The following is a 115,343-nucleotide window of genomic DNA, read 5'->3' on the forward strand; positions in this document are numbered from 1 at the left end:
CTCTTCCTTTTAACGCGGCATTGAATACATGAAACATGCAAACTACATCGGCAAAATAAGTTTGATGATTAGATATAAATAAAACATGACGATCTGGAAGATCTCTTATGATCTCACTACCTTCTATATGTAATTCATTAAATCCTTGATAGCGTCTATGAGAAAGTAGACCTGCAATTCTAATCAACCACTTTTTCAAAAAAAGAATATGTCCGAAAGGATTTTTCTTTAATAATCCCATATAAATCCTAGAATTTTAGAGTCTGCTAAGATAGGTATAGATAAATAAATAAAAACTTATTGACTAGCAATTAGTTAGCTTATGCTCAGTTGGGCGAGGTAGTCGTAATGATCGCCATCCATTACTTTAATGCAAGAAAAACCTGCTTCTTGGGCATGCTCTTTAAGAGTTTTAAAATCGCAGTACAACCAGGGAAACGGATCACTTATTAAGTTCTTATACTTAAATTGAAAACTCACTTCACCATAGTAATCAATGCCGGCAGGAATCCATAAACCACCATCTTCATCATCTTCATAAAGGAATTTTAGGTCAGAGCTGTCTATTAAAATCTGCCCGTTTTCTGAAAGCAACGCTTTTAATCGCCTTAAATAATCGGTAAGTTTATTCAGAGATTGCATGATTCCTGTACCATTCATCAACATTAAAATAGTATCATAGGTTCCTTTATGATCCCACACAGATTGTTGCATTACCATCAAGTGATCAAAATTAAATCTATTTTTAACCACATCAATAGCTCCGGCACTTATGTCAATTGCAGTCACAGGCAAGGAACGAGATAAAAGAACGGCAGTATGGCATCCGGCGGCACAACCTACCTCGAGCACGCTACCAGAACTTAAAGACAATGCCTTGCGTTCTATCTTTGGCATGTCATCAATAGATCTAAATAAATAGGATACCGGTAAAACATCATCCTCCATAGTTGGACTTAATACCTCGATATCGGTAGGGTCGTCTTGAAAATAATAATTGCGAATAGCGGTTCCTAATACATCTTGATCCATAGTGCAAAGTTACTCTTTAAACTTTTCAATTGTGACATAATTACTGCCAGCTTGACACCCATTTTATAATTGGTACTAGGTTTGAATAGTGGGCTAGTGATGTAAATAATTACGCTTTCGCGAAAGCGTAACAAACACAAACACTAATAAAACTATAACTATGTCACAAAAAGGAACTATTAATGTAGCTGTGGAGAATATTTTCCCACTGATTAAGAAGTTTTTATACAGCGATCATGAAATCTTTCTTAGAGAACTTGTTTCTAATGCAACAGATGCAACTCTTAAATTAAAACATCTTGCTAGAATAGGAGAGGCCAATGTTGAATTAGGAGATCAACAAATTGAAATCAAGATTGATAAAGAGGCAAAAACATTAAGTATTATCGATCGAGGTATCGGGATGACGGAAGATGAGGTGCAAAAGTATATTAATGAAGTCGCTTTTTCTGGTGCCGAGGAGTTTCTTGAAAAGTATAAAGACACAGCCCAAGATAGTGGAATAATTGGTCACTTTGGTCTAGGGTTTTATAGTGCCTTTATGGTTGCCGATAAAGTAGAGATCATTACAAAATCCTTTAAAGACGAACCTGCTGTACACTGGACCTGTGATGGATCACCACAATATACGCTAGAGCAAGCGGATAAAACAGAGTTTGGAACTGAGATCGTTTTACATATATCTGAAGACGAGACAGAATTTTTAGAGGATCATAGAATTACCGAGCTATTAAACAAGTATAATAAGTTTATGCCGGTACCTATTAAATTTGGTACACGAACAGAGACTTTACCAAAAGCAGAAGATGCTAAAGAGGAAGATCCTGCACCTACTCAAGAAGTAGACAATATTATAAACAATCCAGATCCAGCTTGGACTAAACAACCTGCTGATCTTGAGGATCAAGATTATAAAAATTTCTATCGTGAACTGTATCCTATGCAGTTTGAGGAACCATTATTCCATATCCATCTAAATGTAGATTATCCATTTAACTTAACGGGTATTTTGTTTTTCCCAAAAATGACGGGAGATTTAAATATTCAAAAAGACCGCATACAACTGTATCAAAATCAGGTATTTGTTACAGATAATGTAGAAGGTATTGTTCCAGAGTTTTTGACCATGTTGCGTGGTGTGATAGACAGTCCTGATATTCCATTGAATGTATCTCGCTCATACTTACAGGCTGATGGTGCTGTTAAGAAAATCTCTAGCTACATTACAAGAAAGGTAGCAGATAAGTTGAAATCATTATTTAATAATGATAGAGAAGGATTTGAGAAAAAGTGGAACGACATTAAACTGGTGATTGAGTATGGAATGTTGAGCGAGGAGAAGTTTTTTGAAAAAGCTGATGCTTTTGCACTTTACCCAACCGTGAATGATACTTTCTTCACTTGGAACGAACTTATTGAAAAAGTAGGTGAATCACAAAAGGATAAAGATGGTAAGACCGTTCTGTTATATGCTTCAAATAAAGAAGAGCAAGACAGTTATATTACCGCTGCTCATGAAAAAGGCTATGAGGTATTGTTGCTAGATAGTCCAATAGTTTCTCATCTTATGCAGAAATTAGAAACTAGTAAGGAGAACATATCATTTGCTAGAGTTGATGCTGACCATATTGATAACCTCATTAAAAAGGAAGAGAACACAGTATCCAAACTTAATGAAGAAGAACAAGAGCAATTGAAAACTGCTGTAAGTGACGTAATCGCAAGTACTAATTACAACGTTCAGGTAGAGGCGATGAGCAGTGATGCAGCTCCTTTCATGATTACTCAGCCAGAATTCATGCGACGAATGAAAGAAATGCAAGCTACTGGTGGTGGAATGATGGGTATGGGAAATATGCCAGATATGTATAATCTTGTCGTGAACAGTAATCATGAATTAATATCAAAGATTGTTGCTGCACCAGATGGTAAAAAACAGGAATTGATTAAACAATCTGTAGATCTTGCCAAGCTCAGCCAAGGTCTTTTAAAAGGCAAAGATTTAACAGACTTCATTAAACGTAGTTACGATTTAGTGAATTAATCTTAGAAATCTAATTGTAAAACCGCCAGATTTTTTAAAATCTGGCGGTTTTTTTGTTGAAGCTAGAATAGTCGTTGATTTTTCATCCGATAAAATACTTAAAAAGAGGTTTTTAAGTAAAATACTCTAGAATAATACTAGGGTTTTAAGCTCTACTCATCGTATTTAAGTGTTTTTATCTATTTAACTTAAAATTAACATAAATTTTTAACTATTGAATTTACTAGTGTTTTCATCGATTTGTACCCATTAATGGGAATAGCGCGAGCAATGATGTACTTGCTTAACACTTTTTTTTATGTGTACATTTGGAATGTCTTCAACGGCCAACCCTAATTGCACTAGAAGATAACGACAAAATCCCTTATGTCGTTTTATCGTACCCTACTACGGTTTTAAATAGTCCCCTTTAGAATAATTAACATTATTCCAACTGTAAATAATGCGTAAGATTATTTAGAGTGCTCAAAATGAATGTGTTTTTATTAATTCTAAATATTCTAATTATGAACCGAGTAAATTTAAGTGTAGCAGCACTTCTTGTGGCTGGATTTGCCTTTGCGCAATCTCCACAAACTGTAGCAAGCCCAGGTCAGCAAACGGCACCTGTAGCTGTATTACCAGCTGCTTCTGCTGGAGGTAACTATTCCAATATTGACCAGAAAGCAGTAGGTAGTGATGCCACGGTACAACAACAAGGTACCTCAAACATCTCATTTATTGATCAAACAGGATCAAATGCATCAAAGAAAAATAATGTAGATGTACTACAATGGGGTAACGTACAACCAGGTATTAGTGGTTACCTGAACTATTCTGATATTAAACAGACTGGTGAAGGAAACAACTTTGACCTTATGCAACAAGGAGATAAAAACGAAAACTTTGGTCTACAAAATGGTGTAGACAATAGTGTAGTTGTGCAACAAGGTGCTAATACTCCACAGCAAGCTGAAGAAAATCTTGCTTTATCAGACCAAGACGGTCTTGAAAACTATGCTGAAATCCAGCAAAGATATGACAACAACAAAGCAACGATCACGCAACGTAATGACGTGTCATCAGGTGCTGGTAACTGGTCCTATCAAGAACAAATTGCAAATCCTAACCAAAGTGCAGGTCACACTGCAGTAGGTGAGCAATGGGGTGACGATAATACGTTAATCCAATTGCAAGAAGGATCTGCATCAGGACCTAACTCTTTAGGTAACTACGCTCAAGCAAATCAAGGAGACGCTCTTGCAGCTCCAGACAGCGCAACAGGTGCATTTGCTCAACAAGTACAATTAGGTGACGGTAACGAAGCTTATGCAGGTCAAAAATTGACTAACGATACTTCTTTCCAAGAGCAAATAGGTGATCTTAACCTTGCTGAGGTTAAGCAGAACTTAAGTGGTTCAAATGCAGGTGGTGATAACCATGCTGAGCAATACCAAGACGGTAACTTGAACGAGGCTAGAATCGATCAGAATGGTAATAACAACATAGCTTTACAAGAGCAATATGGTGATGACAACTACTCTAAGATTAAGCAACGTTACGGGCAAGTAACTGGTAATGAAGCTATTTCTTATCAAAATGGTACATTGAACAACTCTGTTATTAATCAACAAGCTAATGCAAACATGGCGCTTGTAGATCAAACAGGTGATGGTCAAATGTCTGTAATCAACCAAAACAACCCACTTAACGGTTCTCCAGCAGCTACTTCTGGATCTAACAGTGCAACTGTTATTCAAAGAAACGCTAACGTGGCATTAACTCCATCTACGCTTAAAGCGGCTCAAACAAGAGCAGATCGTCGTAGATAGTATAACTAATCCAGCACCTACCGAGAATCTTCATTCCCTGTCTGGTGCTGGATTTTAATTCTAAATTCTAAATTCTAAATATCAAAACCATGAAAAATATATTATTAAGTGCGGGAGCTATGCTTATCGCTAGCGTTGCATTTGCACAAACACCAGCAACGGTACCAGCAACAACTTCTTCTGCGATTGCAGTGCCTACTCCACAAGTGTCTCCAACTCTTGGAGCAACAGTAGGAGGAAACTATTCTAATATCAATCAAAAAGCTGTAGGTAGTAACGCTTTAGTAGAACAGCAAGGTACTGCTAATGCTTCATACATAGACCAAACAGGATCTGATGTTGGTAATAAAAATAACGTTTACGTTAAACAATGGGGTAATGTTCAACCATCTATTTCAGGTTATCAAAACCACTCTGAAATTACGCAGGATGGTGCAGGAAACGACTTCACAGCCTTACAACAAGGTGATACCAATATGAACTTTGGATCGCAAATAGGTCTAAATAATACCGTGATGGTTAAGCAAGGGGCTAATGCTGCTCAACAAGCACAAGATAATGTTGCTCTTTCTGATCAAGATGGTAAAGACAACAGTGCAGAAATCGAGCAATATTATGATAACAATATGGCTTCTATCACACAACGCAATGATCAAGTAGCTGGTGTAGAAAACCAATCTTATCAATTACAAACAGCTAACCCTAACCAAACTGCTGGACACACAGCTATTGGTGAGCAATGGGGTGATGACAACAAATTAGTTCAAATGCAAGATAGCGGTAGCCCTGCTAGTGGTGGAGCTAATCATGCTGAGGCTTATCAAGGTAACGCAACTGCTGGAGCAGTGAATGCTTTTGCTCAACAACTACAGTCTGGAGATAATAATGAGGCATACTCTAACCAATTTGGTGTAAATGACGAGTCTTTCCAAGAGCAAAATGGTTCTGCAAACGTAGCTGTAGCTAAGCAAAATACTAGTCCAACTAGTGGAGGCGACAATTTATTAGAGCAATATCAAGAAGGTACTGGTAACAGAGCTAGTGCAGATCAAAATGGTAGTAACAACCAGTCTTTCCAAGAACAGTACGGTACAAATAACAGTGCTGTATTAACTCAACGTCAAGGTCAAATAGCTGGTAACGTTGCCTTATCTATTCAAGAAGGTATGAACCACCAGTCTGAAATCAACCAAAAGACTTCTGGTAACATGGCTACTGTAGATCAAACTGGTCACGGACAAATGAGTATTGTTAATCAAAACTTCCCAGCTGGTAACGGTACTACTGCTCAGGCAGGTGCTGGTTACAACAGTGCAACGGTTATTCAAAGAGATGCAAACGTAGCATTAACTCCACAAATTCAGAGAGCTAACGCAACTAGAGCTAGATTCTAATAAAACCATAAATAAACATCTAGTCTATAATTAAAATAGGCTAGATGTTTTCAATATTCTAAATCTATAAACTATGAAAAATTTATTCTTAACTGCTGGGGCAATGTTAATAGCAGGTGCAGCTTTTGCTCAAACACCTTCTATGGTACAAGTTCCTACTCAGCAGAGCTCGCCTACCGCGACAGCCACAGTAGGTGGAAACTACTCTAATATCAATCAAAAGGCTGTGGGTAGTAATGCCTTGGTAGAGCAACAAGGAACTGCAAATGCTTCTTTTATTGATCAAACTGGATCTGACCAGAGTAATAAAAATGAAGTTTATGTGAAGCAATGGGGTAATGTGCAACCATCCATTTCTGGTCATTTGAATTATTCTGATATAACTCAAAATGGTGCAGGTAATGATTTTACTGCTTTACAACAAGGTGATGAAAACCAAAACTTTGGTACCCAAGCTGGTTTTGATAACACTGTAATGGTTAAGCAAGGTGCAAACAGTGCACAGCATGCAGAGCACAACATTGCTATTTCTGATCAAGATGGTAAAGAAAACAGCGCAGAAATTGAGCAATATTATGACAATAACGTGGCGACAATTAAGCAACGTAATGATCAAACTGCTGGAATCCGTAACCAATCTTACCAACTTCAAACTGCAAATCCTAATGCTAGCGCTGGTCACACAGCTATTGGTGAGCAATGGGGTGATGATAATAAGTTAGTTCAAATGCAAGATAGCGGTAGCCCTGCGTCTGGTGGTGGTAACTATGCAGAGTCTATGCAAGGTAGTGCTGCACACTCAGCTACAAATGCATTTGCTCAACAAAAACAGTCAGGAGATCTTAACCAAGCATATGCATCTCAATTAGGAGCAAATAATACATTATTCCAGGAACAATTAGGATCTGGAAACAAAGCGGTTGCATCTCAAGCAGATAACCCTGTAAATGGAAGTAACCTATATGCTGAGCAGTACCAAGACGGTACCGATAATGAAGCAAGATCAAAGCAGAATGGACGTAACAATGAAGCGTACCAAGAGCAATATGGTCTTATGAACTACTCTACGATTGAACAAAGAGGTGGAGTAAACCCAAATGACGGTAATGTAGCATTATCTATCCAAGATGGTACATTAAACGACAGTAGAATTAAGCAACAAGCTCGTGGTAACACAGCTTTTGCAGATCAAACTGGAGACGGACAAATGAGTGTAATTAATCAAAATCTTACTTCTAACTCATCTCCTAATGGACATGGATACAACAGTGCTACTGTTATCCAAAGAAATGCTAATGTATCACTAGCACCTCAAGTACAAAGAGCTGGTGCAACTAGAGCTAGATTCTAATAATTATTAATGATCTCGTTCTAGTAACACTAGAACGAGATTATTTTCATTCAATTACAACCCAATGAAACTCTTAATAGGTATAGCGTTTTTCCTTCAGGTAAGCATTCTTGTGGCTCAAAATCCACAACAGGTTGTTTCTCCTGGGCAGCAAGGTTATCCTACAAACAATGCTTCGCAAGGAGGAAATTATTCTTCCATTGATCAAAAGCAAGTAGGTAGTGATGCCGTTGTAGCCCAGCAAGGTACAGCAAATGCTTCTTTTATTGAACAAACGGGAACTAGTGTAACAAATCGCAACACAGTTTCTGTTTTACAATGGGGAAATGTACAACCAGGAACCAGTGGTGAGCAGAATTATTCTGACATAAAACAAAATGGAGCTGGTAACCAGTACACGCTAATTCAGCAAGGCGATATGAATGAAAACTTTGGTACTCAAGTAGGAGATAACAATAAAGTTCTTGTACAACAAGGCGCAACTATTCCTCAACAAGCACAAAATAACCTAACTCTAGTAAACCAAAATGGTTCACAGAATTATGCACAGGTTCAACAGCGTTTTGACAACAGTCGTGCGCAAATAACACAGCATAATGTAGGAAGTGCCGGAATAGGTAACCGTTCTTATACAGAACAAATTGCAAATCCTAATCAAAGTGCAGGTCATACTGCTATTGTATCACAATATGGCGACGATAACGAGGCGATTCAAAAACAAAGTGGATTTATCTTCTTTCCAAATAACAATGGGAATTACGCTCAAATCGATCAAGGTGATTCAACAACTGCAGCTCATGGAAATGTCGCTCAACAGTTACAAGCTGGTGATGACAACGAGGCGTATATTACTCAATATGGTAATGACAACACAGTATTCCAAGAGCAATGGGGCAAATCAAATACAGCAATAGCCTCACAGAATGCAAGTTCTTTGACAGGTGATTCTAATTACATAGAACAATATCAAGCAGGAACTCATAATCTTGCTAGTGCAACACAAAATGGATCAAATAATCATGCTTATCAGGAACAATATCTTTCTCACAATACCTCAATTATTACTCAAAACGGTGGTCAAAATGGTATGAACGAGGCGATAAGTTTACAGCGTGGTTTACATAACAACTCTTTGATACAACAACAAGCAAGTAACAACTTTGCCTCTGTAGATCAAGTAGGTAACGGTCATACAAGTGTGATTCAACAAAATCAAGGAAGTGTAACACCAAATGCTGGTTCAAACAGTGCTGTTGTTATACAACGTAATGCAAATGTTTCTCTAGCAGGATACTCAAGAAGAGCCGCTGCTACAAGAGCACACCAATTTTAAAAATCTAAGAAGCTGGAGAAATCACAACTCCGGCTTCTTTTAATAAAATAAGAGATATGAAATATTTACTAATAGTTCTTCTGTTTTCCGCTTTCGCGAAAGCGCAAACATACGTGGATGATCAAAATCTAGTTAATGGAGGAAATTTACAGACAGAAAATGCCCAGCTTAATGTAGCTACCACTACAACACAACAAAACGCTGCAAGAGGTAATACAACTCAAAATAATTCGGTATTTATCGCGCAAGTAGGTGTAAACAACTTGGCACTTACCAATGTAGCATCGAATAATGCTGAGGTTAATATTACTCAATCAGGATCTTACAATTTAACTGATTTGAGAATTAATTCTCTTGTTGTTAGACAAAATGTAAATCAAAATGGAGTAGGAAATCAATACTATAACTATAGTACTCAAGGTAATTTACTCAATGTTGCCAACGTAAATCAAGAAGGAAATTACAATACTACAATTAGTGTAGGTAACAATAGTGTGACTGAGAGAGTGAGAGTAAACCAGCAAGGAATAGGAAGTACCGTATATGTACTTCATTATTAATCAATGAAGAGATTTAAATATTTAATAGCATTCGTTTGTTTAATAGCTGCTTTTACTAGCGCACAAGAATCTCTTTACAATAGAACAGTGGCAGCAGAAATTGTGCTGGAGCAACAAGCTGAAAATATTGTGATTAAAGCACTTGCTGTAAACAAAACTCAAGTTGATACAGGTATCAGCTATAAGTTTACTGTTTTTACTAAAGACAGTTTAAATAATTCTAGTAAAAATGAACAAAAAGGTAATGGTGTGGTCAAGGCTGGTATTAAAGCCCTTTTAGGTACTACACAGGTAGGAATTAACATTCCAGAAGAAATAAAAATAATGGTACTTATTTATGATCAACTGGATCAATTAATAGGTAAAAAAATAGAAACTATAGCGCCCTATACTACACAATTGGTAACAGCAAACCAATATCGAAATGACGATGAATATCTAGGGTTTAGGGGAATAGTAACTAATAAAACAAGAACAAAACCAGGTAAGGATTTTTATATTGAATTCTTCCGATTATATAAAAAATACAATGTCAATAGTGATAAAATCGTCGTTGTCAGGGAAGTGTTTGGTCAGGGACGTACTTCACAAATTCAAATACAAGTAGGCTTTACCAAGTTAGAGCCCTTTGTACTCAGCCCACAAAAAAAATACATTGAATATATGGCCTCGCGTATGCTTCAACTAGTATATATCGAGCTACAAAAAATGAAAGAAAAAGAAACTCGAGAATATTAATAACTAAAAACCAAAATCATGCTCAAATCGATTACAACAATGCTCACGTTGTTTATGGTTATTCTGTTAAGCTCAACAACAGATTCCCAAGCTCAACAATTAGTGTACAGACCTATTAATCCAGCCTTTGGTGGCGATACTTTTAATTATCAATGGTTGGTTCAAAGTGCCGAATTACAAAATAAATTTACTGATCCCAATGAAGCAGCTCTTGCAGAAGATGAGTCTGCATTAGATGCTTTTGCTCAAGGTTTGAATAGACAACTTTTAAGTTCGTTATCTCGTAGTTTATTAAACTTACAATTTGACAGCAGTCAGGATCTAGAACCAGGTACCTTCAGTTTTGGAAATCTTGAAGTTGAAGTCTTGGAATCTTTAGAAGGATTGGTAATAAATATTTTAGATACAACTACAGGTGATCAGACTCAGGTAGTCGTTCCTCAATAAACCAACCTTTATTATGAGACTTTTTAAACTAGTAGTGATACTACTGGCCTGTATGATTTTGCAGGGATGTGGTGCCTACTTTAACCAGCCTTTAGATACTCAAGACGCTAGAATAGGTGAGACTACAAAAGTTACTGATCGCTTGCGTAATCTTCCACCACCTATCATACCAGCAGTTGTAGGAGTATATAAATTTGAAGACCAAACAGGACAATTTAAATTGAGTGAGGTAGGAAGTACCTTTAGTAACGCTGTTACTCAAGGAGGAACAACTATCCTAATTAAAGCTCTTGAAGATTCTGGATGGTTTAGACCTATCGAGAGAGAAAATCTTACCAATCTAATTACAGAACGTAATTTGATACTAGATACTCGTCGCTCTTATGCCAAGCAAAGCAACACTCAAATGAAGGATTTGGATCCTTTATTATATGCAGGTATCTTAATTGAAGGTGGTATTGTATCGTATGACACAAATGTTCTCACCGGTGGCGCAGGAGCTAGATACTTTGGCGCTGGTGGTTCAACAAAATACCGCCAAGATCGAGTAACTGTTTATTTGAGAGCAGTTTCTACTAAAAGTGGTGAAATATTAAAAACCGTATATGTTTCAAAAACTATTTTCTCACAAGCAGTTGATGCTAGTCTTTTTAGATATGTGAGTTTTCAAAGATTGCTAGAGGCAGAAACTGGTTTTACTAGAAATGAACCAGGACAGCTTGCTATTAAAGAAGCCATTGAAAAGGCAGTAGAATCTTTGATTATAGAAGGTATAACTGTAAACCTATGGTCGCCTGCTGGTGGTCAAGAAGTTGCTACAGCCATGGTTCGTAAGTACAATAAAGAGAAAGAAGTGGCAGAGCGTACTGATGTGTATCAACGTGATCTACTACAACGCCGTAGTAAATTAAGAATTGATTTGGGCGCTGGTGGAACTTACATGCAAGGTGATTTGCCCAATGCCGATTATGAACACCATTTTAATGTAGGTCTTAAATACAACTTTAACCCATACCTAGGTGTGCGTGGAAATCTTAGTCAGTTGCGATTAAACAACGAGGGCTTGTTTAATGAACAATTTCGCACTGCCGATTTAAATGCCGAAGTTACCTTACTACCTTTTGAATCTTTTACTCCACATGTTTATGGTGGAGCAGGAGTTTTGGCTGTAAATGGTATTTCAAATTTTGAACCTAAACTACAAGTAGGAGCAGGCTTTGAATATGCCTTAACTCCTAGTTTTGGAATTCAAGCTTTTGGTGAATATAACATGACATTTACCGACGAGCTGGACGGAACCGTGGCAGGTAAACGAGATGATAACTATTACAGAGTAGGAGTAGGTCTCAATTTTTATCTAGGAGATAATCAAGCGAAACAAAACAATCTTACTAAACAACAACGTAAAGCTAGACGCCGTCAAAAACGTAGTGAGCGCAAGCAATTGAGAGAAAGTTTGAAAAAAGCTAAAGAATTAGATGCGCTTTCTCGTCCTGCTCAACAAGATGATAATTCAAACGGATCTACTAACTCAAACTAAACAATCATGAAATACACAACATACATTCTGCTAGGACTGCTACTCATGTTGACGGGTTGTAGTGAAGATACTATCGAGATTAATGGTAAAGGGATTATTAAAGGTAGGGTAGTAGAGGATATCACTTTTTTACCTCTTGAAAATGTAAAAATATCAACAAATCCACAAACCAATGTCGTATTTACCGATGTAGATGGGAATTTTGAAATAGAGGTTGAAGAAGGACAATATGCTGTACAAGCCCAAAAGGATGATTTCTTAGCATCATTTGAAAGCGCCGATGTCTTTACAGGAGAAACCGTAGAACTTGTTTATGAACTTAAACCATCAACAGCAAACAATCAACCACCAGCTACACCGTCATTGGTTGCTCCAGTGGATAATGCCGTTGATCAACCCTTTGAACTTACCCTAGAATGGAGTTCTGTCGATCCTGATGAGGACGAATTAAAATTTACAGTTTTACTTAGAAACAGCAGGGATAATACGGTAGAAACTTTTGAAGATATTACCGAGGAAACACTAGATGTGCAAGTGGCTTTTAATACTACCTATTTTTGGCAAGTAATTGCAAATGATGAAATCAACACACCTGTAAACAGTCCGGTATTTACTTTTTCAACAGCAGACTTTCCGTTAAACAGATTCCATTTCGTGAGAAAATCAGGTTCTAACAATCAAATTTTTAGTGCCGATGGCGATGGAGTAGAAATAGCACTTACTGATGCCACAACTAATTCTTGGAGACCACGAATCAATCGTACCGCAAATAAGATAGCTTTTTTACGAAATGTGGGTGCTCAAATCCACGTATTTACTATGGATCCAGATGGCAATAACCAGCAACAAATAACAAGTCAAATACCAGTTTCAGGGTTTAATCCTGATGAAATAGACATCACTTGGTCAGATGATGGTTCCTTGATTTATTATCCTGTACAAGACCGGTTGTACAGCATTCAATTGGATGGAACAGGATTAACACAAGTACATCAAACGACGGGTAATCTAATTACCGAAGTTGATTTTAATAACGGTATTCTAGCGGTAAAGACTAATAATTTATCCGGCTATAACTGCGAGATTTATACTATTGATACTGTAGGTAATGTGCTCGATGTGGTTTTAACTGGAGTGACTGGAGCTGTAGGTGGTATTGATCTAAGTGCCGATAATTCTCAAATTTTATACACACGTGACGCTAGTGGATTTGAAAACCAGCAGTATCGCAGGCTAGATGTTAATGCTTACGTCTACAATTTCAATACCATGAATGAGGTTAATGTGAGCTTTAATAAGGATCCAGGGACTAATGATCTGGACGTTCGTTTTTCACCGACTGAGGCTTCCATAATTGTGTACAATCAAGACAACGATGGAATCACGCCAGGTAAAGTACAAACACTAGCCATATTAGTACCTGATACACGTGAAGATGAATTTACAAACGCAATGATGCCAGACTGGAAATAACATTATCTCAAAAATGGGAATAGCTGTCGTTTATCCTGTACATTGTGCGTAACAATGTCGTTTAAACTGTCCCTGAGCAAGATAGTTTATAGGATATCTGAATAGGATACTTACGCAACTTCACTATTTTTAAACGGCTATTCCCTAGGGATAATATATAAAAAAAATAATGCCTGAGAAGAGTATAGGGAAACTCTTCATCAGGCATCTTTCATTCTAAATATCTATAAACCGTTATGTTTTAGACGACACAAATATACAGATGAAAGGTTTATTTGTTAGATTAATTACATAATATTTAGCATTTGTTCAATAAATAATGCATTTCATCGATGTGGTTAGTAATTCGAATTAAAAAAATGTGTTAAGGTTAAATTGCTTAGTGATTTTTAATTTTCAATCAACCTTAATTACATGTTAATGTCATCATTTATAATTTCGGCTGCGAGTATCTTTATGCTATGAATGCATTTAATATTCCTCAAAGCAATCACCCTAGAGTCATTATAGTAGGTGGTGGTTTTGGTGGTGTTACGCTTTCGCGAAAGCTAACAAAGCTCCAACTTCAAGTGGTACTTATAGATCAAAATAATTACCACACCTTTCAACCCTTATTGTATCAGGTCGCAACTAGCGGTTTAGAACCTGATAGTATTGCATTCCCATTACGAGGAATTACGGATAATCAGGAGAATTTCTTTTTTAGAATGGCACAGGTTACTCAGGTTGTTCCCGAAAAGAATGAAATTGAAACTAATATCGGAAAATTACAATTTGATTACTTGATTCTTGCCACAGGAACCAAAACCAATTACTTCAATAATCAACAAATAGAAAATGCTAGTATGGGAATGAAAAGCGTGGTCGAATCGCTTAACATACGTAGTACTATGCTCAAAAATTTTGAAAAGGCTACTATTACAGCTAGTGAAAAGGAGCGTAAAAAATTAATGCGTATTGTAATATCTGGCGCTGGACCTACTGGAGTAGAACTTGCTGGTGCTTTTGCCGAATTTAAAAAAGGAGTAGTTCCCAAGGATTATCCCGATATTAATCCTGAAAATATGGAAATTCACCTCATCGATGGGTCAGATAGGGTATTGTCTAGTATGAGCGAGGCTTCTAGTAAGAAATCTTTAAAATATCTCGAAAAATTAGGTGTCAATATTCATTTGAATACCTTGGTTAAGAATTATGAAGATGATGTCATCTCTACAAATACGGATCTTAATCTAGAAGCATCCACCTTTATCTGGAGTGCTGGTGTTATTGGAAATCACATTCCTGGTATTAAAGAAGATTCCTTTCATGAGAAAACACAACGTTATCGAGTAGATGAATATAACCGTATCATGGGTTACGAATCTATTTATGCTGTTGGTGATATCGCATTAATGGAAACTGATGACTATCCCAAAGGTCATCCACAAGTTGCGCAGCCAGCTATACAACAAGGGAAAAATCTCGCCAAAAATTTTAAAAGGCTACTCAGGGAAAAACCTCTTAAACCTTTTTCATATTTTGATAAAGGAAGCATGGCTACCATAGGGCGTAATAAAGCAGTTGCCGATGTGGGATCTTTTACGATTGGCGGTTTTGCTGCCTGGTTCACATGGTTGGCAGTTCACCTTTATTTTTTGGTAGGTGTTAGAAATCGAGTGGTGGTTTTTCTTAATTGGATTTATAACTATTTCAACTTTGATCGTGCTGCACGTCTTATCTTACAACCAGAGCGATCCAAAGGGGCTCCTAAGAATTAAAACAACCAGCTGCGGTCCCAAACTATTCCTAGATTGATAATAAATTCATACCTACTAGTTGAGGTGTTTTGTTCAAATATTTGAGCATCGTTGGTGCTAGCCAGTCTACGTGCTTCAAATCTTAAAAACGAATACTCGGTAGGCTTGTACTCGGTCGATAGCGTTATTCCATAAACTGATAATCCTTCATCCACTGTTAGTTGAGAAGGAACGATTCCTGATATAAATCCGTTTTGATCTTTAAATAATTCTATTCGGCTTGTATAACTCCATTTGTTATTTTGTTGAAATTTTGCAGTAAGTAAAGCATTGTACATCCAGGCGGTTTTTCCCGTTTCTAATTCACTATTGGTTTGAGATCCTATATCAAATCCAGCTGTCAACCACCATCTTTCAGAAAATTGGGTGTTTAAATAGGCGTTGTGGTAGGTTCTATATCGAGAAACAGGATCATCAAGGGTAGCTTCTTGTCCAAAAATATTGGTATAAGTGATGCTTGTACGGTCATTAAACGCATAGGTAAGTAATGCTCCAACGCTGAGCTCGTCATTCTCGTCAACAAATTGGTTATACCCATTCAAAACCCATAATTCGGCATACCAATTTTCATTGAATTGATTTGAAAGTTTAGCTCCTGCTTGATAAAAGGGTTCATTAAACGTAGCTACAGCTGTAGAAGCCGTCCAATTGTTTTTTGGGAGAAAACTTTCTGTTCCTATATGGGTAGTAAAAAAACCTGCATCCAGCCATAGTGTTTTGAACAACCTTAAGCCAACTGTTGCAGTTTGTACTTCATTAAAGTCATCGGACCAGGTTGCTTTTGCGATATCACCATAATGCAGGGTAAGGCTAGCTCGTACGTCCTTTGATTCATACTGAGCTCCTAATTGCGCTATATTTAAGCCTATTTGATTATTCCTGTTGGACGTGGTTGTAAATGATCTAAAACCATCATGACTGCCTCTAGGGACATTGGCATAGTAAGTATCCAAATAAAAGTCTACAGTAAGTTTCTTTTCTGTGGCTTCTTCTTGGCTTCTACCGGTAAAGATTCCAGTAAAAACACAAAAAAGAACGAATAGTGTATTCGATAAATTCATAATACAAAAGTCAACAGCCTTGGACTTATAATTTTGGTAAATAGGAAGAATTTAACTTAAAGTTATTGCATATAATTGGAAATTTGCCAAGTATTAAAATCCATCATGGGCCACTTTTTTAAAACCTTAAATCAGAAATATCAAAGATTTAAGTTAGGACTAAGTCCACAGCGCAATTTATTTTACGGTTTTTTCACCTACATTCTCGCAGGTTGTTTGTTATTATGTTTGCCTTGGTTTCAAAAACAGGACGTATCTTTTTTGGATAATCTATTTATAGCCACCAGTGCGGTTTCTACTACAGGTCTGGTTACTGTAAGTGTATTTGACTCTTATAACTTTTTCGGTCAATTTGTGGTAATGTCCTTATTCCAATTAGGTGGTATAGGTTACTTGACATTCACCACTTTTATGTTACTGTCTACGACGAGAAAAATAACACACTGGCACAAAAGATTACTTAGCTGTGAGTTTACATTACCGACTACGATACGCATCAAGGATTTCTTAAAATCGGTAATTTTATTCACTGTGATTATGGAATTGATAGGAGCAATCTTGTTTTTTATTGCCTTTTATCATGATGGGATGCCATTCTGGGAAGCAGTTTGGAACGCTATATTTCACAGTATAAGTGCTTTTTGTACAGCAGGATTTAGTTTGTTCAATAGTGGTTTTACCGAATACGTTGACGACGGATTTATAAACTTCATTATTTCGTTTTTAGCGATCGCTGGGTCATTAGGATTTATAGTGGTGACTGATTTAGTATTATACCTAAAAGACAAGACTCACAAACTGAGCTTTACTACCAAAATCATTTTTATAGGTTTTGCTTTCCTATTAAGTACAGGATTTATGTTTATGTACTTTTTAGAACCTAGTGTTACTGCTTTAATGGGATCTGAACGTATTTATGCGGCTTTCTTTCAAACCATGTCTGCCATGACTACAGTAGGATTCAACACAGTTGACTACGGTATATTTTCTCTTCCTATTGTTTTGGTTACTATTTTCTTGATGTATGTAGGAGCATCTCCATCAGGAACTGCTGGTGGAATGAAAATTACCACACTTACAGCTGTTTTTGCTATTATGAAAAGCAGGTTACAAGGAGCGAGAGAAATAACCTTTTTGGGACGTAAAATACCTTTTGAACGATTGTATATCGCTACCTCTTCCTTTATATTTTATACATCACTCATCTTTCTATTTACTTTATTGCTTTCTTTTACAGAAGATTTCTCTTTTGAAAAAATACTGTTTGAGGTAAGCTCTGCATTGGGAACTGTCGGACTTAGTATGGGAATTACTGGTGATTTAACAGCTTGGGGAAAAGCCATTCTTATTGTATTAATGTTTATCGGAAGACTAGGAGTACTCACTTTTGGATTGGCTATTTGGTCCAAACAAAAGCATCAAAAACAGGTCGCAGTTTTAGAGGATGATTTGGCAGTGTAAGTAGTTACTTTCAAATCTGTTCGACAACTGGTTAATAATTCTCTATAAACTGTAAATCAGTGTATTAGGTATTGATTTTTAACAATGTTTTAAGACTCCTTCTGTGGCGGTATAGGCTGCGATAATTATTCTTGCAGCCTTATTTCATTCTACTATCTCATTCTATTATGTACCGTTTACTTTTAATCACTTATTTATTTATAAGTTCCATTTCTTTAGCTCAGGTAGGAATTAACACCAATGCTCCCAGTCCTTCAACTTACCTAGATATTCAAGGAACTGATGCCGGTGTGCTATTACCTAGAGTAGCCTTAACTGGTAGCGGTGATACAACCACCATTTCGCACGGAAATGTTGAAGGATTAATAGTCTACAATACCGCTACGGTAAGTGATGTAACACCAGGTTTTTATTACTGGAATGGTACTGCTTGGTTAAGGTTCCAAACTTCGGCACCAGTACAAACTGGAGTGATGATGCGTAATTTTACCGCAACGGGAATAGGCGGCACAGGTACCGTTTTCAATTTTCCTAACCAGCTCTTTAATACTATTACAGGTGCCAGCTTTAATGGAAATCAAATAACCTTACCTACCGGATTGTACATTATAGAATCTGATTTGCGATTAAACTCCAACAATACTATTGATTGGAATGTACGATTAAACGGCACACAGGTTACTACAGGAGCATCTGGATCTGCAAATCCAGCTGGATTCAATACCAATGCCAGTACGATCAAACAAATAAGCATTGTTCATATTACCGCAGCGACTGGTGAAATTGATTTTATAGTAACTAATGGTTCGGGTGCTACGATCTTAAACGGTCAAACTCACGTTCTCATTAAAAAGATAGGCTAGTAGCCTAGTATCAATTTACATTCTCATATTTGGCACGAGCAGCTAGTAAGGTGCTAAAATAACGCACGCCATATTCAATAACCGATTCGTCAACTTGAAAAATGGTTGTATGTGGCATGGCAATAATGTTTTGTTCAAAATTAGAAGCACCCATAAAAAAATAGGTTCCTGGAATTTCTTCTTGAAACAAAGCAAAATCATCGCTACGTCCACCAGGAAAACTTCCAGAAAGCTCTGTGAGTGCATCCTCATAATGATTAGACAGGAATTGCATAGCCTCTTTAGTGGTTTCGGGATGGTTTTTAATCACGTAAGAAACGGGTTCGATGTGGTGGTACTTATATACATCTTGCAAAGCCCCATGCTTAAACAAAGAATCCATCTTTTGACGACCTTGTTTCAGCTCTTCAGCGTTACTAAAGCTTATATAAGCGCTCAAAGTGGTGCTACCTTGGAGCTTTTGCACTTTCACCGGACTTTCTAAATAGGTATAATTCTTATAGATACTAGAACTACCTACGATACCAATAGTAGCATCTTCAAAAGAACTATCAGTACCAAAACGTTCATCAGTCACGTTTTGTAATTGCTTAAAGTAGGAAGTAGCCGCATTAATTTTGGTAGTATCCTGGGTACGTAAACCCAAAACGACTTTCTTGTAATGGGCGTAAATCTCATTGGGTTTAACAGCCACCGTACCTACAGGAAACGGAGTCATATGCAAGGCATAGAACTCATCAGGTTGAATTATTTCTAGCAAACCATCATCTAGCATGGCCTTTGCCCCAGTAATCGTTTCTTCGGAAGGTTGAAAAACGAAATAATACGTTCCAACTAATTGCTCTTTGTGCAAACTCAAATTTTTAGCAATTCCCAAAGCAATGGTAGTATGCACATCGTGGCCACAAATATGTCTTAAACCTGGATTTTTAGACGCAAAAGCTACTGGATCATCTTCAAACTCAGTTGCAAGTGCGTCAATGTCGGCACGCCAGGCTATTTTCTTACCAGGCTTGCCCGTATCTAAAATACCAACCACGCCATAACCACCTATATTCTCATGAACTTCTAGTTGTAACTCCTTGAGGTAATCAGCAACAAGAGCTGCGGTTCGTTTTTCATTACCAGCTAGTTCAGGATATTGATGTAAATCTCTACGTATTTCTACCAGTTCACTGTACATTTCTTGTGAAGCAGTAGCTATATCCTCAAGCAACAATTCAGTATCGTTTTCAGTAGGTTTGCAAGACAACAGTACGCTTATTGTCAATAAGGTTAGTACGTATTTCATGGTCTGGTATTTCAGGTAGTTACTCAAAGATAGTAAAATAGCTGGGACCTTAAGAATATTGCTAATTGGATAATATGTCGTTATACCTACTAGCTGCATTTTGAACTTTGAATGCAATTCTACGTCTCAACCTTTTAGGAGAAAGAACCTCGAGACTATCACCAAAACCTAATAACAATCTATCCAGCTCAAAATTTGTATGAACCTTGATGCTATAGGTAGACCAACCATTCTTATCCTTTTCTATAAAACGTTGCGAACTGTGAAAGGGTTTCGTTTCTACATAAGGAGCATTTCTTGAATCTACTTTAAAAATAATGGTTTTTAAATTGCGATTATCCAGTACAGTAACTCCTATCGTGTCTTTGTAATACTCCTCAATATTTATATCACTAGGTGAGTATTCAATACTAAAATCATAATCAATTCCCAGTATTCTATCCAGCGCTAGCGTGATCAATTTATTGCTTTTATTGGACTTCACAATAAGAAACCAGCGGTTGTTATATTCTTTTAAGAAATAAGGATGACAAGTTATTATGGATGGTGCGATTGCTGTAAAACTTTGATAAAACACTTCGATCACCACTTGTTTTTGAATAGCATGGTACAGTTCGTCCAGTAATTCCAGACCTTTTAATTTGGTATTCTGTTCTAGATGAATAATGGCATTTTTATGATGCCGCTCGGTATGGATACGATCTTCAAGCTTATTGAACAAACCGCTAAGTTCTTGAAATAAACTAAAATCTTTAAACTGTCGCAGCATATCCATGGTTTCAGATAAAATACCCATATCATTTTGTGACAGCGGTATTTTTGTAATAGAATAATTAGGATCGGTATACCGGTAATACTTGCGATCATACACCTCGATGGGAGCTTGGTATCCCAGTTTTTCGCTACGCATCATTTGTATATCCAATTGTATGGTACGTTTGCTCACATTAATATCCCTACCTTCAAATTCATACAACGCATCGCTACAGGCAGCTATCAAATCTTGTAAAGTCCAGTTGCGCATGCTATTCTGCAAGCACTTATCTATTGTTTTGTAGCGAATTAACGCATTTTTATTAACAGCCATTTTCCCTAGTTTATTTTGAAATAGTAGGTTTTAATTCCGCTTTCGCGAAAGCGGAATCACCATAAATTCATACATAAATACAATATAATTCTTACTACGCAAAAACATTGCGCAGTAAGAATTAAATATTTGTAATGTCAAAAGGGAAAGGGTATTGTGGTTAGATCCTTTCTTGTGGTAACTGCGCCACCATGGGACGTGGCGCAGTTTGATATCAAAAATAAAGAAAATGAAAACAATTACTGGAAAAGACATACGCGATCTAGGATTCCCACCGGGAAGATGGTATAAAGAAGCGATGGAACATATTAATAAACATCAACTATCACAAGAACAAATGTTGGAATACCTAGAGCAGTTTAGATTGCCTGAGGCTCAGGATTTACATGAGAACCCAGTTTCATTTAAACTAAATATTGCAGCCCAAAACGAGCTAGAGCAGGAAAATGTGAATCAAGTAAAAGCTACTATGGAACAAGTCATGCGCACACCTACTGTAGTAAATGGTGCGGTAATGCCTGATGCTTGTCCAGCAGGACCAGTAGGTACTATTCCTGTAGGTGGCGTGGTAGCTACTAGAAATGCTATTCATCCTGGTATGCATAGTGCCGATATATGTTGCTCGGTCATGCTAACTGATTTTGGAAATGTCAATCCTAAAACGGTGCTAGATGCGGCACACCAGATCACGCATTTTGGTCCAGGTGGAAGACCTAGAGGACAGCAATTTTCTCTTACACAAGAAGTAGAAGAGTTGTTTAAAAACAATTGCTTCTTAAACGATGATGTCACCATGTCCATTGCTCAAGAACATTTAGGAACTCAAGGTGACGGTAATCACTTTCTATTTGTAGGAAAATCGGCAGCGACTGGTAATACGATGATGATTACGCACCACGGTTCACGTGGTCCAGGTGCGCGCTTGTATAAGAAAGGGATGAATGTGGCCGAACGTTTTAGACAATTATTGTCGCCACAAACCCTAAAGCAAAATGCCTGGATTCCTTTTGATACCGATGAAGGACTAGAATATTGGAAAGCGCTACAAGCAATACGCGCCTGGACTAAGCTTAACCATGAAATTATTCACGAGCAAACCGCTCTAGAAGCCAATTACCAAGTAGAAAACAGGTTTTGGAACGAACACAATTTTGTTTTTAAGGATGAAGACATTTTTTACCACGCCAAAGGTGCTACACCGCTGGATCAAAAATTCATGCCTGATATTACTGGTCCTAGGTTAATACCTTTAAACATGTCAGAACCTGTTTTGATTGTTGAAGGAGCGACTACCAGTGGTAATTTAGGATTTGCACCGCATGGCGCAGGTCGTAATATGAGTCGATCGCAGCACAAGCGTAACCTGGCAGAACGTAGTGATTTGGATATTTTTAAAGAAGAAACAGCAGGACTAGATGTTCGTTTTTTCAGTAAAGAGATTGATATTTCAGAATTACCTAGTGCTTATAAAAAAGCGGCTACGGTGCGCGATCAAATGCAAGAGTATGGTTTGGGAACGGTCATAGATGAGGTCATGCCTTATGGTTGTATCATGGCAGGTGACTGGCAAAAAAATGCGCCTTGGCGCAAGAGAAAACGTAAAAAGCGCAGGAAATAATTCCTAGTATGTCATTAAAGATTAAAGAACGTTTAAAGTTTTTTACTCTTTTTTTATCCAACATCACATCATAGGTTAACCAACATCCACATTAAATTAACTAAAAACCAAATAATACACATTAGTTAAAAAACTAGTTTTTTTCTATCTTCACAGTCCCCTAAATCGCTGCATTTTCTTACTCAAAAGAAAATGAGTGGTTTAGGGTGTTTTTATGTTTGATCATAACGAGATTACAAAGAGTAATCACTCGTTGTGACCTAAATAAAACCCTATTATCGTGTTGATAAACTCTTTTTTAAGTACAACAATTGGTTGTTTTAAAGAAATAAAAACAAGCGGTAGAACACAGGTTTATTGGAAAAGAACAGAATTAAAAAGAAAAATAATTAAACCAACAAATAAAAAGTTATGGGATTGTTTAATAAGATTTTGGGTAACGCTAGTCAAGTTTCCTCAGAACAGCTAAGTGAAAAATACGGTAGACTACTTACTGATAATGAGCAAATCGAATTGGGCTTTAAATTATTTAGAGACGTGTTTATGTTTACTAATAAACGACTAGTACTTATTGATGTGCAAGGTCTTACAGGAAGTAAAGTAGAGTACAAATCCTTGCCCTATAAAAGTATTTCTAGATTCTCACTAGAAACAGCAGGTACTTTTGATCTGGATGCCGAGTTAAAAATTTGGATTTCTAGTGAAAACATACCTTCGGTAAGTAAAAAATTCAATAAAAGTATTAATGTGTACGAGGTTCAAAAATACCTCGCCAGCAAGGTTATGTAAAGCTTTCTTGTGAGTAAGCAAGCTGTGAATCTATAACATCTATTAGATAAGTTCATTAAAAACTAAATACTACACATTAGTTAAAAAACTAGTTTTTTTCTATCTTCACAGTCCCCTAAATCGCTGCATTTTTTTACTCGAAAGAAAATGAGTGGTTTAGGGTGTTTTATTAATAACGCTTTCGCGAAAGCGTAACTGCTATTAGCCAATGAATGAAGAAAAATTAACCTTATCACAACTAGAACAATACTTATCTAAAGCTGCGTGGATTTTAAAAGGTCCTGTAGATGCCTCAGATTATAAAGTTTATATTTTTCCTTTGTTGTTTTTTAAACGTTTGTCTGATGTTTATGATGAGGAATACCATCAAGCCCTAGAGGAATCTGATGGAGATAAGGAATATGCATCTTTACCAGAATTTCACCGATTTGAAATTCCAGATAATTGTCATTGGAAAGATGTGAGAGAAACAACAAGTAATGTAGGTCTAGCCATTGAAAAAGCGCTACGTGGTATTGAACAGGCTAATCAAGAATCGCTGTATGGAATTTTTGGTGATGCACAATGGAGTAATAAGAACAAGCTTTCAGATCGATTGCTTATTGATTTGATTGAACATTTTTCTCAATATAATTTATCCAACTCATTAGTCGATCCCGATATTCTAGGAAATGCCTATGAGTATTTGATCAAACACTTTGCAGATTTAACTAATAAAAAAGCAGGAGAGTTTTATACACCACGTTCCGTAGTTCATTTATTAGGTTTGATTTTAGATCCTCATGAAGGAGAGACCATCTATGACCCAGCTTGTGGTACTGGCGGAATGTTATTAGAATGTGTTGATCATTTGAAGGATAATAATGAAGATTACCGTACGCTTAAATTATACGGTCAAGAGAAAAACTTAACTTCTAGTTCCATTGCAAGAATGAACATGTTCTTGCATGGTATTGAAGATTTTCAAATTGCAAGAGGAGATACTTTACGACAACCTGCATTTTTTGCAGCAGATGGTTTAAAAACCTTTGACTGTGTGATTGCAAATCCACCGTTCTCTTTAAAACAATGGGGTGCAGAAAATTGGACCAATGATCCTTATGGTCGGAATATTGCTGGAGTGCCGCCTAAGGGCAACGGAGACATGGCTTGGGTGCAACATATGATTAAATCCATGAACAGTACGGGACGTATGGCAGTGGTTTTACCTCATGGAGCCTTGTTTAGAAAAGGTGCAGAAGGCAAAATTAGAAAAGCTCTTCTAGAACAAGATTTACTAGAAGCGGTTATTGGTCTTGGACCTAATATTTTCTATGGTACGCAGTTAGCAGCTTGTGTCATGATATTTAAACAAAACAAGCAAGCAGATAAAAAAGATAAGGTTTTATTTATTGACGCCTCAGACCAAGTAAGAGTAGGTAGAGCGCAAAACTTTTTAGAACCTGACCATGTCAATCAAATCTTTAAATGGTACACTGCTTATCAAGATGTTGAGAATTACGTAAAAGTAGCTGACATCAATGATCTTGAAGAAAATGATTTCAATCTTAATATTCCGTTATACGTTGAGAAGATTATTGAAGATAATTTACCTAGTGTAGAAGAAGCACTTTCTGATTTAAAAGAGGCTTGGGAAGCGAGCCAAAAAGCTGAAGAAAAGTTTAAAAAAATATTGAAAGATTTTATATAGATGGCCTACGAAACTCCGATAACCATAAAAAAGGCAATTGATAATATAAAGCGTAAGAAGTATTTGCTACCGTCGATCCAAAGAGAATTTGTTTGGGATACATGGCAAATAGAACGTCTTTTTGATTCATTAATGCGTGATTATCCAATTAGTACATTTCTATTTTGGAAATTATCAAAAGAGAAAACTACAGATTTTCAATTCTATGAGTTTTTAAGAAATTATCATGAGAAAAATAATCGGCATAATACAAAGGCAGATCTTTTAGGTGATGAAGATATCATTGCTTTATTAGATGGTCAACAAAGAATGACCTCATTGTATATCGCGCTCGCTGGAAGTATTGCTGAAAAAGCACTTTACTACAGATGGGATAGTCCACATGCATTCCCTGAGAAGAAAATGTATCTTGATTTATTAGCTGAATCTGAAGATGCAGATTTGAAATACGATTTTCGTTTTTTAACCGATAAAGAATTAAAAGAAGACCAAAACAAAGAAGACGTGTTCTGGTTTGAGGCGAGTAAAATTATGTCTATGGTGGATAGTCCATCTGTTATGCAATATGCTATTCAACATGATTTGATGAATACAGCTAAATACACAAAAGAGCAGTCAAGTTTTGCCTTGGACACTTTGTCCAAATTTCAAAATGTTATTCATCAAAAAGGTACTATAAGTTTTTATTTAGAAGAAAGTGAAGAGTTAGATAAAGTGCTACAAATCTTTATTAGAATAAACAGTGGTGGAACCAAGCTTAGTTATTCTGATTTACTACTCTCTATAGCTACTGCCCAATGGGAAGAAAAAGATGCAAGAGAAGTAATTCATCAATTTGTGGATGAGATTAATTCGATAGGAGATGGTTTTAAGTTCAACAAGGATTTCGTTCTAAAAAGCTGTTTAGTATTGGCAGATATAAAAGATATAAAATTCAAAGTAGATAATTTCACAAAAGCCAATATGGCTATTATTGAAAACAAATGGAATGGTATTTCAGAGTCTATAAAAAGAGCTGTAGAACTTGTTAGTAAACTAGGTTATAGTAGAGATAATTTGCCAGCAACTAACACTGTTATTCCGATTGCTTATTTTATATATAAGAATGAGTTTGAAAATACAATTCTTCATTCTCAGTCGAGGCAACAGGATAGATTTCAAATAAAAGAATGGCTAGCTCGTGTTCTAATTAAGGGAACTTTTGGTGGTCAACCAGATTCAATTTATCCTGTAATGAGAAAATTGATAAATGAGCATTTAGGCTCTTTCCCGTTAGAGGAAATTATCAATTATTATAAGGGTAGAAGAAAATCAATATCGTTTACAGAAGACGATATTGAAAGTATTTTGGAATTAAATTATGGTAAGGCACAGACATTTTCAGCCTTGGTCCTCTTATATCCTTCTTTAAACTGGAATTTTAAATATCATCAAGACCACATTCATCCTAAATCTTTTTTCTCCACCCGAAAACTGAATAAACTTGGATTTACCGATACAGAAGAGATTCAGGAATTTCAATCACGTTTTAATACATTGCCGAATCTTCAGTTATTACAAGCTAATGAGAATACAGAGAAAAATAACAAACCATTTGAGTCATGGTTAAATGAGATTTATCCTAATGCCGAAGATAAACGCACCTTTATTTTACAGCACCATATTCCTACAGATACTTCATTAAAACTTGAAGATTTTATGCGGTTTTTTGAAGCAAGAAGGACAGCGTTAAAAACTAAATTAATGCGTGAATTAAAAGTAAGCTAAATGACCCAACAAGAGCTAGATACTTTGGCTTTGATTGATTTTAAATCAAGCGAAAGCAAAGCAGGAGGTTCGAAACAAGTTATTCTTGTTACTGAATCTAAAGCAGAAAAAGCTAAAGCATGGTATGAAACTAGTTTTTTAGTTTCCTTTGTATATCCTATGTTGACCGCGATTGCTATTATTTTAGCTTCCCGATTTTTTGATCGTAGAAAAAATAAAAAGGCATTAAAAAAATCAGATAAAGAAATTGAAAAGCTAAAAGTAGAAACAGAAAACATAAAAAGATCGTTTCAGCCTATTGTAATCTCAACTTTACAAGCAACCCAAGATAAACTTCTAGCCAAAAAAATTGAAGCTCTGGAAAAACTAACATATTTTTTCAATCAAATCGTTAAATATAAACCATCATTCAATGAAGGTGAATTAGTAATTCCAACTAAAAATGAAATTTTTCTATCAATATTTCTTGATTTTCAACCTCAGTACAAAATTGACTATATGAATTTTCATAATTCGTCTTCGTTTCTGTTTTCTGATATAGTTTTAAAGCAGTTGGATGTATTAAGTGATCAAATTTCTCGATTAACAGAAAAAAAGGTCGGTCATATTTTTAAAAATGAAATGATATCTTCTCTAGATAACAATACAATCAATCTAATAGATGATATAATAAGATCATTTAAAAATTGTCAGTCACTAATGCGCAAGGATTGTTTTTTAGATACAGAATTTATTCACCAATTCATTGAAGAAAACAAAAGATAATGACCCAACAAGAACTAGAAAAATACCTTTGGGGAGCAGCAACCTCATTACGAGGGACTATAGATGCTGGTGATTATAAACAATACATCTTTCCCTTACTGTTTTATAAGCGCATTTGTGATGTTTATGATGAGGAGTTTGAAAAGGCACTAGAAGAAAGCGATGGTGATTTAGAATACGCAGCATTTGCAGAGCATCATCATTTTATAGTACCCGAAACGGCACACTGGAACAGTGTACGAGAAACCACGGTAAACGTAGGTATCGCTATACAAAATGCCATGCGCGATATAGAAAAAGCGAATCCAGAAACGCTTTATGGAATTTTTGGTGACGCCTCATGGACAAATAAGAATCGGTTAAGTGATGCCACCTTGACCAACCTAATAGAACATTTCTCGCAGCACAAACTCAATTTAAAAAATGTACCTGACGACCAATTGGGTAATGCTTATGAGTATTTAATAAAAGAATTTGCAGACGATTCTGGCCATACCGCAGCAGAGTTTTACACCAATAGAACGGTGGTTAAACTCATGACTATGATTATGGATCCACAACCAGGAGAAAGTGTCTATGATCCTACTTGTGGTTCTGGAGGATTGTTACTGAATTGTGCCTTGCATTTACGTGATGAAGACAAGGAATACCGTACTCTAAAATTATACGGTCAAGAAATCAACCTTATCACCAGCGCTATAGCCCGTATGAATATGTTTATGCACGGTATAGAAGAGTTTAGCATTGTACGTGGTGATACCTTAGCACGACCGGCCTTTTTGCATAACGATGAACTAAAAACCTTTAATGTCATATTGGCTAATCCACCTTACAGCATCAAAGCTTGGGATCGCAAGAGTTTTGAAAATGATCCTTATGGACGTAACCTTTGGGGAACACCACCACAAGGTTGTGCAGATTATGCCTTCCAGCAACACATACAGAAAAGTTTAGATGTTGAAAACGGACGTTCTATTTCCCTCTGGCCGCACGGTATTTTGTTTCGCGAAAGCGAAGCAGAAATGAGGAGTAAGATGATTGAAGAAGATTTGGTTGAATGTGTGATTGGTTTAGGCCCAAACTTATTTTATAATTCACCCATGGAGGCCTGTTTGTTAATTACTAAAACGAATAAAACAAAAAATAAGCAGGGAAAGGTTTTAATTATAAATGCTTTAAAAGAGGTTAAACAAGAAAAGAATATTGCTTTTCTAGACCAAAAGCATATTGACAAAATATATAATGCTTACAAAAATTTTGAAGACATAGATAACTTTGCACGAATAGTTTCTAATGATGAACTGCTAGAAAACAAAGGAAGCTTAAATATTGCTCAGTATTTAAGTAATGTAGATACTAGTAATCCTGTACTATCAATAAATGAAGCACTCTCCAATTGGGAAGAACAATCCAAAACTTTAGATAAAAGTATGAATGAATTATTTGAAATCTTAAAGTAATGGAAACAATGACGCAGAATATAGATTTAAATTATCTAGACAAGTCTACTTGGGAAACATTCAAGTTTGAAGAGATTGCTCATAAAGTATCTAAAACAGTAAAACCTGACGAAGCTCTAGTTGATATTTATATAGGTTTAGAGCATATAGATACAAACGATATTCACATAAGAAGAAAAGGAGTTCCTGCAGATGTTAAAGGTGGAAAATTAAGATGCTATCCTGGTGATATTATTTTTGGAAAACGACGTGCCTACCAACGTAAAGCAGCAATAGTAGATTTTCATGGTATTTGCTCTGCTCATGCATTTGTGTTTAGAGCAAATTCAGAAGTAATTGATCCAAAATTATTTCCATTCTTTTTACATTCAGACCAATTTATGCATCGTATGGTGGATATTTCAGTAGGTGGATTATCGCCAACCATAAATTGGGGAGATTTAAAACAACAAGAATTCCTACTACCACCTAAAGACCACCAAGCCCAACTTGCTGAATTACTTTGGGCTATGGATGAGGTTGTTGAGAGGGAGAATGAGGTTTTAAAACATTTCAATATTTTAAAAAAATCAAAACAGAAAAAATTACTATTGCCTGAAATATCGGATAAATGGGAGTCAATTAAGCTCCATCAAGGTTTCGACAAAATCACTAAAAAAAATAAAGAAAATTTATCAGATAATGTTTTAACCATATCTGCTTCTCAAGGATTGATAAATCAGGAAGAATACTTTAAAAGACAGGTAGCAAGTAAAAATCTTTCTAACTATTATGTCCTAGAAACAAACGATTTTGCCTACAACAAGAGTTATTCTAATGGTTATCCCGCTGGTGCAATAAAGGTTTTGAATAAGTATAAAATTGGACTTGTTTCACCACTTTATATTTGTTTTAGATCAAAATTAAATGAGCATTACAACAGTTATTATGAGTATTTATTTGATTATGGGTACTTAAATAAACAAATTTTAAGTATAGCAAAAGAGGGAGCAAGAAATCACGGATTACTTAACGTGGCTAGTAGTGATTTTTTTAATCTTAAAATCCCAAAACCAACTCAGGAATATCTTGACCGAATTGTACCAATTCTGAGAACATTAGATGCAATTCAAGGTAGTATTGAATCCAAAATTTCAAGTTCCAAAGCCTTACAAAAGAGTATAATTAATCAGGTGTTTTAGTATGCAGTGGTACGAGCCAGATACACGTTGGGATTTATATGCAAAATCTAGAGAAGAGTTTGTAGATAGGTTTGTTGTTGAAGGTAAGTTTCATAAAAATGTACCAGAAGATATTGTCACAGATTTTCAAACAGTAAGTTACTTAATGGCGCATAGCTATTATCATTGGCCAATGTTTGATGAAGCTATGAGTAAACTACTGCTCATCATGGAAATGGCCATTAAATTAAAAGCTAAAGCACTTGGAATTCCAACCAAAAATGGCAAAAGAGATAAACGGTTGGTAAACATTATAGATGATGTTTTTGAGAATGATTTTTTAAAGTTTTTAAAACCAGATTTTGATAGAGCCAGAAATTTTAGAAATATAAAAATGCATCCAGATAACCTTATGTTTATGGGAGCAATGGGCTTTACAGATGCAAACGCAAGACTATTTGCAAACACTATTAATTTATTGTTTTTAGAGAGTAATGAGTTAAATAAATTACACTCAACCATACATGAATTAGAATCAATATTAAAGCCATTTAAAACTGGTATTTATGTGTTGCAGTTTCAAGATAAAAAGATTTTGATTGATGGGTTTTATACTTTTAAATATCGTGAGTTTGAGAATAACAAATTACTGTTATTGTATATAAACCCATTGACTACAAATGTTCACGAAAAGTTTGTAGAAAAAAAATATCCAGAACCATTAATAATAGCATTTAAAGATTTTAGCATAAAGGAAGATAGTATTGAAGATGAAGATTTAGATGGCAACCCAATCAGGATTTATATTAATGATAAAGAACAGAATTTAAAAGCCTATTTTAATTATCATAAAGCATTGAGTAAGATTCCAGAAAAAGATATGCAGATGTTTTTTCAATTGAATAGTTCTAATGCATTATGGCAAATGGAAAAGATTTTTTATGAGAATTGTTGGAGTTAAAATAGTTTAATTAATCGCGTGTTTTAATTATGTCATTAAAATTTATTGATGAAATAAAAAGAGAGGAAGAAAATCAATCGCTTTCTATTCCAGCCAAGAGGCTAAAAGAAAAACTAGAACCTATAAATAGCAAGGTAGAAGAAATGACTAAAAGATGGTTTTGGGAACTTCTTCAAAACGCGAGTGATTATAATGATAATGTTAAAGTAAAATTGACATTAGATAACAATAAAATCACGTTTTCACACTCTGGAAAACCATTTAGAACCTTAGATGTTTTAAATCTAATTTCTCCCGACTCTGGGAAAGATGGAGATGAAATAGACATGAAAGATAACATAGGTAAGTTTGGGTCAGGTTTGATTTCTACTCATGTACTTTCCAGTATAATTGAAGTTGAAGGTATTGTAAAAAAAAATGATGAAGATAAACACTATAAATTTAATATTTCATTAGATCGAAGTAACCCAGGTAATAAAAGCTTTCTTCAAAATTCCATTAAAAAAACAAAATTAGAATTAAGAAATAATCACCACCTATCAGAGTATAAAAAAGGCACTTTTCAAACTCATTTTTCTTATTTATTAAACAAACCATTTAATCAAATAGATGGTAAAAAAGCAGCAATAGAAGGTATAAATTATTTAATTACCATATTACCTTATACTTTGTGCTTTATGAGAAAAGTATTATCAGTTGAGATTATAAATAATGCTGATGAGTTCAATAAATTTTCTTCTTTTAAGCTCATTTTTCAATCTCAAAATGACAATATTATAACATTTAAGAAAATTATGGATAACGAGATTGAACTCATAGATATGTTTTATCTCAGTTATGATAAGGTAAGTACAGCTATTCAAATTAATAATAATAATGTTGTAGCGTTTCCAGATAACATGTCAAAATTGTTTTGCGGGCTACCATTAATAGGCACAGAAAAAGTTGGTTTACCAATTATTCTTAATAGTTTAAACTACCAGCCATCTACCGAAAGGCATAATATTGAATTATCTCCTAACGATTCTCTCAATAGAAAAATATGTGAAGAAGGTGTTGAGTTATTTGATAAATTGATTAAAATTCTGCTTTCAAACAAAACTGGGAATCTTTACAACATAGCATATGTAAGAAAAACATTTAATGGTACCGAACCGAGTAAAATATGGTTTAAAAATAAATTAGTTAAATCGTTTATTGCTAAGATGTTAAGTTCGGATTTAGTAGTTAATGTAAAAGGAGATAATATTCCATTAAAAAATGCTAAAATTCCTTTTATTGATGATGAGCACATGGAAAGATTTTATGGTGTAGCGAATTGTTTTGCATCATTAAAATTACCTGAAAAATTTAGTTTCGAGGCATGGCATAAAGCTATAGATTTTAATCTCATACCTTCTGTCAAATATTCCTTCGAAAATTTTCTATCTGAGGTTGTTTTAACCTCACAAATAGATACATTTTCATTACATAATTCTAGTAATACTATGGAATGGCTAAAAAATGTTTTTTCATTGATTTCCGATGTCGAACCAAATTTATTCAACAAATACAAAATTTTTCCTAATCAAAACAAAGTGTTGTGTGAAAGAGAATTTATATACTTTAATGATGATATGCCTGAAGAATTAATTGATATTAACAATTCAATTAATAAAGAAATTATGGAAAATACATTATTGCACTCTGATTTCAATGACTTTAAAGATTATCTTACTGTAGGAAGTAGTAGAGGGCTTAAATTTATTTGTAATAGAATAGACGAATCATTTAAAAATGCGTATGCCAAAAATGATGGTCGTCCAGATACATTTATAGAACCGCTAAGAAAATTATTTAAATGGTATAATGACTCTGATTTAAAAGTAAAAGAATTAAAAGATCTATTCAAATGGTTCAGTACCAAAAGAGCGGTTTTATTTCTTGAAACATTTAATGAAACAGAAAGAGATATGGCACTTAATATAGCCCAAAGTGGCAAAATGCGAGCGTTATCTAAATTAGCAGACTCAAGTATAACAATTGAGCAGCTATCTGAATTATCGAATAAGGCTCATTTAATAGAATCCGTACTCCTAGGCTTGCAAGAAGAAATTGATGATAAAACATATGCCGATAAAGAGACTGGAAAAATAGGAGAAAAGCTTGTTTATGAGGATCTAAAAAATAAATTTCCTGAATATCAAGGGTATAAAGTTATTTGGTCGAGTAAAGAATTAAATGAATGCCGTTTTGATTTCGAAATTCTTTATCAAGAAAGTACTAAGTATTACATTGATGCTAAGACTACAATTCGAGGTCTTTCTAACAGTGATTCAGTTCCTTTCTTCATGCGTAAGGCGCAATGGAGTTTTATTCAGTCCAATGAGGCACAGAAAAAATATTTGCTTGCCAGAGTATTTTTACAAAACAAGAGTCATCAGGTAAATTATCTTTCAATTAATCTTAAAAATTTGTGATTTGGAGAAATTAGACGAAAAATTCGAAGTCATACACTACTATGATAATATTTATCTAGTAATCGAGCATAAGAAAACCATTGAATACGATCTAAATTTCAAAGGAGCACATGAGCTGGCAAAAAAAGAAATGAATAAATGGATTACGTGTATTAAGTCTAAAAGTTTATATCACTACAGAAAGAAAGACGATACATTATTATATGCAGGAAGAGTTCGAATTGGATCTGTGGGTGGAAGGACTTGGAAAAAACTATTTGTCGACGGTATCAAAATTATAATTCTAGATGGTAGATCTGAACCAGATAGAATGGATTATCAATGGATTTGCAATTATTTAAATGCAATTGAAACTTATGGTGTAGATGCTTTTATGGATAATTATAAAAAATCTTTACAAGAATATAGTCAGCGAATAACCATGAATATAGAAGCAAATCAATCTTTACTTGAAAAAATTAGTAATAAATCTATGAAGGAAAAAATTCAATTTGAAATTATCCGGAATAGATCTATATTAAATAAAATCTTAAATATCATTCTTTTAATTAATGTACATATGAATTTAGCAATTGAAAATGATATTGCTAAAATTACTTATGATAAAATAAGCAACTTATTTGCTTAATGGTATGTCATACAATTAACATTATAATGTATTAAATATTATTGCGAAGCAACTTACAATTTTATCCTAAATTCTAACAACGACCAATGACCTTACATGCTGCTATAGAACAAGTCTTGTTAAAAGCTAAAACAGCGTTAAGCACAGCTGAAATTGCCAGCGTTTTAAATAAAACCAGCTGGTACACCAAAAAAGACGGTTCTGCTATACAAAGCAGTCAGATAAGTGCTAGAGTTAGAAACTATCCTCATTTATTCGTAAAAAGTAATGGGAAGATTTCACTTAAAAACACCACTGGGATAGTTAAAACTCCAATAGTTTCTAAACACAAAAAGTTAGCAGTTAAATCCAGTATAGAAGACTCTACTTTACAGAAAAAGATTCTGATGAATAAGAAGAATTTCAATTCAGTTGCTGATAGTGAAGATAGTATTCCGCATGAGCCAGGACTGTATTGCGTCAGAATTAAAAACAGTAATGCGCTTCCTTCTACTTTTCAAAATGTATTAAAAGAGAGAAAACACAATATTATCTACATAGGTTTAGCTTCTAAAAGTTTGAAGAAACGTTTTTTAAATCAAGAGCTAAAAGCCAAAGGGCATGGAACTTTCTTTAGAAGTCTAGGAGCACTTTTGGGATATGTACCAGAGTCTGGTTCTTTAAAAGGAAAAAGAAATCAAAACAATTATAAATTTTCAAACCTGGATGAAGTTAAAATCATTAACTGGATTAATGAAAACTTATCAATTAATTGGGTTACGCATTCTGAAAATTTGAGTGGAATAGAGAAGGAGCTTATCGTAGAGTACTTACCTATATTAAATATTGCAGGTAATCCAGAGGCTTTGGATGCATTACGATTGTTGAGGAAAAGGTGTAAAATTGTGGCTCTAGATATGTATAACTTAGTAGGCGGTAGGGTGACATTTTGATGGTTATCAGTTTGTTACTCTAAAATACGGAAATAAACTAAATGGATTTTAAGTACATTGAAAACAAATACAACCTAGACTTTGATGCGCTTGCGACGCTATTAAAGAAGTATGAGATTAAGTTAACTCGAGCACATCTTAGTTCTATACCGCAGGAATGGATTTCGCTAATTGAAGAAGCCTTAAATACTCATTGTGATAAGGGAAAAATAAAAGATCTCTCGGCGGGAAAAAAGGTAAAAGGCACATCTAATTCTAAAAGAAAACCTCCTATCAAATCAAGAACGTCAGCAAAGGACCATTTTTTTGCGTTGATTAAATATGTTGCGCCAGACTATAGCCATGCTTATTTAAAGAAAATAGATGATTTACGGAATATATCATCGATTGATATTTATTCTAGGGATAATACTTATAAAATTAAAAAGTAGTTGATTCATTAGATGTAAACCAAATAGTACTCGTTGCTAAAACACGACACCGCGTCACAATAATAGAGGATGTTTTCTATGGATTTGGCATGAAAGAAATAGGAGCTTTTAGAATAAGCGGTGGTAAGCGAGATTCTTATACTATATCAAATGATTTGAAATTTAGATCTGGTTTTACAGATGACTTTTATACTTCAGTAAAAATCACCTTTAATCATGGATCGCTATGGTGCCTGCCACACGCAACAGTTATAGCTGAAGATGATGGTATTTTAAGATTAAAAGAGCAAGTAGCAAGAATTTTAAAAAAGCGAGAGCTGAGTACCGTAGATCGGGAGCTTTATAGAAAATTTTCACAATCAGATTTGACTGCTGAGTTTGAAGATCGAGAATGGGAGCAGTTTCAGAAAGAATTAGTTAACGTAATTAAATCAGACACAGAACATCATTTTGAGCCTTTTGTAAAAAAGTGGTTGTTGCTTAGTCCAGAATGGGTCAACATCAGCACATTCAGACATCTTGAAAAGTTGAATTTATACTTCCACTCATGGCTTGACTCTAAGTTACCTGTTGCCTTCTTTGAGGAACATATAATCGAGGCATGTATGCAGTACGAACTGCCCTTGCATAATAATCAAAATATTACTGAATTAACGTTTGCTGATTTATTGAACGTAGACCACAAAAATATAATTTCAAGTGCTATATGTGAACAAATGCAAGGAGAGTTAACACTAGAATCTCTTGAGATTTATAGGATATACAAATTACTAATTAAAACAACTATAGTCGACCAACAACAGGTTTTTTTTCAAAAAATTAATAACAGTATTAAACCTGACTTTAGATTTGAGTTGTGGCTAAATAATGAAATAGAGGAATTTCCGAAGGAATATGCCATCATAGGTTTTTCTGATTTTAATGTCGAAGTTCAGACTAGGATATTAAAGAAATTAAATGTAGAAGAGATACAGCCATTAATAAAAAGTATTAAAGAGGTTAAAGGAAAAGAAATTCAAAAAAAAGTATCTCTCTCATTAATTAACCACGTATCCAGCTTATTTAATTATGTCTGTTTTGATCTAGAAAGTAATGGTGAGCAAATCGGTGAGATAGGATGGGTAGGTAATAGTTCTAATCAAGAATATTTCAATAATCAAAATAATATTGAAGAGGGAATCAAATTATTTAGTGATTGCATTACAAATTCTGATATACTATTAGTAGGTCATAATATCGTTGAATGGGATATTCCTATTTTAAATAAGAACAATGCTTCTGTTTTTAATGATCAAGTTTGGGACACGTTTCAAATTGAAATGTTTTTAAGCCCAGAATTTAAAACGTTTGCACTGAAAACTGAACATACTGCTCTTAGTGATGCAAAATTGACAAGGAATTTATTTTTAAATCAATTATGTCGAATTTTATTTTCTGATGAAAGGTTATGTTTTAATTTATTTAGTTTTTTACCTGATAGAATCATAGAGAAAATAAATGTGGTTAAAAATTCTTTATCTATTAATTGGAGCCCTTTAGAACTATTAAATGAGGATAAAAAAACATATTTCAGGTCTCAACCAAATAGTAATCAGTTATTAGCAGAGGTGATAGATGAAATAACTGATACCAGTGCTAAAAAAGTTCTAATAATCGGTGATGATAATTTTAAAAATGAAGTAATTAAGATTAACTCAATAGCATTTCATGCTGAAGAATCTATATCGAATGAGTTCTATAGATTAGATGATGAAAAAGTATCTGAAATCAGTGACGATTTAAAATTTGAAAAACTGGCGTTGTTAAACGTTATAGCATGGAATAAAAGACATAATAGAGAAACTTACTTTGGTCAAATACCAACTAGTTTAAGAATTACCGTTGAAAATAAACTTGAGAACTTTTTTGAATATTTCAAGCCATTGAAAACAATCGATTGGTTTTCAGATGATCTTATTTATTTGACTGTAAATGAATTAATATCACACAAGAAGGAGCTGGAAAAGCTTAAGAGCATTCATTTAATTACGGTAAAGAGAGATTTAATTTCAATTGAAAATAAACAATTATTAAAAGAAATAGATCTAGATTTTATGATGAGAGAGCTGGACACAGAAGATTATTTCTGGTTAAAGTTTTCTGGAGGGCAAAGTTTTTCTAGTATAAGTGCAGAACAATGTAAACGATTAGAAGTTGAAGTTCCTCAAATTTTTGACAATATATGGGTTGAAAAAATATCGTTAAGTAATTATAGAGTTTGGGGTAATTATAATTGGGAATCTTTATTGGAGGACTTAAATATAAACTCAACTAAGAATGTGACGGCAAAATTAAATACCGATAGTTTTGATACTGTAGTAGCACAAGTAAATTCAATTGAAACATTAAATAATAAGGTTATAAGATACAATCCTGAGTCACTTTACAGGTCACGATATTGGGTATTTCAAAAGCAATTGGTAGAACAGATAATTTTAGATAAAAAGTCATCCATATTGTTTGTCCAAAGGCGTGATGAAATAAAAAACCTAGAGAATTATTTTCAAAATCTAAAATATTACATTCCGAATCGTAACATATCATTGGGTAGAAGATTAGAATTACTCCATCATTCTTCGTCTCAGTTTAAATTAATTATTGCTCACATCAGTGAATTTGATACGGTAGTAAGAGCTAATTATTTAGGAGATATTAATTTCATTATTGACAGTTTCAGGCTTGCTGAAAATAACTATTCCGCTTTTAATTCGACTTACTACAAAAAACTACTAAACAAAAAGCCAATACAACTTAATGAAAATGTAACAAGGAAAGATATCAATGTTTCTAACAATGATATAACTACCGATGGGAATAGACCGACTATTCGCGACTCTTTCTTTTTACTAGAGTTACTTAAGCCTACCATTGATTCTTTGAGATACAGCTTAAAAAATATTGCTTCGGATCATAGATTATGGTTATTAGACCCTAGATTAAATGATCATCCTGAAATTTTTAAAAAATGGAAATTAGGTAAAAAGGTATTTCGAGTATGGGATAATTTAGAAAAATATCAAGAATCAGTAAAAGAAGCTGATTTACATTTTGATAGTATTAAGCCCATCCTGGACATACCCTTAGATAATGAAAGGATTAAAGATATAATTAAACAAATCTTTTTAAAAGGTTATGATTGGCGTGAAAGTCAAAAGCCCTACCTAGAATTAATATTAAAACGCGAGCAGGACCAATTAATCACATTACCTACAGGAGAAGGTAAGTCAGTTTTATTTCAAGGCCCAGCATTGTATAGAGGAGCGTTTACAAATAGACTAACAGTTGTTATTACACCACTAAAGGCTTTAATGGAAGATCAAGTCGACGCATTATGGAATAAAGGTTTTTATGGAAGTGTAGATTATATAAACTCAGATCGAAGTTCTGAGGTTTACTCTATTTATCGAGCCATTGCTGGTGGAGAATTATCACTGTTGTTTGTAACTCCAGAGCGTTTTAGGAGTAGGTCTTTCAATAGTGCACTTCAAATGCGGATACAATCTGATGGAGGACTAGAATATGCAGTTTTTGATGAAGCTCATTGTGTTTCTCAGTGGGGCCATGAATTTAGACCTGATTATTTCAATTGTGCAAAATACATCACTCAACTTAAATCAATTAATGGATGCGACTTCCCATTATTGCTGTTCTCAGCAACAGTTTCTGAAAAGATTTATGACGATTTTAATACCATTTTTTCATGATTAATTGGAAAGATAGTAAGGTTCCATATAACCCAATTAGGGATCATATAAAACTAGGATTTAAGATTCTAGACGATCCGAAAGATGCTGTTGAAGCCATAGCTCAAGACCTAGTAGACAAGAATTTTGACAAGAGTAAGAGTCGTGTTCTAATTTTTGTAAGAACAAGAAATCAAGCAGAGGAACTTTCTAATAGCTTAAATATGATAGCTATAGATCGAAAGTTGGATGTTGTAGATGCCATCGATTTTTATCATGCTGGTTTGGATGGTATAACCAGAACAGAAAAGTATGAAAGTTTTAAAAAAGGAGATTTAACCATACTGATAGCTACCAAAGCGTTTGGTATGGGAATGGACATTGAAAACATCCATTTTATTTATCATTTTGGACCATCATCTACTTTTGAAGACTATTTGCAAGAAGTAGGTCGCGCAGGGCGAAATCAAAAGTCTCTGGAAAAAGCAGGGTTTTCTAGTGAAAACCCTATCCATGCAAAATGTTTGATGACTCAGGATGATTTTAATAAAATCAAGGATATACAACATAAAAATCAAATAACTTGGTCTAAAATTGAACAAGTTCGCTCATCAATTTTTGATTACGTTGGTAAGTTTAGAAAGATCGCTATAGAGAAAGAGAACGCATTTTCTTTGCCTTTGGATTTATTAGATCAAATAAAAGATTATGATGAAGTACAAAACAAAAACACTTTGTTTAGAATTATACTCTATTGGTTAGAAAAATTACAAAGAATAAAGTTAGGTGTTTACTCGCCATCTCAATTACCTATAAAAATTATTAACCAGGAAGATGAGTTACTAAATTTTAAAAGTAAAAAAGAAAAAGGTCAGTTTGAACATCTACGAACCTTTCTGAAAAAAGAACAAAAGGAAAAGTTTGACGGCTCAGAAAGTATTATGGTTGGAATGCAGCGTTTAAAGGACTCCCTTGAAATAACGAAAAATAAAGAGCTATTTAAGGTTTTGTTTAGGGCTCAAAAAATGGGACTGATTATTCTTGAACGATATATAAATTTAGAGATTACAAAAAACAGAACGGCAGAATTGAAAAAGTGGAGGCAAACGGTAAGATCTCCTAGAATAGAATCAACTTTTGCATTTGCTGAAAGAATCTTGTCTTCAACGATTTTAGGAACTCAAGTATCTTTAAATAATGAAGAGTTAGAAAAAGATGCTTTAAATGTTTCAATTGAAAATTTAGGATTAGATAGCATTTTTTGGAAAGAAGAAAGTAAAAAAGGAACCTCTATTTCTGCAGAAAAAATATCTGAAGATCTTAAAAAGGATTTTAAAGAGGTAAGATCAAAATTTGCTTTTAAAATTTTAAATTATTTATCTAAAATAAAGCATAAGAGCCATATAGAGTATGAAGGTGAGAGATCCTTTGTTTCACAACTTATTTATAATGGTAATTCTTCCAAAGTAACTTCAAAAAAAGAGTTGGATGTTTTCAAACGAGATCTTCAAAAACTTATAAGTTTCGTATCAAATTCGTTTCTTAAATCAGATCAGCAAAAATTTAATATTGTTGATTTGATAAATAAATTAAATATTGAAGAAAAAGGTGAAGAATATTTACAACAATTAATATTTATTTCTAAAGGGCTTGGCTATCTCAAGGGAATGCAAAGTTCATTAATTCCGATGGGAATTGAATTGTTCATTTATGATACGTCCACACTAGATTTAAATAAAGAACTAGATTTAGAATGTCACATTGAGTTTGAAGAAAGTAATAAAATGAAATCCTTAAGATTGCTTTCGCTTAAGTGTCTTTCAGATATTGACAGAGACGTTCATGATTCATTTATTAAAAGTTATTTTCAATGTGCAAGTATAAAAGATTTAATGACCCTGTTAAGTGAGTATTTAGATGTAAATCACCCTGATCTTAGAGCCTACAGAGAAGAAGCTTTGAAAGAGAAGGTGGATGATCTTAATGACGGTCAAAGAAAAGTTTATAAGTATGATATAAATAAAAACCTTCAAGTTGTTGCTGGACCAGGTACAGGAAAAACACACACGCTTACTTTACGAATTGCTAAATTAATTCAAGAAGACAAAATTGATCCAGAAAGGATATTGGTTTTAGCTTATAATCGGGCTGTAGTAATTGAATTAAAAGATCGACTACGTAGGTTGTTTAAAGATTTGGGTTATGCTAAGTTAATTTCTAGATTAAGGGTGTTTACTTTTCATGGTTTAGTCAAATACGCACTAGGATCTGAACTCAAAGATTTAGAATTTAAACATTGGGTCACTAAATTTTTGGATGTAGCTCGATCTTCACCTGGTACTATTCGTCAAAATATTGGTAAACCTAGATTTGTTTTTGTTGATGAATTTCAGGACATTACAAATGAAAGATTAGATCTACTAAAATTTGTCGCAAATCCAGATGAAGTTAAAATTTGTGTTATAGGTGATCCTAATCAAAGTATTTATGGTTACGAGCGAGTCAATGTAGGAGGACCTATGAGCCCGCAGTCTTATTATGAGACTTTTACAAAAATTTATAGTCCAGAAGAATTAGAATTGAATATTAATTACAGGTCATATATTGAGATTATAAAGGAATCAGAAAAACTACTAAGCTTTAATAAGTTTCGCTTCCGAGTTCCAGAATTATTGGCTCATAAACAAACGTTATCAGATTGCACACCTACAGAAATTATTGATTTCAAAGTAGAACCAGTGGATTGGAAATTAAAGTTACAAGAGCTTTTAAGATATAAAGATGATAAAGGCAACTATCGCCAAATTGCGATTATGTTTCGTTCGAATAATGAGGTGTATCGGGCATTTAATAAGCTCAAAGCGTTAGATTTAAATGTGAGATTAAGAATTCAGGGAGCAAATGGAGCTTTGATAAAAACTCGCGAATTTTATCACTTATTAGAAATCTTTAGGTCTAAGGCAGATCATATTTTACCTTCTAATTATTTGCAAGAGATATCAGACTTAAAATTAAGAATCTTAAAAAAATACTCCAACTGGGATATTTACTTATTAGATGTATTTGATTGTTTAGTTCGGGAATTTGAAAAAGAAAAAGAGGTGAACTCAACTTATGAAGATTTATTGCAATTTGTCGAAGATATTGGTCGTAAAGATGATGGACAGTTTGGTAAAATTTATGAAAAGAACATATCAAAGATAGGAGGTGATAACTCCTTACAAGAAGTAGTTATTACCACAATGCATAAAGTGAAAGGTTTAGAGTTTGATGCAGTATTAATACCTCCATCTTTTTCAAACTTACCTACTTCAAATAACTTTGATACGTCTCTTTTAAATGACTACATAGAAGAGGAACGAAGATTGTATTATGTGGCTTATTCTAGAGCTAAAAAGAGATTAGTAGTAATTAAACATGATAGAGAGGAATCTTTAGAAAATGGAGTAACATATGAAGTACAACAAGAAGTTAGAGATAGACTTGGGGTGAGCATTGAAGAAGGAATTGATAAGTTTAAGCTGTATTGGAATGCAGAGGTTCATGGAGCTAACTCTTTCAACTTTATAAAAAACAATGTAAAGATTGGGGATTCATTATTGATTGAACCTAATCAGGTAGGTATTTATACATATTGGCATGCAATTGTTAACGGAAATAAGGTTGCTCAGTTGTCCTCATCTTTGGTAAAGAAGATTGGTCACAACATTCCTTTAAAGGGATTTTCCGTATCCTCTGTTTATGTCCATACGTACGAAGAGACATTAAAGTCTGACCAAGAATGGATAGATAAAGGGAGACCTAATGAATGGGGTAGACCTTTTGCTGAAAAATGGATTGATTCGTCTAGAGAACGAGGCTTTGTTTATGTTATAGATTTTTCAGGCTACGGAAGATCTTGAATTTAATCATAAATTAGCACTCAAGCAAAACATATGGGATTCAACGAACTAAACAGTGTAGAAAACTACATCATAAGACAACTAACAGGCGTTAATTTAAACACCGGTACTGTTTCTGAAGATTCAGAGGTGTTCAATGGCTATTGGCGATACCAATCTCCACAAGAATTGAATCGTTCGGTGAATGAAGTCTTGTTAGAATCTGAATTTAAAAATGCGTTGATTCGTTTAAATCCTGAGATAACTCAAAATCCAGATCTGGCTGATGAAGTTATCTATAAACTTCGAGCCATTTTAATATCTGTACATCAAGTAGGATTAGTGCGCGCAAATGAAGAGTTTTTTAAGTGGTTGCAAGGTGATAAAACCATGCCTTTTGGAGAGAATAACAGACATGTTCCTGTTCGATTAATAGATTATGAAGATTTAAAGAATAATAGCTTTATAGTTACTACTCAGTTTCGCGTACATCATAGGGAAACAAAAATTCCAGATGTAGTTTTATTTATTAATGGTATTCCAGTCGTAATTGGTGAAGCAAAAACACCTATAAGGCCTTCAGTAAGTTGGCTAGATGGTGCTCATGAAGTCCATGATGTGTATGAAAACGCAGTATCACAATTATTTGTTCCAAATATTCTATCCTTTGCTACAGAAGGGAAAGAGCTGTATTACGGAGCGATTAGAACCCCTTTAGAATTTTGGGCGCCATGGCGATTAGAGAATGATGAAGATGCTATAGCAAGGCGTTTAGGATTGGGTGAAGTAGGCAAGGAGCTGTCAGATCTATTACATCCTAAAAGATTGTTAGATATTCTACAAAACTTCTCGTTGTTTACAACAAACAAAAAGAAACAACGGATTAAGGTTATACCGCGATTCCAACAATATGAAGGTGCCAATAAAATTGTAGAACGTGTAAAAGAAGGAAGGATTAAAAAAGGATTGATCTGGCATTTTCAAGGATCAGGTAAATCCTTATTAATGGTTTTTGCTGCTCAAAAATTAAGAAGAGAAAAAGATCTCAAAAGCCCCACAGTTATTGTGCTAGTAGATAGAACCGATTTAGACACTCAAATAACAGGAACCTTCAACGCAGCTGATATTTCTAATGTAGAAACCACAGATAATATCAAACAGCTGCAAAAACTACTAGAAAACGATACCAGAAAGATCATTATATCTATGATTCATAAGTTCAGGGATGCAAAACCTAATATGAACGGTAGAGATAATATCATTGTCTTAGTGGACGAAGCCCATAGAACACAAGAAGGTGATTTAGGACGTCAAATGCGTGCTGCTTTACCTAACGCATTTCTATTCGGATTAACAGGAACACCAGTTAACAAGGCATATAAGAATACATTCTGGGCGTTTGGATCTGAAGAAGATGAAGGTGGTTATATGTCTCGTTATACTTTCCATGACTCGATTAGAGATAATGCTACGCTACCACTACATTTTGAACCACGTTTAGTAGATGTTCACGTAGATAAAGAAACGATAGATAAAGCTTTTGCAGAGTTTAAAGAAAGCGCTGCACTTACAGATGAAGAAGCTGATGCACTGAATAAGAAATCAGCAAAAATGTCAGCATTCCTCAAGTCTCCAGAGCGAGTTGCTAAAATAGTTAAGGATATTGCTACTCACTTTAAAGATAAAGTCGCGCCTCATGGGTTTAAAGCGATGATTGTTACACCAGATCGTTATGCATGTGTGCAGTACAAAGAGGAATTAGATAAATACTTCCCAGAAGAAGCTAGTAAGGTGGTTATTTCAACATCAGCAAATGATGAGTTGGAGTTTAAACAGAGATGGGAAGTTGATAAAAGTCAGCAAGAAAAAATAGTAGAAGAGTTTAATGATGCACTATCTGATATTCAGTTTATAATCGTTACTGCAAAACTTCTAACTGGATTTGATGCACCTATTTTACAAACCATGTATTTAGATAAGTCTATCAAGGATCATACATTGCTCCAGGCTATTTGTAGAACTAATAGACTCTATCCTCATAAATCATTTGGTCGTATTGTGGATTACTTTGGTGTATTCGATGATGCTGCGAAAGCCTTACAGTTTGATGAAGAAAGTGTTAAAACGGTTATATCAAATTTATCCGAGCTACGTGATAAATTGCCCAAGGCTATGAAAGAGACCTTATCTCATTTTGAAGGCGTAGATAGAACTATACAAGGGTTTGAAGGTCTAGAAGCAGCTCAAAACGCTATTAATAATAATGATAAGAAAGACGCTTTCGCGAAAGATTATAAGTACCTGTCCAAACTTTGGGAATCATTATCTCCAGACAGTATCCTGAATCTGTATCAGGAGGATTATAAGTGGTTATCACAAGTATTTGAGTCCGTAAGACCAGCTGCAGATAATATTGGAAAACTTCTTTGGTTTTCTTTAGGAGCAGAAACCACAAAATTGATGCATGAAAATACCCATGTAGGTGAAGTGCATCACTTAGAAGAATTTGTTTTAGATGCAGATGTAATTGAAAATATATTCAATAATCCAGATCCAAAGAATGCTAAGAAGTTAGAAAAGATACTAATTAAGCGGTTTAAAAAGCACGCAGGAGATCCAAAGTTTAAGTCTCTTAGTGAACGTTTAGAGGCTTTAAGGGACAAAGCTGAGTTAGGATTAATAACGTCTATAGAGTTTGTAAAAGAACTTTGCAAACTAGCAAAAGAAACTGTAGAAGCCGAAAAGGAAATACAAGAGTTTTTAGTCGAGAAAACTCCAAAAGCAGCACTTACAGAATTATTCATTGAGTTAAAAAACGATCAAACTCCAGCAGTTGTAGAACGTATTGTTGAAGATATCGATGCAATTGTTCGCATAGTTCGCTTTCCAGGTTGGCAAAAAACCAGTTCAGGAGAGCGCGAGGTCCAAAAATCGCTACGTAAAGCGTTATTAAAATATAAGCTACACAAAGATCAAACTTTGTTTGAACGTGCTTATGCTTATATCAAAGAATATTACTAAGACCACCACCAACCTTAACAAAACTTAAAACCATTTTGAGTGGTGGCTCGTATATATTTGAAACCAAATTAAAAATTACCATGCGCAAACCTTACTACTTAATTCTTGCGGTGCTGTTACTATGCAGTCACGACTTGTATCTTAAAATGGAAACTTACTTTTTATCTACCGGTGATACAGCTACCTTGCAGCTGTACAACGGGACTTTTGATAAAAGCGAAAACACCATAACTCGCGACCGCATGCTCGATGCGTCCTATACCGTAAACGGTACGAGAACCAGCATTAAAGAAGATCAATGGACCGATATAGATACCACCATAACTCAGGTTTCATTTAAAGCAACACAACCTGGAACTTATGTAGCTGGAGTATCAACTAAGGCTCGCAATATAGAATTAAGTGCTGAAAAGTTTAACAGCTACCTAGAGCACGATGGTGTGCTAGACATGCTAGAAAAACGCAAAACAGAACAAAAACTAGATCAAGATGCTGTTGAAAGCTATCAAAAACACGTAAAAGCGATTTATCAAGTAGGTGATACACGTACCAAAGACTGGCAAACCGTTTTAGGTTATCCTATCGAATTTGTTCCTATGCAAAATCCTTACGACACCTATTCTGGTGGTACTTTGGAAGTGCAATTACTGTTAGACGGTAGACCGCTTACCAATCAATTAGTGTATGCTAATTATGTAGCATCGGGCCATTCTCACGACGAAGCTGCACAAGAGCATGAGCACACGCACGACGGCAGTACGCACAGTCATAAACATGAGAAAGAGCACAGCCACGATCATGACAAAGCTGCGCAAGATCACGAGCACGAGCACACGCACGATGGTAGTACGCACAGTCATAAACATGAAAAAGAACACAACCACGATCAAAAAGCCAAACAGGAATCACACACACATACCAGCGGTCAACAAATAAGAACCGATGATATGGGAATGGTAACAGTAGACTTACCAAAAGACGGAATCTACTACCTGCGTACCATTCACATGAACGAAGTACAGGATAACGATTCACTTACTCATCAGTCTAAATGGGCGACACTTACGTTTGAAGTTACCCATGAACACGGTGCAGCCACGCACACACACGATCACGATCACGATCATCATGATGAGGACGGCATTCCTACCTGGATTTTTATTTTGGGTAGTATTCTAGTTATAGGACTTTTATTCTTCCTGTTCAAAAACAAGAATAACAATGCCTAAATCTATGAAGTACCTACTTGTGGTAGGGCTGTGTTTGGTACCCTTTTTAGGTTTTGCCCACGACGTCACCAGCGCCGATCAGGAATTGCTGCGCGGTGGTGGATTATGGGCCTACATTCAAGTAGGTGCTACACACATGTTAACTGGGTACGATCACCTGCTGTTTTTGGCAGGTGTGGTGTTTTACCTCAACAGTTTTAAGGACATTCTTAAATTCATCACGGTATTTACCATCGGCCATTGTATTACTTTAATCGGTGCTACGTATGCCGGTATCACGGCCAATGAGCATCTTGTTGATGCCGTAATCGCACTCAGCGTACTGTATAAAGGATTTGAAAACTTAGGTGGATTCAAAAAAATCCGAGTCAAATCGCCTAATTTACTGCTCATGGTAGGACTTTTTGGCCTAATACACGGTTTTGGTCTATCCACCAGATTACAATCCTTTGAAATGGGATCTGGTGATTTCCTTGCCAAAATTCTGTGCTTCAATCTAGGTGTTGAAATAGGACAGGTGCTCGCGTTGATTCCTATAGTTTTTGTGATTACGCTTTCGCGAAAGCGTACCCATTTTCAAGCCTTTTATAAAGCAACAAATTGGTACCTAGTACTCGCTGGGATAGGTTTGTTTGTGTATCAAATTTACGGGTATATATCGGGTCATTAATCCACAGAAATAGAGCCTGCCATCATGAACAACCTGGAAATCGCCTATACAGATGTGGAGAATTTTATTTACTGCCTAGAGGTAGTACCCGATGCCGATGTGGAGCAAAGTACTGAGGTGGTTTTAATCCTAGAGCATCTGGCTAAACAACAGCATATCACGAGTATTTACAAGGCATGCGATACGATTGAAGGTCTAGAGGAAAGCCTGAATCATTTGTTATACGACGATCATAATTTTAAAAATTATGAAATCATATACCTCGTACTACCTGGCGAGGCCAATTCTATTTTAATTAATGGTTATTACTACAGTATTGAAGAAATAGCCGAACTTTTTGAAGGAAAAATGGATGGAAAAGTGATTCATTTTGCCAATAAGAAACTACTGGATCTCACCGATGAAGAATCACAATATTTTCTAGACGTTACGGGTGCACGAGCTGTATCGGGTTATGGAGTTTCTTCACCTAACACCACAAGTGCCTATACTATAGATAGGTTGTTTTTTAATTTGTTTTATGAGGACGATGATATTAAAGAGGTAGTTGAACACATGTTTAGAAAACAATATGCACTGTGTAAACTCCTAGATTTTAGGTTGTATTACTAGGATCATTTGTCGTCATAAATAAAGTTTACAAGCTAGAACAAATCCAGTAGAATTCCTGAGTTAAACGAGGCCTGTTTGCAAGTCTCCAGGACTGATGTTGTAGAATTTTTTAAACTGACGGTTGAAATAAGAACGGTTGTTGAAACCGCAAGCCATAAAAATTTCCTTGAGTGATAAATTGGTTTGGTCAATCATGCGACGCGCTGCTTGAATACGTACTTTATTTATATACTGAGTAGGAGTAAGTCCTAATTCATTTTTAAAGGCTTTGTAAAAGTGTGATGTGCTCATACAAGCCTTATTGCTAAGGTTTTCAATACTTAGATCGCCATCCAAATGAGATTTGATGTATTCCATGACATAGGCAAAACGCTGTGAGCTGTTTTGTAAGGCAGTATGTGGTGACTCGTATTGTTTGAATGAGGCGTGTTGCAACAGTCTTATTATAAGCTCCTGTAACATGTTGTTGATAAAGAAATCTTTGGAACTGTGATCCTCGGTAAACAAGAACATGAGTCGTTGTATGATATTAGTAACTTCCTCATCATGGGCAAAATGAAGATTGGCTGTGAGTGAGCTCCAGTCGCCGTGATCTACTTTAGGTTGGTATTCATTTAGATATTGAACGACTTTGTGAATTTGAGCCGTTTCTAGCTCAAGCGCTAGGCAACGTGTAGGACGTTCTCGAGAAGCGATAGGAAAATCAATACACATCAATTCTTGCGGTGGCAATACCACACTCTCGCCAGGTAAAAAATCAAACGAAGGCATACCTTTTAAATACATATGTTTTTTACCGGCAATCATAGTTGCTAGTACTGTATTATCAAAGGTGAGATGTACTTGCTCGGTTACTTTTTGTGTTTCAAAAATATGCATGCTAGATCTAGCCGTAGTAAATGAGGTTTGATTTTCAATTAAGGTTTCCACCTTGCGATTCTTAAAATAGGAAGACGATAAATGCATACTGTTTTGGCTAATAGTCTACTAATTTACTAATAGTAGTTGTTATTTATTGTCAAGTAACGAAAAAATAAGGATTAAAATTACCGATTTAACACAGGTTGATGGAATAGTTCACAAGCATGATAGTATTGTTCAATACTTCATCAATCTTACTTAATAGTTTTAGTCAATGATTTTCTAGTCCGCTAGTAATCTTTCTATTAACTAAAAAACAACTATTATGAGTACCGTACAAACTACAGCGGCAACGCAACTGCAAAAACCAACCTTTAAAAGTCAATATGATAATTATATAGGAGGAAAATGGGTAGCACCTGTTCAAGGAAAATATTTTGACAGCATTTCTCCTGTTGATGGTTCTAGTTTTACCAAAGTAGCACGATCTACGCAAGAAGATGTGGATCTTGCGCTGGATGCAGCCTGGGAAGCTGCTCCATCCTGGAACAAATCATCGGCTACCGAGCGTAGTAACATGCTTCTTAAAATCGCCGATGTGATCGAGGAAAATCTAGAAGCACTAGCAAGAGCAGAAACTTGGGACAATGGTAAAGCCTTAAGAGAAACTCGTGCAGCAGATTTACCGCTTGCTGTAGATCACTTCAGATACTTTGCAGGAGTTATACGCGCAGAGGAAGGTTCAGTAAGTGAGCTAGATGCAACTACAATTTCCATGAATGTAAAGGAACCTCTAGGTGTAGTAGGACAAATTATTCCATGGAACTTCCCTTTACTTATGGCAACATGGAAACTTGCACCAGCACTAGCAGCAGGAAATTGTGTGGTGTTAAAACCAGCCGAACAAACACCTGTTGGGATCATGATTCTAATGGAATTAATCGATGGTATATTACCTAATGGTGTTTTAAACGTGGTTAACGGTTTTGGGATAGAGACAGGAAAACCTCTAGCTTCTAGTCCACGTATTAACAAAGTAGCATTTACGGGAGAAACATCTACAGGTCAGTTAATCATGCAGTATGCCTCTAAAAATATAATACCTGTTACTCTTGAATTGGGAGGAAAATCGCCTAACATATTCTTTGCTAATGTTATGAATGAGGACGATGCTTTTTTTGATAAATGTTTAGAAGGAGCAGCTATGTTTGCTCTTAATCAAGGCGAAGTGTGTACTTGTCCATCTCGAATTTTGGTACAGGAAAGTATTTATGACAAATTTATAGAACGACTGGTTGAACGTGTAAATGCTATAAAATTAGGTCATCCTTTAGATCCTAATACTATGATGGGCGCACAAGCAAGCGAGGAACAATACAACAAAATTTTAAATTACATAGATATAGGTAGGGAAGAAGGTTGTAAGGTTCTCACAGGTGGTAAAGCTGCCTATAATGAAGGATTAGAAGGTGGTTATTACATACAGCCTACTTTATTAGAAGGGAATAACAAAATGCGTGTTTTTCAGGAAGAAATTTTTGGTCCTGTAGCTTGTATTACCAAATTTAAAGACGAGGCCGAAGCTATAGAAATTGCAAATGATACCTTGTACGGTTTAGGAGCTGGAGTATGGACTAGAGACACACACCAAGCCTATCAAATTTCTAGAGCTGTTCAAGCAGGTCGTGTTTGGGTAAATTGTTATCATTTATATCCAGCTCATGCGCCTTTTGGTGGCTATAAAAAGTCAGGTATAGGACGCGAGAATCACAAAATGATGCTAGATCATTACAGACAAACAAAAAACATGCTTATAAGCCATGATAAAAATGCACTCGGATTTTTCTAGTAAAGAATCTCTTCAAGTAACCTTTACTCCTGATGCTATAGAACTCCTAAATCGTTTGAAGGTTCAGGGTTCTTTAGTAGTCCACATAAGTGATGGTTGTTGTGATGGCACTGTTCCTAATTGCTACTTACAGGATGAGTTTTATAGCGACAGTAATGATGTTGTTGTATACAATGAGCCACCTGTAAAGGTGCTTATTCCTAAAGCTACGATTGATAGATTCAAGAATAGTCTTGTAATCGATGTGCATGATAAAAATGTTGCTGGCTTTTCTCTTGAAGTGGCTCTAGACAAACGATTTTATATAAGGAGCGAATAGGGTAGTGCCTTTGTTTTAAAACCGGATTTATAATGAATTGATTAGAATCAAAAAATGTCCTGAAACTTTTTGAAGTTTCAGGACATTTTTATCTATGATGGTGCGATTATGCCTCGTCCTCTTTTTGATGTTCTTCCATCATTTTGGAATCCTCGGCTTTTATTTGTTCGTGTTCTTTTTCTAACATTTCATGTTCTTTCTTCATCATTTGATGCTCTTCCATCATGTTCTCATGGTCTTTTTTCATGTCTTCTAGAGTTACATTTCCTGATTTATGATCTTTTTCTAGAGTAGCATGACGTTCTAACAAATTACTGTGTTTGGCTAGTAGTTCATCGTGTTTAGAAAGAAGCATGCTATGTTTTTGTTCTGTTATCATGTGCAAACTATCATTTTCAATTTGCTCGTGTTCAAGCATCATTTCAGAATGATCGTCAGACATGGCATTATGTGCTTCTTTCATCATCATGTGAGATTTTTCCATTTCTTCATGGGCCTCTACTAGGGCAAGGTGTTCGGCGCTTTCAGCTGGATTTTGTTTGCAAGATGATAAACTTATCATAACTACAAATAGAACAGCTAGGGATTGAATTAATTTCATGGTTCAGTTATTTATATAAATTTATCTAAGATACGATTTTGTTAGTTAGGTTTTTGTAGTAAGGTGAATTTTAGAATTTTGTATATTTCAATCAATCCTATCTTATAGCATGTTAAGACTACCAATTATTCTAACCTTATCCTTGTTCTGTAGCACATTTTTGTGTGCGCAACAACGTTTTTCTTTTGATTTTGGTAGTTCTAGTTTGTCTCGCGGAACTTATGGCGCCGTTAACAACGTTGCTAGATCATTTAATGCCGGTACTATTGATGAAGTCAGGTTATTAAACTCTGATGGTGTACAAACTGATATCATTCTTAAGGTGACAGACGATTTTAGGAGTGTTAATACCTCAGGAACTTCAAATCCCGATAGTTCGTTGAGTTATCAAAGTAGTCAATCTAGCGATAGCTTTTTTGGAAATACACAACCCTTTTTAAACAGTACTAATCCTACAGCAGCTTTTGTACTTAAGGGATTATCACCGTCCAAGCATTATTCCTTTGAGATTTTTGCTTCTAGAATGGGTGTTACAGATAATCGTGAAACGAGTTACCTTATATCTGGACAATCTTCCCAAACCGTTTACTTAAATCCATCCAATAACACTGATCAAACCATAGAATTATTAAACGTTCAACCAGACGCACAGGGCGAAATAAACATTCAATTAACTGCCGGACCTAATAATACAAGTTCAAGTGGATTCTTTTATATCAATGCGATGGAACTCATTGAACACGATACTACTTTATCGTCAGTAATTATCACTAATCAATTGGAGTTACTTTATCCTAAACAATTAGCAACATGGGAATCTGGCAAAACAGTAGAATTTAAATGGCGTAGTTCAGGTATTGCTACTGTAGATATTGAAGCTACTCAGGATAATGGTGCCAGTTGGTTCACTGTATCTACGGTTCCAGCAGTAACAGGTAGGTTTACTTATACCGTGCCACCAAGCACAGGGATTTATCAATTTAGAATTTCTGGTAATGGATTAAGTGAGCAAAGCAATGACATAAGAATAATTCCTGATGATGGCGTATTCTACGATATATTCATTTTGGGTAGTAGCACGGCGGCAGGAACAGGTCCATCACATGAAATCAACACTTGGGTGAATAAATACGAGAGGTATTTGTATGAATTAGATACAAGGTATCGAGTGGAAAATCTAGCTGTAGGTGGTCAGGTTACCTATAACTTATTACCATCTGGAAGTACCATTCCTACAGGTGTGAATGAGACTATCAATAATAATGGTAATATTTCTGCTGCGATCAATTCCACCGCTGATGGTGTTATCATTAATTTACCCAGCAACGATGCGGCAAGATCATATTCAGTAAATGATCAACTTGCCAATTATGCCATTATCATGGCAGAGGCTAGTTCTTATTGGATCCCAGTGTGGCAAACGACACCTCAACCTAGAGATTTCGGTAATAATGCTTCAAAACTATCCATACAGCAAGGTATGCTTGCAGCTACCTGGCAACAGTATCCTAGCACTACTGTCGACTTTTGGTCAGGACTACCTGTACCTGGAGATAATGGTTTGCTCGACGAGTTTGATAGTGGTGATGGAGTTCATGTAAATAACGCCGCACATCAACTATTTTTTGAGAGAATGGTACAGTCTGGAATACATACGGATATTAAAAATCGAGTTGACAATCTTCTTATTACCGACCATTCAGAAATTACTGAATTGAGTATTCATCCTAATCCAGTATACCACACGCTACAAATAAATGGATTATCAGGACTAGAAACGTTTGAAATTATAGATTTACAAGGTAGAGTAGTGTCAACAGGAACGACCTCTGGATTCATTGATGTACAGTGGCTAAATACAGGTTGCTACATACTAGTTATTTCAGGGAAACAATACCGAGTAATAAGAGGTTGATAATGAGTTTTTTAAATGTATTATTTACGTTCTGAACAGTCATGAAAATTTAACTAAAAACGTGTAAAAATTTAACTAAAAAAATAATGTGTGACGATGAAAACAGATGCACATTTACATCATAATTAAAGTCATAATACCATGGCAAACAAACCTAAGAAAGAAGCTAAAAACTTTGGTAAACAAGCTCCTGCAGCTAGCAAACCACAAGCTAAAACTTCTCGCAAGGCAGGCAAGAAGTAATCTTGAGCCTTGTTACAAGAACTGGGTGTTCTTACAACAAATTAGTAACAATAAGTAGCCACCGCATGGTGGCTTTTTTTATGATTTAATACTGATCAAAAGTTGCAAATCCTTTGACGTTTCCACTGATTATCGTTCCCTGAAAAATTAAGCTGTTCTCTTCATTGCTAGAGTATCTAGTAGCTCTTATTTCTACATCATTTGATGTTCCGATTGCAATGGTTGTAGTACTTCCGGCACTGAGGTTTCCCGATCCAGTGTTGCTCATAAAATTGCTATGCCAAGCATAACGTAAAGTAAAGGTACTGGTGTTTCTAATGGTAAGTTCACCATTAGTACCGTTATTTTCTATTTCTATCCATTCAATGTCAACTAACTTGTCTGTTGTGGTTCCAGGCATATACGTATGAGTGTGTTTTGTGATGGCACGTCTATCCCAACTTGCATTTCCTTGATTATCACCAGTAAGCACACTTTCAGGACCTTGTGTACCATCCGTGATTTTTACTGAACCATTAACATCTAGAGTAGTCTCAGGATCAGTTTTATTAATCCCAATATTACCATTTTCCTTAATGGTCATACGTTCTAGTGTGCTTGTTGCACCAGTAGGTGTTGTGGCAAATTGAATCTTACCAGGACTACTTGTATTCGATGTATTTCCATCGCTTTCAAAATAGATTTCAGCAGCAGGTCTAAATTTATACGTAGTGGCGTTAATCAAGGATTGAGCTCTCACTCCACCCAATCGTGTTTCGTCTATTACCACGTTTGGTGCAGCAACAGTACCACGAGATCTAAATAAATCGATATCTAAATCATCATTTAATTCTTCAATGAACCTAACTAATATTACATCTCTTGAGTTTTCTGTGGTTATTTGTAATGCTCCTTGTGGATTAGTGGTTCCTATTCCTACCTGACCTAAGGTATAAATATCTTGAGTGTTTTGAGTCGCAGGATTAGTAGTGCTAGCTTCGTTCCACGGTTCAATATTAGTATTAATAGGTGTCCATAAACTAGTTGCTGTACTCCAAAAATAAAATCCAGCGGTGTAGTCGATATCATCGCTTGTAGAAGTAGTTCCTAAATCGTCAGTCCAGTCACTATCCAGAAAGATTAATTGCCCATTTTCAACACCATCTGTGGAAAGAGCTGTCACACGAGGAACTAAAACGCCGTCGGTTGCCGTATTTGCACCCATATGATTCGTTGCTCGTACGTCCAAAGTCGTTTGAGGCAAATTGGTATTTATCCCTACCTGTGCTGTAACTAGATAAGTTGACAACATTAATAAAATGACTGTAATTTTTTGCTTCATAACAGGCAAAAGTATTCGTATAGAATAATTTACCTTAAAAATCTTCCTTAATATTTTTCAGTTGTTTGTTTACCGTATTTTTTTGTTTTTTAATCGATACTGTACCGGGTTATTTTTAAGTTAATCGATTATTGATAACCAATTTACAGTCAGAATGTTTAAGTGTGTTACTACCTAAAAACTGATTTTAAAGCTATTTAGAAAAAAACTAACTGCGCACAGAAAAAAGCAATCAATTAATCAACCATAGATTGGGACTTTTGAATCCTAACAATCTTAAATCCAATTCTCATGAAAAACATACTGTTCATTTCTTTAGCAGTTATAAGTTCCTTTACTGCTCAAGCTCAATTTGGAAAAATTCTCAAGAAAAAAGCCAAAGCAGCGATTGAAAAAGAAATAGATCCTAAATCTACCAACAAAGAGAACAAACAGGACCAAGAAGCTACTGGACTGGTAAAAAGCAACTCGAATCAACAAGAATATTCTGATGAAGAGGTGAGGCAGGAATTAGCTAAAAAATATCCTAACGATAAAGCCAAACAAGATTTATATTACAAAAAATATCAAGTAAAGAAAAAAGAAGAAGCTAGCGCAGTTCAAGAAACCGGCTCTTCTGCAATAGGTGATGAGTTCCTATATTTATCCTACCCGTTTGCTTATTCTTCTGGGACTAGTGCTTATGGAGTAGATAGAGTTATGTTACGACGTCAAATGACTGATAAAGGTGATAACGTAGATATTTTACCCTATCAAGATCCAGAGTACGCCTGGTTACGATTTTTAACAACTCCCGATTTAGAAACTATGTCACCGGAAGGTACAGTAGGTTATGAGATGGTAAGTGGTATGTTCACTACTAAAGTAGGACCAGACCGCTCTCAGGTTATGGAGTTTGGTACGGGTAGACCTGTTCTAGTAAGAGGTATGCTGATTGATAAGGATTTATTTGTAGTCTATGCTGGATCTCATGTTGGTGGTCATGCTTTTAACGTACCTTCTTATATGAATCAAGAAGATATTACTGTATTAAATATCGTAGGAGCTGGCGACCCACAATTACATCAAGAATGGCTGGTGAAATCAAAAGATATCGTCAAAGAATTTGAAGCCTCTTTACAAGAAAACTATAAAAAAGCTCAAATGGCAAAACAGGGTAGTATTAAAATGCCTAGTTCTGGAAGTATGAATTCAAATGCCGATCTACTAAGTTTTGCTACTAAAAAGGTTAAAGAAACCATTCAAAAAGACGGTGCTCAATTATTAAAAATCCATATTGAATCCAACGACTGGAATATCGTAAGGAATAAATATACAGGGCACATTATGTATCGCTGGATTAAGGGAGCTTTTACTGAAAAAAATAAAAATAACGACTGCTACTTACAAGGTTTTCTAATCAAGCAACCTTATACAGGTTCTGGATATGGTAGTTCTCAATTTGGTGGTGTTATTCATGGACAAATGCCTTATGGACAAATTATGAATTGTGAAAATGCCCAATAATTTTTCAATTCACACTTAAATTAAAAGCCTGCATCGCAGGCTTTTTTTTGTTTATGGTAAGTTATTTCGCTTTCGCGAAAGCGAAGTAAAACACATAATAATCAAGTTTATGAAACTGTTTATTACCATTACTACTAGGGTGATTTGATTCTGTCATTACTAGATCAGAATAAAATTTAGTCACTAGAAAAAAAGGTGTTTACAATTGAGTCGTTCATTATTACAATTCGGTACTATTTCCTTGATCCTGTTTTGCTTGACTTTTACATTTACCATAAAACTACTGCCATGCCACATGATTTTATAGGTTGGTTTCACACAATCGCTGCTATTCTAGCCCTTGTTACTGGAGCAATTATTTTAATTAAAACAAAGGGAACTGTTTTACATAAACAAATTGGTCGCATTTATGGAGTTGCTATGATTTTGGTATGCATTACTTCTTTTATGATTTATCGAGTTCATGGAAGCTTTGGGGTGCTACACTTTTTTGCAGTAGTAAGCACTGTAACATTACTGCTAGGAATGTTGCCTCTTTATTTTAAGTCCAGATTTAAACAGCCTATTATAATGCATCTATCATGGATGTATTGGTCGGTTATAGGATTGTACTGTGCTTTTACTGCCGAGGTTTTTACGAGACTACCAATGCTGTTAAGTATCAAAAATACTTATGGAATATTTTATGCTTTAGTAGGTATATCGGCAGGAGCTGTAGGCTATGCAGGTAGTAAAGTATTCAAAAAGAAATTGAATGAATGGATCGATGCTTTTTCTCAATCAAAATAAATTCTGGGGCAACTTCCTGTCTAGTAAGCTTTGATGTCAAACAAACTATTTATGAATGGCTGTCAATTATGGGTCTAAAGAACCTCTAAGAAAAAAGTTATTTCCCGATACAAAACTGACTAAAAATATTACCTAATAGTTCATCATTGGTAATCTCACCGGTAATGCTGCCTAAAGCCTCGGCAGTCGCTCGTATATCGATCGCTAGAAACTCACTGCTTACTTCTTGTACCATACCTTGTTGCACTTCAAGTAATGAGGCATAGGCTCGTTGTAAAGCATAATAATGGCGTGCATTACTTACCACGGTACTGTCTTGGGACAACGCACCACTATTAAAACTGTCCACCAGTGCTTTCTTAAGATCATCAACACCAGAACCTGATTGAGCGCTTAAACTAATTAAATGAACATCGGGTTGTTTTGATTTTATTTGCTTGCTTATTTCAGCGTGTTCTAGACCAGTTATTTGATCTAGTTTATTCAAGATTACGATCAAGGGTTTGTCAGGAAACTTTTCACGCATGATGTGAATACGCATTAAACAATGTAATATGCGCGGTTGCGTATTTAATTGAGTAGCGTCTAGCAAGTACAATACAAGCTTTGATTGCTCTGCTTTTGAATAAGAACGCTCAATTCCTATACTTTCAACTTTGTCCTTAGTTTCTCTAATTCCTGCAGTGTCGATTAGTCTAAATCTGATTCCGTCAATATTGATTTCATCTTCAATAGCATCTCTGGTAGTACCTGCAATATCGCTTACAATGGCTTTTTCCTCATTAAGTAAAGCATTAAGTAGGGTAGACTTACCTACATTAGGTTCACCTACAATTGCAATAGGAATTCCGGTTTTAATTACATTTCCTAAAGCAAAAGAATCTATGAGTTTACGTAATTTTAGTTGGCTTTCTTGTAAAAGAGATTTTAACTCGTCTCTATTTGCAAAAGCTACGTCTTCTTCACTAAAATCCAATTCTAGTTCAATTAGGCTAGCAAAGTTCAGCAGTTTTTTACGCAAGACTTGTAGTTCATTGGAAAAACCACCTCTCATTTGCTGTATAGCAATTTGATGAGCAGTAGCACTTTCACTTGAGATTAAGTCTGCAACAGCTTCTGCTTGTGAAAGATCCATTTTTCCATTAAGAAAAGCTTGTAGAGTGAATTCGCCAGCCTCTGCAATGCGTGCGCCATTTTTTAGACACACATTGATTATTTCTTGTTGGATATATATAGATCCGTGACATGAAATTTCTACTACGTGTTCACCGGTATAAGATCTTGGTGCTACAAATTTCGATAGTAGTACTTCATCAATCATTCTATCGCCATCGTAAATATGACCTAGAGTGATGGTGTTAGCCTTTATTTGATCGTATTGATCAGGATTTATTTTGGATTCCGCTTTCGCGAAAGCGGGCTTAAAAATAGAGCGTATTATTGAATGTGAATCTGGTCCAGAAAGACGTACCACTGCTATGGCACCAGTTCCAGATGGTGTGGCTAAAGCAACTATAGTATCATTTACATGCATGTTGCAAAGATATATAACAAATAGTAGCTGCCCTTTTCAAATACGTGAACGATGCGTTAAAAAGATACAATCCTTAAAAGTCACGTACTATCTTTAGGCCACTAACTTTAAAAAATACTTACGATGAAACACATCTGGATAGGTGTGATTGCCCTATTAACCTTAATTAAAGGGTATTCACAAGAAAAATTAACTTACCAGCAACCACCTGAGGAAATTATGAAATTGGTGGATTATGATCGTCCACCTACTGTACTTATGGACGATGAAGCAAAATACATGGTGCTTATTAATCGTGATACCTACAAATCCATTGAAGATTTATCTGAAAAGGAAATGCGCCTTGCAGGTTTACGTATCAACCCTAAAACCAATATAGGAAGTAGAACTACCTTTTATAATAAAGTTATGGTTCAAAAAGTAGGTGGTAATGAACCAAAGACTGTTACTGGGTTGCCAGCAAAACCCAAACTTGCAAACATCGCCTGGTCGCCTGATCAATCGATGATCGCAATGACAAATACTGTTGAAAATGGGACCGAAGTATGGGTACTGGATATTAAAAAAGCTGCTGCTCGTAAAATAACTGATGCTACAGTAAACGCGAATATGGGTAATCCTATAAGCTGGTTTAAAGATGGAAAATCCTTACTCGTAAAGATGTTAGGTAACAACCGTAAACCCTTAATTGATACCAGTGAAAAAGTTCCTACTGGTCCTACCATATCTACTAGTGATGGTTCCAAAGCTCAAAACCGTACTTATCAAGATCTTCTTAAAAACCCAAACGACGAACACAATTTTGAACAATTGGCTTTGAGTAAAATTGTACAAGTGAATCTTGATGGAACTCAAAAAGATTTTTTACCAGATGCTATGTATCGTGGTATTTCATTCTCACCGGATGGATCACACGTTATGGTAACAAAACTTCAAAAACCATTTAGCTACATTGTTACTTATGGAAGGTTTCCACAAGTAAGTCACGTTTACACCAATAATGGAAACATGGTTGCCAAGGTGAATGACGTTCCTCTAATAGAAGAAATGCCTAAAGGTTTTATGGCTACAAGAACAGGTAAACGTAGTTTGGGCTGGCGTGCAGATCGCCCGCATACTCTTCATTACGTGACGGCACTTGATGGTGGTGATCCAGCTGTTGAGGTTAGTCATAGAGATGTCCTTTACTCTTGGGAAGCGCCGTTTAAGGAAGGAACAGCTAGCGAGATGATGAGAAGCATTAATAGATTTGCAGGTGTTCAATACGGTGATAAGAACACTGCTATAGCCTATGACCGATGGTGGAACACGCGTAATCGTAAGGTGTATAAATTTAATCCGAGTGATAAAAATCAAGATGCTCAGGTATTATTTGACTTAAATTATCAAGACGTTTATGCTGATCCTGGAAGGTTTGTAACTACTCGCAATCAATACAATCGCAGTGTGCTACTTTTAGATAAGAATCAAGCTTACCTTATGGGAGCTGGATACACTCCAGAAGGGCAGTTTCCTTTTATCGATAAGATTAATTTGAACAGTAGTAAAAAACAACGCCTTTACCAGTCAAAGTATACTGATAAAAAAGAAAGTCTTCTTGATGTAGTCGATATGAAAGCCGGTAAGGTGCTAGTACGTATTGAATCTGCGACTGATTTCCCTAATTACTATATGCGAGATATTACAAAAGGAAATGATGTAACACAGCTTACTTACTTTGAAAACCCGTTTGAAGGTCTTCAAAATGTGGAAAAAGAAGTAATTACCTATAAACGCGATGATGGTCTGGAGCTTAGTGCAACCATGTACTTACCACCAGGCTATGATAAATCAAAGAAAGAAAAACTGCCTATGTTAGTTTGGGCTTATCCTAGAGAATACAAGGATAAAGCAAGTGCTAGCCGTAACACTCAAAACCCAAATGAATTTACCTATCCTTACTATGGAAGTTTTGTTTATTGGGTAATGAAAGGATATATCGTTTTGGACGATGCAGCATTTCCTATTGTAGGAGAAGGTGATGAGGAACCTAATGATACCTTTATCAAGCAATTAGTAGCAAATGGTAAAGCTGCAATAGATGCTGTTGATAAGTTAGGATATGTCGATCGTAATAGAGTAGGAGTCGGTGGTCACAGTTATGGAGCCTTCATGACTGCAAACTTACTGGCGCATTCTGATTTATTTGCTGCAGGAATTGCACGATCTGGTGCCTATAACAGAACCTTGACTCCATTTGGTTTTCAAAGTGAAGAACGCAGTTACTGGGAAGCACCGGAAATTTACAACACGATGTCACCTTTCATGAATGCTGAAAAAGTTGATGAACCAATTCTTTTAATACATGGACAAGCTGATAATAATAGTGGAACTTATCCATTACAAAGCGAGCGTTATTTCAATGCTCTTAAAGGATTAGGAGCTCAAGCTAGGCTAGTAATGTTGCCTAAAGAAAGTCACGGTTATGTTGCCAAGGAATCTATTCTACATGTATTATGGGAACAAGATCAATGGTTAGAAAAGCATGTAAAAAATAAAAATACCGCGGAGTAGTAGGTATTTGAACTACTCACAAATCATAAAGCTGTTTAATAAAACTAGATGTTTATTAAGCAGCTTTTTTAATTAACTCAATACCTTTAAACGTACCTTTGCCAAATGTATTCGCGAGAAGAGGCTAAACAAATACGACAACAATTTTGGACCATGTTTGGTAAACGATACGATCGTAAATGGTTGTTGTACAATACAAAGATTAAGGACTTTGCTTTAAAATTTTCATTTGAGCATAAAAAAGCATTAGTCAGTATAGATATTACCCATGACGATGAACTGTTACGAGCATATTATTACGACAAGCTACTCAGTCTTAAAAGTATATTTAAAGATGAGGTAAGTCAAGACCTCATATTTGAGGAAAATTACTACCTAGAATCTGGAAAGGAGATATCAAGAGTTTATGTTCAATTGGATAAAGTAAAAATACAGAAACAAACAGATTGGCCAGCAGTCTATGAATTCTTCTATGAGAACATGGATAAGTTAGAGCGTTTCTTTTTAGACTATAAAGATTTTATTAAAGACTAGCGTGATGATCTAGAGTAAGTTTGACCTGATTTAATCCTTCTTGATAATTCTGATTAAATTGATCAAACAGTTGGTGCACATCTTCTAGGTCTTCGTTGTTTTTAGCCTTATTCTCAATTTCTTGTAGCAAGAATGTTTCCGTTTCCATATCCAATGTACGATAGCTACTTTTAACTTTATGAGCTAGTAGTCCAGCAGCTTCATAATTTTTATTTTCTACAGCTTGCTTTAAATTATCATAATCGGTAGGTACCTCTTGTAAAAACATATCTAATATGGATACGATAATTTCATTATCATCGCCAAAATTTTCTTTTAATCCTTGTAATTCTAGAATTGTGCTTTGCCCCATGCTTTCAAAACTAAACAATTATTCATTTATTCAAAATACTCTTACAGTAAAAATCAAAGGTTTTTAACCTAGCCATCCATCACGATCTAGGCTTCTGTACTGTATAGCTTCAGCAATATGGGTACCGTTGATAGATTTACTTCCTTCGAGATCGGCAATAGTTCGAGAAACTTTAAGAATACGGTCATAAGCTCGAGCACTCAAGTTTAAACGTTCCATAGCATTTTTAAGTAGTTCCTTACTCGCCTCATCAAGAACACAATGTTGTCGTATGTCTTTAGTATTCATTTGAGCGTTGTAGTGGGTTTTTTCGCTTTCGCGAAAGCGTTCAGTTTGAATATCTCTTGCGGCTGTAACTCGTTTTCTTATCTCAGCTGACTTTTCTGCTTGCCTTTCTTCAGTAAGTTTTTCAAAAGGAACAGGAGTCACTTCAATATGAATGTCAATACGATCTAGTAGCGGACCAGAAATCTTACTTAAGTAGCGTTGCATCTCTGCCGGGCTTGATTGTACTGGAGCATTTGGATCGTTAAAGTAGCCACCTGGACTAGGATTCATGCTTGCTACAAGCATAAAACTTGATGGGTAGGTAACGGTAAACTTTGCTCTTGAAATGGTAACTTCACGATCTTCAAGAGGTTGACGCATTACTTCTAGCACTTCTCGTTTAAATTCTGGTAACTCATCTAGAAATAGTATCCCATTATGACTTAATGATATTTCACCAGGTTGTGGATAGCTACCACCACCTACCAACGCTACATTTGAAATAGTGTGGTGTGGACTCCTAAAAGGTCGTTGTGCCATGAGTCCATTTTGATTACTCGTTCTTCCAGCTACACTGTGAATTTTAGTCGTTTCAAGAGCTTCATGTAAAGTCATAGGTGGCAATATAGATGGTAGTCTTTTGGCGAGCATCGTTTTTCCTGCTCCTGGTGGACCGATGAGAATAATATTATGGCCACCTGCTGCCGCAATTTCCATACAGCGTTTAATACTTTCTTGACCTTTTACATCGGCAAAATCAAATTCTGGATGTTCAAGAGCTTGATAAAAGGTTTCACGAGTATCTATAATCGTAGGCTCTAATTCTTTTTCTCCTTTGAAAAATTGAATAACATCCAATATGTTATCAACTCCGTATACATCTAGATTATCTACTATAGCAGCTTCGGCGGCATTTTGTTTGGGTAGAATAAAACCTTTAAACCCTTCTTGTCTTGCTTTTATGGCTATTGGTAAGGCTCCTTTAATGGGTTGTAGTTGACCATCGAGTGATACTTCACCCATAATGATATAATCTCCCAGTTGATCGCTATCTATTTGCTTACTAGAATTGAGAATACCTAGAGCAATGGGTAGGTCATAAGCACTACCTTCTTTACGTAAATCGGCTGGTGAAAGATTGATTATCATCTTCTTACCAGGCATTTTATAACCTACGTTTGATAAAGCAGCTGTAATTCTAAAACTACTTTCACTTATAGCCTTGTCAGGCAAACCTACTAGGTGATATCCTATTCCTGTTGCAGCATTTACTTCAACAGTTATAGTTTGTGCCTCGACTCCAAAGACGGCACTTCCATAAACTTTTGTGAGCATGTGGTTTGATTAGGCTTTAAATATAGTAAGAATATATATACGAACTCAATGATAAGGTTTACAGAATAAGTTACTTATAAATCATTATAATCTTTTAAGTTTAAGGCAAATACTTATTGATATATTTAGATGAAGTACCTTTTTGCTGTTTTCTTAATTTTCTCATTCACTTATCTAAAAGCGCAATCAGATTTTGAAATGTTGGCTTATAACGTGTTATTAGGTTCTTTTACTTCGGGAGTAGGTTCTACAATCAATAAAACCCCTGAACAGAAATGGAATGAAGCCTTTTTTGACGGTGCGTGGAAAGGAGCTTTAGGAGGTTCTCTCACTTACAGCGGTAAAACATTACTTATGGAAGTTGATGATGATAATGATTGGCAAATTTCTTGGGCCTCGAAAATCATTCACAACTTGGGAACTTCATTTATAGAAAATGGTAGTAATAACCGTCCAATTTTTGAACAATATGTTTTTAATATTGGTTTCTATCGTGCTGAATTTATTTTTAAAAATGGATTTAAATTTAATTCTAGAATAAAACCAATTTCATTCACATTAAATGCCTATTCTATGATAGGTAATCGTTTTGATTTAAATAAATCATTAGTTTACGGGACACCAATATATACTACGCAAGACCAAAATCTACCAAACGCTAGTGCAATCACTCATGGAAACTCGATAGTTTTTAGAGAGAGCTTAATCGATAACTTTAGATTAGCTAACCACGAAATGGTGCATGTATTTCAGTATGACGAATATGTGGGATTTAACTCAATCATTACTAAATTTAAACAAGAAAAAAAATGGTTAAATAAAATTGATTCTTCTATATTTTATTTAGACGCTCATGCAATTATGTTCTATTTGTTTTATTTCACAGACGAATTGATACAAGGAAGATCGTTTAATTTTTTGGAAAGAGAGGCTTACTACTTTTCAGGAGAAATTTCAAGAAACAATTAATGCATTCTATCACCTCTTACTTCTAGGTGAGGAATAAAACTAGCTTCATAATCTAACCAGTACTGCCATCTTTCTTTCACTATTTCTTCTTTAAAATACGTTCGTGCAAGTTTTAGGAAAAGCTTATAGTGCTGCGCTTCGGCAACCATAAAGGTGTAATAGAAATCTTGTAAATCGGCATCGTTTAAATTTTGCCACAATTGTTTAAAACGTTCACAGCTGCGTGCTTCTATCAATGCGCATATTAATAATTGATCTAAAAACAGTTGATCACGACCTTGTCCTTTGGGCTTGCCTTTCATAAGTTTTTTTACATACTCGTCAGGTCGCTGGATTCCTAATTTTAAACCACGTTCTTTTAATTTACTAAGAACCATCCTAAAATGTCCCCATTCCTCACTTACCACAGGTGATAAGGCTTCAACAATTTCTTCTTTATCACTGTGCATTTGTATGATAGAAATAATGGTGCTGGCAGCCTTTTGCTCACAAAAAGCGTGATCAGTAAGAATATCTTGTAAACTAAATTTAGCCAAGTTGGCCCATCTAGGATCAGTAGGTAACTGTAAACCTAAGGTTGTTTTATCTTTAGAAACATGCATAATACAAAGTTGCTAGTTTTACTCGATTTATTCAAGAAGATCTTACATATTTAGAATATAAGTTTTGCACGGATTGATTGTTGATAGTACGCTTTTGCGAAAGCATAATATCTTACTAAAAAATCATAATTAAATCATAACTATTTGATAACTAAGGATCATTGTTTTACCTATTGGTTTTAATTATCTTTAAACCTAAACAAAAACCAATAACATTATGACAACTAAACAAGTGGCTGATCAATTAGTCGAATGGTGCCGAAATGGTGAGGAAACAAAATGCTATGAAAATTTGTATAGTCCTGAAATTACAAGCGTCGAAATGGCAGAACCTATGAAAGAAGTTCATGGTTTTGAAGGATTATCTAAGAAAGGAGAGTGGTGGCGTGAAAATTTTGAAGTCCATGGCAATAAGGTAAGTGATCCTATTGTTGCCGACAATCATTTTGCGGTTACCTTTTGGATGGATACTACACACAAGCCTAGCGGACAAAGATCTCAAATGACCGAGATTGGAGTTTATCAAGTGAAGGATGGAAAAATATGGCGTGAGCAGTTTTTTTACAACACAGAAGAGTAATAAAAAAGAGATCTAGAATCCTAGGTCTCTTTCTATTTCTTCCATTTCTATGATGTCTTGCGCTTCTTGAAGGGTAGGGACAACCATAAGTTCTTCAGGAATTTGATCTGTAGAAAGTGCTTTGTTGATGATAACAAAAGACTGTTTTGTAGCACGGTGTTTATTACTTAATTCTAGAAAATGTAGAAGCTGGTTTAATGTAGCTTGATCATATTCGGATAAATCAACTATGACATTTTTATTTGAAAATTGTTGCCAGATTGTAGGTAAAAATTCTGCAAATTCAACAATATCATTATGTTCATCCTTTAGAAGGATAAAGTTATCGTGCGATGAGCTTTTCATTTAATTTCTCTTTATTTTGCTTGCTACTAAGTATAAAACGGCCATTCTTACTGCAACACCATTTTCTACTTGATTTAGAATAATAGCTTGGTCACTATCTGCTACTTCACTAGTAATTTCAACACCTCGATTAATCGGTCCAGGATGCATGATTGTTATTTCTTTATCTAACGATTGAAGCAATTCCATATTTACACCGTATTGTTGCGTGTATTCTCTCACGCTAGGGAAGTAGGAAATATCCATGCGCTCATTTTGAACTCTCAACATGTTTGCTACATCACACCATTGAAGTGCTTTACGTAAATCTAGCTCTACCTGAACTCCTAGTTTTTCTATATGCTTGGGTATAAGCGTTGCAGGGCCACAAACCATGACCTCGGCACCTAATTTTTCTCTAATAGAATAACTATCTAACAATGCTTGCGTAGGATGCTCATGCGCACCATCTCCAGCATTTACTATTCTGGCATTTATATGATTTGAAAGGAACACACCGGCGCCTGGATTCGGATGACGCATTACTACAACGTCCACCTTCATAGCGAGAATGTTGTTGACGGTGTCTATTAATGTTTCCCCTTTTTTTACAGAACTTTGGGCAGCACTGAAGTTAATTACATCGGCACTTAATCGTTTTTCGGCAAGTTCAAAAGAAAGTTTTGTTCTGGTTGAATTTTCAAAGAAAAGATTGGCAACTGTAATATCTCTAAGTGATGGAACCTTTTTAATAGGTCTATTTATTACTTCTTTAAACTGATCCGCAGTTTGATGAATTAATTGAATATCTTGTGGTGTAAGATATTTGATACCCAAAACGTGATCTACACTTAATTCACTCATTAATTTTCTTTGTTTTTAAGTAAGTAAACGGCGTCTTCACCAGCATTTTCCTTCCAGTGTACTTTTACTTTTTGATTGTCAATAGCATCAACTTGTCTGCCTTTATAGTCAGGTTGTATAGGTAGATGCCTAGAGAACCTACGATCTATCAATGTTAATAATTCAATATGTTCGGGTCTTCCAAAGGATTGAAGAGCGGTAAGTGCTGATCGTATGCTGCGTCCTGTATAAAGCACGTCATCAATAAGCACCACCTTTTTATCTTCTATTAGAAAATTTATTTCGGTGGAGTTTGCTTTAAGTGGTTCATTACTTCTTCTAAAATCATCTCTATAGAATGTGATGTCTAATTTACCCGATAATAAATCGGATATTTCATAATGATCTTGAAGTAATTGTGTCAATCGATTTAATAAAAATGTTCCTCGAGGTTGAATGCCAATAAGAACAGTTTGTTTAAAATCTCCGTGATTTTCAATTAATTGACAGGCTAACCTATGTAAGGTGATGTTTAATGCCGTCGCGTCTAGAAGTAATTTTTGACTCATTGAGGTTACTTGCTAGTGACAAAGATAAGTATTTTAATAATGTAGAAACGTAAGAATGAAACTTAAAAGCGCTGGTTTAGTAGTAGAACGTATGATGTGATCACTAGTATAATGTGATTTTTAAATAAATAAAAAACCCTTACTTAATTTAAGTAAGGGTTTTCTAAACTATTTAGAATAGAGTAGGCTTAAGATTTACCTTCCATTCTGTCTTTAAGAGCTTGTAGTTTAGCATTTGCATCACCTAAAGTAGGTTTGTTTTCCTCTTGAGATTTAGCAGCAGCTTGCTTAACTATTTTAGCTTCTTCTTCTTTATGGATTACCATGTGAGATCCAACTACACGCTTGAATTCTTTGTTGAATTCTATGATTTGGATATCAGCAGTTTCCCCTTTCTTAAGACGACTTCCATCTTCTTTTTCTAGGTGACGAGAAGGAATAAATACGCTGATGTCATCATTTACATTTACAACAGCTCCTTTATCTAATACTTCGTCAATAGTTAATTCATGAGTAGTTCCTACTGCAAATTCAGTAGCATATTTATCCCATGGATTATCTTTAGTTTGCTTGTGTCCTAGTGAAAGTTTACGACCATCAACATCAAGTTCTAATACTACAACATCTAGTTTATCACCAACTGAACAGAATTCACTTGGGTGTTTGATTTTCTTAGTCCAAGAAAGGTCAGAGATGTAAATTAATCCATCAACACCTTCTTCAAGTTCTACAAATACACCAAAGTTTGTAAAGTTTCTTACAGTTCCAGTGTGACGTGAACCTACTGGGTATTTAGAAGTAATATCAGTCCATGGATCTTGAGAAAGTTGCTTCATTCCTAGAGACATCTTACGATCTTCTCTATCAATTGTAAGAACTTCAGCTTCGATTTCATCACCTACTTTAACAAAGTCGTTAGCACTTCTTAAGTGAGTAGACCATGACATTTCTGATACGTGTACAAGACCTTCAACACCTTCTTCAATCTCTACAAAAGCACCGTAATCAGCGATTACTACAACTTTACCTTTTACTTTATCACCTGGCTTGATTTTCTCAGAAAGAGCATCCCATGGATGAGCTTCAAGTTGCTTAAGACCTAATTGGATTCTTGACTTATCTTCATCAAAGTCTAAGATTACAACATTTAAAGTTTGATCTAATTCAACAACCTCTTGTGGGTGATTAATTCTTGACCAAGAAAGATCAGTAATGTGAATTAATCCATCAACACCACCTAGATCAACAAATACACCGTAAGAAGTAATGTTTTTCACAACACCTTCTAATACTTGACCTTTTTCTAGGCGAGAAATGATTTCTTTCTTCTGCTCTTCGATATCAGCTTCGATAAGAGCTTTGTGAGAAACTACTACGTTTTTGAATTCATGGTTGATTTTAACCACTTTGAATTCCATAGTTTTATCTACATACTGATCATAATCACGGATAGGTTTAACATCGATTTGAGATCCAGGAAGGAAAGCCTCAATACCGAATACGTCTACAATCATACCACCTTTAGTACGACACTTAACATAACCATTTACGATTTCACCAGTATCATGAGCTGCATTTACACGTTCCCATGCTTTGATTAATCTTGCTTTACGGTGAGATAATACTAACTGTCCAGTAGCATCTTCTCTTACGTCTACAAGTACTTCTACTTTATCACCTTCTTTTAGGTGTGGATTATAACGGAATTCGTTTAGAGAGATAGCACCTTCAGACTTTGCATTGATATCGATGATAGCGTCACGATCAGTAATTTTGATTACAGTTCCTTCGATAACATCATTATCAATAGTATCCACAAAGTTTTCAGCTACAAGCTTTTCGAATTTTTTAAGTTGCTCTTCATCAACTTTTTCAATTCCTTCACTGTAACGTTCCCAGTCAAAGTTATCTAGGAAATCTTGTGGGTTTTCTTGTTGTGGAGAAGTAGTTACTTTTTCCACACGTTCTTGAACCTGTGTATCCGTTACACCGTCTTTTGCAGCTTCAAGCTCTTGTTTTGTTGTTTCTTCAGCCATATTTGCTGATTAAAAATTTGTATTCTAGACTTGCTGGAAACTTTATAGAAACAATTTCTAGAAGGGTTGTTTTTAAATTATTGATTTCCAAGCGGTTTCCATATTCTCGCTTTGGGAGTGCAAAAATACTTCTTTTTTATTAATATACCTACTATTCAAGGAAATACAAAAATAAAATTAGTAGTTATATTTAACTAATGCTATATTTGACTGCTAAACCAATTGAAAATGAAATTTATTGTATGCCTTGTGGCACTACTACTAGGGATGAATTCGGTAGTATCACAAGAAGAATGCAAAATCGATCGTCCCGTCGAATTGTTTACTAGTAAACAATTTCTTGATTTCTTAGATATTAAGAATTACCATGTGTCAGAAATTCAGGCGCACATGTTTTGTTTGACTCAAACTGAAACCACTTTTAATTTTAATAATTATCATCTAGAAGCAAATTCAGATAATTTTTATAAAACCGATGTTTTTATTATACAGCCACAGCGTTATTTAAACTACATAACTACTGATGATAATAATTTTTCTAAATACGTTGAAAAATTTAGTCTTTTTGGAGGTGATAGATTAAAAAAGGTGGTCGATAGTACAGTAAGTTTTCCTAATACCAAAGAAAAAATTGTCGCCTTGCCATATTACTATACTTACAAATGTGATTTAGGGACCGCCGTTCTTAAATTTGGTAAAGTGTATGATAAAGGGAAAGTTGTACGCTACCTTATTAATATAACCGCAATTGAGCCAGAGAAGTTTTAAGTCCTTCTACAAGTTGTAAGTTACTTCAAATTACCAGTATCTTTGCCCGTGTAAAAAAAGAAGTATGTTCAATAAAAATATAAAGCTTGTTCTAGCTGCTGCTGTTGTAGCATGGGCGGTTTATCTCTTTACAAGAAATGAAATTCTTTCTGGTATTAGTCTTCTATTACTTGCCGGAATGTTTGTTTTACTTTATTTCAAAAATGAAATAATTGTACTTGCTTTTCTTAGATTAAGAAAACAAGACTTTGAAGGGGCAAAAAAATGGTTGGATAAAATTAAAAACCCAGAAGCAGCACTAGTCACTAAACAACAAGGTTATTATAACTATTTGAATGGATTAATGATTTCTCAAACCAACATGACTAAGGCAGAGAAGTATTTCAAAAAAGCCATTAAACTAGGGTTGAGCATGGATCAAGATCTTGCCATGGCAAAACTTAACCTTGCTGGTATAGCAATGAGTAAGAGACGCAAAAGAGAAGCTCAAATGCTATTGACTGAAGCTAAAAAATTAGACAAACATAATATGTTGACTGATCAAATAAGAATGATGAAGCAACAAATGAAACGTATCTAAATTGATACTTAAATTAAAAAAGCCTGCTATTTATAGCAGGCTTTTTTATGAATTACTTTTATGCGTTATTATCGAACGATAATTTTCTTAGTTACAGATTTATCGTTTTGTTTAATCTGTATTAAATACAGTCCTTGATTTTCAATTGTGAAATTGTTTTCTGTTCCATTCAAAACGATGCGACCAGTCATGTCAAAAACAACATAGTTCATATCCGACTTAAAGTTATCAATATTAAATGTACCATTTGTTGAAGGATTAGGATATAGTATTACATCGCCTATTTCTGAAGCAATTATTGACAATGTTACTGCATCATGCATTCCTAAATCATTAGTATCATCTGTAGGAAAGACATCCCAATCACGATTTTTATTAAAAGGAATCAAAGGTGCTTGAACATTAGATTTACGAACCAGAGTTTCATCTTTGGCAAAATCATTACTTCCAGATCCAAATGTTCCTACAATATCAATAAGATTGCCATTTAAAAACAGTCCTACAGGATCGTTACCATTAAAGTCTAGAGCACTACCGCTACTAACCAGTTGATCTGCAGCATTGACAATCGTACTGGACGCATTTCCACGAGCAATTACCCAAACATCTTGATTAGCAACAGTTCCTGATAGAGTTACCGTACCAGACCAGTTACCACCGCCATTCGCATCACGAGCAAGTGTATACCCATTTAAATCAACAGGAGCACCAGTCCAATTAGATAATTCAATTGCCTTATTATTTCCGGACCCTTCTATGTATTCACTGATAAATAATGTATTAAATACCACTCCTGTTGAAGTACATACTGTCGTTCTATTACGATCATCGGGTAAATTATCTCCATCAGTATCAATATTAGCAAAATTATTTGGGTCATCACTTAATTTGGATAATCCTCCATTTGTCCCAGTCGAATTGAAATCTGCAGTGGTTGTAAGATAATTTTCAAGTTCGCAATTGGGAGAAGAATTGATTAGATTGTTCGTTAAAACTACCACAAGTTTTCCAAACGGGTTAGTAATCGATTGCCCAGGATTCAAACTAGATACTGGCGTAACTGTGTTTTCAAAAGTCCCAACAATAGGGGTAGAGCTTAGGTTATATAAAATCGATTGGCCTATATTGTTATAGGTGTAGTCATATTCTATGCGATCACCAGCATCGATTGTAGCGTTGTTATTCGTGTCTACATAAGTATCTTCAAGAGTAACAAATAACCTTCCAGATGGAGCATTGCTTGATGTCCAAATATCAGTTATCCACGATGGATTATCGATATAGGGATTTCGATTATTTTGATGTAAATAAACATCGTTATTACGATCTATTTCCTTTTGACTTACCGGATCGGCATTATGCCAGTCTAAAAGTAAATCTACAAACCACTGTTCAAAATATTGATTTTGAGAACCATCTCTAGGGTCATTTGTGGCATTTGGACTATCCCAACTCGTATCGTTGTATTGAGCTTCATAACGAGTGGCAAAATAGAATAAAGAGCGAGCGATATCGCCTTTGAATTCATCAATTGGTTCAAACACTGTCCCAGTGAATCCTGATGTCGCACTAGGGCCTCTACGAGAACCATTTCTGTAGGTAGTAACGCCGCCACCAGAGCTGTCAACTTCTCCAAAGGGTAAGCTACCACGACCTCCATTTACAAAACCGTCAGTCGGTATTACATGGTGAGCGTCACTGCGCATGGGCTCTCTTTGGTTGAAAAATCCTTGAGGAAACAGGTGCTCGCGATTGTAACAGTCTCCTTCCTGACTATAATTACCACATTGCTCATTTGTATTTCCATTAAAATTATATGGATCTGCACCGGTAGGGTTTTCAGAATACATATCTAATATGGTACCAGTTTGCGTCCCGTTATCGTAGTATTCATCATTGTCAGATGTAAGATATAAAGTATGTAATGCGCCATATCCTTGGTTATTATAACCATTGGAAATAATGTTGCTCAATTCGGTTTTTAACGCATATCCTGTGAGCCCATTGGCACTGTTGTAGTAGTTTGCTGGTGGTTGCGCTTTCGCGAAAGCGAAACATCCAATAACTATATAGAATAAAATTGTTCTCATATTATTTTTTACTAAGTCTTGCCATGTAAAATCCGTCAAAACCATCAAGGTGTGCGAATAGGCTTTTTTCTTCTTCAAGCTCAAATTCTTTACCAATTTCTGATTCTAGAAATGTTTTTACTTGATCTTGATTTTCTGAAGGTAAAATGGAGCAAGTTGCGTAAACTAGCTTTCCACCTGATTTAAGTACTTTAGAGTAAGATTGTAAAATTTCTTGTTGAGTATTTTGAATCGTTTCTAAAAATTGAGGTTCAAGTTTCCATTTTGCATCCGGATTACGACGTAAAACACCTAATCCACTACATGGAGCATCAATAAGTATACGATCCATTTTTCCATGAAGTTTTTTGATCACTTTAGTCGTATCGATTAATCGGGTCTCTATGTTATGTGCTCCAGCTCTACGTGCTCTGCGTTTCAATTCTTTTAACTTACTAGAATAAATATCAGTCGCAATTATTTGACCTTTATTTTGTGTGAGCGCAGCAAGATGTAATGTTTTTCCACCAGCACCAGCGCAAGCATCTAGAATTCTCATTCCTGGTTCTACCTGTAAAAATGGTGCTATTTTTTGACTACCTGCATCTTGGACTTCAAATAGGCCATCTTGAAATTCTGGAAGACTAAAAACATTAGCTCTTTCCCTTAAAACTAAAGCATTAGGGAATTCTGGTGAAATATCAGTAGCGATGTCGTGAGCAACTAATTTTTCTTTTAAGGTGTTGATATCAGTTTTTAATTCATTGACTCTTAATACTACGTTTGCTTGTTCATTAAGCGCGTGCAGTTCTTTTTCCCAAAAGGACTCTTCTAATTGATTAAGAGCAAGCTCATCCATCCAGTTGGGAATAGATTCACGCATTACTCTTTTTTTTCTTAATTCGTCAAAACGACCTTTAATTCTTCTTACGGGTGTATTATAGTATTCTTCCCAAGCAGGTAAATCATGTCCCTTTAAAATAATCCAAACACTTGTAAGTCTCCACAAGTCTTGAGGCTTAAAAGGTTCTTGAACGTCAGCGATAGCGCTATATAATCGTTTGTATCGCACAATGTCATATGTAGTTTCTGCGATGAATGCACGATCCCTGGAACCCCATCGAGTATCTTTTTTTAAAATCTTTTGTATGGCTTGATCTGCATACTTGCCATCATTAAAAATATTATGTAACGCTTGAGTAGTTGCAACTACTAGGTTGTGGTGAAATCTCATTTTGCAAAATTACTATTATCCTTATTCAAATTAGCTTGTCTTAACTTATTTTTACTCACACAACCTATTATATCTATAAAATGAAATATTTTTCAACCATCATCGCCTTAATTTTTATTGTGTCGCTGTTAGGCTGCAAACAGAATATGAATGATGAGAACTCTATTACAAGCGAGAATTCGATTGGAGCTGTCACAGCAATCGAAATTAATAACTTGGTAACAGATTCTATTAGCATAAGGGCACTAGAATACGGTGATGGTAAGTACTGGTATGGTGGAAGTAAAGGTAACTACGGTTCCATCGACCCTAAAGACTTAAGCATCGATAAAGGTATTATCAAGGTCAATGATTCGTTAGATGTTCAATTCAGATCTATAGCTGTTACTAATCAATATACCTACATTTTAAGTGCTGGTAGTCCAGCGTTGTTATATAGAATAACACATGCAAATGATAATATTGAACTTCTTCTATCACAATCTGGTGACGATGTTTTTTATGATAGTATGAAGTTTTGGGATGATGAAGAAGGTATAATAATGGGTGATCCTCAAGGTGAGGATGAGTTTGATCGTTGTATAGCCATTCTTAAAACGGAAAATGGTGGTAAAGAGTTTGGACAGTTGGATTGCTTTAAATTACCAGATTATATAGATGGTGAGGCAGGTTTTGCAGCGAGTAACTCAAATATGAAAATTTTAAATGACCATGTTTGGATTGCTACTGGTGGCAAAGCAGCAAGAGTGTTGTACAGTTATGACAGAGGAGTTAATTGGGAAGAATATCAAACACCCATTATTGCCGGAAGTCAGATGACTGGAATATTTGCAATGGACTTTTATGATGAAAAAACCGGTGTGGTTATAGGTGGAGATTGGGAAAACCCTGAAGACAACAAATACAATAAGGCTATAACTAAAAATGGTGGTCGCAGCTGGAAACTTCTGTCTTCTGGTGATGGACCAGGATATTGTAGTGACATACAGTTTGTTCCAAATACACAAGGAAATGAACTACTAGCCACGGGCTCACAAGGTATTTGGTGGAGTGGAGATCAAGGCACTACTTGGAGAAAACTTACTGATGATGGTTATTACACGGCAAGCATGATTAATCAAAATGAAGGAATACTAGCTGGTAATGGGAAAATATCTAGTTTTAAGCTTAAAAGAAAATAGTTGGATTAATCTTCCATCTCTTGTTCATACTTTGGAAGATCTTTGATAAGCTCTTCTAATTTCACTTCTTTATCAATAATTCCTACTGCTGTAAATTCTTCTAATATGGTATCTACGGTAGTATCCCATAGTTGATCGTCACTATATTCGGTACGTAGCATCCATTGTTGAACATCTCCTACTTGTAAATCGTAATGAGCAGCAATAGTACGATCTATACTCGGAATCAATTTAAAGTCGGCAGTGTATGTGTTTATCACATAAAGCATTTTGCTTAACGCTTCCTCTTTTTCTTTGATACTTTCTTCTCTTGCTGCAATAACAAAACTAGGCCATGGAGTTGCTATGGTTTCCAATCTTTTAAAAACGCCTTTATCTACTAATGGTTGAGTCATATATCGCTCCCATAAAAATAATTGAGCTTTATTGTTAGATAGAGCTTCAACAGCGCCGTCCAAGGTATGAACAAGTTCAAAGTCTAACTCGGTAGTATCCCATCCGTGTTTTTTGGCCATGAGATAGCTCATAAGGTGTGAGCCACTGCCGTAACGACTTATCGCTATTTTACCATCCTCCAACTGTCTAGTGTTATTCGCTTCTATGGTACCAGGAGCATGAACACCCCATAATAATGGAGTTTGGACATAAACTTGAAGAATTTTTGAAGGGTTTCCAGCGATTATGTCCTTTACAATACCATCGGTGAGTATACATGCCACGTCTAGTTCATCGTCTCGCAGCATTTTACTCATTCTTCCCGTTCCTTCAGGAATATCTTGCCATTGTAAATCCAAGCCTACTTTTTCAAAGGCTTTGTCCTCTATTGCTAAGTGCCAAGGTAAATTAAAATGTTCTGGTACTCCGCCTATTCGTATGGTAGTCTTCTTCATAGAAGAAACAAATATACTTTAGAAAAATTAGGAATGAAGTTTTTTTAAGTATTCTCTTATTTCTGTTTGAGAATTTACAACATCTTGTTTCTCAGACTTTCTGAAATTGTTAGATTCACTTTGATCGTGAATTCTAGCCTTATCTGTGTCATTTAATTGAAGGGTTAAAATTGTGTTTAATTCTTCATAAATTCTCTCGTCATAAATTGGAACAAGAACTTCTATTCTACGATCTAAATTACGCGTCATCCAGTCGGCGCTACCAATAAATATTTTGGGATTTCCAGCATTATTAAATTTATAAATACGACCGTGTTCCAAATAGGTATCTACAATGGAATAACAAGTAATATTTTCACTTAAGTTTTTGAGACCTGGGATTAAACAACTAAAACCTCTAACTAACAAAGTAATAATAACTCCTGCTTGACTTGCTTTATACAGTAATTCTATGATTCTAGGATCTTCTAATTGATTCATCTTTGCCCAAATAGCAGCTGGTTTACCTAATTGCGCTTCATCAATTTCAGCTCTTATAAGATCTTCAAATGTTTGTCGAGTATTGTAAGGACTTACTAATAGGTGTTTAGGTTTGGGGATAATTAAATCACCTTCCAATACTTTAAATACCTGATATAAATCTTTTGTTATAGGTTTATGAGAAGTAAAAAGTCCGTGATCGCAGTAAACCTTAGCTGTTTTAGAATTAAAATTACCGGTTCCTATGTAAGCATATCTCTTCTTTTCACCATCAATGCGTTTTTGAATAAGTAAAGCTTTACTATGAACTTTAATATTAGGAAAACTCCATATGACACGAGCTCCTTTTTCTTCTAATATTTGGCCCCATTTAATATTGTTTTTTTCATCAAACCTAGCCTTTGCTTCAACAAAAACTACGACCTCTATTTCGTTCTCAACAGCTTCTAAAAGAGCTTGCACTAATTTTGAATCGTCGGCAACTCGATATAGAGATATTTTAATAAACTCTGTTGTATTATCATTTGCAGCTTGATTGACTAGGTTAGAGACATAATCAAAACTCATGAATGGAGTGTGAATGAGTTGGTCCTGTTTATCTATTAAAGCAAAATAGTCCTCGTTGCTTTCAAATTCTTTGTGTTCTATTTCCTTTTTAGGTTCGAGATAAAGATCTGGATTATCGAATGGTTTTGGGAAACTAAAGAAGTCATCAAAGTTATGATAAATACCACCTTTAACTAGATCAATTTTACTCAAATCAAGACTTTTGCGCACATTCTTAATTACTTTGTCAGGAATGCTATCATCATAAAGTAGGCGAGTAGGTTCTCCAATATTACGTTGTTCTAGACTCTTGTAGATTTTTTCTGCTAGAGTTCCTTCGGCGAAATCTTCCACATAAAGCTCGGCATCACGACTTAATTTAATACTGTAATAACCAGTTATTTCGTTTGAAAAAAAACGATCTAATTGAAGTTTAATAATATCGTCTATAAACGCAATGTGTGCATGATGATTATCTTTAACTAGGGTTATAAATCGACCAGAATCCTTAGGTATTTTTACAAGGCCATACTTATCTTTATCATTAAATGTAACTAATAAGTATAATCTTTGATTTTCTAGAAAAATGTTACTTTGTGTTCCTGCGTTGATGTAACTGATATCTAGATTATCCTCGTAATGTTCTTTAAACCATTTGTCTGCCAGTAACTTGTGATCGTTTTTTAAACTAATTTCATCGTGTAGATAAATACCATAATCCTCTAATTCTGGCTTAATACTTTCGTGGAATATAGTACCTAAAAAATGCTGTTGCTCTTGGACTTTGGCCAATATTTCTTTTACCAGTTTGGTTGGTTTGGTCTCTAATTTTTTTCGGTACTTTTTTCTTACCTTTTTAAGTTGTCGTAATTGAGAAATACGTACTCTAAAGAACTCATCCAGATTTGATGAGAAAATGGCCATGAATTTAATACGCTCATAAACAGGTAAGTGATCATTGGCTGCTTCTTGGAGCACTCTGTGATTAAAACTTAACCAATTAAGATCTCTATGTCGGTAAGGAAAATCGTATTTCATACAGCTCGTAAATTTAAAAACGAGCTGTGTTTAATTCTGTTATTGTTAGGTTAACTTAACTTAAACAATTAAGTGTAAAGCTAATAAGTTTTTCAACGGTCGCAGCTGGTTGTTCAGAAAAAGAACCTGTAGCTCGATTAGCAAGTATAGCATTTAATGAAACTGCTCTATGACCTAGTAGATTTGCCATGGCATATATTCCAGCGGTCTCCATTTCTAGATTTGTAATGCGCTGGTTGTCATGGTTAAATCCTGCTAATTGCTCGTTGAGTTCCTCAAAAGCTGGTTTCAATCTTATAGTTCTACTTTGTGGACCATAAAATCCTACATTGGTTACCGTATTACCATTGATCATTTCTACAGTTTGAAATTTTCTCGCTAGATCTGGATTACAATGTATTACATAAGGATTACTGTGATTGTCGTTGCGCGGTATTTGTTGAGAAATCGCTTTCGCGAAAGCGGAATCACCACCATCATTTTGATACCAGTGATACAGACTGTCAAAACCGATTCCTCGTTGAGAAAGTACAAATGAGTCAACAGGAATATCAGGTTGTATGGCACCCGAAGTTCCCACACGAATAATGTCCAAGGAAGTAAGTTTCTTTTTTATTTTACGCGTTTTAAAATCAACATTCACTAAGGCATCCAATTCATTAAAAACGATGTCTATGTTATCCGTTCCAATTCCTGTACTTATAACGCTTATGCGTTTGTTGCGGTATAAACCTGTATGAGTATGAAATTCTCGTTTTGCTACTCTAGTGTCTATTACATCAAAATGTTTGGAAACTTCACTTACACGTTCTGGATCACCAACAGTAATTATGGTAGAAGCTAGTTGTTCTGGCAATAAATTGAGGTGGTAAATACTACCATCATCATTTAGAATAAGTTCTGAGGATTCTAACATGGGATTAAGGCATTTTCTTTGCGATAAATGAAATTTCTACGTTTACGTATTTAGGAAGGTTAGCTACTTCTACTGTTTCTCTGGCAGGAGCTGTTTTATCATCAAAATACGATCCGTACACTTCGTTTACAGTAGCAAAATTTTTCATATCACTCAAAAAAATAGTTGCTTTAATAACATCTTCAAAATTCATATCTGCCTGCTCTAATAAGCTTTCTAGATGTTTCATTACAAGATGTGTTTCTTCTTTTAAATCATCTATTTTAAGTTCGCCGCTTTCTGGATCCATCGCAATTTGACCACTTGTATATAAAGTGTTTTCAAAAGCGTTTACATAGTGTATAGCTTGGTTGTATGGACCAATTGGTGCAGGGGCATTTTTAGTATAAATAATTCTTTTCATAGCAGGTTATTAGAATTGACGTAAAGATACTATCAACAGTCTGATAATAAAAAAAACGACCGCTTTTAAGCAGTCGTTTTCATTTATTAATTCTAAGAGGATTCTATTGAACGGCTTGTAAGGCGTCAATATTACCGTAACCATAACTAGAATTACGGTTAGGGTAGAAGTGAGCACTTTGTTTGAGTTTGTTAAGCACTTGAGTTTTTGTCCATGATGGGTTTTTACTCCAAACTAGTGCTGCAATTCCTGCTGTAGTAGCTGTCGCTACACTTGAACCGCCTACGTATTTTTGTTGACCTGTATTAAAGCCTAAAACAGGAACAGTTCTATTGCTATTACTAGCACGCTGCATGGTTACGGTAAAATCAATTTTAGAACCACTATGGCATACATCACAACGGTTGTAGCCATTATCTTTTATACCAGTTACTGCAACTGTCTCACTCATAGAAGCAGGAAAAATTACCCCATACCAATTGGTAAAAGATGTTGAAGTTCCACCTGCAGCAAAAATTAATTTCCCACGACTATTAGCATATCGTACAGCATCTTTAATGTTACCGATACTCCAAACATAACCTATACTCATAGATATGATTTTAACATCACTACGGTTACCTAGAGTTCGTAACGCCTCACTTACACCTTTGCGCTCGTGGTAGTCATTAAGTACTACGTCTTCTGTACTGCGGTAAACTACAAGATTAGAATTATAAGCCACTCCTACTGGTAACTTATCATTATTTCTAGGAGCAGCAGCAACGCTAGCCATTTGAGATCCATGTCCACAACGATCATTTGGCCCATCAACATTATTACTCCACCACCAAGAAGAGTCTATGAAGTTACCGTATCGTTGTACATTTCTACCAGTCGAAGCTCCATCATTAAACCCAGCGTTCATTAGATAGTTATTTGGAGTAAGACCTGTGTCAATTACAGCCAGGGTTACACCAGATCCTGTGCTGTAGTTCCAGGCATCGTCAATGTTGTGAATATTGAAATTCCATGGCATTCTTGCTCCTGGACTTATGTTTGTATAATCAGCGGTATTGATGTTATCAGGACTTTGGTTGCATCCGCTATTCGATTTTTGTTCTCCTGCCATTTCATAGGAGTAACCTATAGGATCAATATATCTAATGCCTTGTAAATTTTGAAGCGCTTGAATGGTTTCAATTCTAGTAACCGATACTTCCAATTGATAGAAAAAATCGTGATCATCAATAAGTACTTCCTTTTCAGTTAAGGATTCTTTGTCTGCAACTATTTCTAGGATTTGATTTTTAAGGTCGTTAATTTCATTGCTTTTGGTTTCAGCAAAGTAATCATCATCGGTTCCATACCCTATATTAAGCATCATGTCTCCATTCACAGCTGCACTCCATAGAATTTGGGCAGGAGCGTTTGTCCAATCTACATCACCTGTTTCTTGAAGTTGTTGATCTACGTATTTGTTGATTTGTTCAGGAGAAAGCAATTCCTTTTGTTGGGAGCTGTCGCTATTATTGCCTTCGGTTAAATCATCACTACAAGAGTAGAGAATAAATACAGCTATCGCTGCGGTTAAGAGTTTTTTCATGGTTAAAATTTTAAGGGTGATTAAAAATAGGAAGGTTTTATCTATAAATCACGCTTGCTTTTCAAATAATTAGATGTAGTTATTTAATAATTGTTAACATGTTCATAATTGTCAATAAAAACAATCAACAAATCACATATGTTAAAAAATTAACATTTCGATCTCTTTATGTTAGATAATCCTTGAACGTACCTCTTGTTCGCTTTAAAGTATTGTGGTTATTGTTAGAAGGTTAGTTTTACATTTTGTTAATTAAACGGTATAAAAAAAGCCACCTGGAAAGGTGGCTTTTAATTGTTGATAATTTTCTATTATTATTCGACTGGCAGCAGCTCTAATTCGAAAATCAAATCTGAATTAGCAGGAATTGGACCACGGGCTTGATCACCATAAGCCAATTCTGAAGGAATGAACGCTACAATTTTTTCTCCGTAACTCATACTAGCTATTGCATTTCTAAAACCAGAAACCAATTGCATTTTTTGAGGATCAAATGCCATTTGAATAGGCTTGTAAAAACCACCACGATCTTTACCTAGATTGTAAGCATTAAACTTTAAGGCATACTCTTTATCACTGCTGTCAAACATTCTTCCGTTTGTTAGAAAGCCTGAATATGGAATTAAAACAGGTGTTCCTACTTCAGGTTTTGTTCCATTACCTTCTTTAACCACATAAACTTTTACGTCGCTATTAGGTAATTTTTTTGCCTTCTTTTTAAGAGCTGTAAATTCTTTTTCTTTTTCTTCAATCAATTTAGGAGCGTTTTTAGCAAGTTCTGCTATTCTTTCTTGCTCTTTACGAGCTTCCTCCATACGTTCCTGTTCTTTGTCTTTTGAAGTTTGGATATAATCGGCAATAATTTTTGAAGCATCAAATTTTTTAGCCTCTTTACCTTTTCTTATGATTTTAACAGAGTTGATTACCATATCGGTATTCGGTTTGTCACGGAAACCAGTTGGAGTGGTAGCAATAGAATCTACTACTTCTAATCCTTTAATAACCTTTCCAAATACGTTGTAGTTACCATCTAAACTAGGAGTAGGTTTGTGCATGATGAAAAATTGACTTCCATTAGTATTAGGTCCTGCATTTGCCATTGACATAATTCCTTTGGCATCATGTTTAAGTGTATCTACAATTTCCTGATCAAATTTATATCCTACGCTACCACTTCCAGTTCCGGTAGGATCACCTCCTTGGATCATAAAGTTTTCAATAACTCTATGAAAGATTAGACCGTTGTAAAATGGTTTACCTTTAAGTGAGTCTATTACTGCCGGATGATCACCTTCGGCAAGAGCGACAAAGTTTGCTACTGTTGCAGGAGTAGCGTCATGATAAAGCTTTGCAAACATGGTACCTTTAGTGGTGTTTATTTCTGCATATATTCCATCTTCTACTTCTGGATAATCATCATCACACGATGCTGCCATTAATATTAATGATAAAGCAACTAATACTACTTTTAATTTTTTCATTTACTGTTTAATTATTTAATTGTTGGGTATTTGAAATTCAATTTTGTTGTTGGAATCGTTTACGTCAATAAGTTTGATATGACTTTTAAAAGGAATATTTGTTCCTATTTTATTCTCATCACCATAATAACCATAAGCTGTGTAAGATGGGAAATAAGCAATCATAGAATCTCCTTTTTGCATTAATTTTAAAGCTTCTCTCATTCCCGTAAAAACACCATACTCTTGTTCCAGAGATTTAGTGATTGGTGATAATTCTTGAGTAGAGTAGATGGTATCGCCATTAAGAGCCAAGACATTATACTCAAAAGTGACCTTATCACCGAATTTAGGTGTAGGAGCATTGTTTTCACTTTTCTTAAACAAGCGGTAGTAAAAACCATTTTGAGAACGCAACATTGAATCGGCATTGTTTTTAATGGCCTTTTCAATAAGCATTTCTTCTTGCTCTGCTAGTTCTTTATTTCTTTCAATCGAAGATTTTAAATAAGAACTGCTTGATTTTGTTTTTGCTTTACGAGGTATCGTCTCGTTGAAACAGCTGCTTAATGTTAGACTAATTAAACTAAATAGCAGTATGTACCAGTTCTTCTTCATATTGTGGCAAGATACTAATTAATTTATCGACTGTAGCCTTCATATCTAGATCTGATTTTCCTCCAGCGGCATTTAAATGTCCACCGCCATTCCAGTGTTTTCGCGCAAGCGTATTAACATCAAAATTTCCCTTGGAACGCAATGAAGTTTTAATAATACCTTCATCAGCTTTTTGTATAAATATTTGAGCAAAAACTACATCCTTTAAACTTAATGCATAGTTTACAAATCCTTCAGTATCACCTTTCTTAAATCCATTGTCATCTAGTTCCTGTTGAGTAAGAGTAATAAAGGCTGTACGATAATTACTCAAAACGGTCATGTTATTGAGTGCAACACCTAATAATTTAAGCCTGCTTACCGAGTTTGCATCGTAAATATTGCGATTAATAGATTCAGCATCGGCACCTTTATCAACGAGTGCTGCCGCTACTCTAAGTGTAGTTGATGTTGTCGATCTATACTTAAAACTTCCTGTGTCAGTCAAAATGCCTGTATACATACTAGCAGCCATTGATGGCGTTATATACTCTACATGATCCATCATTTCAAAAAAGTGATACATCATTTGGCAGGTACTGCTCATGCCAGTATCGCTATACATATAGGTAGCATATGGATCAGGTTGCTGGTGATGATCAATCATGACAAAGCTAGCTGTTGATTCTTCAAGAATTGTTTGCATTTCACCAGTTCGGTGTAGGGCATTATGATCCAAGCTAAAAATGAGATCGGCTTCCTTTATTATGGAATCGGCAAGTTTAGAATCTTTTTCATAATTAATGATCTGTTCTGTATGTGCCATCCATTTTAGAAAATCTGGAAAGTCATTGGGTGAAATCATATGGACTTGATGATTCAATTGTACCAAGTATTCATATAGCGAGGTTATCGAACCTATTGCGTCGCCATCAGGTCCTTTATGAGGTACTATGACAATCTTTTTGGGATGTGATAACTCTTTTTTAAGCGCTGTGATTTGTTGCTCGTTCATAGCGCAAATATAAACAGTGTTGCTAGATGAGCGTAAATGACGGTCACATTAGTTTTTGTCACAATTATTAGGGTATACGTTTAAAAATGCACTACTTTTGCAGCGCATTTAAAAAAGCAAAAATGGCAACAAATAGAACATTTACCATGATTAAGCCAGATGCCGTAGAAGATGGGCATATAGGCGCTATACTTGAAAAAATTACAGCAAGCGGTTTTAGAATCGTAGCTATGAAACTTACTCAAATGACTAAAGCAGATGCTGAGGAGTTTTATGCAATCCACAGTGAGCGTCCATTCTTTGGAGAGCTTGTTGAATTTATGACGCGCGGTCCTATCGTGGCTGCTGTTCTTGAAAAGGATAATGCTGTTGCTGATTTCCGTACGTTAATTGGTGCTACTAATCCTGCTGAAGCTGCAGATGGAACCATCAGAAAAATGTTTGCTAAAAGTGTAGGTGAAAACGCTGTACATGGATCTGATAGTGATGAGAATGCTGCTATTGAAAGCGCTTTCCATTTCTCAGGTCGTGAGATGTTTTAATTAACGTTGAACACATATAATAAAATCCACTTTGTAAAAAGTGGATTTTTTTGTTTTTAAGAGTACGCTTTCGCGAAAGCGTAATTACCAACCAACGTATTTTAAAATAGCGGTTCCTCTTTTTGGGCAGTTATAAGTGCGGCTACACGATTAATTTTAATGCGCATGCGCTCAAAGAATTGTGCTCTGTCTTTTTCTCCAGAATGTACCAGTAGTTTTGAACTTTTCATTTGTTGTTCAAAGAAATTAGCTAGTCGGTCACAGGTAGGTTTGTGTTCTACCTTGAGATAGGTAAGAACGGTAAAAGGTGTAAAGAACACGCGTTCATTTTTGGTTTGAACCATAATCGTATTACTCATGGTAAGTAAATCGCTGGTATATAATTGATAGCTTGCGGTAGAATCATTATTATCGATGGCTTGAGAAATACATTGCTTTTCAACATGGTCAATAATACCGTGTAAATCCTTGCAAATTAATAAAGCATGTTTTTCGTCTAGTCTACCAGTTTCAAAATAATACAATATTTGCTGTAGAGAGCCATTTATAGTATTATCATTCCAAAATTCTGTAATATTTATGTAATCGTAGGTGCTGCCTAACTCATGGGCAGCCTTAAATAAACTACTAGGACAACGATCTAGAAACTCCGTAAAGGTCAACTTTGCCATAGAACCATTCTCGTTCAAAAATTTCAACCATACATAACATTTGTACTTTGTGATATAGGAATCTTTTAGTGTATAAAATAAAGGAATATCCTTAGCAGAATAGGTAATACTAGCGCTTTTGAGTTTTACAAGCTCCTGAATATTAGATAAGGAAACCTTAAAGTAGCTTTCTAGATCTTCAATGGTAGCAATGTGAGGAGAAACTTGCGTAAGAATACTATTTTGTTCACCGACCTCAAATAGTTTATTTAGCGATAGACGATAATGTTTTGCCAGTATAACAGCCTCATTCAGGCTTAATTTGCTCATTCCATTAACACGTCTGTATGCTGCATCATAATTAATATCAAGAATACCTGATATTTCATCCATGAGATTTTTGTGTTCAGGAATTAACTGCTTGATTTTTCTAAATAGTTGTTCTTGCATGGTCTAAAAGTACATCTTAGAACTAAATCCTATTTGTATTTTTTACAAAAAACGTAAATCTTTATTTGCGTTTTGTGAATAATCTAGATATTACTAATTGAATGTCTAACCTTTTTAAGAATCTTTCTTTTTAGAAAAATAGTTATCATAATAATATCTAATCAACTCACTAACAATTAAAATAATAAGGAAGAACAGTATTTCATTTACCCAATTTTCAAAGACAAAACGCTCTATTTGAAAATCAATGTCTGCTCCATAGAACAAACTACCGAAGATAAGTGCTAAAAGAAAAGATATAGTTAACACTACTTTATTCATTATCTGTTTTTCAAATATTCATACACTTTAGGTAATGGTAGTCCCATGACATTATAATAACAACCTTCTAACTTTTCAATCCCTGTGTATCCTATCCAATCTTGAATTCCATAAGATCCAGCCCGATCGTAAGGTTTGTAACTATGAACATAGTATTCAATTTCTTCTTTACTTAATTTTTTAAAATAAACACTAGTGCAGTCGTAGATAGTATCTTGCCTTTGAGTACTCGTAAAACATACTGAAGTAAAAACCTTGTGTTTTTTTCCACTCATGGCAGTGAGCATTTCAATGGCATGTTCAGTAGTTTTAGGTTTACCTAATGCTTGGTTGTCTAACCATACAATAGTATCACTCGTGATCAGTAGATCCTTTTCCTGTAAAATTCCGTTAAACGCCGAAGCCTTTAATTGCGCGAGGAAATTTGTAATTTGTTCCTCTTTAAAAGCTTTGTCGTAGATCTCTTCCACAGGTCTAGTTTGTATGACAAAATCAAGATCTAGTCCTTTAAGTAACTCCTGTCTTCTAGGTGATTGAGAGGCAAGAATGATATTGGTCTCTAGGTATTTTTCTTTAAGCATTTTTTACAAATTGTAATTAAGATATACAGCTATTATACCGATTACTAAAACTATTTTCATGATAGTGCTTAGTGTAGTCAACTCTTTATTGACTGTTGTTGACCACAATCTAATTGATACATACATAAGTGGTCCCATAAGACCAAAAACGATCAAGTAAATCATATACTCTTGATTTATAAAAACAGTAATTACCGAGGTTCCTAATCCTAAAACCACAAGTAAGCTAATTGAAGCGGCAATTTTAGAAGCCCTAGATCTTCCTAAAAGAATGGGTAAACTATTGCGACCAGCTACTTTATCGCCACTCACATCCACACAATCTTTAATCATTTCCCTAATTAAATTTAGCACAAAAGCTATACTTGCTATCCATACTAATTGCTGCATGATCGCAACAAATAATGCACGATTCTCTTCATTTATTACCGGAAACAGATCAAAAATCCCTGTTATCACAACAACTAATCCTACCATAAAGGATATTAGAATATTACCAACCAGCACCATTTTTTTTACCTGATTGGCATACGAGTATAATAGAAATGCAATAATGATGAATATAGAAGCTAGTACAGGTTTACCAATTCTATTGGCAAGTATAAAACCGCTTATCACTGCTATAACCGTGAGAATTACATAAAATGAAAAGGCATTTTTTTCAGTGATATGTTTTTGGACAATTATTTTATTCGGTTTATTAATCTTGTCGGTAGTCACATCCATAATATCATTGATTACGTTACCACCGGCAACTAGCATCGCAGTTGAAACAATTAAAAGAATAGCATTTGTTAAATCAAGAGCGGTACCAGTCACCATCGTATCGATAACACCATAAATAATAATACATTGACATAATATTGTAATGACTACATTAAGAGGTCTGGTAAGTAGAAAGTAATATTTCAAAATAGCTTATAACAATGATATTATGACGATACAGCTTGAACAGCTTGTGTAGCGTTCCATTTTCCTTGAACCTTCATTACTTGTTCAATAACATCACGCACACAGCTGTCACCGCCGTTACGATGTGATATGTAGTTGCAAATTGATTTAACTTCTTGAATGGCATCTTGTGGACAAGTAGCCACGCCTGCGTATTCAAGTGCTGGCAGATCTGGCATGTCATCACCCATATAAAGTATCTCTTCTGGTGTTAAATTATGTTTTACAACATATTCTCGCATTTGCACCATTTTATCACTGGCGTTAAGAAAAACATCTTCAACGCCTAATCCCATTAATCTGGATTTAACACCATCATTGCGACCACCAGTAATAATACAAACCTTATAACCATTATTGAGGGCAGTTTTAATAGCATATCCGTCTCGTGCATTCATGGTTCTTAATAACTCACCACTTTCAGAAATTAGCAATCTTCCGTCCGTAAGCACACCATCAACATCTAGGATAAAGGTTGTTACATCGTTCAATAATTCTTTATAATTCTTCATACATTTTTTTAATAGATTCTGTAATGGCTAGATACATTTTATGATCTTTTTCTGCCAGTAATTTTAAATGGGTTTCAACTGTTTCTTTATCTCCACGTTTAGCAGGTCCAGTTTGTAAATCTTTTGCCGGTTGATCAATTGTTTTTAAATAAGTTTCTTGACGCAACGCGTTGAGTAGGTCAATGGGAATATCATATTTATTCATAATTTCTTCTGCCTTAGCATAGCAATGGTTTACAAAGTTGTTAGTGTATACAGCTGCTACATGTAAATATTTACGTTGGTCAGAATTTAAGTAATTACGCTTTCGCGAAAGCGTGCTAGCCACCGTTTCTAGTATTTCCTTACTTTCATCATTGTTGTATTCCAGGCAAATGGGTATTTCATTGAAATCAACATCCCTTTGTTTAGAAAAACTTTGCGGCATATAAAAAACCCCATAGTTACTATGCTTCTTGAGTACATTCATAGAGACACTGCCTGAAGTGTGTGCAACGGTAGCGTGACTACTAAGTACACGTGACACGTTTTTTATAGTATCATCTGGGGTAGCAATAAATAGGATATCACACTCAGGTATTGTGTATAAATCTGTATATAATTTAGAATTTAATTGAGGTTCTTTTTTTTCAGAACGATTGTAATAACCTACAAGTTTAACTGTTTGTTTTTGAGTGTTTAAAGCGATTTGCTCAAATGCTTTACACAAGTGCAATCCTAAGTTTCCAGTTCCTATTACAAAAACACGTATCATAAGCGTAAAAATAAGCACTCTTCATCGACTCACAAACTATGGCAGGTCGGCTTTTGTGAAGTATCTTTGCGGCCGGTAAAATATTCCTGATTTTACCCTTAAAAATTGACTATGAAAGACAAATTGATAGCTTTTTTCTTCAGTACCCGTACTATGGCAGTTCTTATGATAGGATTTGCAGCTGCGATGGCTTTTGGAACCTTTATTGAAAACAGTTACGATACACCTACATCAAAGATTTGGATCTATAATACTTGGTGGTTTTCCTTGATAATGTTGTGGTTGATGGCAAACTTTATTTATAATATTAAACGCTATCAATTGCTACAATGGAAAAAGTGGGCTGTGTTATTACTTCATATCTCTTGGGTACTCATAATAATAGGAGCAGGAATTACCAGATATATTTCTTATGAAGGTATGATGTTGATTCGTGAAGGAGAAACCGAAAAATTCTTTTTCAGCGAGAGTACTTACTTCAGTGCTATTATCCAAGGAAAAAGTCCAGATGGTCAAGATATCCAACGTACTGTGGATGAAAAGGTCCTCATATCACCTTATGATTATGATATAGAAACCTCGTTTGAATACTTTAATGATAAAGTTACGGTGACTATCGATAGTTTACTATACGATGCTGTTGAAGGACTGGTGCCAGTTGAAGAAGGTACTGGTGATAGATACTTAACTGTAGTAGAAGCAGGTAGTGGTTCTCGTCACGATCATCTAATCAAGGATGGTGAGAAAAGTAGTATACACGGTGTACTTTTTGGTGTTAATATAGATCCCGAAATTGCTGCTAAAGAGAAAATTATAAACATCACTGAAAACTGGAATGGTTATACAATTCAAACTCCTTATGAAGGTGAATTTTTAAGAATGGCAGACCAAATGAAAGGAACTGTTATTCAAGATAGTATTCAACCATTACAATTAAGATCTTTATATACCACAGCTGGTTTGCAATTTGTGATACCTAATGGAATTACTGAAGGTAGACCAGGAATTGTTCAAGCAAGTCCACCTACTAAAGCAAAAGCCTACGGCTTGTTTGTTACTATATCGGATGGTATTGAAAGTAAGAAAATGGAATTGCTAGGAGGAAAAGGTATGATATCAGATTATGAAAATATTCAATTAGGCGATAAAAATGTGTACCTCAAGTATGGCTCAAAGCAACTTGAATTACCTTTTAGTGTAACTCTGGATGATTTTGTGGCAAACAAGTACCCAGGTACTGAAAACGGATATTCTTCCTTTGAATCTTATGTTACAGTAAATGATGAATCTGGTGCAGTAAAGGAACATATCTATATGAATAACGTATTAGATAAAGAAGGATATAGGTTTTTCCAAGCAGGCTTTGATCCAGACGAATTAGGAACACATTTAAGTGTTAACCATGATTGGTGGGGAACAAATATCACTTATTTGGGGTATTACCTTTTATATATTGGTTTATTAGGATTATTGTTTTCAAAACATACTCGCTTTGCAGAGTTAGGTAGATTGGTGAATAGAGTAGTAAAACGTAAGGCCAAAATGGCTACTACTATCGTTGTTATTTTGTTTTCTATCTCTGGTGCTATAGCACAAGATAATCATGCCGGTCATGATCATGAAACAAATTCGGTAGCTTCGGATTCATTAGCCTCAGTAATTACGCAAGAGGCACCGCCTATCGAAGAAGTAAAGATGCCTGTGATACCAAAACAAAAATTAGACAGTATCATAGTTGCTAATATGGTTCCAGAGAAGCAAGCAGAAATGTTTGGTAGATTGGTAGCTCAAGATGATGGTAGAATGAAACCAATCTCTACTTTATCAAGTGAAATTTTAAGAAGACTATCAGAAAAGGAATACTACGAGGCTGAAGTGGGAGACAGCATTGTCAAATTAACACCAGAGCAAACTCTTTTGAGTATGATGCAACTGGGACAATTGTGGTTTGAAGTACCTATCATTAAATTAAAAAGAGGTAACGACTCTATTCGTGACTTATTAGGAATTGATCGTAGTAGAAAGTTTGCTAGTGGAACAGATTTCTTCAGACGACCAGATGATACCTTTGGAAGTTACAAATTAAGCAGGTTAGTTGATGAAGCAAACGCTGCTGATATAAAGACTGCGCAGCAGAATAACATATTAGATCTCAACTTCTCGACGGGTATTTTAAACGAAACTCTTTCAGGAAATATCCTTAAAATTTTTCCAGGACAAAATACAGAGAATAACAAATGGTATTCCCCAATCGAAACTGAAAAGGCTAACTATCAAGCAGAACCAGAAAAGGAGTTTGCAAAAAATTTCATTCCGGCATATTTGACATTGCTTAATCAAGGTAAACAAACAGGGAATTATCTAGCAGCAAATGCTGCTCTCAATGGGATGTTTGAATTTCAAAAGCAATTTGGTGGTGATTTGTTGCCAAGTCAGGATAAGATTGACGCTGAGATTTTTTACAATAAACACGATATTTTCAAAAATTTGTACAAGTGGTATGGTTGGTTTGGATTATTAATGTTGCTTCTATTGGTGGCAGAGATATTAAAACCAATGAAACAAATCAGATGGAGTATAAATTTTCATCATATAGTTATTATTGGATTATTTCTTGCTCATACAGCTGGATTAGTAGTTAGATGGTATTTAAGTGGTCATGCTCCATGGTCCGATGCTTATGAATCATTGATTTATGTAGCATGGGCTACTATGGGTATGGGATTGTTGTTAAGCCGTAAAAGCCAGTTAATTGTTGCAGGAGCAGCCTTTGTAGTTGCTATAATTCTTTGGGTAGCTCAGTTAAATTGGTTAGATCCATCTATTTCCAATTTACAACCTGTATTAGACTCGTATTGGTTAATGATACACGTTGCTGTGATTGTAGGTAGTTATGGTCCATTTGCTTTGGGTATGATACTAGGATTGATAGCCTTGATTCTAATGATTGTAACTACTGAAAAGAATAAAAAACGTATTGATTTAAATATTAAAGAGCTTACCTACCTTAACGAAGTAGTTTTGACTATAGGTATAATTATGCTTACAATAGGTAACTTTTTAGGAGGTATGTGGGCAAATGAAAGTTGGGGTAGATACTGGGGTTGGGATCCTAAAGAAACCTGGGCTTTAATTTCTATTTTTATTTATGCCTTTGTTTTACACTTAAGACTCATTCCTGGTCTCAAAGGAAGATGGACTTATAACTTGTGGTCGGTATTGGCCTTTGGTTCCATATTGTTTACATACTTTGGTGTTAACTTCTATTTATCAGGTCTTCATAGTTATGCTAGCGGTGATCAAATCTTATCTTATAAATTTATAGTTACCACACTGGCTGTTGTTTTAGCTATTGGATTTTTAGCAAGGTGGAAAGAAATGAAGCATTTCAAGCGTAAACAACGTGAAATGGAATAACCCATTTGCACCTCAATTATTATCATGAAAAAACTAAATGCTGCATTTTATCAACAAGATGATGTGGTAGCACTCGCGAGGTACCTAATAGGGACCGAATTAGTTACTGAAATTGATGGCTTAAAAACTTCGGGAATTATAACTGAAACCGAAGCTTATAGAGGCTACGATGATAAGGCTTGTCATGCACATTTGGGTAGATTCACTGAAAGAACGAAAGTAATGTATGAAACAGGTGGCGTTGCCTATGTTTACCTATGTTATGGTATTCATCACCTGTTCAATATTATTACGAATAAAAAACATAACGCCGACGCCATTTTAATAAGAGCCATACAACCTACTTCTGGTCTAGACCACATGCTTAAAAGACGAAATAAAAGCAAAGTTGAAGCTAGCTTAACAAGTGGACCTGGTAATGTTTCAAAAGCTCTCGGAATATCAAAGTCTCATTACGGTAAGGATCTTCAAGGTTCTCAAATTTACATACTTGATAAAACCAAAACGCTTCCTGTAATACAAAGTGTTAGAATAGGTATAGACTATGCCGGTGAGGACGCACAATTGCCCTGGCGATTTTACGCGGCCGATAATCCCTATGTAAGTAAAAAATTAAAAGCTGATACGCCGTGTCAAGAATGATTCTATTAGACTATTGAGAATATCGCAGCACCGTACAGTGCAAACCTCAAAAATCGCAGCAATCCAATGAGTACCCAATTTTTGAATGGGTATTTAAGCATTCCAGCAACTAGACTAGCCATAGAAAAAGGAAGCGGTAGAAGAGCGCCTACTCCAATTAAAATCCCACCCCATTTGCGTGCCATTAGTAACTGTTTAGCCATTTTCACTTCTAAATATTGATGTACAGATGGAATTTTAAGAGCACGTCTTCCTATAAAATAAGAAGTCATTCCACCCAAATAAGAAAAAAGAGCTAGCAAAAACAAGTTTAATACAGGTGAGCTAGTTTCACCAGCCCAAGCTATGAATAATTCTGGCGGAACTAATCCAAGAATAGTTTCAGAGGCATAAAAGAAAGCAAGAACCCCATAATCAGGTAAATTTTCTACAGCATATTTCAATGCTACAGGAATTTCCATTACAAAAAAGTGAACCAGCAACAAGATAATTACAATAGCGATCACTGGTGGCATTGATTTTTTAATACTATCAATCACAAACTCATAAAATCCAGTGATTTTATAGTACCGGTGAGCACGTTTTGGTTCAAATTTTTTTTTCTTTTTATCTAGCACTTGTTCCATTTTTGATGGCAGGAAAATAAGCCTACAAAAATACGGTGTCTTATTCTATTAATTGTTAAAGAAGACTGAATTAAAAAGAAACTAAAATTCCATCATCATCAAGCTAGATAAACCTTTTAAATGCCCTATTTTTGCAAATCTCAAAAAAAAATAGCATTGTATGAATTCCCCAGAAAATAGCACTGAAATTAAATCCCTTTACGATTATCAAGAACGTGATTTAGCGGCTATTTTTGATAGAATAAACAATAAACCAGATGACTATAATATGGTTTATCAGCTACCAACTGGTGGTGGTAAAACTGTTGTCTTTTCTGAAATCGTACGTCGATATCTAGAGCAAAAAAATAAGAAAGTTGTGATCCTTACACACCGTATAGAATTGTGTAAGCAAACAAGCAAGATGTTAAAAGGTTTTGGCGTAAGAAATAAAGTGATCAACTCAAAAGTCAAGGATCTTAATGATCAAAAAGACTACGATTGCTTCGTAGCGATGGTAGAGACCTTAAATAACAGAATTCAAGATGATAAACTTCTCCTTGAAGATATTGGATTAGTCATCATTGACGAGGCGCATTACAATAGTTTCCGTAAGTTGTTTAAGTACTTTGAACATTGTTTTATGCTAGGTGTTACGGCAACTCCTTTAAGCTCTAACTTCAAATTGCCAATGAAGGATAATTACAAGGAGCTTATTGTGGGTGATAGTATTTCAACGCTAGTAGAAAAAGGCTTTTTAGCACAAGCTGTTACTCATACATATGATGTCGGATTGAGTGGATTAACTATTGGTATGAATGGAGATTATACGGTTAAATCCAGTGAGGCCCTTTATACTAATGCAACCATGCAGGATAAGTTGTTAACCTCGTATAATGAAATTTGTAAAGGAAAGAAAACACTAATCTTTAATAATGGTATACGTACTAGTCTAGAAGTTGAAGATACTTTTAGAAGAGCTGGTATTGAGATCAGGCATTTAGATAATACTAATACAAAAGAGGAGCGACGTGAGATATTAAAATGGTTTAAAGAAAAACCAGATGCCGTCCTTACTTCAGTGAGTATTTTAACTACAGGATTTGATGAACCTTCTGTAGAATGTATTGTTCTTAATCGTGCTACAAAATCTCTTACTCTATATTTTCAAATGATAGGTCGTGGATCTAGAATATTTGAGAACAAAAAGGAATTTCATATCATCGACTTAGGTAACAACGTCGCCAGATTTGGATTATGGAATGAGCCTATCGACTGGCAACAAATTTTCAGAACACCAGACTTCTATGTTGAAAACATAGTGTCTGATGAGGAAATAGAGCGCAATTTTGTATATAAAATGCCAGATGATGTAAGAGCCGAATTTCCTAATACAACAGACTTTACCTTTGATATAAAAGGAGCTTATAAACGAATCACAAAAGAAGGACGTAAGTCCAAAGAAGTACTAGACGAATCTATAGCTCAACACGTACAATGGTGCGTAGAAAATAGTGAAGATGTATTCGACGCACGTATTTTAGCTAGGTTGTTAAAGGATGATATTAAGGATAGAGTAAAACGTTATGCTTACTGTATTATCAATAATACCAACAATTACAAGGAATGGTTAGAAGAGGATTACTACCGTCGTTTACGCATGGGAATCCAACAAGCCTTTGCTGGTATAGAGGCTTAAAATAGTATAAGTAATTAGGTTGTGAATTACGCTTTCGCGAAAGCGTACTCTCTACAAGCACCACTAGATAGGTAAGTATTTTTATGGAATAATTAGGAACAATGCACCTCTATAGGTTGTAATTTACCCATTATGAAAATGAAAATATACAATCTTGTTGCAATAGCTATTTTTTCTTGTTTAATGATTTCATGTGTTTCATCACGAGGAATTAATTTTAAAAAACAAGCTAGAACAAGTAATAGTTCAGTACCACTAGTTAACGAGATAAATCACCAACAATGGGATGATTTACTAAAAAAACATGTTCGTGAAGAAGGACTGGTGGATTATAAAGGATTTCAAAAAGATAGTGCTTTATTGTCCGAGTATTTAATATACCTATCAGAAAATGTACCTTCTGAAAAATGGAGTTACGAAGAACAACTAGCGTATTTCATAAATCTTTATAATGCGAGTACGGTACACCTGATTGTAAAAAATTACCCTATTAAAAGTATTAAAGATGTAGAAGCTACCATATCTCCGTTTTTGAAAAAATTTATTCAAATAGGTGATGAAAAACTGTCTCTAGCCGATGTAGAAAAGGGAATCCTGCAGAAAATGAATGAGCCTAGAATTCATTTTGCCATCAACTGTGCATCTTATTCTTGCCCCAAGTTAATGAGAGAAGCTTATACAGCAAAGAACGTGGATTCTTTAATGGAGCAGGCAACAACGGAGTTCATTAACTCTGATAAAAACGAGATAACAAGTGATAGAGTAAGAATCTCTGAAATATTTAAATGGTATAAGAAGGATTTTTTAAAACAAGCTAATTCTATAGACGAATACATTAATCAATATTCTGTAGTTAAAATTCAACCGACTACCGAGATTAATTATTTAGAATATGATTGGAGACTTAATGAAGTAGGTGTCAATTAACGAATATTACTCAATAATTACACGACCAGTATACAATTCTTCTACGTTTACAACAGGTGGCTCTTCGGTTAGAATTAAATTTCCTGTACTCAGTAAGGAGCCTGTCACTTGTTGTTTTGCTTGAAGAAAAATATCGTTAGTACCTCTATGGTAGACCTGAGCTGTTTGCACCTCTAGGTTTCTACCTTCAAATCTCGAGTCTCCTAAAAGGAATTTTAGATCGAGTTCATTCACAGTCCCATTTAAAAAGAAATTACTCAGACCATTTGTTTCTATAGAAAGCTTATCTACATTAATATCGAGATCAAAGTCGCCGCTAATATGAAAAGCATCTTCTTCTTCGGTATCCTCACACAGCAAGGTAAGTTCGTTCAAATTAAGAGTGCCTGAACTTTTCACAGCAAGGCCAGAACTGTTTCTTAAAACTTGAAGATCAGGTAAGGTTACATATACTTTAGTTACTCCATATTCCCGTATCAGGTTACAACTATTATTATTTTTAATGGATAGGGTAGCATCGGTTACTGTAATATCAATATCATTTACAAGATTTTCTCCGGTTTCTAGGATTACTTCATAAGGTCCTTGTGATACAATAAGCTGGCTACGTTCATAGACTATAATTTTATTGAAACCTGTAATATCATAATCAATTTGTACTAGGTCACCCGATGTTTGCACACAATCATTAACATTCTCTGAATCACAAGAGAAAAGAATCACGACAAAAAGGAAAAAGAATGCTTTTTTCATATTATAATCTTATACCAATTCCAAATTCAACAGCTTCAGCTTTGGCGCCATGTGAATGCACATTTACCACTCCAAAAAATTTATCGCCAAAATATCTTTTAAGTCCTAATCTATTATAAACTCGATTTTCAAATTCTACCGGCCAGTAAACATAGTAGCCTAAGTGTGTGATAAAAGCAATTTTATTAAAACGTAATTCGTGACCTATAAAAACACCAACTCTCTTAAAATCTGTATCGGCGCTTATATTATTTTCAGGAAACGCAATAGATTGATGTTTGATATATTCCTTTAAAAAATAAGAAACAAATAATTCTGACCCTGCTAACAACGTGCTTTTACGATTAATTTTTTTATCTATAAAACCAGTAAAAACATAAAAAGGGAATTGACCACTTCCATTAATATCACTTTCATTAATACCACTCCTAAATACGAAATTGTATTTAAAAGGTTCTGTGTATTTTTTACTTTCAGTATTAGGAATATAATCTGGGAATTGGTCATGGTTAAATTGATAGCTTAAACCTGCCGTTAGTGCAAAGGTGTTTGTACTATTATTAGGAGCTTTAATGTTTGCATTAGAATAATGAATGATGGTAAAACCAGCGTGAATACCTAATCCTTTAACTAGATTTTCTTTTATATATCCAAATTTTAGGTAAGTCGAGCTCAGTAACCTAGTGCCGTAAGCGTTGTTTATATAATTAGTATTGCGATCATAGGGACTACTAGTAAAGGCGATACCTTGACCAATTCTCAAAGTCAAACTTCGTTTCAAAAAGTAGAAATTAAAATGCCCGTATAGGCCAATATTTTCTCCTAAATATTGGTTTTTCATATCTTGATAGGATAGAGAAAAACCCAGTCAGGATAGTTGAATCGTCTTTCCCATTGGTTGTAACCGTATGTTTTCTTGTTATAACTTACGATAAAACCTGTAGGATGATCAGTGATTAAATGAGCTATATCAGGATTGTGTTCTAGAATAGTACCATAAAATGGATTGAAGTCTAATGAAAAAGATTTTATCTCATTATCCTGGGAATGAGCATGGAAACAACTAGAAAAAAGAAGTGTATAAAAAAAGTATTTATATTTCGTCAAAGGTTGGTTTTAGGGTTCTCTCAAAAGTAAGAAACAACTTAGAAAAACACCCAACCCAAGGAATAATTTATTAGCTCTATTTTAATAGACTCCAATTAATTACATTTCAATTTTACTCAATTCCTTATAGTTTCTTTTCAATCTTTTGAGTAAAATTCCATAAACCAAGCTGTAAATCCCGTAAATCACAAGACACATTACCAATAAGTAAATGAAGGTAAACCCTAAAAACATCAATTTAATTTTTAATTCATGTCCTGCGTTTGAAGGAGCATGCACCATATTGTAAATTCTAGGGTCATTTTCTAACATTAGGATACTAAAAATCACACCGTATACAAAGACAAAGGCTAGGTTAAACCAGATATAAGCCCTCATTGTTTTACGAGTAATGATAATGTTACGCAACAATTCCTTTACTGGTTGAACTGCTGATATGCGACGGTAGTTACGGTAAAATAAATACACAAAAATTATAAGCGCGATGTAGCTAAATACATACGTTCCATAATGAAAACTCTCGCCTGTGATTTCAATAGCCTCATCTCTAGCATCAGTCATAAAGGGCAGAAAACTTACCAAAGTGAGTAGTGCAAATTCAATTAACGCAATGTAGAGTAACCATTTTACGATGTTACTACTTTTCTTGTGAAGCATACTGCTCAGTGCAGTTGTAGAAAATTTAGGTAAACCTTTTTCCTGTTGCTTCCAGTTTTCTTTTAAAATATCTAATTGATCCATAGTTTATGGATTTACAAGTTTAGCAAGTTTTGTTTTTATTCGATTCATCTTTACTCGGGCATTTACCTCGCTTATACCCAAAGTGTATGAGATCTCCTTATAATTTTTATCCTCCAGATATAAAAAAACAAGAGCTTTATCTATATCATTAAGTTGTTTAATAGCACTGTACAATAACGTAAGTTGTTCGTTTGAATCATCTTCCTCTTTACGGTCTTCAATTTTAAATTGTACGCTATCGTATTCTTGAGTTTTAACTCTACGTTTGTTTTTACGATACAATGTAATTGCCGTATTCAGTGCTACACGATACATCCAGGTTGAAAACTTGCTATCACCTCTAAATTTGGGATAGGCTTTCCACAGTTGTATCGTAACTTCTTGAAACAAATCATTATGTGCATCTTGATCATTGGTATATAACCGGCATATTTTGTGCACGATATTCTGGTGTTTATCAAGTAGCTCTACAAATTGTTTTTCTTGGTCTGGTTTCACAAAATCAGATTATGCTTATAAGTAGTTTAGGTTCACTTTTTGTTACAACACAAATGATAAATTTAAAAAAGTAGGTAGTGAGTACGCTTTCGCGAAAGCGTATAATCACATTCTATCATATAACAGTCCAGAATGTATGAAAAAAAAGCCTATTTCTTATCTTTGTTATTCATTACAAATATGAAATAAAGACCTCTTTTATGAGTAAATACGATGTAGCCGTTATAGGCTCGGGACCTGGTGGATATGTTGCAGCAATTCGATGTGCACAACTAGGTATGAAAACTGCCATTATAGAAAAATACAATACATTGGGTGGAACCTGTTTGAATGTGGGTTGTATTCCATCAAAAGCACTTTTAGATTCTTCTCATCATTATGATGATGCGATGAGACATTTTGAAGAGCACGGTATCGATATTCCAGGTGATATTAAGATCAATTTTGAAAAAATGATCTCTCGTAAACAAAAAGTAGTTGATCAAACTTGTGATGGTGTAGCATTTCTTATGAAAAAGAACAACATCGATGTTTTTACTGGAATGGGTTCATTTGTCGATGCTACTCATATTAAAATAGAAGGTGAAGAAACACAAACTATCGAGGCAGCAAAAACTATAATTGCAACAGGTTCAAAACCTGCTACATTGCCATTTATAGAACTAGATAAGGAGCGTATCATTACATCTACCGAAGCATTATCGCTTAAAGAAATACCTAAACACATGATCGTAATAGGTGGTGGAGTTATAGGATTAGAGCTAGGTCAGGTTTATCGTCGTCTAGGAGCCGATGTTACCGTGATTGAATACATGGATCGCATTACTCCAGGAATGGATAAGGTTTTATCTAAAGAGCTTACCAAGGTTCTTAAAAAGCAAGGAGTAAAATTCCAGTTATCTCATGCGGTTAATAAAGTGGAACGCAATGGTGATGAAGTAACGGTAACGGCTAAAAATAAAAAGGGAGAAGAAGTAAGTTTTACTGGTGATTACGTTTTAGTAAGTGTAGGTCGTCGCCCTTATACAGATAAATTAAATGCTACCGCAGCCGGTGTAAAGGTTAATGAGCGTGGTCAAATAGAGGTAAATGAACATTTACAAACCAATGTCTCAAACATTTATGCGATAGGAGATGTAGTACGTGGCGCTATGCTAGCTCACAAGTCAGAAGAAGAAGGTGTCTTTGTAGCCGAAACTATTGCTGGTCAAAAGCCACATATTAATTACAACCTTATTCCTAACGTAATTTACACTTGGCCAGAAGTAGCAAGTGTAGGTCAAACGGAGGAACAACTTAAGGAAGCTGGGGCAAATTACAAAGTTGGTCAATTCCCTATGAGAGCTTTAGGACGATCTAGAGCAAGTGGTGACATTGATGGATTAATAAAGATTATTGCCGACAAAGCAACCGACGAGGTTCTAGGTGTACACATGATAGGTGCTCGAGTAGCCGACCTAATTTCAGAAGCTGTTACAGCAATGGAATTTAGAGCTAGCGCCGAGGATATTGCTAGAATGTCACACGCACATCCTACCTATGCCGAGGCTGTTAAAGAAGCGGCTCTTGCTGCAACTGATGATCGTGCTCTACATGTATAATATTGTATAAGTAATGAATTTATAAAGTGCGAGTTTTAATTTACTCGCACTTTTTGTTTCTAAATTAGTAAGTGAACAAACGACAAACATATTCTATCCAAAAGGATGCTGCGGCATTTAAAACTGCCTTAATACATTTTTTTAAAAAGGAATCTTTTTTCTTTTTATTAGACAGTAACCATCATCAGGATCAATATGCTAATTATGATTGGTTAGTGGCAGTAGGTGCTCTAGAAAAATTAATTCCCCAATCAGGTGAAGCTTTTAATAGTTTGAGATCCTTTAGAGAAGAATTTCCAGATTGGTGTTTTGGATGGTTGACCTACGACTTAAAAAATGAGGTAGAAGAACTTGAGTCATTGAATGTAGATGGGATGCAAATACCGGTGATGCAATTTGTAGTACCTCAATATGTATTTAGTTGTAAAAAGGGACAGGTAGAATTACATGCCTATGTAAACGATTCAAGAGTTGTTACAGACTTAATTAATCATATAGTTCAGCATCCAATATCTCATCACGCAACAGTAGTTAAATCTCAGTTTATTGAAGCTCGAGATGAAGAAGATACTTACATAAAAAAGGCCCATCGATTTTTAAACCATATTAAGCGAGGCGATATTTATGAAGCCAACTTTTGCACAGAATTTTTTGCTCATGATGCCTATCTTGATAGTATAAAAGCTTATAATGATTTAAATAAAATAAGCGAACCTCCGTTTGCAGCTTATGTAAGAAGTAATGAGTTCTCACTAATATCAGCTAGTCCAGAAAGATATTTACAAAAAAAAGGAACTAAGATCATATCACAACCGATTAAAGGAACAGCTGCAAGATCTGGACATTTTGTGGTGGATGAATCTTTAAAAGAAAAACTACAAAACGATCCTAAAGAACGTTCTGAAAATGTGATGATCGTTGATCTGGTACGCAATGATTTATCAAGAGTAGCCCAAAAAGGAAGCGTGCAAGTAGAAGAACTTTTTGGTGTTTATACCTTTAAACAAGTACATCAAATGATAAGTATTATTACTTGTGAACTTAGGGAAGAAATAAGCGCTGTTGATGCGATTGAAAATTCCTTTCCTATGGGCAGTATGACAGGCGCTCCTAAAATAAGTGCCATGAAAATTATAGAAGAGCAAGAAAGCTTTAAACGCGGTTTATACAGCGGTTCAGTAGGGTATTTTACTCCCAATGATGATTTTGATTTCAATGTGGTTATCAGATCTATATTGTATAACTCAAACTTAAAATACCTGTCTTTTTCAGTAGGTAGTGCCTTAACCGTTGCAGCACAACCTGAAAAAGAATATCAAGAATGTATGCTTAAGGCCAGAGCTATGAAGAATGTTTTAGCTTTACAAGGCTTTGAATCACGATAGGTATGTTACAAGATTTTAAACAACATATTCAAACCGCATTTCCAGAACTTTTAAACGCATCCCTGTTAATTGCAGTAAGCGGCGGTTGTGATAGTATGGTATTGTGGGATTTAATTCATCGGTCAGGTTTGAACTATGCCGTGACTCATTGTAACTTCCTTCTTAGAGATAACGAAAGTGATAAAGATCAAGAGCTTGTTGTTAATAAAGCGCAAGAACTAGGGGTTGTTTGTCATACAACTAGCTTCAATACTCAAAAGTTTATGAAACAGCACAACATGGCTGTTCAAGAAGCTGCTAGAAAATTAAGATACGATTATTTCTATGCTATGTGCAGGGAATTTAATTATGATTACATTCTCACTGCTCACCATTTAGATGATCAAATAGAAACATTCTTTATGCATCTTAATCGTGGTGCAGGATTAAATGGCCTTACAGGTATACCTGACCGCAATAATAAAATCCGAAGACCATTATTGGTTTTCTCTAGAGAGAGAATTGAAAACTATGCAACAAATAATCAGGTAGAGTATAGAGAGGACGCAAGCAATAATCAAAATAACTATTTACGCAACCAATTGCGTAATCTCGTGCTTCCACAATTGTATAAAGCTTTACCACAATTAAAGGAAAATCTTCCCAAAGTGTTGGTTAATTTAAAAGCTAGTAAACAATTACAAGATGATGCGGTATCACGCTTTCGCGAAAGCGTAATCACACAGGTTCAGGATGAAATACATTTCTCGATAAAAGCATTAAAATCTTACCATCAAGCTGGTTTGTATTTTTATGAAGTTGTCAATCAATATACAGCCGTTAACTACGATGAATTAATGCAATTTATGTATTCACCAAGTGGTAAGAGATTAGAATTAGGTGCTTACCAATTATGGCGAGATAGAGAATATTTTAAGTTAATTCTCTTACCGAAAAAGATTGAATTTGATGTAAGTATGCCTATTGAAAATTCTAAAGTGAAAACTGAGATAGGAACTTTTGAACTTGAAATACGATCGGTAAATAATCCATTAGAGCTTGTAAAAAATGAAGCAAGCAAGAATAATTTGTTTCTTGATGCTGAATTAATAGACGCTCCTGTAAAAATAACAAATTGGAAAGCAGGAGATAAATTACAGCCATTTGGTATGAAGGGGAAAAGTCAATTAGTAAGTGATATACTTACAAATTATAAGGTTTCTACCTTTGAAAAGCCCAATGTTCCAGTATTGCGTTATCTTGGTCATTTATTATGGGTGATAGGGTATAGAAACAGCATTCATTTTCCAGTTACATCATCTACTAAAAAACTATTAAAAATAACTTTTCATTCATGAGAAACTACCTAAGCATTTTATTGTGCTTTTTGAGCTTTTATGCTTTTGCACAGTTTGGTGACCAAGATCCTACCAATTGGAATACAACCGTTGAAAAAATAGCAGAAAACGAATATGTTTTCAAAACTCAAGTAACTCTAGAACCTGGATGGCATTTATACTCTCAAACAGGTGAAAAGGGTAGAGGACCTATTCCAACTACATTTAGTTATTACGGAGTTGAAGATAAAATTGAACTTATCGGTGTAAATAAGGAGGAAGGATCTTTTGCAGAGTTTTCTTCCGTTTGGGATTTCAATGTGTATCAATTTTCTGATAAAGGTAGTTTTGAACAACGGGTGAAAATACTAGATGAAGCTCTAGAATACATCGTTGGAGAAATAGGTTATCAGGTGTGTGATGATGAAAAGTGTTTAAGACCAACTTCTTTTTCATACGTGTATAAACTCAATCCTGATGTTGTAGTTCCTGATGACGCCACTGATATCATTGATGTTTATTATGATGAAGAAAAGGAACCTTTACTTTCGCAAGGACCTGAACCCAGTTCCATTCCACTAATGGAAAGTCATGACTTAGAATCTAAATCAGAATCTGATGTAGAAGCATCTGAAAGTGATACGAGTAATAAACAAAATGATAAAATTGAAAATGACACGGAAGAAAAGAGTTTATGGGCTATTTTCTTGGTTTCCTTTTTAGCCGGTTTTGCAGCCTTATTAACACCTTGTGTATTTCCAATGATACCGCTTACGGTGAGTTTCTTTACTAAACAAAGTAGTAACCGAGCTAAAGGAATATCAAACGCTATTCTATATGGCTTTTTTATCATATTAATCTATGTGTTGTTAGGTAGTGTAGTGGTGGCTATTTTTGGTGACCGCATCCTAAATGCCATGTCTACTAATGCTTATGTCAATTTAGGTTTTTTCATCATTCTTATAATTTTTGCCGCTTCTTTCCTTGGAGCGTTTGAAATTACCTTACCGCAATCTTGGGCAAATAAAGTCGACGAAAAATCCAATAAAGGTGGATTTATAGGTATATTTTTTATGGCATTGGCTTTAGCCATAATTTCATTTTCTTGTACGGGACCTATTGTTGGATCATTGATTGTTGAAGCAGCCAGTAAAGGTGGAGTAGCACCTATTGTTGGTATGCTAGGATTCTCGACTGCTCTTGCTCTTCCCTTTACTTTGTTTGCCATCTTTCCTGGCTGGATGAATTCGTTACCAAAATCAGGTGGATGGTTGAATACAGTTAAAGTTGTTTTGGGTTTTTTAGAGTTAGCGTTAGCATTCAAATTTTTATCCAACGCAGATTTAGTTTATCAATTCATGCTGTTACCACGTGAGGTGTTCCTGGCCTTTTGGATAGCCATATTTGGTTCATTAGCCTTGTATTTATTTGGTAGAATTAAAATGCCACACGATGGACCAGAGTCAACTATTTCAGTAGGTAGAGCCTTGTTAGGTGTGGTTGTTTTAGCCTTTACTATTTACATGATTCCTGGTATGTGGGGTGCACCATTAAAAATTATATCAGGTTTTCCACCGCCATTAAATTATGCGGAGTCACCTTATGGAGTAGGTTACAAAAAGCTTACTGAAGTGACAGAAATTCCTGAACATGCGCATTTAGGTGTTCACGACATCATAACTTTTGATGATTATGATGAAGGATTGGCGTATGCTAAACAAGTCAATAAACCCGTGTTAGTAGATTTCACTGGTTATGCTTGTGTGAATTGCCGTAAAATGGAAGAACGTGTTTGGTCAGATTCTAGAATATTGCCCATATTAAAGAATGACTTTGTGATGATTTCTTTATACGTAGATGATCAAAACAAACTACCCAAAGAAGAGCAATATGAAAGTGAAGTCTTAGGAGGAAAAGTAAGAACGATAGGAGATAAGTGGTACGAGTTACAAAAGAAACAATTTAAGAATGCAGCACAGCCTTATTATGTGAAACTTAATGCGGATGGAACTCAAAAAGGAATGCCTGATCCAGTAGGTTATACGCCAGACATAAATGAATATAGAGATTGGTTAAAAGAAGGTATCCAATAATTTAGTCGATTCCTTACAATAAAGTACATAACCCGTTTGAAGCTTCAAACGGGTTTTTTTATTGCTAGCTTATCTCAATCTACTTAACTGTTTTATATTCTTCCTATTCTTTTTATAGATTTAAAGACCTTATTCTTTATCGATGATTTGGTCAGAATGTAATCGAGTTTGGGAAGTGTGAACTATGGTATTAATGATGTATATAGAAGAGTTTCTTTTTGAAAAAGAATAGAAGTATAGCTAGTATCCTAAATAATTGGACTATTTAGGATACTAGCTATACTTCTTATGTCTGTCTTGAGATCGCTTATAATCTCAAAAGCTTAAGTACCTGTATTAGATGAATTCTTAATTTACTTATCATGTGGGTTGTTAAAAGACTTTTCAGCTTAGTTTAAGTGTTGATGTAATGTATCTTTTTTCTTAGAATATGTTCAGAAATATATACACATTTGATATTCATAAAATACAGAAATAAAAAAAGCTGCCCGACTGGGCAGCTTTATATTAACAGAAAGAACAGTTAGATTAGTTTACTCTAAAAGTAACTCTTCTTACCATTTGTCTAGCTTGTGCGCTATTTTTATCTACTGATGCATCTTCACCATCACCGTTAACAGTTAACCTTGAAGCATCAATACCAGCTGCAACCATTACATCATTTACCATCTTAGCACGACGCTCAGACAATTGTTTGTTGTATTCTGGGCTTCCGATTTCATCAGCATATCCAGTTAAAGTAGCAGTTGCAGAAGGGTGATCCTTCATATACTGTACGATAGTGTTAAGAGCTCCTAAACTATAAGTAGTAGGCTTAGTGCTGTTAAACTGGAAATATACATTTACGTAACCTTCGTTGATTAATTTTTTAACTAGATCAGAGTCAGCAGCTCCAGCTTGATTCATCATGTTTTCAGCATCGGTCTTATTTACATAAGTATTAGCTAAAGAACTTTCCATATCATCTGGGATACCGTTTTTGTTCATGTCGATTGCGCGACCTTTACTATCAACTCTCACACCACTTTCAGTAGTATTATCACGGTCTAAATAGTTAGGAACACCATCTTGATCATCATCTGCTTGCTCGCGAGCCATTTTATCAACAGCTGCTGCCATTTCAGCAATTTTCTCATCATACATATCTGGAGCCCAGTCTGCATGAATATCATTACTACCTAGGTAAATATTTAAACCTGCAGAAGCATTTACCACAAATCCATTAAATCCTCTGGTTCCTGTTCTTCCTAGACCGTCAAAAGTATAGTCTTGTCTAACATGTCCTAGTATAGATAAATCTCCGAATAAAGCGATTCTATTAGATAATCTCACTTGTGGAGTAACTCCAAGCTGGAAATTAAGCATGTATTCTTCATCTAATTCAATAGGTTCAACTGGTTTTAGAGTAGATACACCCATACCTCCGTGAACTAAAAGACCTAATCGGTCGTCTAATTGATTTAATCCAATAATATGTCCTGCGTTAAGTACACCTTCAAGTGTTGCTCTTACATACCTGCTTTCAAAATCACGGCTTTCTTCATCTGCATTGAAGCTATTATATCCTAAATCAAGATTAAAACCAAATTTATTGTTCACCATGTAACGAATACCTAAATCTGCCTGCCACAAGGATGGTGTGTTAGTAAAGGCTCCTGATGATACTGGTCTTACAGGTTTTGTTACACCCGCACCTACATCGATCGACCACTTGTTAAAGTCGTTAACTTTAACATCTGATTCCATTTCGTCATTTTGTGCAACAGCTATACTAGCTACTAAAGCCATTGCCAAAAAAATACTTTTTTTCATGAAGTTTGTTTTTTTGCTTTCTATTAAGCGACAAAGATACTTGTTTTTAAGAGATAGGCTAATCTTTTCTTACTTTTTAGTCTTAAAATTTAATTAAACGTTTTAGTGATGAATAGTTACCTTTGCCGCTTTAAATGTAATGAACATGATTAAAAACATCTGTTGTATCGGAGCAGGATATGTTGGTGGCCCTACAATGACTGTGATAGCTGCTAATTGTCCTCACATAAAAATTAATGTAGTTGATGTTAATAAGAAAAGAATTGAAGCTTGGAACGATTCTGATGTTTCCAAAATACCTATTTACGAACCAGGTCTATCTGACTTAGTAAAACAAGCTAGAGGAAGAAATCTATTTTTCTCGACAGAGGTCGATCAAGCGATCAAGGAAGCTGATATGATTTTTATTTCTGTTAACACTCCTACAAAAACCTATGGAGTAGGAAAAGGAATGGCGGCCGATTTAAAATATATTGAATTATGCGCTAGACAGATTGCCGATGTTGCCGAGGATGACAAAATAATTGTTGAAAAAAGTACACTACCTGTTCGTACAGCCGAAGCTCTCAAAAATATTCTTGACAATACTTCCAAGGATGTAAAGTTTCAAATTTTATCCAATCCAGAATTTCTTGCAGAAGGAACCGCTGTTCAAGATTTGTTAAATCCTGACCGGGTACTTATTGGTGGTGAACAAACTGAGGAAGGACGTATGGCCCAAAAGGCTTTAGTAGATGTTTATGCTAATTGGGTGCCTTCTGATAGAATTTTGACGACCAATGTTTGGTCTTCAGAGCTTTCTAAACTTACTGCCAATGCGTTTCTCGCACAACGAGTTAGCAGTATAAATGCACTTAGTGAGCTTTGTGAAAAAACTGAAGCTGATGTCAATGAGGTAGCGAGAGCTATAGGAACTGATTCTAGGATAGGACCCAAGTTTTTGAAAGCATCCGTTGGTTTTGGAGGTAGTTGTTTTCAAAAGGACATTTTAAATCTTGTATACATTTCTAGGTCTTATGGTTTGCAAGAGGTAGCTGACTATTGGGAGCAAGTAATCATAATGAATGATCATCAAAAAAGGCGATTTGCATCTAATATTGTAAAAACGCTTTATAATACTGTTTCAGGCAAGAAAATAGCAATGCTTGGTTGGGCGTTTAAAAAAGATACGAATGACACCCGAGAATCTGCAAGTATATATGTAGCAGATGACCTACTTAATGAACAGGCAGAAATTGTGGTTTACGATCCTAAAGTAACTGCTGAACAGATTTATGCCGATTTAGATTATTTAAATACTCGAAGTAGCGAAGAAAATAGAAAAGGAGTTACTGTTGTTAACGATCCTATGGAGTGTTTCGATCAGGCTCATGCGATTGCTATTATGACAGAGTGGGATGAGTTTAAAGATTACGATTGGAAATCTATTTATAACAAAATGTTGAAACCTGCGTTCCTATTCGATGGCCGTATGATTTTGGATCATGATAAAATGGAAGATATAGGATTCAAAATGTATACTATAGGTAAAGGTTAGAAGTATTTCGCTTTCGCGAAAGCGTAATTACAACATCAATGAGAAAAACAATTGTTATAACAGGAGGAGCTGGATTTATAGGTTCGGAAGTGGTGCGCTTATTCGTTACCGAGTATCCAGATGCTCACATTATTAATCTTGATGCGCTTACCTATGCAGGAAATTTAGAGAATCTTAAAACTATCGAGCACAAAGAGAATTATACATTTTATCGGGTAAATATCAATGATGCTCAGGCTGTAGAAACTGTATTTAAAAATCATCAAATTGATGTGGTTATCCATCTAGCTGCAGAATCTCATGTTGATCGATCCATAAGTGATCCACTAGCCTTTGCTCGTACTAATGTTTTAGGTACTCTTAATCTTTTAGAAGTTTGTAGATCAAATTGGAATGAGGACTTTACCGATAAGTTGTTTTATCATATAAGTACTGATGAGGTTTATGGTGCTTTAGGTGAGAAAGGTCTTTTTACTGAAGAATCGCCCTATAGTCCTAATTCGCCTTACTCGGCCAGTAAAGCTAGTAGTGATCATTTTGTACGCGCTTATCATGAAACTTATGGTTTGCCTATTGTTATAAGTAATTGTTCAAATAACTATGGACCTTATCAATTTCCTGAGAAATTAATACCGTTGTTTATTAATAATATTAAACATGGAAAGCCATTACCTGTTTATGGAGATGGTAATTACACACGGGATTGGTTGTATGTTAAAGATCATGCCTTGGCAATTAAAACTATAATGGAGCAAGGGCAATTAGGTGAGACCTATAACATTGGTGGTCATAATGAATGGAAAAATATTGATCTTGTACAGTTATTGTGTGATGAAATGGATGTGATGCTGGATAATGATGCAGGAACGAGTAGGTCTTTAATTACATTTGTAAACGATAGACCGGGACATGATTTTAGATACGCCATAGATGCGTCCAAAATGTCAAACGAATTAGGATGGATGCCATCAGTAACTTTTGAACAAGGTTTAAAAGAAACAATCTCATGGTACCTAGAGAATCCTTTATGGTTACAACGAGTAACTTCTGGTGCTTACAAAGAATATTATAACCAACAGTATAAATAAATGAAAGGTATTGTATTAGCAGGTGGCTCAGGAACTAGATTGCATCCTTTAACCATAGCAGTGAGTAAGCAATTGCTACCTGTTTATGACAAACCTATGATTTATTACCCTTTATCTGTACTCATGCTGGCAGGTATAAGAGAGATTTTAATTATTTCAACTCCGCATGATTTACCAAATTTTAAAAAACTTTTAGGCGATGGTTCAGATTACGGGATACGTCTACAATATAAAGAGCAACCATCACCTGATGGTTTAGCACAGGCTTTTGTAATAGGAGAGGATTTCATAGGAGATGATGATGTAGCTATGGTGTTGGGAGATAATATTTTTTATGGAGCAGGATTCTCTCAAGTGCTTCAAAGTGCTGTACATACTGTAACCAATGAAAAGCGAGCAGTGGTGTTTGGTAATTATGTTAAAGACCCAGAACGTTATGGAGTTGCCTCTTTTAATGAAGAAGGACAGGTAACTAGTATTGAAGAAAAACCTAAACAGCCTAAAAGTAATTTTGCTGTAGTTGGTTTGTATTTCTATCCAAATTCTGTTATTGATGTAGCTAAAAGATTGAAGCCTAGTGCTCGAGGAGAGTTAGAAATCACTAGTTTGAATCAATATTATTTAGAAAAAAGGGAACTGAGCTTAGAAATTTTAAGTAGAGGTTTTGCCTGGTTGGACACAGGTACTCACGAGGCACTTTCTGAGGCAACGGAGTTTGTAAAAGCCATAGAGAATAGGGCTGGATTAAAAATTTCATGTTTAGAAGAAATTGCTATTAAAATGGGTTGGGTTGATAAAAACAAAGTTGCAGAACGGATTAAAGATTTAAAGGGTCCTATTTTGAGTACTTGAAAACGATAACCTTGTAGTAACTCCTAAACAGTGAGTTATTTTTGTACTTTCGCAAATTCAAATATTTAAGGTGAAATCAATCAAAGTTTTAGTTACAGGTGCTGCTGGTTTTATAGGTAGCAATCTTTGCGAGTTCTTATTGAATAATAATTATAACGTTACAGGGCTAGATAATTTTTCTAATGGTCACCGTTATAACATTGAGCCTTTTATTCAACATCCTAATTTCACTTTTATAGAAGGGGATATTAGGGATTTAGATACTTGTCATCGTGCTGTAGCTGGTTGTGATTACGTACTTCATCAAGCTGCTTTGGGTAGTGTTCCTAGATCAATAAAAGACCCGATCACTTCAAACGATGTCAATGTAAGCGGTTTTCTAAATATGTTAGTAGCGTGTAAAGATGCAGGAGTAAAGAAAATGGTATATGCGGCTAGTAGTTCTACTTACGGAGACTCTGAATCGTTGCCAAAGGTGGAAGACAAAATAGGTCGTCCTTTATCTCCGTACGCTATTACAAAGTTCGTTAATGAGCTGTATGCGGATGTGTTCTACAAAACCTATGGTCTTAACACTATCGGTCTTAGGTACTTTAATGTTTTTGGACGTAAACAAGACCCAAACGGAGCCTATGCAGCTGTGATTCCAAAATTTACTTCTAGCCTAATGAAGAAAGAATCACCTATTATAAACGGTGACGGTACCTACAGTCGTGATTTTACGTATATAGATAATGTGATTCAAGCTAACGTAAAGGCAATGTTGGTTGATTCGCCAGAAAGTGAAAATCAGGTATTTAATGTTGCCTACGGTGATCGAACTACATTAATTGAACTAATTGAGTATTTGAAAAAGCACTTAAGTAAATTTGATTCTGATATTCGAGATGTGGTAATTAAGCACGGTCCTAATCGTGCAGGTGATATCCCTCATTCACTAGCATCTATTGAAAAAGCTAAACGACTCCTTGGGTATGAGCCTAAGTTTAATATTGATCAAGGTCTCAAAGAGGCTGTAGAATGGTATTGGAATAATTTATAATTAGTTAATCTACGCTTTCGCGAAAGCGATCAAAACAAACGAGGAATGAATAAGAAAATTTGTGTTATTGGTTTGGGTTATGTAGGACTTCCTTTAGCTAGGCTCTTTGCTACTCAATACGATGTGGTTGGCTTTGATATTAATCAAGCTAGGGTAGATGAGCTTAATAAGGGTAGGGATAATACACTTGAAGTAGATGAAGAAACACTTCAGAAAGTGCTTAAAAATGAGTCAAATGATTCTTATGGATTGTATTGTACTACTCAATTAGAAGATATAGCGGACGCTCAAATATACATTATCACTGTTCCTACACCAGTTGATAAAAATAATCGTCCTGTATTAATTCCGCTTCAAAAAGCTAGTGAAACGGTTGGGCAGGTACTTAAAAAAGGAGATATTGTTATCTATGAATCTACGGTTTACCCAGGAGCAACTGAAGAGGAGTGTATACCAGTATTGGAACAAGTGAGCGGTCTTAGCTTCAATACTGACTTTTATGCGGGCTATTCACCAGAACGCATTAATCCAGGAGATAAGTTACATACCGTAGATAAAATTCTGAAAGTTACTTCAGGAAGTACTCCAGAAATTGGTCAGGAAATTGATGAGCTTTATAAGTCAGTTATTACCGCAGGTACTCATCTAGCACCAACTATAAAAGTTGCTGAGGCGGCTAAAGTCATTGAGAATTCACAAAGAGATATCAATATCGCCTTTGTCAATGAACTAGCTAAAATTTTTAATTTGTTAGAAATAGACACACATGCAGTTCTTGAGGCAGCCGGCACCAAATGGAATTTTTTACCATTCAAACCAGGTTTAGTAGGAGGACATTGTATAGGAGTAGATCCATATTATTTAGCACAAAAAGCTCAAGAAGTAGGCTATCATCCTGAGATTATTTTGGCTGGGAGACGTATGAATGATAGCATGGGTTCTTATGTTGCAGGGCAATTTGTTAAACTCATGTTAGCTGAAAATATTTCGGTAAAAGATGCCAAAGTGTTAGTTCTAGGAATAACATTTAAAGAAAATTGTCCAGATATAAGAAACACTAAAGTTGTAGATGTTATTCAAAATTTGAAAGAATACGGGATAGATGTAAGTGTTCATGATCCTATGGCAAACCCAGATGAGGTGTTTGAAGAGTACGGTTACTACTCATTCAAAGAATTTAAGAAAGAACGTTATTCAGGAATTTTATTAGCGGTTGCACATGAGGAGTATCTTGATATTGATTTAAATAAGTATCTAGTAAAGGAAAGTGTTATTTATGACGTAAAAAATGTTTTAGGTACAAAATCAAATGGCAAGCTATAATAGTTTGATACTTTATAATAATAGAGAAAATAAACCTACTTTTGTAACCTGAATAATGACAAAGATGATAACTATATAATAATCAGTATTTTACGTGCGAATATAAAAACTTTAAAATTACGCTATCACATTAGTACTTTAGTGAAGTGGTATTCTTGTTTTAAATAATAAAATAATATGAATCTAGACAATAAATCAATTTTAATAACAGGTGGAACAGGATCCTTTGGTAAAATGTTTACTAAACTTATTTTGGAACGATGTCCAAAAGTAAAACGTTTAGTGATTTTATCGAGAGATGAACAAAAACACTTTCAAATGGCTCAAGAATTTAGTGAGTCGGAGTATCCTCAAATTAGATATTTTATTGGAGATGTAAGAGATAAAAATAGACTTAAAA

The 115,343-nt window shown here is 35.1% G+C and carries 97 protein-coding genes and 1 pseudogene (2 of these 98 only partly in view); 58 read left to right on the forward strand and 40 right to left on the reverse strand.

Translation table 11 applies throughout. The features are described 5' to 3' along the window. Positions 1–241: the beginning of a lysophospholipid acyltransferase family protein gene (locus BST93_RS07950; RefSeq protein ID WP_042278430.1), read on the reverse strand. 563 nt of this gene lie to the left of the window's left edge; 241 of the gene's 804 nt are visible here — the first part of the coding sequence; it begins with the start codon at positions 239–241; the stop codon falls past the left edge of the window. Positions 242–315: 74 nt separating this feature from the next. Further along, positions 316–1,032 (reverse strand): class I SAM-dependent methyltransferase, encoded by a 717-nt coding sequence (locus tag BST93_RS07955; RefSeq protein ID WP_105018732.1) that lies wholly within the window; start codon positions 1,030–1,032, stop codon positions 316–318. 160 nt (positions 1,033–1,192) lie between these two features. Between BST93_RS07955 and htpG the strand changes: the two genes are divergently transcribed. From htpG to BST93_RS08010, 11 genes are all read left to right on the forward strand, one after another. After that, positions 1,193–3,076 carry a molecular chaperone HtpG gene (gene htpG, locus BST93_RS07960; RefSeq protein ID WP_105018733.1) on the forward strand — a complete coding sequence of 628 codons (1,884 nt, stop codon included), beginning with the start codon at positions 1,193–1,195 and terminating at the stop codon, positions 3,074–3,076. Positions 3,077–3,582: 506 nt separating this feature from the next. Further along, positions 3,583–4,887 (forward strand): hypothetical protein, encoded by a 1,305-nt coding sequence (locus tag BST93_RS07965; RefSeq protein WP_105018734.1) that lies wholly within the window; start codon positions 3,583–3,585, stop codon positions 4,885–4,887. A gap of 89 nt (positions 4,888–4,976) precedes the next feature. Further along, positions 4,977–6,281 (forward strand): hypothetical protein, encoded by a 1,305-nt coding sequence (locus BST93_RS07970; RefSeq protein ID WP_105018735.1) that lies wholly within the window; start codon positions 4,977–4,979, stop codon positions 6,279–6,281. 73 nt (positions 6,282–6,354) lie between these two features. Next, the gene (locus BST93_RS07975) at positions 6,355–7,632 is read left to right on the forward strand and encodes a hypothetical protein (RefSeq protein WP_105018736.1); all 1,278 of its coding nucleotides are present in this window, start codon (positions 6,355–6,357) and stop codon (positions 7,630–7,632) included. A 64-nt stretch (positions 7,633–7,696) separates the two neighbouring features. Further along, entirely contained in the window at positions 7,697–8,965 is a 1,269-nt protein-coding gene (locus tag BST93_RS07980) for a hypothetical protein (RefSeq protein ID WP_105018737.1), read from the forward strand. A 56-nt stretch (positions 8,966–9,021) separates the two neighbouring features. Further along, positions 9,022–9,525, forward strand: coding sequence for a hypothetical protein (locus BST93_RS07985; protein ID WP_105018738.1), 504 nt, complete (start codon positions 9,022–9,024; stop codon positions 9,523–9,525). Between the two features lie 3 nt (positions 9,526–9,528). Then, positions 9,529–10,263 (forward strand): CsgE family curli-type amyloid fiber assembly protein, encoded by a 735-nt coding sequence (locus tag BST93_RS07990; RefSeq protein ID WP_105018739.1) that lies wholly within the window; start codon positions 9,529–9,531, stop codon positions 10,261–10,263. Between the two features lie 18 nt (positions 10,264–10,281). Further along, positions 10,282–10,710: a curli assembly protein CsgF gene (locus BST93_RS07995; RefSeq protein WP_235783964.1), complete on the forward strand. Its 429-nt coding sequence runs from the start codon at positions 10,282–10,284 to the stop codon at positions 10,708–10,710. A gap of 13 nt (positions 10,711–10,723) precedes the next feature. After that, a complete protein-coding gene (locus tag BST93_RS08000) occupies positions 10,724–12,250 on the forward strand; it encodes a CsgG/HfaB family protein (protein ID WP_105018740.1) in 1,527 nt (508 codons plus the stop codon). A 6-nt stretch (positions 12,251–12,256) separates the two neighbouring features. Next, positions 12,257–13,723 carry a hypothetical protein gene (locus BST93_RS08005; RefSeq protein WP_146104995.1) on the forward strand — a complete coding sequence of 489 codons (1,467 nt, stop codon included), beginning with the start codon at positions 12,257–12,259 and terminating at the stop codon, positions 13,721–13,723. Positions 13,724–14,184: 461 nt separating this feature from the next. Next, on the forward strand, positions 14,185–15,483 hold the full coding sequence (locus BST93_RS08010; protein ID WP_105018742.1) for an NAD(P)/FAD-dependent oxidoreductase: 1,299 nt from the start codon (positions 14,185–14,187) through the stop codon (positions 15,481–15,483). On the opposite strand, the gene BST93_RS08015 is transcribed toward BST93_RS08010, so the two are convergent. After that, positions 15,480–16,583: an outer membrane beta-barrel protein gene (locus BST93_RS08015; protein WP_105018743.1), complete on the reverse strand. Its 1,104-nt coding sequence runs from the start codon at positions 16,581–16,583 to the stop codon at positions 15,480–15,482. The genes BST93_RS08010 and BST93_RS08015 overlap by 4 nt on opposite strands. A 105-nt stretch (positions 16,584–16,688) precedes the next feature. Here BST93_RS08015 and BST93_RS08020 point away from each other — a divergent pair, with 105 nt between their 5' ends. Both BST93_RS08020 and BST93_RS08025 read left to right on the forward strand, forming a co-directional pair. Continuing rightward, on the forward strand, positions 16,689–18,044 hold the full coding sequence (locus tag BST93_RS08020; protein ID WP_105018744.1) for a TrkH family potassium uptake protein: 1,356 nt from the start codon (positions 16,689–16,691) through the stop codon (positions 18,042–18,044). A gap of 167 nt (positions 18,045–18,211) precedes the next feature. Further along, on the forward strand, positions 18,212–18,907 hold the full coding sequence (locus tag BST93_RS08025; protein WP_105018745.1) for a phage tail-like protein: 696 nt from the start codon (positions 18,212–18,214) through the stop codon (positions 18,905–18,907). Positions 18,908–18,917: 10 nt separating this feature from the next. On the opposite strand, the gene BST93_RS08030 is transcribed toward BST93_RS08025, so the two are convergent. Then, entirely contained in the window at positions 18,918–20,198 is a 1,281-nt protein-coding gene (locus BST93_RS08030) for a M20 metallopeptidase family protein (protein WP_181072574.1), read from the reverse strand. Between the two features lie 61 nt (positions 20,199–20,259). Continuing rightward, the gene (locus BST93_RS08035) at positions 20,260–21,285 is read right to left on the reverse strand and encodes a helix-turn-helix transcriptional regulator (protein WP_105018747.1); all 1,026 of its coding nucleotides are present in this window, start codon (positions 21,283–21,285) and stop codon (positions 20,260–20,262) included. Positions 21,286–21,514: 229 nt separating this feature from the next. On the opposite strand from BST93_RS08035, the gene BST93_RS08040 reads away from it, so the two are divergent. From BST93_RS08040 to BST93_RS08125, 18 genes are all read left to right on the forward strand, one after another. Continuing rightward, positions 21,515–22,903, forward strand: coding sequence for an RtcB family protein (locus BST93_RS08040; protein ID WP_105018748.1), 1,389 nt, complete (start codon positions 21,515–21,517; stop codon positions 22,901–22,903). A gap of 411 nt (positions 22,904–23,314) precedes the next feature. Further along, positions 23,315–23,692: a PH domain-containing protein gene (locus tag BST93_RS08045; RefSeq protein ID WP_105018749.1), complete on the forward strand. Its 378-nt coding sequence runs from the start codon at positions 23,315–23,317 to the stop codon at positions 23,690–23,692. 208 nt (positions 23,693–23,900) lie between these two features. Beyond that, positions 23,901–25,382: a type I restriction-modification system subunit M gene (locus tag BST93_RS08050; protein ID WP_105018750.1), complete on the forward strand. Its 1,482-nt coding sequence runs from the start codon at positions 23,901–23,903 to the stop codon at positions 25,380–25,382. Next, a complete protein-coding gene (locus BST93_RS08055; RefSeq protein WP_105018751.1) occupies positions 25,383–27,149 on the forward strand; it encodes a DUF262 domain-containing protein in 1,767 nt (588 codons plus the stop codon). It abuts the gene before it with no gap. After that, the gene (locus BST93_RS08060) at positions 27,150–27,914 is read left to right on the forward strand and encodes a hypothetical protein (RefSeq protein ID WP_105018752.1); all 765 of its coding nucleotides are present in this window, start codon (positions 27,150–27,152) and stop codon (positions 27,912–27,914) included. Further along, a complete protein-coding gene (locus BST93_RS08065) occupies positions 27,914–29,374 on the forward strand; it encodes a type I restriction-modification system subunit M (protein ID WP_181072576.1) in 1,461 nt (486 codons plus the stop codon). Before BST93_RS08060 ends, BST93_RS08065 begins: the two co-directional genes overlap by 1 nt. A gap of 8 nt (positions 29,375–29,382) precedes the next feature. Next, positions 29,383–30,555: a restriction endonuclease subunit S gene (locus tag BST93_RS08070; protein WP_181072578.1), complete on the forward strand. Its 1,173-nt coding sequence runs from the start codon at positions 29,383–29,385 to the stop codon at positions 30,553–30,555. 1 nt (position 30,556) lies between these two features. Further along, positions 30,557–31,495 (forward strand): hypothetical protein, encoded by a 939-nt coding sequence (locus BST93_RS08075; RefSeq protein WP_105018755.1) that lies wholly within the window; start codon positions 30,557–30,559, stop codon positions 31,493–31,495. A gap of 29 nt (positions 31,496–31,524) precedes the next feature. Continuing rightward, positions 31,525–33,954, forward strand: coding sequence for a sacsin N-terminal ATP-binding-like domain-containing protein (locus tag BST93_RS08080; protein WP_105018756.1), 2,430 nt, complete (start codon positions 31,525–31,527; stop codon positions 33,952–33,954). A 1-nt stretch (position 33,955) separates the two neighbouring features. Next, entirely contained in the window at positions 33,956–34,582 is a 627-nt protein-coding gene (locus BST93_RS08085) for a hypothetical protein (protein ID WP_105018757.1), read from the forward strand. Positions 34,583–34,698: 116 nt separating this feature from the next. Next, a complete protein-coding gene (locus tag BST93_RS08090; protein WP_146104996.1) occupies positions 34,699–35,514 on the forward strand; it encodes a GIY-YIG nuclease family protein in 816 nt (271 codons plus the stop codon). Between the two features lie 41 nt (positions 35,515–35,555). After that, complete coding sequence (locus BST93_RS08095) at positions 35,556–35,945, forward strand: hypothetical protein (RefSeq protein WP_105018759.1); 390 nt, start codon at positions 35,556–35,558, stop codon at positions 35,943–35,945. Positions 35,946–36,034: 89 nt separating this feature from the next. Continuing rightward, the gene (locus BST93_RS08100) at positions 36,035–39,688 is read left to right on the forward strand and encodes a DEAD/DEAH box helicase (protein ID WP_105018760.1); all 3,654 of its coding nucleotides are present in this window, start codon (positions 36,035–36,037) and stop codon (positions 39,686–39,688) included. Continuing rightward, on the forward strand, positions 39,685–43,569 hold the full coding sequence (locus BST93_RS08105) for a UvrD-helicase domain-containing protein (RefSeq protein WP_105018761.1): 3,885 nt from the start codon (positions 39,685–39,687) through the stop codon (positions 43,567–43,569). Before BST93_RS08100 ends, BST93_RS08105 begins: the two co-directional genes overlap by 4 nt. A gap of 33 nt (positions 43,570–43,602) precedes the next feature. Next, a complete protein-coding gene (locus BST93_RS08110; protein ID WP_105018762.1) occupies positions 43,603–46,569 on the forward strand; it encodes a type I restriction endonuclease subunit R in 2,967 nt (988 codons plus the stop codon). 80 nt (positions 46,570–46,649) lie between these two features. Continuing rightward, entirely contained in the window at positions 46,650–47,798 is a 1,149-nt protein-coding gene (locus BST93_RS08115; protein WP_105018763.1) for a DUF4198 domain-containing protein, read from the forward strand. Positions 47,799–47,802: 4 nt separating this feature from the next. Beyond that, the gene (locus BST93_RS08120) at positions 47,803–48,468 is read left to right on the forward strand and encodes a HupE/UreJ family protein (RefSeq protein ID WP_105018950.1); all 666 of its coding nucleotides are present in this window, start codon (positions 47,803–47,805) and stop codon (positions 48,466–48,468) included. A gap of 24 nt (positions 48,469–48,492) precedes the next feature. After that, on the forward strand, positions 48,493–49,080 hold the full coding sequence (locus tag BST93_RS08125; protein WP_085774491.1) for a DUF6642 family protein: 588 nt from the start codon (positions 48,493–48,495) through the stop codon (positions 49,078–49,080). Positions 49,081–49,140: 60 nt separating this feature from the next. On the opposite strand, the gene BST93_RS08130 is transcribed toward BST93_RS08125, so the two are convergent. Then, complete coding sequence (locus tag BST93_RS08130; RefSeq protein ID WP_105018764.1) at positions 49,141–50,046, reverse strand: AraC family transcriptional regulator; 906 nt, start codon at positions 50,044–50,046, stop codon at positions 49,141–49,143. Positions 50,047–50,266: 220 nt separating this feature from the next. Between BST93_RS08130 and BST93_RS08135 the strand changes: the two genes are divergently transcribed. Both BST93_RS08135 and BST93_RS08140 read left to right on the forward strand, forming a co-directional pair. Then, a complete protein-coding gene (locus BST93_RS08135) occupies positions 50,267–51,790 on the forward strand; it encodes an aldehyde dehydrogenase family protein (protein ID WP_105018765.1) in 1,524 nt (507 codons plus the stop codon). Beyond that, complete coding sequence (locus tag BST93_RS08140; protein ID WP_181072580.1) at positions 51,771–52,109, forward strand: DUF779 domain-containing protein; 339 nt, start codon at positions 51,771–51,773, stop codon at positions 52,107–52,109. Before BST93_RS08135 ends, BST93_RS08140 begins: the two co-directional genes overlap by 20 nt. A 106-nt stretch (positions 52,110–52,215) precedes the next feature. Here the strand turns inward: BST93_RS08140 and BST93_RS08145 are convergent, their stop codons facing one another. Then, positions 52,216–52,710: a hypothetical protein gene (locus BST93_RS08145; protein ID WP_105018767.1), complete on the reverse strand. Its 495-nt coding sequence runs from the start codon at positions 52,708–52,710 to the stop codon at positions 52,216–52,218. A 109-nt stretch (positions 52,711–52,819) separates the two neighbouring features. Here BST93_RS08145 and BST93_RS08150 point away from each other — a divergent pair, with 109 nt between their 5' ends. Further along, positions 52,820–54,625 (forward strand): SGNH/GDSL hydrolase family protein, encoded by a 1,806-nt coding sequence (locus BST93_RS08150; RefSeq protein WP_105018768.1) that lies wholly within the window; start codon positions 52,820–52,822, stop codon positions 54,623–54,625. A 328-nt stretch (positions 54,626–54,953) separates the two neighbouring features. Here the strand turns inward: BST93_RS08150 and BST93_RS08155 are convergent, their stop codons facing one another. After that, on the reverse strand, positions 54,954–56,189 hold the full coding sequence (locus BST93_RS08155; protein WP_105018769.1) for a phage tail-like protein: 1,236 nt from the start codon (positions 56,187–56,189) through the stop codon (positions 54,954–54,956). A 291-nt stretch (positions 56,190–56,480) separates the two neighbouring features. Here BST93_RS08155 and BST93_RS08160 point away from each other — a divergent pair, with 291 nt between their 5' ends. After that, positions 56,481–57,695, forward strand: coding sequence for a hypothetical protein (locus BST93_RS08160; protein WP_105018770.1), 1,215 nt, complete (start codon positions 56,481–56,483; stop codon positions 57,693–57,695). 61 nt (positions 57,696–57,756) lie between these two features. On the opposite strand, the gene BST93_RS14485 is transcribed toward BST93_RS08160, so the two are convergent. After that, positions 57,757–57,879 (reverse strand): hypothetical protein, encoded by a 123-nt coding sequence (locus BST93_RS14485; protein WP_258150504.1) that lies wholly within the window; start codon positions 57,877–57,879, stop codon positions 57,757–57,759. Positions 57,880–57,983: 104 nt separating this feature from the next. On the opposite strand from BST93_RS14485, the gene BST93_RS08165 reads away from it, so the two are divergent. After that, a complete protein-coding gene (locus tag BST93_RS08165) occupies positions 57,984–58,484 on the forward strand; it encodes a DUF2306 domain-containing protein (protein ID WP_105018771.1) in 501 nt (166 codons plus the stop codon). A gap of 97 nt (positions 58,485–58,581) precedes the next feature. On the opposite strand, the gene mnmE is transcribed toward BST93_RS08165, so the two are convergent. Next, positions 58,582–60,018, reverse strand: a complete 1,437-nt coding sequence (gene mnmE / locus BST93_RS08170; RefSeq protein ID WP_105018772.1) for a tRNA uridine-5-carboxymethylaminomethyl(34) synthesis GTPase MnmE — start codon at positions 60,016–60,018, stop codon at positions 58,582–58,584. A 123-nt stretch (positions 60,019–60,141) separates the two neighbouring features. Between mnmE and BST93_RS08175 the strand changes: the two genes are divergently transcribed. Further along, on the forward strand, positions 60,142–62,571 hold the full coding sequence (locus BST93_RS08175) for an alpha/beta hydrolase family protein (RefSeq protein WP_105018773.1): 2,430 nt from the start codon (positions 60,142–60,144) through the stop codon (positions 62,569–62,571). Between the two features lie 105 nt (positions 62,572–62,676). Continuing rightward, positions 62,677–63,105, forward strand: coding sequence for a DUF4268 domain-containing protein (locus BST93_RS08180; RefSeq protein WP_105018774.1), 429 nt, complete (start codon positions 62,677–62,679; stop codon positions 63,103–63,105). On the opposite strand, the gene BST93_RS08185 is transcribed toward BST93_RS08180, so the two are convergent. Both BST93_RS08185 and BST93_RS08190 read right to left on the reverse strand, forming a co-directional pair. Beyond that, positions 63,095–63,457 carry an Hpt domain-containing protein gene (locus BST93_RS08185; RefSeq protein ID WP_042278527.1) on the reverse strand — a complete coding sequence of 121 codons (363 nt, stop codon included), beginning with the start codon at positions 63,455–63,457 and terminating at the stop codon, positions 63,095–63,097. The genes BST93_RS08180 and BST93_RS08185 overlap by 11 nt on opposite strands. Positions 63,458–63,520: 63 nt before the next feature. Next, positions 63,521–65,059, reverse strand: a complete 1,539-nt coding sequence (locus tag BST93_RS08190; RefSeq protein ID WP_060522761.1) for a YifB family Mg chelatase-like AAA ATPase — start codon at positions 65,057–65,059, stop codon at positions 63,521–63,523. Between the two features lie 129 nt (positions 65,060–65,188). Here BST93_RS08190 and BST93_RS08195 point away from each other — a divergent pair, with 129 nt between their 5' ends. Beyond that, positions 65,189–66,028: an eCIS core domain-containing protein gene (locus tag BST93_RS08195; RefSeq protein ID WP_105018775.1), complete on the forward strand. Its 840-nt coding sequence runs from the start codon at positions 65,189–65,191 to the stop codon at positions 66,026–66,028. Here BST93_RS08195 and BST93_RS08200 read toward each other — a convergent pair. Further along, positions 66,025–66,630 (reverse strand): MiaE family protein, encoded by a 606-nt coding sequence (locus BST93_RS08200; RefSeq protein WP_042278529.1) that lies wholly within the window; start codon positions 66,628–66,630, stop codon positions 66,025–66,027. The genes BST93_RS08195 and BST93_RS08200 overlap by 4 nt on opposite strands. Positions 66,631–66,847: 217 nt before the next feature. Here BST93_RS08200 and BST93_RS08205 point away from each other — a divergent pair, with 217 nt between their 5' ends. Further along, positions 66,848–67,210: a nuclear transport factor 2 family protein gene (locus tag BST93_RS08205; protein WP_042278530.1), complete on the forward strand. Its 363-nt coding sequence runs from the start codon at positions 66,848–66,850 to the stop codon at positions 67,208–67,210. Positions 67,211–67,222: 12 nt separating this feature from the next. On the opposite strand, the gene BST93_RS08210 is transcribed toward BST93_RS08205, so the two are convergent. The 4 genes from BST93_RS08210 to rpsA form a co-directional block, all read right to left on the reverse strand. Further along, on the reverse strand, positions 67,223–67,555 hold the full coding sequence (locus tag BST93_RS08210) for a ribonuclease Z (RefSeq protein WP_105018776.1): 333 nt from the start codon (positions 67,553–67,555) through the stop codon (positions 67,223–67,225). Then, on the reverse strand, positions 67,556–68,398 hold the full coding sequence (locus BST93_RS08215) for an aspartate carbamoyltransferase catalytic subunit (RefSeq protein WP_105018777.1): 843 nt from the start codon (positions 68,396–68,398) through the stop codon (positions 67,556–67,558). It abuts the gene before it with no gap. Continuing rightward, on the reverse strand, positions 68,398–68,946 hold the full coding sequence (gene pyrR, locus BST93_RS08220) for a bifunctional pyr operon transcriptional regulator/uracil phosphoribosyltransferase PyrR (protein WP_105018778.1): 549 nt from the start codon (positions 68,944–68,946) through the stop codon (positions 68,398–68,400). Before pyrR ends, BST93_RS08215 begins: the two co-directional genes overlap by 1 nt. A gap of 188 nt (positions 68,947–69,134) precedes the next feature. Further along, positions 69,135–70,982 (reverse strand): 30S ribosomal protein S1, encoded by a 1,848-nt coding sequence (gene rpsA, locus BST93_RS08225; RefSeq protein ID WP_042278534.1) that lies wholly within the window; start codon positions 70,980–70,982, stop codon positions 69,135–69,137. A gap of 228 nt (positions 70,983–71,210) precedes the next feature. On the opposite strand from rpsA, the gene BST93_RS08230 reads away from it, so the two are divergent. Together BST93_RS08230 and BST93_RS08235 are read left to right on the forward strand one after the other, a co-directional pair. Continuing rightward, positions 71,211–71,750 (forward strand): hypothetical protein, encoded by a 540-nt coding sequence (locus BST93_RS08230; RefSeq protein ID WP_042278535.1) that lies wholly within the window; start codon positions 71,211–71,213, stop codon positions 71,748–71,750. A gap of 64 nt (positions 71,751–71,814) precedes the next feature. Then, the gene (locus BST93_RS08235; protein WP_105018779.1) at positions 71,815–72,330 is read left to right on the forward strand and encodes a hypothetical protein; all 516 of its coding nucleotides are present in this window, start codon (positions 71,815–71,817) and stop codon (positions 72,328–72,330) included. A 68-nt stretch (positions 72,331–72,398) separates the two neighbouring features. Here BST93_RS08235 and BST93_RS14650 read toward each other — a convergent pair whose 3' ends face one another. Both BST93_RS14650 and BST93_RS08245 read right to left on the reverse strand, forming a co-directional pair. Then, on the reverse strand, positions 72,399–74,420 hold the full coding sequence (locus tag BST93_RS14650; RefSeq protein WP_105018780.1) for an endonuclease: 2,022 nt from the start codon (positions 74,418–74,420) through the stop codon (positions 72,399–72,401). 1 nt (position 74,421) lies between these two features. After that, complete coding sequence (locus BST93_RS08245; protein WP_060522754.1) at positions 74,422–75,633, reverse strand: RsmB/NOP family class I SAM-dependent RNA methyltransferase; 1,212 nt, start codon at positions 75,631–75,633, stop codon at positions 74,422–74,424. Positions 75,634–75,713: 80 nt separating this feature from the next. Here BST93_RS08245 and BST93_RS08250 point away from each other — a divergent pair, with 80 nt between their 5' ends. Then, entirely contained in the window at positions 75,714–76,814 is a 1,101-nt protein-coding gene (locus tag BST93_RS08250; RefSeq protein WP_105018781.1) for a WD40/YVTN/BNR-like repeat-containing protein, read from the forward strand. Between the two features lie 5 nt (positions 76,815–76,819). Here BST93_RS08250 and BST93_RS08255 read toward each other — a convergent pair whose 3' ends face one another. The 8 genes from BST93_RS08255 to BST93_RS08290 form a co-directional block, all read right to left on the reverse strand. Next, positions 76,820–77,704, reverse strand: a complete 885-nt coding sequence (locus BST93_RS08255) for a substrate-binding domain-containing protein (RefSeq protein ID WP_105018782.1) — start codon at positions 77,702–77,704, stop codon at positions 76,820–76,822. Between the two features lie 27 nt (positions 77,705–77,731). Next, positions 77,732–79,768: a polyphosphate kinase 1 gene (gene ppk1 / locus BST93_RS08260; protein WP_105018783.1), complete on the reverse strand. Its 2,037-nt coding sequence runs from the start codon at positions 79,766–79,768 to the stop codon at positions 77,732–77,734. Positions 79,769–79,823: 55 nt separating this feature from the next. Next, on the reverse strand, positions 79,824–80,684 hold the full coding sequence (locus BST93_RS08265) for a nucleoside phosphorylase (RefSeq protein ID WP_105018784.1): 861 nt from the start codon (positions 80,682–80,684) through the stop codon (positions 79,824–79,826). A 4-nt stretch (positions 80,685–80,688) separates the two neighbouring features. Continuing rightward, on the reverse strand, positions 80,689–81,087 hold the full coding sequence (locus BST93_RS08270) for a Rid family detoxifying hydrolase (protein ID WP_105018785.1): 399 nt from the start codon (positions 81,085–81,087) through the stop codon (positions 80,689–80,691). Positions 81,088–81,190: 103 nt separating this feature from the next. Beyond that, the gene (locus BST93_RS14655; protein ID WP_167341813.1) at positions 81,191–82,672 is read right to left on the reverse strand and encodes a S8 family peptidase; all 1,482 of its coding nucleotides are present in this window, start codon (positions 82,670–82,672) and stop codon (positions 81,191–81,193) included. 314 nt (positions 82,673–82,986) lie between these two features. Continuing rightward, positions 82,987–84,153 (reverse strand): peptidylprolyl isomerase, encoded by a 1,167-nt coding sequence (locus tag BST93_RS08280; RefSeq protein ID WP_105018786.1) that lies wholly within the window; start codon positions 84,151–84,153, stop codon positions 82,987–82,989. A gap of 15 nt (positions 84,154–84,168) precedes the next feature. Next, positions 84,169–84,750, reverse strand: a complete 582-nt coding sequence (gldI, locus tag BST93_RS08285; RefSeq protein ID WP_060522749.1) for a gliding motility-associated peptidyl-prolyl isomerase GldI — start codon at positions 84,748–84,750, stop codon at positions 84,169–84,171. After that, positions 84,719–85,744, reverse strand: a complete 1,026-nt coding sequence (locus BST93_RS08290; RefSeq protein ID WP_105018787.1) for a DHH family phosphoesterase — start codon at positions 85,742–85,744, stop codon at positions 84,719–84,721. Before BST93_RS08290 ends, gldI begins: the two co-directional genes overlap by 32 nt. 122 nt (positions 85,745–85,866) lie before the next feature. On the opposite strand from BST93_RS08290, the gene BST93_RS08295 reads away from it, so the two are divergent. Then, complete coding sequence (locus BST93_RS08295; RefSeq protein ID WP_060522747.1) at positions 85,867–86,286, forward strand: nucleoside-diphosphate kinase; 420 nt, start codon at positions 85,867–85,869, stop codon at positions 86,284–86,286. Between the two features lie 101 nt (positions 86,287–86,387). On the opposite strand, the gene BST93_RS08300 is transcribed toward BST93_RS08295, so the two are convergent. From BST93_RS08300 to BST93_RS08325, 6 genes are all read right to left on the reverse strand, one after another. Further along, entirely contained in the window at positions 86,388–87,386 is a 999-nt protein-coding gene (locus BST93_RS08300; protein ID WP_105018788.1) for a hypothetical protein, read from the reverse strand. A gap of 114 nt (positions 87,387–87,500) precedes the next feature. Further along, positions 87,501–87,707: a hypothetical protein gene (locus BST93_RS14175; protein ID WP_105018789.1), complete on the reverse strand. Its 207-nt coding sequence runs from the start codon at positions 87,705–87,707 to the stop codon at positions 87,501–87,503. Next, positions 87,707–88,288, reverse strand: coding sequence for a Maf family nucleotide pyrophosphatase (locus tag BST93_RS08310; protein WP_105018790.1), 582 nt, complete (start codon positions 88,286–88,288; stop codon positions 87,707–87,709). Before BST93_RS08310 ends, BST93_RS14175 begins: the two co-directional genes overlap by 1 nt. Before the next feature lie 3 nt (positions 88,289–88,291). Beyond that, complete coding sequence (locus BST93_RS08315; RefSeq protein ID WP_146104997.1) at positions 88,292–89,200, reverse strand: geranylgeranylglycerol-phosphate geranylgeranyltransferase; 909 nt, start codon at positions 89,198–89,200, stop codon at positions 88,292–88,294. A gap of 20 nt (positions 89,201–89,220) precedes the next feature. Next, on the reverse strand, positions 89,221–89,751 hold the full coding sequence (locus BST93_RS08320) for a KdsC family phosphatase (RefSeq protein WP_105018792.1): 531 nt from the start codon (positions 89,749–89,751) through the stop codon (positions 89,221–89,223). Beyond that, positions 89,738–90,505 (reverse strand): Rossmann-like and DUF2520 domain-containing protein, encoded by a 768-nt coding sequence (locus BST93_RS08325; RefSeq protein ID WP_105018793.1) that lies wholly within the window; start codon positions 90,503–90,505, stop codon positions 89,738–89,740. Before BST93_RS08325 ends, BST93_RS08320 begins: the two co-directional genes overlap by 14 nt. 111 nt (positions 90,506–90,616) lie before the next feature. On the opposite strand from BST93_RS08325, the gene BST93_RS08330 reads away from it, so the two are divergent. Both BST93_RS08330 and BST93_RS08335 read left to right on the forward strand, forming a co-directional pair. Then, positions 90,617–93,922, forward strand: a complete 3,306-nt coding sequence (locus tag BST93_RS08330; protein WP_105018794.1) for a cytochrome c biogenesis protein CcsA — start codon at positions 90,617–90,619, stop codon at positions 93,920–93,922. A 24-nt stretch (positions 93,923–93,946) separates the two neighbouring features. Further along, positions 93,947–94,564, forward strand: coding sequence for a DNA-3-methyladenine glycosylase (locus BST93_RS08335; RefSeq protein ID WP_105018795.1), 618 nt, complete (start codon positions 93,947–93,949; stop codon positions 94,562–94,564). 5 nt (positions 94,565–94,569) lie between these two features. Here the strand turns inward: BST93_RS08335 and BST93_RS08340 are convergent, their stop codons facing one another. Then, the gene (locus BST93_RS08340) at positions 94,570–95,190 is read right to left on the reverse strand and encodes a YqaA family protein (protein WP_105018796.1); all 621 of its coding nucleotides are present in this window, start codon (positions 95,188–95,190) and stop codon (positions 94,570–94,572) included. A 160-nt stretch (positions 95,191–95,350) separates the two neighbouring features. Between BST93_RS08340 and BST93_RS08345 the strand changes: the two genes are divergently transcribed. Both BST93_RS08345 and BST93_RS08350 read left to right on the forward strand, forming a co-directional pair. Next, positions 95,351–96,868, forward strand: a complete 1,518-nt coding sequence (locus BST93_RS08345) for a DEAD/DEAH box helicase (RefSeq protein WP_042278554.1) — start codon at positions 95,351–95,353, stop codon at positions 96,866–96,868. Positions 96,869–97,000: 132 nt separating this feature from the next. Further along, entirely contained in the window at positions 97,001–97,795 is a 795-nt protein-coding gene (locus BST93_RS08350; RefSeq protein WP_105018797.1) for a DUF547 domain-containing protein, read from the forward strand. Positions 97,796–97,801: 6 nt separating this feature from the next. On the opposite strand, the gene BST93_RS08355 is transcribed toward BST93_RS08350, so the two are convergent. The 5 genes from BST93_RS08355 to BST93_RS08370 form a co-directional block, all read right to left on the reverse strand. Then, complete coding sequence (locus BST93_RS08355; RefSeq protein ID WP_105018798.1) at positions 97,802–98,548, reverse strand: GIN domain-containing protein; 747 nt, start codon at positions 98,546–98,548, stop codon at positions 97,802–97,804. A 1-nt stretch (position 98,549) separates the two neighbouring features. After that, the gene (locus tag BST93_RS08360; RefSeq protein ID WP_308736863.1) at positions 98,550–99,389 is read right to left on the reverse strand and encodes an acyloxyacyl hydrolase; all 840 of its coding nucleotides are present in this window, start codon (positions 99,387–99,389) and stop codon (positions 98,550–98,552) included. After that, complete coding sequence (locus BST93_RS14660; protein ID WP_308736864.1) at positions 99,386–99,655, reverse strand: hypothetical protein; 270 nt, start codon at positions 99,653–99,655, stop codon at positions 99,386–99,388. The genes BST93_RS08360 and BST93_RS14660 overlap by 4 nt, the downstream gene beginning before the upstream one ends. A 99-nt stretch (positions 99,656–99,754) precedes the next feature. Then, entirely contained in the window at positions 99,755–100,396 is a 642-nt protein-coding gene (locus BST93_RS08365) for a DUF8845 family protein (RefSeq protein ID WP_105018799.1), read from the reverse strand. A 3-nt stretch (positions 100,397–100,399) separates the two neighbouring features. Further along, positions 100,400–100,894: an RNA polymerase sigma factor gene (locus BST93_RS08370; RefSeq protein ID WP_042278559.1), complete on the reverse strand. Its 495-nt coding sequence runs from the start codon at positions 100,892–100,894 to the stop codon at positions 100,400–100,402. Between the two features lie 200 nt (positions 100,895–101,094). Between BST93_RS08370 and lpdA the strand changes: the two genes are divergently transcribed. The 4 genes from lpdA to BST93_RS08390 all read left to right on the forward strand — a co-directional run bounded on the left by lpdA (position 101,095) and on the right by BST93_RS08390 (position 107,289). Continuing rightward, a complete protein-coding gene (lpdA, locus tag BST93_RS08375; RefSeq protein ID WP_105018800.1) occupies positions 101,095–102,495 on the forward strand; it encodes a dihydrolipoyl dehydrogenase in 1,401 nt (466 codons plus the stop codon). Between the two features lie 71 nt (positions 102,496–102,566). Beyond that, complete coding sequence (locus BST93_RS08380; RefSeq protein WP_105018801.1) at positions 102,567–103,880, forward strand: anthranilate synthase component I family protein; 1,314 nt, start codon at positions 102,567–102,569, stop codon at positions 103,878–103,880. Between the two features lie 2 nt (positions 103,881–103,882). Then, positions 103,883–105,217: a tRNA lysidine(34) synthetase TilS gene (gene tilS / locus BST93_RS08385; protein ID WP_105018802.1), complete on the forward strand. Its 1,335-nt coding sequence runs from the start codon at positions 103,883–103,885 to the stop codon at positions 105,215–105,217. Next, positions 105,214–107,289, forward strand: coding sequence for a protein-disulfide reductase DsbD family protein (locus BST93_RS08390; RefSeq protein WP_105018803.1), 2,076 nt, complete (start codon positions 105,214–105,216; stop codon positions 107,287–107,289). Before tilS ends, BST93_RS08390 begins: the two co-directional genes overlap by 4 nt. A gap of 528 nt (positions 107,290–107,817) precedes the next feature. Here the strand turns inward: BST93_RS08390 and BST93_RS08395 are convergent. After that, the gene (locus BST93_RS08395) at positions 107,818–109,101 is read right to left on the reverse strand and encodes an OmpA family protein (RefSeq protein WP_258150505.1); all 1,284 of its coding nucleotides are present in this window, start codon (positions 109,099–109,101) and stop codon (positions 107,818–107,820) included. 145 nt (positions 109,102–109,246) lie between these two features. On the opposite strand from BST93_RS08395, the gene BST93_RS08400 reads away from it, so the two are divergent. From BST93_RS08400 to pseB, 6 genes and pseudogenes are all read left to right on the forward strand, one after another. Then, positions 109,247–110,638: a UDP-glucose 6-dehydrogenase gene (locus tag BST93_RS08400; protein ID WP_105018804.1), complete on the forward strand. Its 1,392-nt coding sequence runs from the start codon at positions 109,247–109,249 to the stop codon at positions 110,636–110,638. A 38-nt stretch (positions 110,639–110,676) separates the two neighbouring features. Next, positions 110,677–111,726, forward strand: a complete 1,050-nt coding sequence (rfbB, locus tag BST93_RS08405; protein ID WP_105018805.1) for a dTDP-glucose 4,6-dehydratase — start codon at positions 110,677–110,679, stop codon at positions 111,724–111,726. After that, positions 111,727–112,595, forward strand: a pseudogene (gene rfbA, locus BST93_RS08410) (glucose-1-phosphate thymidylyltransferase RfbA). It begins immediately after the preceding gene. 53 nt (positions 112,596–112,648) lie between these two features. Next, positions 112,649–113,620 carry an SDR family oxidoreductase gene (locus tag BST93_RS08415; protein WP_373420737.1) on the forward strand — a complete coding sequence of 324 codons (972 nt, stop codon included), beginning with the start codon at positions 112,649–112,651 and terminating at the stop codon, positions 113,618–113,620. 45 nt (positions 113,621–113,665) lie between these two features. After that, positions 113,666–114,943: a nucleotide sugar dehydrogenase gene (locus BST93_RS08420; RefSeq protein WP_105018807.1), complete on the forward strand. Its 1,278-nt coding sequence runs from the start codon at positions 113,666–113,668 to the stop codon at positions 114,941–114,943. Between the two features lie 177 nt (positions 114,944–115,120). After that, positions 115,121–115,343: the beginning of a UDP-N-acetylglucosamine 4,6-dehydratase (inverting) gene (pseB, locus tag BST93_RS08425; protein WP_105018808.1), read on the forward strand. 806 nt of this gene lie beyond the right edge of the window; 223 of the gene's 1,029 nt are visible here — the first part of the coding sequence; the start codon lies at positions 115,121–115,123; its stop codon lies beyond the right edge, outside the window.

Source organism: Nonlabens tegetincola, assembly GCF_002954355.1.
Lineage (GTDB): Bacteria > Bacteroidota > Bacteroidia > Flavobacteriales > Flavobacteriaceae > Nonlabens > Nonlabens tegetincola.

Bases quoted from the DNA above. Each gene is read 5' to 3' on its own strand.
- BST93_RS07955 (WP_105018732.1), bottom strand. From the start codon at position 1,032: ATGGATCAAGATGTATTAGGAACCGCTATTCGCAATTATTATTTTCAA.
- htpG (WP_105018733.1), top strand. From the start codon at position 1,193: ATGTCACAAAAAGGAACTATTAATGTAGCTGTGGAGAATATTTTCCCA.
- BST93_RS07965 (WP_105018734.1), top strand. From the start codon at position 3,583: ATGAACCGAGTAAATTTAAGTGTAGCAGCACTTCTTGTGGCTGGATTT.
- BST93_RS07970 (WP_105018735.1), top strand. From the start codon at position 4,977: ATGAAAAATATATTATTAAGTGCGGGAGCTATGCTTATCGCTAGCGTT.
- BST93_RS07975 (WP_105018736.1), top strand. From the start codon at position 6,355: ATGAAAAATTTATTCTTAACTGCTGGGGCAATGTTAATAGCAGGTGCA.
- BST93_RS07980 (WP_105018737.1), top strand. From the start codon at position 7,697: ATGAAACTCTTAATAGGTATAGCGTTTTTCCTTCAGGTAAGCATTCTT.
- BST93_RS07985 (WP_105018738.1), top strand. From the start codon at position 9,022: ATGAAATATTTACTAATAGTTCTTCTGTTTTCCGCTTTCGCGAAAGCG.
- BST93_RS07990 (WP_105018739.1), top strand. From the start codon at position 9,529: ATGAAGAGATTTAAATATTTAATAGCATTCGTTTGTTTAATAGCTGCT.
- BST93_RS07995 (WP_235783964.1), top strand. From the start codon at position 10,282: ATGCTCAAATCGATTACAACAATGCTCACGTTGTTTATGGTTATTCTG.
- BST93_RS08000 (WP_105018740.1), top strand. From the start codon at position 10,724: ATGAGACTTTTTAAACTAGTAGTGATACTACTGGCCTGTATGATTTTG.
- BST93_RS08005 (WP_146104995.1), top strand. From the start codon at position 12,257: ATGAAATACACAACATACATTCTGCTAGGACTGCTACTCATGTTGACG.
- BST93_RS08010 (WP_105018742.1), top strand. From the start codon at position 14,185: ATGAATGCATTTAATATTCCTCAAAGCAATCACCCTAGAGTCATTATA.
- BST93_RS08015 (WP_105018743.1), bottom strand. From the start codon at position 16,583: ATGAATTTATCGAATACACTATTCGTTCTTTTTTGTGTTTTTACTGGA.
- BST93_RS08020 (WP_105018744.1), top strand. From the start codon at position 16,689: ATGGGCCACTTTTTTAAAACCTTAAATCAGAAATATCAAAGATTTAAG.
- BST93_RS08025 (WP_105018745.1), top strand. From the start codon at position 18,212: ATGTACCGTTTACTTTTAATCACTTATTTATTTATAAGTTCCATTTCT.
- BST93_RS08030 (WP_181072574.1), bottom strand. From the start codon at position 20,198: ATGAAATACGTACTAACCTTATTGACAATAAGCGTACTGTTGTCTTGC.
- BST93_RS08035 (WP_105018747.1), bottom strand. From the start codon at position 21,285: ATGGCTGTTAATAAAAATGCGTTAATTCGCTACAAAACAATAGATAAG.
- BST93_RS08040 (WP_105018748.1), top strand. From the start codon at position 21,515: ATGAAAACAATTACTGGAAAAGACATACGCGATCTAGGATTCCCACCG.
- BST93_RS08045 (WP_105018749.1), top strand. From the start codon at position 23,315: ATGGGATTGTTTAATAAGATTTTGGGTAACGCTAGTCAAGTTTCCTCA.
- BST93_RS08050 (WP_105018750.1), top strand. From the start codon at position 23,901: ATGAATGAAGAAAAATTAACCTTATCACAACTAGAACAATACTTATCT.
- BST93_RS08055 (WP_105018751.1), top strand. From the start codon at position 25,383: ATGGCCTACGAAACTCCGATAACCATAAAAAAGGCAATTGATAATATA.
- BST93_RS08060 (WP_105018752.1), top strand. From the start codon at position 27,150: ATGACCCAACAAGAGCTAGATACTTTGGCTTTGATTGATTTTAAATCA.
- BST93_RS08065 (WP_181072576.1), top strand. From the start codon at position 27,914: ATGACCCAACAAGAACTAGAAAAATACCTTTGGGGAGCAGCAACCTCA.
- BST93_RS08070 (WP_181072578.1), top strand. From the start codon at position 29,383: ATGACGCAGAATATAGATTTAAATTATCTAGACAAGTCTACTTGGGAA.
- BST93_RS08075 (WP_105018755.1), top strand. From the start codon at position 30,557: ATGCAGTGGTACGAGCCAGATACACGTTGGGATTTATATGCAAAATCT.
- BST93_RS08080 (WP_105018756.1), top strand. From the start codon at position 31,525: ATGTCATTAAAATTTATTGATGAAATAAAAAGAGAGGAAGAAAATCAA.
- BST93_RS08095 (WP_105018759.1), top strand. From the start codon at position 35,556: ATGGATTTTAAGTACATTGAAAACAAATACAACCTAGACTTTGATGCG.
- BST93_RS08100 (WP_105018760.1), top strand. From the start codon at position 36,035: ATGAAAGAAATAGGAGCTTTTAGAATAAGCGGTGGTAAGCGAGATTCT.
- BST93_RS08105 (WP_105018761.1), top strand. From the start codon at position 39,685: ATGATTAATTGGAAAGATAGTAAGGTTCCATATAACCCAATTAGGGAT.
- BST93_RS08110 (WP_105018762.1), top strand. From the start codon at position 43,603: ATGGGATTCAACGAACTAAACAGTGTAGAAAACTACATCATAAGACAA.
- BST93_RS08115 (WP_105018763.1), top strand. From the start codon at position 46,650: ATGCGCAAACCTTACTACTTAATTCTTGCGGTGCTGTTACTATGCAGT.
- BST93_RS08120 (WP_105018950.1), top strand. From the start codon at position 47,803: ATGAAGTACCTACTTGTGGTAGGGCTGTGTTTGGTACCCTTTTTAGGT.
- BST93_RS08125 (WP_085774491.1), top strand. From the start codon at position 48,493: ATGAACAACCTGGAAATCGCCTATACAGATGTGGAGAATTTTATTTAC.
- BST93_RS08130 (WP_105018764.1), bottom strand. From the start codon at position 50,046: ATGCATTTATCGTCTTCCTATTTTAAGAATCGCAAGGTGGAAACCTTA.
- BST93_RS08135 (WP_105018765.1), top strand. From the start codon at position 50,267: ATGAGTACCGTACAAACTACAGCGGCAACGCAACTGCAAAAACCAACC.
- BST93_RS08140 (WP_181072580.1), top strand. From the start codon at position 51,771: ATGCACTCGGATTTTTCTAGTAAAGAATCTCTTCAAGTAACCTTTACT.
- BST93_RS08145 (WP_105018767.1), bottom strand. From the start codon at position 52,710: ATGAAATTAATTCAATCCCTAGCTGTTCTATTTGTAGTTATGATAAGT.
- BST93_RS08150 (WP_105018768.1), top strand. From the start codon at position 52,820: ATGTTAAGACTACCAATTATTCTAACCTTATCCTTGTTCTGTAGCACA.
- BST93_RS08155 (WP_105018769.1), bottom strand. From the start codon at position 56,189: ATGAAGCAAAAAATTACAGTCATTTTATTAATGTTGTCAACTTATCTA.
- BST93_RS08160 (WP_105018770.1), top strand. From the start codon at position 56,481: ATGAAAAACATACTGTTCATTTCTTTAGCAGTTATAAGTTCCTTTACT.
- BST93_RS08165 (WP_105018771.1), top strand. From the start codon at position 57,984: ATGCCACATGATTTTATAGGTTGGTTTCACACAATCGCTGCTATTCTA.
- mnmE (WP_105018772.1), bottom strand. From the start codon at position 60,018: ATGCATGTAAATGATACTATAGTTGCTTTAGCCACACCATCTGGAACT.
- BST93_RS08175 (WP_105018773.1), top strand. From the start codon at position 60,142: ATGAAACACATCTGGATAGGTGTGATTGCCCTATTAACCTTAATTAAA.
- BST93_RS08180 (WP_105018774.1), top strand. From the start codon at position 62,677: ATGTATTCGCGAGAAGAGGCTAAACAAATACGACAACAATTTTGGACC.
- BST93_RS08185 (WP_042278527.1), bottom strand. From the start codon at position 63,457: ATGGGGCAAAGCACAATTCTAGAATTACAAGGATTAAAAGAAAATTTT.
- BST93_RS08190 (WP_060522761.1), bottom strand. From the start codon at position 65,059: ATGCTCACAAAAGTTTATGGAAGTGCCGTCTTTGGAGTCGAGGCACAA.
- BST93_RS08195 (WP_105018775.1), top strand. From the start codon at position 65,189: ATGAAGTACCTTTTTGCTGTTTTCTTAATTTTCTCATTCACTTATCTA.
- BST93_RS08200 (WP_042278529.1), bottom strand. From the start codon at position 66,630: ATGCATGTTTCTAAAGATAAAACAACCTTAGGTTTACAGTTACCTACT.
- BST93_RS08205 (WP_042278530.1), top strand. From the start codon at position 66,848: ATGACAACTAAACAAGTGGCTGATCAATTAGTCGAATGGTGCCGAAAT.
- BST93_RS08210 (WP_105018776.1), bottom strand. From the start codon at position 67,555: ATGAAAAGCTCATCGCACGATAACTTTATCCTTCTAAAGGATGAACAT.
- BST93_RS08215 (WP_105018777.1), bottom strand. From the start codon at position 68,398: ATGAGTGAATTAAGTGTAGATCACGTTTTGGGTATCAAATATCTTACA.
- pyrR (WP_105018778.1), bottom strand. From the start codon at position 68,946: ATGAGTCAAAAATTACTTCTAGACGCGACGGCATTAAACATCACCTTA.
- rpsA (WP_042278534.1), bottom strand. From the start codon at position 70,982: ATGGCTGAAGAAACAACAAAACAAGAGCTTGAAGCTGCAAAAGACGGT.
- BST93_RS08230 (WP_042278535.1), top strand. From the start codon at position 71,211: ATGAAATTTATTGTATGCCTTGTGGCACTACTACTAGGGATGAATTCG.
- BST93_RS08235 (WP_105018779.1), top strand. From the start codon at position 71,815: ATGTTCAATAAAAATATAAAGCTTGTTCTAGCTGCTGCTGTTGTAGCA.
- BST93_RS14650 (WP_105018780.1), bottom strand. From the start codon at position 74,420: ATGAGAACAATTTTATTCTATATAGTTATTGGATGTTTCGCTTTCGCG.
- BST93_RS08245 (WP_060522754.1), bottom strand. From the start codon at position 75,633: ATGAGATTTCACCACAACCTAGTAGTTGCAACTACTCAAGCGTTACAT.
- BST93_RS08250 (WP_105018781.1), top strand. From the start codon at position 75,714: ATGAAATATTTTTCAACCATCATCGCCTTAATTTTTATTGTGTCGCTG.
- BST93_RS08255 (WP_105018782.1), bottom strand. From the start codon at position 77,704: ATGAAGAAGACTACCATACGAATAGGCGGAGTACCAGAACATTTTAAT.
- ppk1 (WP_105018783.1), bottom strand. From the start codon at position 79,768: ATGAAATACGATTTTCCTTACCGACATAGAGATCTTAATTGGTTAAGT.
- BST93_RS08265 (WP_105018784.1), bottom strand. From the start codon at position 80,684: ATGTTAGAATCCTCAGAACTTATTCTAAATGATGATGGTAGTATTTAC.
- BST93_RS08270 (WP_105018785.1), bottom strand. From the start codon at position 81,087: ATGAAAAGAATTATTTATACTAAAAATGCCCCTGCACCAATTGGTCCA.
- BST93_RS14655 (WP_167341813.1), bottom strand. From the start codon at position 82,672: ATGAAAAAACTCTTAACCGCAGCGATAGCTGTATTTATTCTCTACTCT.
- BST93_RS08280 (WP_105018786.1), bottom strand. From the start codon at position 84,153: ATGAAAAAATTAAAAGTAGTATTAGTTGCTTTATCATTAATATTAATG.
- gldI (WP_060522749.1), bottom strand. From the start codon at position 84,750: ATGAAGAAGAACTGGTACATACTGCTATTTAGTTTAATTAGTCTAACA.
- BST93_RS08290 (WP_105018787.1), bottom strand. From the start codon at position 85,744: ATGAACGAGCAACAAATCACAGCGCTTAAAAAAGAGTTATCACATCCC.
- BST93_RS08295 (WP_060522747.1), top strand. From the start codon at position 85,867: ATGGCAACAAATAGAACATTTACCATGATTAAGCCAGATGCCGTAGAA.
- BST93_RS08300 (WP_105018788.1), bottom strand. From the start codon at position 87,386: ATGCAAGAACAACTATTTAGAAAAATCAAGCAGTTAATTCCTGAACAC.
- BST93_RS14175 (WP_105018789.1), bottom strand. From the start codon at position 87,707: ATGAATAAAGTAGTGTTAACTATATCTTTTCTTTTAGCACTTATCTTC.
- BST93_RS08310 (WP_105018790.1), bottom strand. From the start codon at position 88,288: ATGCTTAAAGAAAAATACCTAGAGACCAATATCATTCTTGCCTCTCAA.
- BST93_RS08320 (WP_105018792.1), bottom strand. From the start codon at position 89,751: ATGAAGAATTATAAAGAATTATTGAACGATGTAACAACCTTTATCCTA.
- BST93_RS08325 (WP_105018793.1), bottom strand. From the start codon at position 90,505: ATGATACGTGTTTTTGTAATAGGAACTGGAAACTTAGGATTGCACTTG.
- BST93_RS08330 (WP_105018794.1), top strand. From the start codon at position 90,617: ATGAAAGACAAATTGATAGCTTTTTTCTTCAGTACCCGTACTATGGCA.
- BST93_RS08335 (WP_105018795.1), top strand. From the start codon at position 93,947: ATGAAAAAACTAAATGCTGCATTTTATCAACAAGATGATGTGGTAGCA.
- BST93_RS08340 (WP_105018796.1), bottom strand. From the start codon at position 95,190: ATGGAACAAGTGCTAGATAAAAAGAAAAAAAAATTTGAACCAAAACGT.
- BST93_RS08345 (WP_042278554.1), top strand. From the start codon at position 95,351: ATGAATTCCCCAGAAAATAGCACTGAAATTAAATCCCTTTACGATTAT.
- BST93_RS08350 (WP_105018797.1), top strand. From the start codon at position 97,001: ATGAAAATGAAAATATACAATCTTGTTGCAATAGCTATTTTTTCTTGT.
- BST93_RS08355 (WP_105018798.1), bottom strand. From the start codon at position 98,548: ATGAAAAAAGCATTCTTTTTCCTTTTTGTCGTGATTCTTTTCTCTTGT.
- BST93_RS08360 (WP_308736863.1), bottom strand. From the start codon at position 99,389: ATGAAAAACCAATATTTAGGAGAAAATATTGGCCTATACGGGCATTTT.
- BST93_RS08365 (WP_105018799.1), bottom strand. From the start codon at position 100,396: ATGGATCAATTAGATATTTTAAAAGAAAACTGGAAGCAACAGGAAAAA.
- lpdA (WP_105018800.1), top strand. From the start codon at position 101,095: ATGAGTAAATACGATGTAGCCGTTATAGGCTCGGGACCTGGTGGATAT.
- tilS (WP_105018802.1), top strand. From the start codon at position 103,883: ATGTTACAAGATTTTAAACAACATATTCAAACCGCATTTCCAGAACTT.
- BST93_RS08390 (WP_105018803.1), top strand. From the start codon at position 105,214: ATGAGAAACTACCTAAGCATTTTATTGTGCTTTTTGAGCTTTTATGCT.
- BST93_RS08395 (WP_258150505.1), bottom strand. From the start codon at position 109,101: ATGAAAAAAAGTATTTTTTTGGCAATGGCTTTAGTAGCTAGTATAGCT.
- BST93_RS08400 (WP_105018804.1), top strand. From the start codon at position 109,247: ATGATTAAAAACATCTGTTGTATCGGAGCAGGATATGTTGGTGGCCCT.
- rfbB (WP_105018805.1), top strand. From the start codon at position 110,677: ATGAGAAAAACAATTGTTATAACAGGAGGAGCTGGATTTATAGGTTCG.
- BST93_RS08420 (WP_105018807.1), top strand. From the start codon at position 113,666: ATGAATAAGAAAATTTGTGTTATTGGTTTGGGTTATGTAGGACTTCCT.